The organism is Rhodospira trueperi, from assembly GCF_900101965.1.
GTDB lineage: Bacteria > Pseudomonadota > Alphaproteobacteria > Rhodospirillales > Rhodospirillaceae > Rhodospira > Rhodospira trueperi.
Genome location: NZ_FNAP01000003.1, coordinates 172,170 through 287,512, shown reverse-complemented (window position 1 = coordinate 287,512; position 115,343 = coordinate 172,170). Strand labels below are relative to the sequence as shown.

90 protein-coding genes, 1 CRISPR repeat array and 2 riboswitches (2 of these 93 cut by a window edge) are annotated in these 115,343 nt (G+C 67.5%); of the genes, 60 read left to right on the top strand and 30 right to left on the bottom strand.

Annotation, left to right across the window (positions count from 1 at the left end; all coding sequences use genetic code 11):
- The 16 genes from metH to BLS85_RS06260 form a co-directional block, all read left to right on the top strand.
- Nucleotides 1–1,217 carry the 3' end of a methionine synthase gene (gene metH / locus BLS85_RS06335; protein ID WP_092783889.1) on the top strand. The gene continues 2,314 nt to the left of window position 1, outside the view, so the window shows 1,217 of its 3,531 coding nt (coding positions 2,315–3,531); its start codon lies beyond the left edge, outside the window; its stop codon occupies nucleotides 1,215–1,217.
- Nucleotides 1,218–1,424: 207 nt separating this feature from the next.
- Nucleotides 1,425–1,952, top strand: coding sequence for a DUF2975 domain-containing protein (locus tag BLS85_RS06330; RefSeq protein ID WP_092783886.1), 528 nt, complete (start codon nucleotides 1,425–1,427; stop codon nucleotides 1,950–1,952).
- Nucleotides 1,953–2,135: 183 nt separating this feature from the next.
- A complete protein-coding gene (locus BLS85_RS06325; protein WP_092783883.1) occupies nucleotides 2,136–2,360 on the top strand; it encodes a helix-turn-helix domain-containing protein in 225 nt (74 codons plus the stop codon).
- A 117-nt stretch (nucleotides 2,361–2,477) separates the two neighbouring features.
- Entirely contained in the window at nucleotides 2,478–3,083 is a 606-nt protein-coding gene (wrbA, locus tag BLS85_RS06320; protein WP_092783880.1) for an NAD(P)H:quinone oxidoreductase, read from the top strand.
- A 527-nt stretch (nucleotides 3,084–3,610) separates the two neighbouring features.
- On the top strand, nucleotides 3,611–5,134 hold the full coding sequence (locus BLS85_RS06315; protein WP_176793421.1) for a DUF4384 domain-containing protein: 1,524 nt from the start codon (nucleotides 3,611–3,613) through the stop codon (nucleotides 5,132–5,134).
- Between the two features lie 321 nt (nucleotides 5,135–5,455).
- Nucleotides 5,456–6,346 (top strand): glycine zipper domain-containing protein, encoded by an 891-nt coding sequence (locus BLS85_RS06310; RefSeq protein ID WP_092783874.1) that lies wholly within the window; start codon nucleotides 5,456–5,458, stop codon nucleotides 6,344–6,346.
- A 234-nt stretch (nucleotides 6,347–6,580) separates the two neighbouring features.
- Nucleotides 6,581–9,898: a caspase family protein gene (locus BLS85_RS06305; RefSeq protein WP_092783871.1), complete on the top strand. Its 3,318-nt coding sequence runs from the start codon at nucleotides 6,581–6,583 to the stop codon at nucleotides 9,896–9,898.
- 304 nt (nucleotides 9,899–10,202) lie between these two features.
- Nucleotides 10,203–11,414 (top strand): serpin family protein, encoded by a 1,212-nt coding sequence (locus BLS85_RS06300; protein WP_176793419.1) that lies wholly within the window; start codon nucleotides 10,203–10,205, stop codon nucleotides 11,412–11,414.
- Nucleotides 11,415–11,576: 162 nt separating this feature from the next.
- A complete protein-coding gene (locus BLS85_RS06295) occupies nucleotides 11,577–12,518 on the top strand; it encodes an OmpA family protein (RefSeq protein ID WP_092783865.1) in 942 nt (313 codons plus the stop codon).
- A gap of 32 nt (nucleotides 12,519–12,550) precedes the next feature.
- Nucleotides 12,551–14,380: a caspase family protein gene (locus tag BLS85_RS06290; protein WP_092783862.1), complete on the top strand. Its 1,830-nt coding sequence runs from the start codon at nucleotides 12,551–12,553 to the stop codon at nucleotides 14,378–14,380.
- A gap of 268 nt (nucleotides 14,381–14,648) precedes the next feature.
- The gene (locus BLS85_RS06285) at nucleotides 14,649–15,347 is read left to right on the top strand and encodes a hypothetical protein (RefSeq protein WP_143027104.1); all 699 of its coding nucleotides are present in this window, start codon (nucleotides 14,649–14,651) and stop codon (nucleotides 15,345–15,347) included.
- A gap of 9 nt (nucleotides 15,348–15,356) precedes the next feature.
- The gene (locus tag BLS85_RS06280; protein WP_092783856.1) at nucleotides 15,357–17,309 is read left to right on the top strand and encodes an adenylate/guanylate cyclase domain-containing protein; all 1,953 of its coding nucleotides are present in this window, start codon (nucleotides 15,357–15,359) and stop codon (nucleotides 17,307–17,309) included.
- 57 nt (nucleotides 17,310–17,366) lie between these two features.
- The gene (locus tag BLS85_RS06275; protein ID WP_176793417.1) at nucleotides 17,367–17,711 is read left to right on the top strand and encodes an STAS domain-containing protein; all 345 of its coding nucleotides are present in this window, start codon (nucleotides 17,367–17,369) and stop codon (nucleotides 17,709–17,711) included.
- Between the two features lie 32 nt (nucleotides 17,712–17,743).
- Entirely contained in the window at nucleotides 17,744–18,727 is a 984-nt protein-coding gene (locus BLS85_RS06270; protein WP_092783850.1) for an MBL fold metallo-hydrolase, read from the top strand.
- Nucleotides 18,724–20,880 carry a CHASE2 domain-containing protein gene (locus tag BLS85_RS06265; protein ID WP_143027102.1) on the top strand — a complete coding sequence of 719 codons (2,157 nt, stop codon included), beginning with the start codon at nucleotides 18,724–18,726 and terminating at the stop codon, nucleotides 20,878–20,880. The genes BLS85_RS06270 and BLS85_RS06265 overlap by 4 nt, the downstream gene beginning before the upstream one ends.
- A gap of 493 nt (nucleotides 20,881–21,373) precedes the next feature.
- Complete coding sequence (locus tag BLS85_RS06260) at nucleotides 21,374–22,840, top strand: S1C family serine protease (protein WP_176793415.1); 1,467 nt, start codon at nucleotides 21,374–21,376, stop codon at nucleotides 22,838–22,840.
- 9 nt (nucleotides 22,841–22,849) lie between these two features.
- Here the strand turns inward: BLS85_RS06260 and hisB are convergent, their stop codons facing one another.
- On the bottom strand, nucleotides 22,850–23,449 hold the full coding sequence (gene hisB, locus BLS85_RS06255) for an imidazoleglycerol-phosphate dehydratase HisB (protein ID WP_092783843.1): 600 nt from the start codon (nucleotides 23,447–23,449) through the stop codon (nucleotides 22,850–22,852).
- 254 nt (nucleotides 23,450–23,703) lie between these two features.
- Between hisB and BLS85_RS06250 the strand changes: the two genes are divergently transcribed.
- Nucleotides 23,704–24,177 (top strand): helix-turn-helix domain-containing protein, encoded by a 474-nt coding sequence (locus BLS85_RS06250; RefSeq protein WP_092783840.1) that lies wholly within the window; start codon nucleotides 23,704–23,706, stop codon nucleotides 24,175–24,177.
- A 153-nt stretch (nucleotides 24,178–24,330) separates the two neighbouring features.
- On the opposite strand, the gene BLS85_RS06245 is transcribed toward BLS85_RS06250, so the two are convergent.
- The 3 genes from BLS85_RS06245 to BLS85_RS06235 form a co-directional block, all read right to left on the bottom strand.
- Nucleotides 24,331–25,788, bottom strand: a complete 1,458-nt coding sequence (locus BLS85_RS06245; protein ID WP_092783837.1) for a DUF4139 domain-containing protein — start codon at nucleotides 25,786–25,788, stop codon at nucleotides 24,331–24,333.
- A 50-nt stretch (nucleotides 25,789–25,838) separates the two neighbouring features.
- On the bottom strand, nucleotides 25,839–26,816 hold the full coding sequence (locus BLS85_RS06240; protein ID WP_092783834.1) for a glycosyltransferase family 2 protein: 978 nt from the start codon (nucleotides 26,814–26,816) through the stop codon (nucleotides 25,839–25,841).
- Between the two features lie 101 nt (nucleotides 26,817–26,917).
- Nucleotides 26,918–27,934 carry an adenosine kinase gene (locus BLS85_RS06235; protein ID WP_092783831.1) on the bottom strand — a complete coding sequence of 339 codons (1,017 nt, stop codon included), beginning with the start codon at nucleotides 27,932–27,934 and terminating at the stop codon, nucleotides 26,918–26,920.
- Between the two features lie 187 nt (nucleotides 27,935–28,121).
- Nucleotides 28,122–28,234, top strand: a riboswitch (glycine riboswitch).
- A 2-nt stretch (nucleotides 28,235–28,236) separates the two neighbouring features.
- Nucleotides 28,237–28,331, top strand: a riboswitch (glycine riboswitch).
- A gap of 124 nt (nucleotides 28,332–28,455) precedes the next feature.
- On the opposite strand from BLS85_RS06235, the gene gcvT reads away from it, so the two are divergent.
- The 6 genes from gcvT to BLS85_RS06205 all read left to right on the top strand — a co-directional run bounded on the left by gcvT (nucleotide 28,456) and on the right by BLS85_RS06205 (nucleotide 33,957).
- Nucleotides 28,456–29,580, top strand: coding sequence for a glycine cleavage system aminomethyltransferase GcvT (gcvT, locus tag BLS85_RS06230; protein WP_092783828.1), 1,125 nt, complete (start codon nucleotides 28,456–28,458; stop codon nucleotides 29,578–29,580).
- Between the two features lie 78 nt (nucleotides 29,581–29,658).
- The gene (gene gcvH, locus BLS85_RS06225) at nucleotides 29,659–30,036 is read left to right on the top strand and encodes a glycine cleavage system protein GcvH (protein WP_092783826.1); all 378 of its coding nucleotides are present in this window, start codon (nucleotides 29,659–29,661) and stop codon (nucleotides 30,034–30,036) included.
- Nucleotides 30,037–30,695: 659 nt separating this feature from the next.
- Nucleotides 30,696–30,947, top strand: coding sequence for a hypothetical protein (locus tag BLS85_RS06220; RefSeq protein ID WP_092783823.1), 252 nt, complete (start codon nucleotides 30,696–30,698; stop codon nucleotides 30,945–30,947).
- 170 nt (nucleotides 30,948–31,117) lie between these two features.
- The gene (locus BLS85_RS06215) at nucleotides 31,118–31,399 is read left to right on the top strand and encodes a hypothetical protein (protein ID WP_092783819.1); all 282 of its coding nucleotides are present in this window, start codon (nucleotides 31,118–31,120) and stop codon (nucleotides 31,397–31,399) included.
- 145 nt (nucleotides 31,400–31,544) lie between these two features.
- A complete protein-coding gene (murJ, locus tag BLS85_RS06210) occupies nucleotides 31,545–33,104 on the top strand; it encodes a murein biosynthesis integral membrane protein MurJ (RefSeq protein WP_092783816.1) in 1,560 nt (519 codons plus the stop codon).
- 298 nt (nucleotides 33,105–33,402) lie between these two features.
- Entirely contained in the window at nucleotides 33,403–33,957 is a 555-nt protein-coding gene (locus BLS85_RS06205) for a DUF2155 domain-containing protein (protein ID WP_245699103.1), read from the top strand.
- On the opposite strand, the gene aat is transcribed toward BLS85_RS06205, so the two are convergent.
- The 9 genes from aat to BLS85_RS06160 form a co-directional block, all read right to left on the bottom strand.
- Nucleotides 33,864–34,595 carry a leucyl/phenylalanyl-tRNA--protein transferase gene (gene aat, locus BLS85_RS06200; RefSeq protein ID WP_092783813.1) on the bottom strand — a complete coding sequence of 244 codons (732 nt, stop codon included), beginning with the start codon at nucleotides 34,593–34,595 and terminating at the stop codon, nucleotides 33,864–33,866. The two genes, BLS85_RS06205 and aat, sit on opposite strands and share 94 nt — an antisense overlap.
- A gap of 107 nt (nucleotides 34,596–34,702) precedes the next feature.
- A complete protein-coding gene (locus tag BLS85_RS06195) occupies nucleotides 34,703–38,311 on the bottom strand; it encodes a tetratricopeptide repeat protein (protein WP_092783810.1) in 3,609 nt (1,202 codons plus the stop codon).
- Nucleotides 38,308–39,045 carry an OmpA/MotB family protein gene (locus tag BLS85_RS06190; protein WP_092783807.1) on the bottom strand — a complete coding sequence of 246 codons (738 nt, stop codon included), beginning with the start codon at nucleotides 39,043–39,045 and terminating at the stop codon, nucleotides 38,308–38,310. Before BLS85_RS06190 ends, BLS85_RS06195 begins: the two co-directional genes overlap by 4 nt.
- Nucleotides 39,042–40,043 (bottom strand): hypothetical protein, encoded by a 1,002-nt coding sequence (locus BLS85_RS06185; RefSeq protein WP_092783804.1) that lies wholly within the window; start codon nucleotides 40,041–40,043, stop codon nucleotides 39,042–39,044. Before BLS85_RS06185 ends, BLS85_RS06190 begins: the two co-directional genes overlap by 4 nt.
- A gap of 309 nt (nucleotides 40,044–40,352) precedes the next feature.
- Nucleotides 40,353–40,745, bottom strand: a complete 393-nt coding sequence (locus BLS85_RS06180) for a response regulator (protein WP_092783801.1) — start codon at nucleotides 40,743–40,745, stop codon at nucleotides 40,353–40,355.
- Between the two features lie 147 nt (nucleotides 40,746–40,892).
- Entirely contained in the window at nucleotides 40,893–41,696 is an 804-nt protein-coding gene (locus tag BLS85_RS06175) for a MotE family protein (RefSeq protein WP_092783798.1), read from the bottom strand.
- A 141-nt stretch (nucleotides 41,697–41,837) separates the two neighbouring features.
- Nucleotides 41,838–42,434 (bottom strand): DUF6468 domain-containing protein, encoded by a 597-nt coding sequence (locus BLS85_RS06170; protein ID WP_092783795.1) that lies wholly within the window; start codon nucleotides 42,432–42,434, stop codon nucleotides 41,838–41,840.
- A gap of 81 nt (nucleotides 42,435–42,515) precedes the next feature.
- Entirely contained in the window at nucleotides 42,516–43,703 is a 1,188-nt protein-coding gene (gene fliM / locus BLS85_RS06165; protein WP_092783792.1) for a flagellar motor switch protein FliM, read from the bottom strand.
- 57 nt (nucleotides 43,704–43,760) lie between these two features.
- A complete protein-coding gene (locus BLS85_RS06160) occupies nucleotides 43,761–44,345 on the bottom strand; it encodes a flagellar basal body-associated FliL family protein (RefSeq protein ID WP_092783789.1) in 585 nt (194 codons plus the stop codon).
- Nucleotides 44,346–44,836: 491 nt separating this feature from the next.
- On the opposite strand from BLS85_RS06160, the gene flgF reads away from it, so the two are divergent.
- The 5 genes from flgF (at nucleotide 44,837) to BLS85_RS06135 (ending at nucleotide 49,111) form a co-directional block, all read left to right on the top strand.
- The gene (gene flgF / locus BLS85_RS06155; RefSeq protein ID WP_092783786.1) at nucleotides 44,837–45,580 is read left to right on the top strand and encodes a flagellar basal-body rod protein FlgF; all 744 of its coding nucleotides are present in this window, start codon (nucleotides 44,837–44,839) and stop codon (nucleotides 45,578–45,580) included.
- A gap of 15 nt (nucleotides 45,581–45,595) precedes the next feature.
- Nucleotides 45,596–46,381, top strand: coding sequence for a flagellar basal-body rod protein FlgG (gene flgG, locus BLS85_RS06150; protein WP_092783783.1), 786 nt, complete (start codon nucleotides 45,596–45,598; stop codon nucleotides 46,379–46,381).
- Between the two features lie 51 nt (nucleotides 46,382–46,432).
- Nucleotides 46,433–47,584, top strand: coding sequence for a flagellar basal body P-ring formation chaperone FlgA (flgA, locus tag BLS85_RS06145; RefSeq protein WP_092783780.1), 1,152 nt, complete (start codon nucleotides 46,433–46,435; stop codon nucleotides 47,582–47,584).
- 64 nt (nucleotides 47,585–47,648) lie between these two features.
- Nucleotides 47,649–48,440, top strand: a complete 792-nt coding sequence (gene flgH, locus BLS85_RS06140) for a flagellar basal body L-ring protein FlgH (protein WP_092784070.1) — start codon at nucleotides 47,649–47,651, stop codon at nucleotides 48,438–48,440.
- A 320-nt stretch (nucleotides 48,441–48,760) separates the two neighbouring features.
- Nucleotides 48,761–49,111, top strand: a complete 351-nt coding sequence (locus tag BLS85_RS06135; protein ID WP_092783777.1) for a flagellar biosynthesis regulator FlaF — start codon at nucleotides 48,761–48,763, stop codon at nucleotides 49,109–49,111.
- 172 nt (nucleotides 49,112–49,283) lie between these two features.
- On the opposite strand, the gene BLS85_RS06130 is transcribed toward BLS85_RS06135, so the two are convergent.
- The 3 genes from BLS85_RS06130 to BLS85_RS06120 are packed head-to-tail and all read right to left on the bottom strand — an operon-like array spanning nucleotide 49,284 to nucleotide 53,673.
- Complete coding sequence (locus BLS85_RS06130; protein ID WP_092783774.1) at nucleotides 49,284–50,234, bottom strand: hypothetical protein; 951 nt, start codon at nucleotides 50,232–50,234, stop codon at nucleotides 49,284–49,286.
- A gap of 36 nt (nucleotides 50,235–50,270) precedes the next feature.
- A complete protein-coding gene (gene trpE / locus BLS85_RS06125; protein WP_092783771.1) occupies nucleotides 50,271–51,770 on the bottom strand; it encodes an anthranilate synthase component I in 1,500 nt (499 codons plus the stop codon).
- Between the two features lie 13 nt (nucleotides 51,771–51,783).
- Nucleotides 51,784–53,673: a peptidylprolyl isomerase gene (locus tag BLS85_RS06120; protein ID WP_176793414.1), complete on the bottom strand. Its 1,890-nt coding sequence runs from the start codon at nucleotides 53,671–53,673 to the stop codon at nucleotides 51,784–51,786.
- A gap of 370 nt (nucleotides 53,674–54,043) precedes the next feature.
- Here BLS85_RS06120 and BLS85_RS06115 point away from each other — a divergent pair, with 370 nt between their 5' ends.
- The 3 genes from BLS85_RS06115 to grxD all read left to right on the top strand — a co-directional run bounded on the left by BLS85_RS06115 (nucleotide 54,044) and on the right by grxD (nucleotide 58,278).
- The gene (locus tag BLS85_RS06115; protein WP_092784067.1) at nucleotides 54,044–54,994 is read left to right on the top strand and encodes a bifunctional riboflavin kinase/FAD synthetase; all 951 of its coding nucleotides are present in this window, start codon (nucleotides 54,044–54,046) and stop codon (nucleotides 54,992–54,994) included.
- Between the two features lie 3 nt (nucleotides 54,995–54,997).
- Entirely contained in the window at nucleotides 54,998–57,820 is a 2,823-nt protein-coding gene (gene ileS, locus BLS85_RS06110; protein ID WP_092783765.1) for an isoleucine--tRNA ligase, read from the top strand.
- A gap of 116 nt (nucleotides 57,821–57,936) precedes the next feature.
- Nucleotides 57,937–58,278: a Grx4 family monothiol glutaredoxin gene (gene grxD, locus BLS85_RS06105; RefSeq protein WP_092783762.1), complete on the top strand. Its 342-nt coding sequence runs from the start codon at nucleotides 57,937–57,939 to the stop codon at nucleotides 58,276–58,278.
- A gap of 109 nt (nucleotides 58,279–58,387) precedes the next feature.
- On the opposite strand, the gene infC is transcribed toward grxD, so the two are convergent.
- Nucleotides 58,388–58,909 carry a translation initiation factor IF-3 gene (gene infC / locus BLS85_RS06100; RefSeq protein ID WP_092783759.1) on the bottom strand — a complete coding sequence of 174 codons (522 nt, stop codon included), beginning with the start codon at nucleotides 58,907–58,909 and terminating at the stop codon, nucleotides 58,388–58,390.
- A gap of 97 nt (nucleotides 58,910–59,006) precedes the next feature.
- On the bottom strand, nucleotides 59,007–60,992 hold the full coding sequence (thrS, locus tag BLS85_RS06095; protein ID WP_092783756.1) for a threonine--tRNA ligase: 1,986 nt from the start codon (nucleotides 60,990–60,992) through the stop codon (nucleotides 59,007–59,009).
- Nucleotides 60,993–61,468: 476 nt separating this feature from the next.
- Here thrS and BLS85_RS06090 point away from each other — a divergent pair, with 476 nt between their 5' ends.
- The 23 genes from BLS85_RS06090 to BLS85_RS05980 all read left to right on the top strand — a co-directional run bounded on the left by BLS85_RS06090 (nucleotide 61,469) and on the right by BLS85_RS05980 (nucleotide 83,682).
- Nucleotides 61,469–62,401, top strand: a complete 933-nt coding sequence (locus BLS85_RS06090; RefSeq protein WP_092783753.1) for a DUF58 domain-containing protein — start codon at nucleotides 61,469–61,471, stop codon at nucleotides 62,399–62,401.
- A gap of 343 nt (nucleotides 62,402–62,744) precedes the next feature.
- Nucleotides 62,745–63,110 carry an NADH-quinone oxidoreductase subunit A gene (locus BLS85_RS06085; protein WP_092783750.1) on the top strand — a complete coding sequence of 122 codons (366 nt, stop codon included), beginning with the start codon at nucleotides 62,745–62,747 and terminating at the stop codon, nucleotides 63,108–63,110.
- A complete protein-coding gene (locus BLS85_RS06080) occupies nucleotides 63,101–63,676 on the top strand; it encodes a NuoB/complex I 20 kDa subunit family protein (RefSeq protein WP_092783747.1) in 576 nt (191 codons plus the stop codon). The genes BLS85_RS06085 and BLS85_RS06080 overlap by 10 nt, the downstream gene beginning before the upstream one ends.
- Before the next feature lie 131 nt (nucleotides 63,677–63,807).
- The gene (locus BLS85_RS06075; RefSeq protein WP_092783744.1) at nucleotides 63,808–64,452 is read left to right on the top strand and encodes an NADH-quinone oxidoreductase subunit C; all 645 of its coding nucleotides are present in this window, start codon (nucleotides 63,808–63,810) and stop codon (nucleotides 64,450–64,452) included.
- 40 nt (nucleotides 64,453–64,492) lie between these two features.
- Nucleotides 64,493–65,671 carry an NADH-quinone oxidoreductase subunit D gene (locus BLS85_RS06070; RefSeq protein WP_092783741.1) on the top strand — a complete coding sequence of 393 codons (1,179 nt, stop codon included), beginning with the start codon at nucleotides 64,493–64,495 and terminating at the stop codon, nucleotides 65,669–65,671.
- Nucleotides 65,668–66,348: a complex I 24 kDa subunit family protein gene (locus tag BLS85_RS06065; protein WP_092783738.1), complete on the top strand. Its 681-nt coding sequence runs from the start codon at nucleotides 65,668–65,670 to the stop codon at nucleotides 66,346–66,348. Before BLS85_RS06070 ends, BLS85_RS06065 begins: the two co-directional genes overlap by 4 nt.
- A 24-nt stretch (nucleotides 66,349–66,372) precedes the next feature.
- A complete protein-coding gene (gene nuoF, locus BLS85_RS06060; RefSeq protein ID WP_092784064.1) occupies nucleotides 66,373–67,680 on the top strand; it encodes an NADH-quinone oxidoreductase subunit NuoF in 1,308 nt (435 codons plus the stop codon).
- Nucleotides 67,681–67,718: 38 nt separating this feature from the next.
- Entirely contained in the window at nucleotides 67,719–69,812 is a 2,094-nt protein-coding gene (nuoG, locus tag BLS85_RS06055) for an NADH-quinone oxidoreductase subunit NuoG (protein WP_092783735.1), read from the top strand.
- Nucleotides 69,805–70,818 (top strand): NADH-quinone oxidoreductase subunit NuoH, encoded by a 1,014-nt coding sequence (nuoH, locus tag BLS85_RS06050; protein WP_092783732.1) that lies wholly within the window; start codon nucleotides 69,805–69,807, stop codon nucleotides 70,816–70,818. The genes nuoG and nuoH overlap by 8 nt, the downstream gene beginning before the upstream one ends.
- Nucleotides 70,819–70,846: 28 nt before the next feature.
- Nucleotides 70,847–71,335: an NADH-quinone oxidoreductase subunit NuoI gene (gene nuoI, locus BLS85_RS06045; RefSeq protein ID WP_092783729.1), complete on the top strand. Its 489-nt coding sequence runs from the start codon at nucleotides 70,847–70,849 to the stop codon at nucleotides 71,333–71,335.
- Nucleotides 71,336–71,440: 105 nt separating this feature from the next.
- Nucleotides 71,441–72,052 (top strand): NADH-quinone oxidoreductase subunit J, encoded by a 612-nt coding sequence (locus BLS85_RS06040; RefSeq protein ID WP_092783726.1) that lies wholly within the window; start codon nucleotides 71,441–71,443, stop codon nucleotides 72,050–72,052.
- 1 nt (nucleotide 72,053) lies between these two features.
- Complete coding sequence (nuoK, locus tag BLS85_RS06035) at nucleotides 72,054–72,365, top strand: NADH-quinone oxidoreductase subunit NuoK (RefSeq protein ID WP_092783723.1); 312 nt, start codon at nucleotides 72,054–72,056, stop codon at nucleotides 72,363–72,365.
- Between the two features lie 9 nt (nucleotides 72,366–72,374).
- Entirely contained in the window at nucleotides 72,375–74,471 is a 2,097-nt protein-coding gene (gene nuoL, locus BLS85_RS06030) for an NADH-quinone oxidoreductase subunit L (RefSeq protein ID WP_092783720.1), read from the top strand.
- A 103-nt stretch (nucleotides 74,472–74,574) separates the two neighbouring features.
- Nucleotides 74,575–76,083 carry an NADH-quinone oxidoreductase subunit M gene (locus BLS85_RS06025; RefSeq protein WP_425438469.1) on the top strand — a complete coding sequence of 503 codons (1,509 nt, stop codon included), beginning with the start codon at nucleotides 74,575–74,577 and terminating at the stop codon, nucleotides 76,081–76,083.
- A 45-nt stretch (nucleotides 76,084–76,128) separates the two neighbouring features.
- Nucleotides 76,129–77,571, top strand: coding sequence for an NADH-quinone oxidoreductase subunit NuoN (gene nuoN, locus BLS85_RS06020; protein ID WP_092783718.1), 1,443 nt, complete (start codon nucleotides 76,129–76,131; stop codon nucleotides 77,569–77,571).
- A gap of 11 nt (nucleotides 77,572–77,582) precedes the next feature.
- Nucleotides 77,583–78,362 (top strand): biotin--[acetyl-CoA-carboxylase] ligase, encoded by a 780-nt coding sequence (locus BLS85_RS06015; protein WP_176793411.1) that lies wholly within the window; start codon nucleotides 77,583–77,585, stop codon nucleotides 78,360–78,362.
- Nucleotides 78,363–78,633: 271 nt separating this feature from the next.
- A complete protein-coding gene (locus BLS85_RS06010; protein WP_092783712.1) occupies nucleotides 78,634–79,431 on the top strand; it encodes a type III pantothenate kinase in 798 nt (265 codons plus the stop codon).
- Nucleotides 79,432–79,470: 39 nt separating this feature from the next.
- On the top strand, nucleotides 79,471–81,144 hold the full coding sequence (locus tag BLS85_RS06005) for a ribonuclease J (RefSeq protein WP_092783709.1): 1,674 nt from the start codon (nucleotides 79,471–79,473) through the stop codon (nucleotides 81,142–81,144).
- Between the two features lie 47 nt (nucleotides 81,145–81,191).
- Nucleotides 81,192–81,596 carry a methylmalonyl-CoA epimerase gene (mce, locus tag BLS85_RS06000; RefSeq protein WP_092783706.1) on the top strand — a complete coding sequence of 135 codons (405 nt, stop codon included), beginning with the start codon at nucleotides 81,192–81,194 and terminating at the stop codon, nucleotides 81,594–81,596.
- Between the two features lie 18 nt (nucleotides 81,597–81,614).
- Nucleotides 81,615–82,157 (top strand): DNA-3-methyladenine glycosylase I, encoded by a 543-nt coding sequence (locus BLS85_RS05995; protein WP_092783703.1) that lies wholly within the window; start codon nucleotides 81,615–81,617, stop codon nucleotides 82,155–82,157.
- Between the two features lie 78 nt (nucleotides 82,158–82,235).
- Nucleotides 82,236–82,976: a Crp/Fnr family transcriptional regulator gene (locus tag BLS85_RS05990; protein ID WP_092783700.1), complete on the top strand. Its 741-nt coding sequence runs from the start codon at nucleotides 82,236–82,238 to the stop codon at nucleotides 82,974–82,976.
- Between the two features lie 58 nt (nucleotides 82,977–83,034).
- Nucleotides 83,035–83,268, top strand: coding sequence for a YgaP family membrane protein (locus BLS85_RS05985; RefSeq protein WP_245699102.1), 234 nt, complete (start codon nucleotides 83,035–83,037; stop codon nucleotides 83,266–83,268).
- 213 nt (nucleotides 83,269–83,481) lie between these two features.
- A complete protein-coding gene (locus tag BLS85_RS05980; protein WP_092783697.1) occupies nucleotides 83,482–83,682 on the top strand; it encodes a YgaP family membrane protein in 201 nt (66 codons plus the stop codon).
- A 1,035-nt stretch (nucleotides 83,683–84,717) separates the two neighbouring features.
- A CRISPR array of direct repeats spans nucleotides 84,718–90,583; the repeat unit is 36 nt; unit sequence GCTTCAATGAGGCCGGGGCATTACTGCCCCGGAAGG.
- A gap of 231 nt (nucleotides 90,584–90,814) precedes the next feature.
- Here the strand turns inward: BLS85_RS05980 and cas2 are convergent.
- From cas2 to BLS85_RS05955, 5 genes are all read right to left on the bottom strand, one after another.
- Nucleotides 90,815–91,117, bottom strand: a complete 303-nt coding sequence (gene cas2, locus BLS85_RS05975; RefSeq protein ID WP_092783694.1) for a CRISPR-associated endonuclease Cas2 — start codon at nucleotides 91,115–91,117, stop codon at nucleotides 90,815–90,817.
- A gap of 13 nt (nucleotides 91,118–91,130) precedes the next feature.
- On the bottom strand, nucleotides 91,131–92,864 hold the full coding sequence (locus BLS85_RS05970; RefSeq protein ID WP_092783691.1) for a CRISPR-associated endonuclease Cas4/Cas1: 1,734 nt from the start codon (nucleotides 92,862–92,864) through the stop codon (nucleotides 91,131–91,133).
- 290 nt (nucleotides 92,865–93,154) lie between these two features.
- A complete protein-coding gene (locus BLS85_RS05965; RefSeq protein WP_092783688.1) occupies nucleotides 93,155–95,746 on the bottom strand; it encodes a transporter substrate-binding domain-containing protein in 2,592 nt (863 codons plus the stop codon).
- A gap of 730 nt (nucleotides 95,747–96,476) precedes the next feature.
- Nucleotides 96,477–96,665, bottom strand: a complete 189-nt coding sequence (locus tag BLS85_RS05960; RefSeq protein WP_245699101.1) for a DUF2065 domain-containing protein — start codon at nucleotides 96,663–96,665, stop codon at nucleotides 96,477–96,479.
- Nucleotides 96,666–96,759: 94 nt separating this feature from the next.
- Nucleotides 96,760–97,125 carry an ArsR/SmtB family transcription factor gene (locus tag BLS85_RS05955; protein WP_425438468.1) on the bottom strand — a complete coding sequence of 122 codons (366 nt, stop codon included), beginning with the start codon at nucleotides 97,123–97,125 and terminating at the stop codon, nucleotides 96,760–96,762.
- An 88-nt stretch (nucleotides 97,126–97,213) separates the two neighbouring features.
- On the opposite strand from BLS85_RS05955, the gene BLS85_RS05950 reads away from it, so the two are divergent.
- Together BLS85_RS05950 and BLS85_RS05945 are read left to right on the top strand one after the other, a co-directional pair.
- Nucleotides 97,214–98,272, top strand: a complete 1,059-nt coding sequence (locus BLS85_RS05950) for an efflux RND transporter periplasmic adaptor subunit (RefSeq protein WP_245699100.1) — start codon at nucleotides 97,214–97,216, stop codon at nucleotides 98,270–98,272.
- Entirely contained in the window at nucleotides 98,272–101,511 is a 3,240-nt protein-coding gene (locus tag BLS85_RS05945) for an efflux RND transporter permease subunit (RefSeq protein WP_092783682.1), read from the top strand. Before BLS85_RS05950 ends, BLS85_RS05945 begins: the two co-directional genes overlap by 1 nt.
- Before the next feature lie 601 nt (nucleotides 101,512–102,112).
- Here the strand turns inward: BLS85_RS05945 and addB are convergent.
- From addB to tsaE, 4 genes are all read right to left on the bottom strand, one after another.
- Nucleotides 102,113–105,229 (bottom strand): double-strand break repair protein AddB, encoded by a 3,117-nt coding sequence (gene addB / locus BLS85_RS05940; protein WP_092783679.1) that lies wholly within the window; start codon nucleotides 105,227–105,229, stop codon nucleotides 102,113–102,115.
- A gap of 215 nt (nucleotides 105,230–105,444) precedes the next feature.
- Nucleotides 105,445–106,224, bottom strand: coding sequence for a nucleotidyltransferase family protein (locus BLS85_RS05935; protein ID WP_218128313.1), 780 nt, complete (start codon nucleotides 106,222–106,224; stop codon nucleotides 105,445–105,447).
- The gene (locus BLS85_RS05930; protein ID WP_092783676.1) at nucleotides 106,221–107,225 is read right to left on the bottom strand and encodes an aminoglycoside phosphotransferase family protein; all 1,005 of its coding nucleotides are present in this window, start codon (nucleotides 107,223–107,225) and stop codon (nucleotides 106,221–106,223) included. The genes BLS85_RS05935 and BLS85_RS05930 overlap by 4 nt, the downstream gene beginning before the upstream one ends.
- On the bottom strand, nucleotides 107,222–107,731 hold the full coding sequence (tsaE, locus tag BLS85_RS05925) for a tRNA (adenosine(37)-N6)-threonylcarbamoyltransferase complex ATPase subunit type 1 TsaE (RefSeq protein ID WP_092783673.1): 510 nt from the start codon (nucleotides 107,729–107,731) through the stop codon (nucleotides 107,222–107,224). The genes BLS85_RS05930 and tsaE overlap by 4 nt, the downstream gene beginning before the upstream one ends.
- A gap of 123 nt (nucleotides 107,732–107,854) precedes the next feature.
- On the opposite strand from tsaE, the gene BLS85_RS05920 reads away from it, so the two are divergent.
- From BLS85_RS05920 to BLS85_RS05910, 3 genes are all read left to right on the top strand, one after another.
- Nucleotides 107,855–108,895, top strand: a complete 1,041-nt coding sequence (locus BLS85_RS05920) for an NAD(P)/FAD-dependent oxidoreductase (RefSeq protein ID WP_092783670.1) — start codon at nucleotides 107,855–107,857, stop codon at nucleotides 108,893–108,895.
- Between the two features lie 314 nt (nucleotides 108,896–109,209).
- The gene (locus tag BLS85_RS05915; protein ID WP_092783667.1) at nucleotides 109,210–109,452 is read left to right on the top strand and encodes a hypothetical protein; all 243 of its coding nucleotides are present in this window, start codon (nucleotides 109,210–109,212) and stop codon (nucleotides 109,450–109,452) included.
- A gap of 130 nt (nucleotides 109,453–109,582) precedes the next feature.
- On the top strand, nucleotides 109,583–110,179 hold the full coding sequence (locus BLS85_RS05910; protein ID WP_092783664.1) for a hypothetical protein: 597 nt from the start codon (nucleotides 109,583–109,585) through the stop codon (nucleotides 110,177–110,179).
- Between the two features lie 100 nt (nucleotides 110,180–110,279).
- On the opposite strand, the gene BLS85_RS05905 is transcribed toward BLS85_RS05910, so the two are convergent.
- Together BLS85_RS05905 and recG are read right to left on the bottom strand one after the other, a co-directional pair.
- Entirely contained in the window at nucleotides 110,280–111,818 is a 1,539-nt protein-coding gene (locus BLS85_RS05905; RefSeq protein WP_425438467.1) for a DegQ family serine endoprotease, read from the bottom strand.
- Between the two features lie 759 nt (nucleotides 111,819–112,577).
- Complete coding sequence (gene recG / locus BLS85_RS05900) at nucleotides 112,578–114,674, bottom strand: ATP-dependent DNA helicase RecG (protein ID WP_092783658.1); 2,097 nt, start codon at nucleotides 114,672–114,674, stop codon at nucleotides 112,578–112,580.
- Nucleotides 114,675–114,701: 27 nt separating this feature from the next.
- On the opposite strand from recG, the gene BLS85_RS05895 reads away from it, so the two are divergent.
- A complete protein-coding gene (locus tag BLS85_RS05895; protein ID WP_245699099.1) occupies nucleotides 114,702–115,043 on the top strand; it encodes an FAD assembly factor SdhE in 342 nt (113 codons plus the stop codon).
- 102 nt (nucleotides 115,044–115,145) lie between these two features.
- Here the strand turns inward: BLS85_RS05895 and BLS85_RS05890 are convergent, their stop codons facing one another.
- A protein-coding gene (locus BLS85_RS05890) for a sulfite exporter TauE/SafE family protein (protein ID WP_092783655.1) crosses the window boundary here: on the bottom strand, nucleotides 115,146–115,343 show its 3' portion. Its footprint extends 570 nt past the window's final position; 198 of the gene's 768 nt are visible here — the last part of the coding sequence; its start codon lies beyond the right edge, outside the window; the stop codon is at nucleotides 115,146–115,148.

Sequence of the window (115,343 nt, the reverse complement as noted above, 5' to 3'; positions counted from 1 at the left end):
ACAAGGCCGACGCCATCGGCATGTCCGGCCTGCTGGTGAAGTCCACCGTCATCATGAAGGACAACCTCGTCGAGATGTCGCGCGAGGGCTGGGACATCCCGGTGTTCCTGGGCGGTGCCGCGCTGACGCGGGCGTTCGTCGAGCAGGACTGCGTGGCCGCTTATGAGGGCGGGCAGGGCCGCGTGGCCTATGCCCGTGATGCCTTCGACGGCCTGACCCTGATGAGCCACGTCATGGAAGGCAGTTTCGACGGCTATCTGGAGGAGCTTCAGGACAAGCGCGCCGGCCGGCCGTCGCGCCGCAAGGCGGCGAACAACGACGACGTCCTGGAGGTGCCGCCGGAGGCCCGCGAACGCACCAACCGCCCGGTGGAGGCCGAGGAAATCCGCCTGCGCCGACAGGAACTACATTCGGGGATCACGCCACCCGAGCCGCCGTTCTGGGGGTCACGGGTGCTGGAGACCTCCATCGCCGTCAAGACCCTGGTGCCCTACGTCAACGAGAACACGCTGTATCAGTTCCAGTGGGGCATGAAGAAAAGCGGCCGCACCCTGGCCGATTGGAAGGCGTGGGCGGCGAAGGAGTTGCGCCCGATCTTCCACGACATGGCGCGGCGCTGTGTGGAGGAGGATATCCTGAAGCCGCAGGCCGTCTACGGCTACTGGAAGGCGGCGGCGGACGGCGATTCCGTGGTGCTGTTCGATGAGGACGGAACGACCGAGGTCGCGCGCTTCGCCTTCCCGCGTCAGGACCGGTCGGGAGGGCTGTGCCTCGCCGACTTCTTCCGCGACATCAGCGATCCGGTGCGTGACGTCATCGGGTTGCAGGCGGTGACCATGGGCCACCGGGTGTCCGAGGTGGCGCGGGCGTGGTTCGGCGACAATCGCTACAAGGACTACCTCTACCTCCACGGCATCGGCGTCGAGATGGCGGAGGCCCTGGCCGAGGTGGTCCACAAGCGCATGCGCGGCGAACTGGGCTACGCCAGCGAAGACTCCCGCGAGATCGAGGGCCTGTTCAAGCAGGAGTACCGGGGCTCGCGGTATTCGTTCGGCTACCCGGCCTGTCCCAACCTCGCCGACCAGCACGCCCTGCTGGAACTGCTGGGGGCCGACCGCATCGGCCTGTCGCTGACCGACGAGGATGAGTTGGTGCCGGAGCAATCCACCTCCGCCATCGTCGTCCTGCACCCGCAGGCGAAGTACTTCCGGGTGTAAGAGCCGGCGCCATCACAGGTGGGTCTTGGTCCGCACGTCCTCCGTCGCGCAGACCGTGGCGGACGACGGGCCGGGGGCGGCCATGCCCCCGGCGTGGGTATGCCGCGGGACGCTGAGGGAATGTATCTCAAAAGAGCAAAAATTTATTGTAAAACAGCAAATATCGTGACATCGTGACGGCAGTCCCGCGCTAGAGAGGATGCCGAGATGCGCAACCTGGATCACATTCGCCGCCTGAGCCACGCCCTCCGCCTGGTTGTCGCCTTGGGCATCGTGGCGTTTATCGCCGTGCCTCCCCTCCTCTGGAGCGAACCGGCCTGGCTGCGCACGACCTCGACCCTGAGCGAGCATATGCCGGCGACCCTGGCTGTCTGGCAGCAATGGGTCGGAGGGGCCGTCGCGACGGCGGGCGGGTTGGTCGGCGTCTGGATGCTGTCGGCGCTGTGGCGCTTGTTCGGGTTGTACGGCCAGGGCCGAATCTTCGAACGGGAAAACGTGCTGGCCCTGCGTCAGTTCGGGCTCGGGCTGATCGCGTACGCGCTGACGTCCGTCGTTCTCACGACACTCCTTGTGCTGATCCTCACCATCACGGCACCGGTGGGACAGCGCATATTGGAAATTACCGTCGACCACGGTCAGGTCAGCACGCTGATCCTTGGCAGCGTCTTCATGGTGATCGGTCGGGTCATGGACGAGGGACGCCTCCTTCGGGAAGAGCAGGCCACCATCATTTGAGGCCGTTGGCCGCTTCGGGGGAGCGGCCTCGGGGCGCGGTGCCGGTTCACGTCCCCGCAGTTCGAGCAAATCCCGAGCGATCCGGAACGGATCGCGACGACGATTTGGCTCAATATCAAATAATTAGAGCGCATTGTGTGAGTCAGAGCGCACGCAACGCGCTCTAGAACAGGATCCGGAATTGTGCCCATTGTCGTGACCCTGGATATCATGCTTGCGCGCCGAAAGATGAAATCGCGGGACTTGGCGGCTGCCATTGGCATCACCGAGCAGAACCTGTCCCTGCTGAAGTCAGGCAAAGTCAAAGGCGTGCGATTTGCGACGTTGGAGGCCATCTGCGCCACGTTGGACTGTCAACCGGGCGACATCCTTTTGTGGCAGCCGGATGACGATCCCGCACCGACGTAGGCCTTTGGCGGGTGTCCGATTGCCCTTGAAGGATCAAGGCTTATATCGGGAGGCAGGGGCCGTTGTGACCGCTTGGGCACGGCGGCCCGTTTCCTGTCCCTCCCGTTGGAGAGCCCCATGAGCAACGTGAAGATCCTGGTCCTGTACTATTCCATGTTCGGCCATGTCGAGACCCTGGCCCGCACGGCGGCCGAGGCCATCAACGCGGTGGACGGCGCCGAGGCCGTGCTGAAGCGGGTGCCCGAGCACATCCCCGACGACGTGCTGCAGTCCTTCGGCGCCAAGACCAGCCAGACGGCGCCGGTGGCCGATCCGGGCGAACTGGCTGAGTACGACGGGTTCCTGTTCGGCACGCCGACCCGCTTTGGGAACATGGCCGGGCAGATGCGCAATTTCTTCGACCAGACCGGCACGCTGTGGGCCGAGGGCAAGCTGGTCGGCAAGCCGGCCGGCGTGTTCGTCTCCACCGGGACCGGCAGCGGCAACGAAACCACCGTCCTGTCGATGGTCCCGACCCTGGTGCATCACGGCATGGTCTTCGTCGGGCTGCCGTATTCGGCCCCCGAACTGACCGATATCAGCGAGGTTCGGGGCGGAAGCTGCTACGGCGCGGGGACCATCGCCGCCGGAGACGGCAGCCGCCAGCCCAGCGAGAAGGAACTGAACCTGATGCGGTTCCAGGCCAAACACCTGACGGACGTGGCGCGGAAACTGAAGGGCTGACCGGTTCCCCTTCCCGGCGACGGCGGCGATGGAACGGGCGGGTCCGTTTCATCGCCGACCGCATCGGCCTGTCCCTGACCGACGAGGACGAACTGGTGCCGGAGCAGTTCGCCTCCGCCATTGTCATCCTGCACCCGCAGGCGAAGTCCTTCCGGGTGTAGGGGCGGCGCGTGCCGCCATCGGGACCGTTCGGGCTGATGTCGGCCGGGATGGCGCTGTGACGGCGCGCATTCGGGTTGAAAAGCGCTTGCGAATTCCGCAGCCAATGATAGCGTTCCTGTGCGCGGCAAGGGGGCCGGATCGCCGCGCGGATGCGGTTCGGGCGGCCGGATCCGTCTGGCCGAAACGGGGATGGTCACCGGGGGCTTTCGATCCTGATGTCCGTCCCTTCGGGGTTAAGGCTCGCACCAGGAACAGGAAAGCGCGGCCTTGACATAATTTGCGATGGCGGCGCTGCCGCTCATCATTTCATATGGGTTCAGGGTCCGGGCGAACCGGACGCCGCGCTGAAGGGAGCGGACACAGGCATGATCCCGACCATGGCTTCGCGGCACCGTCGACGGGAAAGGCCAAAGCTGGGCCTGACCGAGGTTTGTGGCCGTGCGGCGGTCGCGGCGCTTGTGGTGGCGACGGCCGCACCGTCAGCCTGGGCCGCTGATCGTGCCCTGATCGTTGCCATTGATACGTACCAGATGGAGTCGCTCAACCTGCCGGCGGGCTCCTCGCTCGCCGATGCGCGCGACCTGAAGACTCTGGCCGTGGAGCACCTGGGCTACAGCGCCGAGAACGTCAAGCTGCTCCTCAACGAAGAGGCCACGCACGACGGCATTCTGGCGGCCATCGACGACTGGCTGATCGCCGGAACCGAAGCCGGTGATCGGGTCCTTTTCACCTATTCCGGCCATGGAACCGAGACGAAGGACCAGGATGGCGACGAGGAGGATGGTCGCGACGAAGCTCTGGTGCCGTGGGACACCGGCATGGCCATCGGCGGGGAGCCCACCAATCTGCTGCTGGATGACACCCTGCGGGAGCGCTTCGCCCGTCTGTCGGACCGACAAGCGCTGGTGCTGGTGGATTCGTGCCATTCCGGCACCGTGACGCGGGCCGTCGTCGGTTCGGGCGACGGCGACGACGCCACGCCCGTCGCCCGCAATGCCGCGGCCCTGAGACGTCTTCGCGGCACCACACGGGGCTTGATCCCGCTCGGCGACGATATTCTGCCTCCGGATGCCCACGCCAACAACTTCATTCCGATGGAAGACGCAAAGACCGTCCGGGTGTTCACGGCGGCGGCGGCCCATGAGGTCGCCTATGTGGATCCAGCGACGGCGCCGGCACAGGGCATTTTTACCCGCAGCCTCATCAAGGCGGTCGGTGAGGGCAAGGCCGACACCAATGGCAACGGCATCATCAGCAACGCCGAGGTTCTGACGTACCTGCAGTCGGTGTCGCGGGAGTTCTGCGAAGGGTTCAGCGGGTGCTCAACCCTGACGCCGACGCTGGAGACCAGCAAGGGTCTGCTCGGTCAGGATTTTCGCACCGGCAACGCGGCGTCCAGCCCGGCGGCGGGCTTCGGCGACGGTCTGGGCAAGCCGACGGCCGATCTTCTCCTGGGGATTGAACCCGGAAGCCGGGTCCGTCAGGGCGACACGGTGACCTTTGTGGCGCGGCCGTCCATTGATGGGTACCTGATCGTCCTCGACATCAACGCGAACGGCCAAGTCACGCAGTTGTACCCCAACGCGTTCACCGGCGCGGACAATGCCGTGCGCCAGGGCCAGACCGTGCGCATTCCGGACGAGCGGTACGACTTTGTGTTTCGGGCCGTCGAACCGCTTGGCAAGGGGCATCTTGTCGCCGTCCTTGCCTCCGAACAGGTGGCACCGGACGACCTGCTCGTCGCGCACCGGGACCTCGCGGTGATCGAGGATCCGCAAGACTATCTGAACGCAATGGCCGAATCGCTTGTCGGGTCCTGGAGTCGGCAGGTGAATGGCCGGCCTCTCAACTGGGGGTATACGCAACTCGGCTACGAGATCATGCCTTGAGGCCGCAGTCATCCGGAATGCCGGGTCCCCAACGGGCGCGGGCGTGGCAGAAAACGGGGCGCGGGGGTCAACGGCGATATCGTCGTGCGACGTTGCCATGGGCTTGCGCGCCAGTTAGGGTTGGTCAACCTAGGGCGGCTGCGGGCTGGACGCCCAAAGGGGTTCCCGAAGTGGTCATTGAGGTGGCGAGTCCTGTGTGTTCCGCGCCGGCGGTCAGGGCGGCACGCAGCACGCTGAAGAGATGTATCCGTGGGTCGTTGGGCTCATCGCGGGACGTTTTGTCCATTCACAACATTGTCTCCATTGCCGGGGGAACATGAAATGCGTGCCAAACTGCTGCGCTATACAGCGATCGCGATTGTAAGCACTAGTCTTGTGTCGGCCTGTCAGACGACCAACAAGTACGGCTACGACTATTCGGCTGATCGATGCAAGGTTCAGCGCGACAACCTGCTGGAGCAGCAGGACTACTTCGCGGATGACCTGATCAAGGGTGTCCTGGTCGGCGCCGCCGCGGGGGCCGCGCTTGGGGCTCTGACGGCTTGGGCGACGGGCGGAGACGCCGGCACCGGCGCGGCCATCGGGGCGGCGAGCGGAGCCGTGACCGGCGCCAGTGCTGCCTACTTCAACTATGTCCAGAAACAATCGGGCAACCAGTCCGAACTTCTGAGCACCATCCTGCTCGACATGGAGTCCGACGCCGAGCGTCTGGCCCGCACGCAGCAGGCTCTTGATGCGCTCATCGCCTGCCGCACGGCGGAGAAGAACGCCATCCAGGCTGACTTCGACGCCGGTCTGATCGACGCCGCAACGGCGCGGTCGCGCATGGCCACACTGAATACGAAGCTGAACGAGGACCTGCGGGTGGCGCGGGACATCAACAAGAATGTCTCGTCGCGCCAGGCCAACTTCGAGGTTGCGGCCTCCCAGGTCGGTGCGCTGCCGGGCCGTCGGCCGGCGTCGAGCCAGGCCAGCCAGCCGGCCGTGCAGGTGAGCGCGGCGAACCAGCCGAAGCAGGAGGAGATCGGTCGCACCTACACCACGCTGGAAAAACGCAGCGTGGCCGTGGAAAACAGTGTGTCCGAACTGGCGACGCTGCAACAGGAAACGACCGAATTTGGCGGCTTCTCCACGAGTTGGCTGTCCTCGCCGGGCCTGTCGGAGGTGGCGGCGGCGCCGGCCTGCATGCCCTGTTCGGCGACCGCCAACTGAAGCCTGCCACCGTCGTCCGGACACCGTTCGCGGACAGGGGTTGACACGGTGTCCGTTCGATGGGGGCGTGATCGCGGGGCGCGCCGGGCCGAATGTCGGTCGGGCGTCCCGTGGTCTCCCGTCGTTCGCCCGACCGGCGCGGGAGTGGCATCCAACGCCTCGTGCCGGACACGCCGTGACAACCGGTCTACAGGATCGAACAGCGCAACCAAACCGGATTACCGGGAGGCACACATGGGGTTCGTGATGCGGTGGGATGCCTCGCGGGTCTTGAAGGGTCGGTGGGCGTCGGGTCGGCGGTTGACCGCCGGAGCCATCCTGACCGCGCCGCGCATCATGCTAGTGACGGTTGTCCTGGCTGCGATGCCGGTGGCGTGGACACCAGCATGGGCCCAGGAGCAGCAGGAGCAGGAGCAGGAGCAGGAGCAGGAGTCCCTCCCCCCCGGGGTGCCGTCCCGGCCGTTCCTGATGCTCGACACGGGCATGCACACGGCGCCCATCAGCGATCTGGTGGTTGATGAGGCCAACGGGCTGGTGGCGACCGCCTCGCTGGATAAGACGATCCGCCTGTGGGACCTGGAAACCGGACAGCACGGCGAGCGGTTGATCATGCCGCTGGGCGACGGCGCGGAGGGCATCCTGCACAGTCTGGACATCGCGCCCGACGGCGGGCGGATGATCGCCGGCGGGTTCACCGGCTATAGCTGGGACGATGGCACCTTCAGCCTGTACACCTGGGGGCTGCCCGATCAATCCATGATGCGGCTGAAAAACCTGCCGACCACCATCGCTCACACCCGATACCGATCCGACGGTCAGATCTTCGTGGTGGGCTTTCTGTCCGGTCAGGGCGTCGGCGTGTTTGGCAGCAACGGCCAGTTTCTCGGTCAGGACCGGGACTACGACGGGGCCTCCGTGCGCGAGATCGCGTTCGGACCGGACGGCCGTCTGGCGGTGTCCAGCGATGACGGGACCGTACGGTTGTATGCGCCCGACTTCCGGGTGATCGCGAAGCGAACCTTCGAGGGGCCGGGCTCGCCCCATGGCGTCGCCTTTTCGGCGCAGGGCGGGTATCTGGCGGTTGGTTTTTCCGGCGCCGCGCGCGTTGAGATCTTCGACAGCACCACCCTGGAGCCACGCCTCAAGGTCTCGGACCCGCCCGGGGCGTCCGGGGACACGCCGCTGGTGACCTGGATCAACAGCGAAGAGACCCCGTTGGTGGTGGCTGCCGGCCGGCGCGCGACGGAAGACGGTGATGTTCTTGCGCTCGCCTATGACCCGGAAGCGAAGTCCTGGGCCTGGAGCGTCGAGATCGGCCGTGACTCTGTGACGGCCCTGGAGGCACGCCCGGGCGGCGGGCTCGTGTTCGCGACCTCCGATCCCGCCTGGGGCCTGGTGTCCGCGAACGGGCGCCTACAGACCTCGCATCGCGCCGGCCTTGCCGATTTCCGGGACGTCAGCGACGGTGTGTTCGCCGTGTCGGACGACGGCCAACGGCTGGTCATCGGCGTTCAAACCGGTGGCGAGGAGCCCGTCACCATCGATCTGGCGCGCGGGCGGATCACCCAGGGCGGCACGGTCGAGGACGGCATGCACGCCCCGGAACCGGACCTGCCCGAGACCTCCCAGGCTGACTGGCGCAACCGGACCGACCCGGCCGTCGGCTCGGTCGCCCTGACCCTGGACCGGGGCGAGGCCGCGCGCAGCCTTGCGCAACTGCCCGACAACGGCGGGTTCGTGGTGGGCGGCGATTTTGCCCTCCGGGTGTTTGCCGCCGACGGGACGGAACGCGCGCGCAAGGACATTCCGGCGGCGGCCTACGGTGTCGTGCCGGCGGCCAAGGCCCCGGTCCTGGTGGCGGCGCTTGGGGACGGCACGGTGCGCTGGTACTCGCTGGCCCCGGACAGCCTGCTGGATGAACTGGCCAGCGCCTTTTACCATGTGTCCTCGCAACGTTGGGTCGTCTGGACGCCGGAGGGGTTCTTCGCGCACTCCCCGGGCGGAGGGCAGAATCTTGTCGGCCATGTGCTCAACCGCGGCAAGGCCGAGAGCCCGATGGTGGTCGATTTCGCCCAGCTTTACCGCCTGTTCCACCGTCCCGACCTTGTGTGGGCCTATCTCGCCAACCCTCTGGAGGAGCGGGCCCGGTTGGAAAAGGCGATGGCCGACATCGGCGACCTGCGGCAACTGCTGCAAGACGCGCCGACCCCTGAGATCAAGCTTGTCGCCCTGTGCGAGCCCGAAGCCGGCCAGACCACGCGCGGCTTCGTCGCCGTCGCGGCCCCCACCGAAGCGAACGAGGCGGCATCGGACGAGGCCGCCTCTGAAGAGCGCTGCCGCCCGCCCCAGAACCTGACGCGAGCCTTCCGCCGCACCGGCGATGCCGAGCCGCAGGATGCCGAAGAGGACACCGAGACCGTGGGCGTGTTGACGGTCGCGCCCGGGCAGACTCAGATCACGTTGCGCTTCCAGGTGACCGACGCGGGGGCCGGGGTGGGCGCCATCGACGTCTTCCGTGACGGGCAGAACGTCGGGCGGACCATGGCAACGCGGGCGTTCCGCCGTCAGGGAGACGCGCCGCCCTCCGACGGTCTTGCGGGAAAAAAGAAGCAGGAGTCGGCGTCCGCGTCCGACGGCGAGACGTCCGGGGACGCGGGCGTTCCGGGCGCCCCGATCATTCTGGACCGTCAGGTGGCGCTGGAAGAGGGCGCCAATCTGATCGAGATCCGCGCCTACAATGACGCCGGGATCTACGGCAAGACGGCCATGACCCTCATGGTGCCGGCGGCGCCCGAGGCCGAGACGACGCAGGAACCGGAGGAGCCCGGCGAGGCGCTGTGGCTGGTGAGCGTGGGCGTCAATGACTATGCCGGCGAGGGCAACGACCTCAACTACGCCGTGCCTGATGCCCGATCCGTGGCGGCCGAGATCGCCGAGCGTGCCGCGCCGTTCTACGACCGCGTGGAACTGGTCGAACTGTACGACGGCGAGGCGGAGCGATTGCCCCTGGAGGCCGCCCTGACCGATCTCGGCGACTCTCTCAACCGCACGGACAGTCTCGTGCTTTACCTTGCGGGGCACGGCCGCGAGACCGAGGAGGGGCTGTATCAGTTCCTGACCCCCGAGGCCTATGCCCGGGAAGGCGAGACCGGATTGAACCAACAGCGTCTGGTGGAGCTGCTGGGGGACCTGCCAGCGGCGCGGAAGATGATCTTTCTGGACACCTGTCACGCCGGCTCGTTCGAGGTCAGCACCATCTCTGGCAACCTGTACAACGAAACCGGCAACTTCATCCTGGCGGCGTCGGCCAGTCAGGAAGAGGCCCTGGATTCCTATAACGGCGTCAACGGCGTGTTCGCCCATGCCATCCTGACGGGCCTGCGCCGCTACGCCGCCGTGGGGCGCGAGCGCACGGTCAGCGCCCTCACCCTTGGCGAATTCGTGCGCGAGGAGGTCAGTCTTCTGGCGGAGGAAAAGGGGCACACGCAGCGCGCCGTCTTCCAGGGCGACGATACCAGCCGGTTCATGCTGGGCAAGGCGGACGACCCGTGAGGGGCGCGGTGTCCGGCGGCACGGAAGGAAAAAGCGAATGATACGGCTTCCGGATGAAGGGTTCGGTCCTGTGGAGGCGCGCTCTGTTCTCCCCCCCCCACCGGGGGGAGGTTGGGAGGGGGGCGAGTTGGTCAACGAACGGATCAGGCTTTCCGCGTCAACCCCACCCCAACCCTCCCCTATCCAGGGGAGGGGGTCCGGCTCGTCCCCCCGGCCGGGACCGCACGTCCCCGCGGCGGACGCGCGTGGTTCATCCGATTGCCGTAGGGGTGCCGCCCGCTCCACCCGCCGCGCCGTTCTCGGTGTGGCCCTGGGGGCCGCGATCTCCGTTGGATCGCTCGGGAATACGGCCCTGGCGGCCGGCGAGCGGGTCTCTCCCGACCTGACCGCAGGCGTGGGCCTGGAGGACGCGACCCTGGGCGAGGCGATGAGCCGTCTCGGCTGGCGGCTCGTGCCGTCCCTGGCCGAGCCCGGCGCCAGCGACAATGTCCTGCTCTCGCCGTGGGGCTTGGCCACGGTCATGACCGTGATCGACCTGGGCGCGCGCGGCGGCGAGGGTCGAGGACGTGGGGCCGTGACGGAGGCTTGGACCGGGCGCGCCGGCTCGACCGAAGTCGTGATGGCCCGAATCGGCGCCATGCGGGCCGAACTGAGCGCAGACCCGGCGGGGGACGTCTCGTTCCATGATGCCGGGGGCATCTGGGTTGCCGCGTCGCTGTCCGTGTCCGACACGTTGGCCGAGGCGGCGGGCGAGCGCCTCGACGTCAAGGTCGAGAACGTGGACTTCACCGATCCACAGACCGTGCCGCGTCTCAACGCCTGGGCGGCTGAGCACACCGGCGGGGCCATCCCGACGCTGCTGGCGCAAGCGGACCCGAATCTGGACGCCGTGGTCGCCAACGCCTTCCGGTTCAGTGGGCCGTGGGCCCAGCCGTTCAAACCCGCCCAAACGCAGCCCGGCCCGTTCCTGGTGGATGGCGCGCCGGCTGGCACCGTCGACTTCATGCACGGCGTTTTTCCCGACTTGGCGGTGGTCGGGTCCGACGTTTTCGACCAGATCAGCCTGCCCTTGTCCGGAGAAGAGGTCCATCTGCGGCTGACACTGCCGAAGCCGGGATACGGGCCGGAAGACCTGGTGACCGCGGGCGCCGGCAAGGTGACGCCCGCGCCCGTCGTTGTCGGCGTGACGCTGCCCCGGTTCTCCATTGAAACCGACGTCGATCTGACCGATGCCCTGAGTGCCGCCGGTCTGGGACTGCTGTTCGACGGAACCGGCGACTTTTCCGGTCTGGCGGAAGGGCTGACCCGGTTCGACCGCGTCGGCCAGCGCGTGCGGCTGAAGGTCGACGAGTCCGGCGTGGAGGCGGCGGCCGTGACCGTGGCGACCAGCACACGCTCGATGGGTCCCCAGCCCGAGATCAGCCTCGTGTTCGACCGTCCCTTCCTCGTGGAACTGGTGCATGGGCCGACCGGGGCCGTGCTGTTGTGCGGACTGGTGCGCGATCCGGCCTCCTAGGCGGATCGCGCCGGACGGAGCGGATGATCGGGGCAAGACGTCTGCGGGGTTTGACGACCAACTCAACGGTGTTTTTTGAGAGAAATCGGGGTCCGGCAGACGGAGGCGAAACGTCCCTAAAACGGGGGTGCCCCCACTCAATCATCAGGAGGAAGACCGAAAATGACCCTTGGATCGCGATTGACCGCTTTGCCGGCCGTCATGATGACACCGGTTGCCGCCCTGATGCTGGCTACGCTTGTCGTCCTCGCCCCAGGCCTCGCCCTGGCCTGCGAAGACCTGACCAATCGCACCCAGACCGCCTACAAGGCGGGGGACTTGGCCACGCTGAAGGACACTTTCGCGGCGGCCGAAGCCAATGCGGACTGTTCCGCCGAAACCCTCCAGTGGATGGGCAAGGCCATCGTCAGCACCGTGTTGCGCTCGGTTCATGAGGATGTCTCGCAGGGCGGCAGCCTTCAGGCGCACGAAACGGCGCTGCGGGAGGCACGGCCGTACGGGCAGGACTGGCGGCTGGAGGCCTGGCTCGGCGACATCGCCTTTGAGCGCGGAGACTTCACCGAGGCCGCGACGGCCTTCCAGGACGCCCTGAACACCCTCAACGACGAGGAATTGACGCCCACGGCGCCGGATACGGCGGTGATCGAGGAGGTTTACAACAAGGCCGAAATGGCCCGTTTGGCCGCCGCCGACTATGTCAGCGCGCCAACCACCCGATCCGGCGAGCCGGGCGGGCTGGCCGCGCCCTCCTACAGGGGGTTCCAGCCGGCGGCGCGACTGGTGCCGGTGGAGTTCCAGTTCGGGTCGACCCTGGTGACCCCCAAAGGGCTGCGCGCCCTGCGCGATCTGCGTGACGCCCTGCGGGCGTCGGGCACGCAGAGCATCACCCTCGTCGGTCACACCGATCCGGTCGGTGGCATGGCGGCCAATGACCGGCTGTCCCTGGCGCGCGCGGAGTCGGTGGCGGCCAGCCTGCGCAACGAGGGGTACACGGGCCAGATCTACGTGGTCGGCCGGGGTGAGCGCGATCCCCTGCAGTGGGTGGCGCCGCTGACCCAGCATCAGTACCACCAGGCCTTGCGGCGCGTCGAGGTTCGCCAGTGACACCCCGCCGCGTCAACGGACACGGGGGCCGGGTGGCGACCGCCGGCGCGGCTCTTCTGCCGTTCGCCGTGACGGCGGCGCTGTCCACGGCTGTGCTCGCGGACGACGGCGGGGGCGGTGGCATATCCGTTCCGCCGCTCGCGCCGCCGCCCATGCCGTCAGCGGAGGCGGTCTCGGGCGGGGACCCGGAGATCGGCGCCGGGGGCGGCGCCAGCGCTAGCGCCAGCGGCATGCGCGCCCTGATCGTCGGCATCGATGCCTACGAGCACATCACGCCGCTGGACGGTGCCGTCAACGACGCCCGCTCGATTCAGGACTCGCTTTCGGCCCTGGGCGTCAAGGACATCACCGTCCTGTTGAATGCGGACGCGTCGCGGGACGCGATCATGGCCGCCTGGGCGGATCTGATCGATCGGTCGGCTCCCGACGATCTGCTGTTCATCACCTACGCCGGACACGGCAGCCAGTTGCCCGAACGCCGGCCGGGAACCGAAGAGGACGGCAAGGACGAGGTCTTCCTGCTGGCCCGGTTCAGCGAGGCCGCGCCGAACAACGGCGAGCGCATCGTGGACGACGAAATCAGCGAGTTGCTGGAGAAGGCGCAGGATCGCACGGTCGTGTTCATCGCCGATTCCTGCCACTCCGGCACGGTGACGCGATCCTTTGATCCGCGCGCCGGACAACGGCGCACCCGGTTCACCGATGTCGGGCCGATCGAGGACGACATGCTGCCGCCGCCGGCGCCGACATCGGCGGCGGACGATGGCGGGGCGGAGCCCGAAAGCGGGGCCTCCGTGGAGACCGATGCGCTCGGACATGTGGTGTTCGTCGCCGGGGTGGACGAGGACAAACTGGTGCCGGAGGTGACCATCGACGGTCAGTCCCATGGCGCGCTCAGCTACAGTGTCGCGCAGGCGCTGCGGGGCGAGGCCGACCGTGACGGCGACGGTCAGCTCACGGTGGAGGAGTTCCAGCACTATCTGCGCCAGAGCGTGCGCCTGCACACCGAGGGGCGGCAGTCCATCCGCATGGAACGCGGGGCATCGGTCTCGGCCACGCGTGCGCTTGCCAAGGTTCCCGCCGGAGGTGGAGGGGGCGGTTCAGGGTCCGGTTTCGGCGCCGGTTCGGGGGGCGGCATCGCCTCGACGGGGGCCGGCGCGGCGCCGCTCGCCAACGCACCGTCGGTGCGGGTCCGTCCGCAGGCGCTGTTCGTCACCGACGCCGACGACGGCGCGGCGGACGACACGGCGGGGCTGGCGGCGCTGGAGACGGTGGCGCTGGCCGGGTCGGCCGAGGACGCGGATCTGGTCTGGGATGTCGCGGCCGGGGCGTTGCTGTCCAGTCTGGGCGATGTCGTCGCCACCCTGCCGGAGCCGGCGCCGGGCGAGGACCGATCCGGGGCGGTGGGGCGCGTCGTCACCAAATGGGCGCTGGTCGAGACCCTGAAATCCTGGCCCGAGGCCAAGCGCCTGACGCTCGGCCTCAGCCCGTCGGACGGCCTGCATCATGTCGGCGAGACGGTCACGCTGACCATCGAGGGGCATACCCTGCCATACCTGACGGTGTTCAATCTTGATCCGTTCGGCGTCCTGAACCGCGTCTTTCCCATTCCGAAGCTGGGGGACCAGTTCGATGCTTTTGCGGACGGCAAGGCCTTTGACCTGCCCATGGAGGTCTACCAACCCGTCGGCGGCGACCATTTCGTCGCCATCGCCACGGAACAGCCGCCATTGGCGCTGTACGACGCCCTGACTTCGCTCGATGGCCGCCCGGTTGAGCCGGGCTTTCTGACCCTGCTGCGTCAGGCGGTGCTGGACCAGCGCTACGAAATGGGCCTGCACGGTGTGTTCACGGCGGAATAGCGCCCGCCCGCGGGGTGCGTTCCGTTTCTGGTGGGGCGATGGGTCCCGAAACGTTGAACACGTTTTAGGCGTCGGTCTTCCGGGTTGTCGCCATTTGACAAAACGTGCAGTATCCCAGCGAGGCATGGGCAAGTGTCCCTTGGCTCCAGTGGCATTCTGACATCCGATACTGGGGGGAACGTGAATGGTCCGGTTGCAAGAGACGATCCGGCGGGTTCCTCATCAAGAGGCTGGCCGCCGCGCATTCCGGGCGATCACGGTCTGTTGTGTGGCTCTGGTCGCTGCGGTGACGGTGGGTCTCAACGGCGGCCTTTCGGCGCGGGCTCAGTCGGCCACGACGTTGGTGGTGATCTCGGCCACGGATATGCCCCTGAAGCAGGGGGACGTCATTCCGGCCGACCAACCGCTCCATCTGACGGACGGGCAGGCGATCTCGCTGATCGGGCCGTCCGGGCGAATCGTGGAACGGTCAGGTCCGTTCTCCGGATTGCCGATGTCCGATGCCGAGGAGAGTGACGACGCGGTGCTCGACTCGCTCCACCTGCTCATTCGGAAGCGGGTCGCGGATACCGGCGACATGGGGGTCACGCGGTCGTTCCGCATCGAGCCTCAGGACCCCTGGCTGGTGGACGTCTCGTCGTCCGGGACGCGCTGCGTGCGCGAGGGTGAGCCGGTGGAACTTTGGCGCGCCGATACGTCCGAGGACCTGACGGTTTCGCTGTCCACCGGTGACGGACCCTGGAAGACCTGCACGACTTGGTCGGCCGGCGAGGCCCGGTTGACGGCGCCGCCGTCGGTGCTGACCGGCGAGGGCGCGCCCCTGATCGTGAGCGTGCCCGGCGGTCAGGCCGAACTTAATCTCCAGACGCTGCCGTCCAGCCTTTCGACGGACGTGGCGCGTCTGGCCTGGATGGTTCACGTCGGATGTGACGGGCAGGCCGCCAGATTGGCGCGGCGCCTGCCCTGAGCGTCGGCCATGGGGATGCGGGCACGCATTGTCTGGGCGTTGCGCTTGATTGCCATTGTTCTGGGCGCGGCGTGGATCAGCCTTCTGGCTCAGCGTCATGTCCCGGTTCTGGCGATGACGGAGAACTGGCTGGCCGACTTCCGCATTGCCACCCTGTTGCCCGCCGAACCCCAGCACCAGGACATCGTTCTGGTGACCGTCACCGAACAGACCCTGGAACGGTTCACCTATCGCTCGCCCATTGATCGCGGGTTCTTGGCCGATCTGTTGGAGACGCTAGACGCGCGCGGGGTGGAGACCATCCTTCTGGATTTTCTTCTGGATCAGCCCACGGAACCGGACAAGGACGCCCGTCTGCGTGCCGTGCTGCGGAACATTGAGACGCCCTTGGTGGTCTGCGTCGGCGACCGGCCGGAGGGGCTGACAGCGCCGCAGGTGGCGTTTCTGGAGGACATGGTGCCGCCGCGGGTGCGGGGGCTGGCCACGCTGGCCAAGGATCCGTTCGATGCCACGGTGCGTTGGATCTACCCGGGGCGGGCGGACGATGCCGGCGGCTGGAGAGCGGGCGCGGTGTGGCGGTTGGCGGAACTCCTGGGACACCCGATGATGCGCGAGTCCCGGCGCATCGCCTGGCATGGCCGGCCGGACAAGGAAACGCCCGCGTTCGCCACCTATCCCGCCCACTTGGTGGAGCACCTGCCGCCGGACTGGATGCGGGACAAGATCGTGCTGATCGGGACCGACCTGCTGCTGACGGATCGGCATCGCACGCCGTTCTCCACCGCGCCCGACGGAGAGTCGATGCCCGGCGTGGCCATCCTCGCCCACGCCCTGGCCACGGTGCTGGATGACCGCACCATGGATGTCCGCTCCGGGGACGGCCTGTTCCGCTTCGTCCTGTGGACCGCGCTTCTCGGCGGACTGCTGGCGCTTCTGCCCATACCCCTGGTGCCTCAGATGGGGATCGCCGGGGGTGTGGTGGTCGCCGGATGGGTCGGGGCGTTCGCGCTGTACCGTCAAACCGGCATCATGGTGCCCCTTCTGGTGCCGACGTTGGCGTTCGCTCTCGCCACCTGGGGGTCGCACGCCGCCCTGGTGCAGAGCGAACGGAAGCACCGGGCGTTCTTGCGCCGGGCCTTCACCCAATACGTGGCGCCGCAGGTCGTGCGGCAGATCGTCGCGGATCCATCCCAACTGGCGGTGCGCGGCGAGCGCCGGGAAATGAGTTTCCTGTTCGCGGATGTCGCCAACTTCACGACCCTGTCGGAAACCATGGCGCCCGAGGCACTGACGCGGTTGATCAACGAGTACCTGGAGGTCGTGTGTCAGGTCATCTATCGCCACGAAGGCACGATCTGTACCTTCATGGGCGACGGGGTGTTCGCGTTGTTCAGTGCGCCCATCGTGCAACCGGACCATCGCCATCGCGCGGTCGCCTGTGCGTTCGATATGGCGGAAGCGGCGGAGGCGTTCCGTCAGGCCCGGGTGAACGAGGGGCTGGCCTTCGGGCACACCCGCATCGGCATACACGCCGGCGCGGCGGTTGTGGGGAACATCGGCGCCTCCATGCGGTTTCAGTATACGGCTGTGGGCGATGCCGTGAATACCGCCTCGCGCCTGGAAGGCCTGAACAAGTACTTCGGCACCCGCGTCTGCGTGTCCGCCGATGCGCTGCCACCGGACATGAGATCTCGGACGCGGCCCATGGGTCAAATCGTCCTGCGGGGCCGCAGCCAGCCCTTGCCCGTGTTCGAAATCCTGACGGCCGAGGCGGCGCAGACCGAGATGATTGAGCAGTACAGGCGGGCCTATGCGATGCTGGAACAGGGGGACACGGAAGCGGCCGAGCGGGCGTTCCTGGCCCTGCAGGAGATCGCGCCGGAGGACGGCTGCACGGCCTTTTTCGTTCGCCGCCTCCAGAATGGGCAGACCGGGACCGTGGTCATGATGACCCAGAAGTGAGCCGGATCGGCCAACACTGTGATGGACACGAACCATGGACGAAAGGGGGATGCGCGCATGCAGTTGACTGTCGAACGGCGGGAGCGGGCCGTTGTGGTGACGCCGTCCGGTCGCCTGGATCAAACCACGGTGCCGGATTTTCAGGCGCGCCTGTTGGAGGTGCTGGACGAGACCTCCGGGAGCGCGGTGATCGTGGACATGGCTCAGGTCGAGTTCATCAGTTCCGTCGGCCTGCGCGCCTTGAACATTGGCTTCAAGAAGAGCAAGGCTGGCGGCGGTTCCTTGTCGGTCGTCGCGCTGCGACCGATCGTGCGTGAGGTGTTCTCGATCAGCCGGTTCGATAAGGTGCTGGCCGTTCACGAGGACCTGAACGCAGCCCTCGCCGCCGTTGACGCCACCTGACTGCAACCCGCGAGTGGGAGTCTCTGCGATCCATGAAGGTCAAGATCTGGGGATGTCGCGGCTCCCTGCCCGTGGCCATGACCAGTGCCGCCGTCCGCGAGAAAATCAAACGCGCCGTCCAGGCCGCCCAGGGCCGGACGTTTGACGGCGAGGCGGACCTGGACCGGTTCCTGGACCAGGACCTGCCCTGGCCCGTCGCCAACACATACGGCGGCAGCACCGCCTGCATCGAGGTGGATACGGGCGACGCTGATTATATCCTGTGTGACCTGGGAAGCGGTGTACGGGAGTTCGGGGTCAGAATGATGGTCGAGCATGGCCCGACCAAGCCCCAGACCTATCATGTGTTTCTGTCCCATCTGCACTGGGACCACATCATGGGCTTTCCGTTCTTTCCGCCGGCTTTCATTCCCGGCAACACGATCAGGATCTACAGTTGCCACCCGGACCCGGAAGCCAGCTTCCGCAAACAACAGTCCGAACCGAACTTCCCGGTGGATTTCTCCGTTCTGGGCGCCGACATCCAGTTCGTCCCCATGACCCCGGGCGAGCCCGTCTCGGCCGGCGGGGCCACGGTGACGGCCAAGCTTCAGAATCACGCCGGGGACAGCTACGGCTACCGATTCGAGAGCGGTGGGCGCTCCTTCGTCTACGCCACCGACAGCGAGCATAAGCAGAAAAACGCGGAAGAAACACAGGCCGTCGTCGCCTTCTTCAAGGATGCGGATCTTGTGGCCTTCGATGCCCAGTATTCTTTGGCTGAGGCGGTCTCCCTGAAAGAGGATTGGGGACATTCCTCCAATGTCATCGGCGTGGAACTGTGTCTGGAGGCGCGGGTCAAACACTTGTTGATGATCCACCACGAGCCGGTTCTGGGGGACGAGGCGCTGTATCGGATCCTGGAGGAAACGCTGCGCTACGAGGAACTGATGCGCCCAGAGGGCGCCGCCCCGCTGAGGATCAGTTCGGCCTTTGATGGCATGGTCCTGTCGTTGCCGGAGGAGTCTGACGGGTGACAGCAAAGGCCCCCGGCATGGCGGCCGGCCGCGCGATCCGGGCCGGGATTCTGCGTCTGGGGCCGGTGCGGCTGCTCGGGATCGCCGTGTTGCTGGCGCTGATGGCCGTCTTCGCATGGGGCGACCGCAGCCCGGATGGCCTGCTGCCCGGCGCGCGCAATCTTCTGTTCGACAGCTATCAGCGTTGGGTCCCACGGGAGTGGAACCCGGAAACACCGGTGACCATTGTCGACATCGACGAGAAAAGCCTGAAAGCCATCGGCCAATGGCCCTGGCCCCGGACCACCATCGCCCGCCTGATCCGGGCCATCGCCAGCCATGGCCCGGCGGCGATCGGCCTCGACATCATCATGACCGAGCCGGATCGCCATTCTCCCGAGAACGCCGACTGGCTCGCCAAGGCGCCCCCCTCTGTCCGCCGGTGGGCGGACAGTCTTCCCAGCAACGACACGGTTCTGGCCGAGGCCATCGACGAGGGGCCTGTGGTCCTGGGGATCGCGGCAACGTCGGAGGGAGGGGCGGAACCGGACGCGGGGATGCTCACCCCGTTTCAGACCGGGGACTTCGAGCCCCGGCCCTGGTTGGCGGGCTATTCCCATGTCCTGCGCAGTATGCCGGTCCTGGATGGGGCGGCCTGGGGGCATGGGCTGATTTCGGTAAGTCCGGATCGGGACGGGATCATCCGTGATGTGCCTCTGGTGGCTCGGATTGGGGATAACTTGGCCCCGGCCCTCAGCCTTGAGATGATCCGCGTCGGCGCGGACGCCTCCTTCTTCACCCTTAACGGTCAGACCGGAACAGGACTGCAGTCCATCGATATCGAGCTTGGGCAGTCGGTTCCGTGGAGACTCCCGGTCCGCCCCGACGGCTCCATGCGCATTCACTTCAGCCCCCCCGTGTTCGGCCGCTTCGTCTCCGCAGCCGATGTGTTCAACGGCACGGTCGATCCGAGGCGGCTGGCCGGGTTTCTGGTTCTGGTCGGCGTGACCGGCGTTGGTCTGCAAGACCAGTGGGCGACCCCGACGGCGGCCCTGATGCCGGGGATCGAGATTCATGCCCAGGTTCTGGAGAACATCGTCGAAGGCGTGCATCTGCACCGGCCCGCGTGGGCCCTGCCGCTGGAACTCGGCCTGCTGGCGCTCGGCGGGGCGCTGATGATCCTGGTGCTTCCCCGCGCCTCGCCGAAGGTCCTGTTCCTTCCTTGGCCCGCCGCCATGGCGGTGATGCTGGCGGTGGGACTCGGCGCCTACCGGGGCGGGAACTGGCTGGTGGACGTCAGCACGCCCATGATCGGGACCAGTCTCGTGTTCGTGCTGGTGCTCACCCTGTCCCTGGTTGAGGCCGACCGTCAGCGTCGGCGCTATCGGCGGGACTTGGCTATCCAGAGGGAGCGGGACGCGCGGATCTCCGGTGAATTGGAGGCCGCCCGGCGCATTCAGATGGGCAGCCTGCCGAACACGGGGGACATGTCCGACCCGCTTGGTCGCTTCGAGGTTCACGCCGTTCTGGAGCCGGCGACGGATGTCGGTGGCGATCTCTACGATGTTTTTTTGGTGGACGCGAACACCCTGTTCTTCTTGGTGGGAGACGTGGCCGGCAAGGGCATTCCCGCGTGCCTGTTCATGGCCTTGAGCAAGTCCTTGTACAAGAATATCGCCCTGCGCGACGGGGCGGATATTGACGATGTGATGACCATCGCCAACGCCGAGCTGTCGCGGGACAATCCCGAAATGCTGTTCATCACCGCCTGGGCCGGGCTTCTGGACCTGAACACCGGGCGGCTGGCCTTCTGCAACGCCGGACACGACACGCCGTTCCTGCTGTCCCGGTCGGGCACCCTGTCCATGCTCGACTGCGAGGGCGGTCCACCGCTGTGCGTTCTGGACGATTTCGCCTACGACAAGGAGGTGCGGCAGCTCTCTTCGGGAGACTGCCTGATCCTGACCACGGACGGCGTCAGCGAAGCCGTGGGAGAAGACTGTGAAATGTACACCTATGACCGAGTCCGGACCTTTCTGCGGACGCTGGACCCCGGGACGCGAGCGCGGGACCTGGTTGAGGCGGTGTACAAAGACGTCCGAACCCATGTGGGCCAGGCCGACCCCTCCGATGACATCACGATCCTTGCCCTGAAATGGAAGGCCCCCATGTAGCGGCTGACCCCGGAGCAAGACACGACGGCCGGACATTCGCGACAGCCCGTCCAGCCGCGACGGGCGAAAGTTGAGGCAGACGATCCCTCGGCTCACCCACGGCGACGCACCGCGTCGCCGAGATTGAAGAGCGCGACCATCGAACCGATGGTCGCGGTGGCTCATTCGGGATGATGTGTGTTGTTGCTCTTCAATAATGTTCCGTCATTCCGAAGCGTCCGTCAGGACGCGAGGGCTCTCCTCCTCGAACAGATCTGACCATTGATCGGTGGTGTTCGGTGGCGGATCAGGATTCAATGATCTGGAAACCATATCGTTGTGGGTGCGCGGATTGGCCGCGATTGAAGAAGCGTGTATGATTTGGACGCAGAAAACCGTTGGGTGCGCCTGAAGGGTGCAACGGGGGGATGGTGTGTCTTCGGCGCGCATTATCGGATCGATGGGCACCGCACGGCAGGCTTTTTCCGCGCGGCGAACAAGGAGTCGCGCGGCCGTGGCGGCCGTTGCCGTCCTGTCATCGTTTCTGGCGGCCTGCGGCACGGGCGGTCCCGCGCCGCCGTCAGCCGCCCTGATCCCACCGCCGGTCCCGCCCCTGACTCCCATTCAGATGGAAGCGGTCGGCGCGCTGGCGCTGGAGCGGGTGCGGTACGAACCGGACGCGGTTTCCGGTGGCTATGTGGACACGGGATCGTGCGCCGCGCCGGCTGATCCCGCCGCCGCCCCCGCCGGCGCCCGGGATATGGCGCCGGTTCTGCGCGATGCCTTCGTCGGTGTCCTGGGAGAGCGGTTGGGGTTCCGGCTGGCGTCCCCTCCCGACGGCGCGTTCGGCGATGCCGGGGTCGCGCCGCAGGCTGAATACTGGCTCAGGGCCGACGTGCGCTCCATCCGCTACAGCCTCTGCCGCGTAGCCGACGGTTCGGCCGGTGCGACGGGCACGGCGGAGGCGACGTTTGCCTTCCAGGTCCTGGATCGGAAGACGGGCCGGGTCGTTCATGACGGCCGGGTCACCAGCGCGGGGGCGTTGGCCGAGCCGAGACTGGGGCGGGTTGAACCGGTGTTGTTGGCCCGGAGCTTCGAAAACGCCCTGATGCACTTGGCGGCGGACAAGGGCTTTCGCCGCGCCCTGGTGAGCGGCCTGCCGGACAGCGATGCGCTGCACGGGGTCGAGGTCGCACTCCGGCCCGATACACTGCCGACGACGCGATTGGCGGCCCTGTCGCCGGCCACCGGGGGTGCCGCGGCGATCTGGCCACCACAGCCGATGATGCCCGGCGGCGGCGTTGGGCTGACCGTGACGGGGCCGCCCCTGTTCCTTGAACCGATGGCCGTGAATGTCGAGACCATTCGCGACGCCACGGTCACGGTCCTGGCGCCCGGCCGTCACGGCAGCGGTTTTTTCGTGTCCCGCGATGGCTGGATGCTGACCGGGGCGCATGTGGTGGCCGGCCGCGATGTCGTCCGGGTCCGCCTCGCGGACGGGCGCGAGCCCTGGGCCCGTGTCGAGCGCCGCAATGCCGCCCGGGACGTGGCTTTGTTGAGGGTGTCGGGGCAGGGGTTCGCCGCGCTGCCGCTGCGGCCGACCGTGGCGGGCGTCTCCGAAACCGTCTATGCGATCAGCACGCCCGTGGACCAAGCCCTCGGGCAGACGGTGAGCCGGGGCATCGTCAGCGCCTATCGATCAGGCGGCCCCTGGGGATTGGACGCCTATCAGGCGACGGCCCCCGTGCATGCCGGGGCCAGCGGCGGTCCCCTGGTGGATGCCTGGGGCAACGTGGTGGCGGTGACCGCCGCCGCCGTGGCCCATCCCGCCGGCGGGCCGCCGGTCCCCGGCCTCGGCGTCTTCATTCCGGTCCACGACGCGCTTGCCTCGATGGGCGTGCGCGTGATCACCCCGCCGTCCGGCTGGGTGGGCGCGGAGGGGGGGTGGCACGGCGGGTCCGTCGCCGTCGCGGGGCAATGAGCAGGGTCCTTACAATGATCCGCCGAGAACGCCCTTGGTTGATGGCACCTGATCGGCCTTGCGCGGGTCGATCTCGACCGCCCGGCGCAGCGCCCGCGCCAGCCCCTTGAAGCAGCTTTCCGCGATGTGATGCGAGTTCACGCCATACTGAGTGTCAATATGCAGCGTACACCCGGCCATCTGTGCGAATGCCTGAAACCACTCCCGGAAAAGCTCGGTATCGAAGGCGCCCAGTTTCTCCGTTGGGAAGGTGACCCGCCACACCAGATACGGACGGTTGGACAGGTCGAGCGCCACCCGGGTCAGGGATTCATCCATGGGGACAAGCGCTTCGCCGTAGCGCTGGATGCCCCGGCGGTCGCCCAGCGCGCGCGAGACCGCCTCGCCGAGCGCCAGTGCGCTGTCCTCCGTGGTATGATGAAAGTCGATATGGGTATCTCCTTCGACCTGCATCTCGATGTCGATTAGACTATGGCGCGAAAGTTGCTCAATCATGTGATCAAGAAACCCGACACCAGTCGCGATGCTGTATTGCCCCGTGCCGTCGAGATCGACCGCGACCGAAATGCAGGTTTCCTTGGTTCGCCGTTCAACCTGAGCCTTGCGCATGCCCTATCCCCATTCTGCCATCATCCGGTTGCCTGCCCGATACGATGATCGGACTTGTAACAGAGCGGGCCGCATTCGACCAGAGACGCCCCTACGGGTTTGGGTGGCGTCGGGACGAAAGGGTGACTAATATACGCCAAACAGAGGCGCGACCGATTGCGGCCCATGGAAGCATGAGGCAAGTAATGCGATTTGGACGGGTTCAACGATGTCGAAACACCCGCTAAGGGATCAAAAAGCCAGAGGACAAAACCGTGACCGAGCAAAGCTATGAAGGCCAGGGCGGCCGTCGTTCGCATCCTGACCCTGTAGACGTTTACGTAGGCAAGCGCCTACGGAAGCAACGAGTCCTGTTGCGCCTAAGTCAGGAGCAACTCGCGCGCGCTGTTGGGGTAACGTTTCAACAAATTCAGAAATACGAGCGGGGTGCCAACCGCATCAGCGCTAGCCGCCTTTATGACGTTGCCAAGGTCATGGGTGTGCCAATCAGCTTTTTCTTCGATCATATCGAGGAAGAAATCGATGGACGGCCCACGCCAGGGGGCGGGTTCGCCGAACCCCCGGCACCCGGCCCGGACGACCGGTTCACGCACAGCGAGACTTTGGATCTCGTCGCGGCCTACTGGAAGTTGCCCAGCGACGATATCCGCCGCAAATCCCTGACCCTTCTGCGGTCGATGGCCGGCCTGAAGGACAAGAAGGGCGAACCCATTCCCGACGTGGATTGAACGGTCTCGCCGTCCAGACCGGGCGCGCCGTCGTCCATCGAGCATCTACCGAGCGTCCGTCATCTGTCTTCCTTTGCTTTGCAGTCGCACGGCTTTGTCCGCGAACCCGAAATTGGCTCTTCGCAGGTCGTTTCGGGTCGCGCCAACCCCCGATCAGAGCCGTGTCCGCACGGCGTAGCGCAGCGTGGCCTCGCCGTCGGCCGGAACCTCGACCGTCCAGACCACCCGCTCGGCCGTTTCCTTTCGGTGAGGCGTCGATTCGGACAGCAGGGTCCAGTCGCCCGGCAGGACCGCGTCGACCTCGACGGAAACCGGCCGATCCGACTTGGCGTTGCGCAGGGTGATTTCGTGCTCGCTTTCCGTCACTCGCTCGCTGATCCGACGGAAATCCGTGCGGCGGCGCTCGGCGGTCACATCGAAGTCGGTCCCGAGCGCCAGATCCGCCTCGCCTCCCACCGCAAGATGATCGATCCGGTCGGCGCCCAGGAAGCGGGGCAGGCCGCCCGGCCCCGGCTGCCAGACCCGCACCACGCCGGCCGGCAGCGGCAGGCCAAGCCCCGCCTCCTCGGTGTTGGCGAGGATCAGGTGACGGGCCGCGTTCACGGTATCGTCCTCCACGCGCGGGCTGGCGAAATGGGCGTGATGCCCCGCCGGCACGACGTAGCGCGGCGTCACGGTGATGTCCGGCCGGTTGGCCAGCGCCACCTGAAGCGTCTGTCGGTGCGCCAGCGTCACCGGCCGCGCGATGGGATAGAACTGAACACCGCCCTGGGCCTCGGCCACTGGAGGTGCCGGCATGGCGACGCTGGCGGCCGCTCCGAGCGCGCGCTCCATCATGATGGTGGCCTCGGGCATCACGATGAAATCGTCGTTCTGCGCCACCGCGACCTGTCCGGCGGCCAGCGTCAGGCGCGCGTCGCGGAACGTCCGGCCGCTGGTGTTGGAGATCGTGGCCCAACCGGTCAGCTCGCCCACCTCGCCGGTCGCGCCCAGGTCCAACCCGTAATCCGCCGCCCAGGTCAGGCCACCGGTCAGATAACTGAGGGTCAAGTCTCGCTCGCCGGCCTTCCCGACCTCCACCGTGGCCAGCAGCGTTGGCGTGGCGCGCAGCCCCGGCGGCAAGGCATCCAGCACCAGATCGCCGGGCAGGCCGACACGGATCGCCCCGTCGATCTCCAGGATCACGTCCTCGGCCACCGATAGCACGGTGGCCGTGACCCGGCGCGGCGGCTCGCCCTCGCCCTGGTCGTGGATCAGCACGCCGACGTCCTCGCCGACCGACAGTTCCAGCAGGCGGCGCCGCGACGGCACGTCGGCGGCCAGCGCCCGGTCCAGCACCATCAGGCCGGGACCATCCCCGGCCACACCCAGACGCACGGAGGCGGCATCGGCGGCCATCGGCACGTCGGGAAAGGCCAACACGCTCTCGCCCGCCGGCAGGGTCGCGGAGCGGCTCTCATGAACGGTCGTGGCCGCTCCGCCGTGGATGATCAGCGCCACCGAACCCGGTCCGCCCGGCGGTACGACGATGTCCTCGGCGGCTTGGGCGCCGACGGACAGAAACAGGGCGCCGGCCAGACCGCCGACGACAGACAGCATGCGGGAAACCATGGGACCCTCCAGAGTGATGCGCAGTCAATTCGCCGCACTCTGACCCCGGTTCATGGCGACCGTGTGTCCTCCATCCCCGGCGGCACATCCCGCACCAGATAGGGGTCCTGTCCGGCGATGCGGGCGTGGGTATCCGACAGCAGTTCCAGGACGAAGCCGAAGCCCAGCAGCGTCATCGCGGCCAGTCCGCCGACCATGGAAACAAAGAAGAACGGTCGCTCCGTCATCGGCGTGCCGAGCACGATCCGTTCCACCCCGAGCCACACCAGAACCGCCAGTGCCAGCGCCAGCGTCGCCAGACTGACGCGGCCGAACAGATAGATCGGCCGCGCCTTGAAGCTGGCCTGGAACCACAGCATGACGATGTCGAACAGCACGTCGAAGGCGCGCGACAGGCCGTACTTGCTGGCCCCGGCGAACCGCTGGTCGGCCCGCACGTCCAGCTCGCTGATGGCGCCGCCCATCAGATGCACCAGGGCCGGCAGCAACCGATGCTGGCCCGCCCTCAGGCGCAGTTTGCGGGCCACCTCGCCGCGCAGGCACTTGAAGCCCCCCATGTCGCGGGCCGGACACCCGGTGGTCGCCCGTAGCATGGTATTTGCGGCCCGACTCGGCCACAGCCGAAAGAGTGCGCTTTCCGGTCGGCCGGTGCGACGGCCGGACACGAGATCGTAGCCCTTGCGGGCCTCCGCCAGCAGGACCGGAATGTCCTCCGGCCGGTTCTGGAGGTCGGCGTCCATGACCACCACCCAGTCGCCACGGGCCGCGCGGAACCCGGCCGACATGGCCGCCCACTGCCCGGTGTTCCGGGTCAGATAGCGCGGCCGGACGCATGGATCCGAGGTCGCCAGCGCCGCCAGCATGGCGTTGGTGCCGTCGGTCGAGCCGTCACTCACCGCCACGATCTCATAGGCCTCGCCCGCCGGTTCCAGGACGGCGGTCAGGCGGCGGTGGAGTTCCCCGAGGCAGGCCTCCTCGTTGTACATGGGCACGACGACGGAGAGCACGGGGGCGGTGGGTTCGGACATCGGGGCCTGCTCTGGCGGACGTGACGAGGAATGCTGCCTGTTTAGCCCGCCGCGCCGCCGGGGTCCAGCCGGGCGCGGGTCAACCGCGTTGACCGCCGGGACTACGCCCCCGGTCCCAACCGCGCGCTCACCAGATCGGCCAGCGACGGCACCTCCGGTCGGGGACCGAAGTGACTGATGATCTCCGCCGCGCACACATGGCCCATGCGGGCGCAGTCGGCCAGGGACCGGCCACTGGTCAAGCCGCGCAAGAAGCCGGCGGCGTAGAGGTCGCCGGCGCCGGTGGTGTCCACGACCTTCTCGATCGGTTCGGCCTGCACGGTGATCACCTCGTCGCCGGCCAGCACCACCGACCCTTTCGCGCTGCGGGTGATGGCGGCGATGTCGGTGTGACCCTTCGCGCGGGCCAGCGCCTCGTCGAAGTCGTCGGTCTTGTAGAGCGACAGGATCTCCGCCTCGTTGGCAAACAGCAGGTTGACGAAGCCGCTGGTCAACTCGATGAAGGTGTCGCGGTGGCGGTCGACGCAGAAGCTGTCGGACAGCGTCAGGGCGACCTTGCGGCCGGCCTCGCGCGCGGCGCCGGCGGCCTTGAGGATGGCGTCCTTGGCCTTCGGCTCGTCCCACAGATAGCCTTCGATGTAGGTAATCAGGCCGCTGGCGAACAGCGCCTCGTCGATGTCGTCCGGCCCCAGCGCCGTGCAGGCGCCGAGGTAGGTGTTCATGGTGCGGTGGCCGTCCGGCGTGACCAGGATCAGGCAGCGCGCGGTGCTCTTGTCGCTGGTCTCGCCGGCGTCAAGCGGCGCGGTTTCGTAGTGGGCGCCGATGGCCGTGATGTCGTGGCGGAAGATGCGGCCAAGCTGGTCGTCGGCCACCTTGCCGACGAAGGCCGCGCGGGCGCCCAGCGAAGCCAGGCCGGCGACGGTGTTGGCGGCCGATCCGCCGGACATCTCGCCCCCCGGCCCCATGGCGTCGTACAGCATGGCGGCCCGATCCTTGTCGATGAGCATCATGCTGTCCTTGTGCATGCCGTGATGCTCCAAGAACGCCTCGTCGGCATGGGCGTGAACGTCGACGATGGCGTTGCCGATGGCGACAACGTCGTAGCGCGGGGCGGTCATGGAAACGTGTCCTTATCTGACGTGATGCGGTGGGGCGTGACGCGAACGAAGCCCCTACGGGAATGGCGGGCATCCTAGCGGACACCTGCGCCGCAACTCAACCCACGGGCCATTTCATTTCAATCCTGCCGTCCGTGCCCGGTTGACCTTGCCGGTGGCATGCCTAATTCTTTGAGGCGATACCCGAACCGGCCGCGTGGGAGAGACCGGCATGCCATCCGCCCCGGCGGACGGCCCAGCCGGCGCCGAAGGAGCAACCGCCCCCGGAAACTCTCAGGCAAAAGGGACCGCGCGGTCGCGGGCCTCTGGAAAGCGGGCGCGCGCTGGCGTGCCTCACCGAAGATGTAAGCCGTCCCCCTTCGTGAGGCGGTCAATCTTTCAGGTTCCAAGACAGAGGGGGGCAACGCCATCGCCGGTGTCCGGGCATCGCCTCGGGCGCCCGCCGGTCGGTGGTGAAAGGCCCCACGGGTTGCCCCGGCCATGGCGCCGAAGGGTGGCCCCCTGACCGAGGAACCCGCGCCGTGGCCCATCCCGACGCTTCCAACGCCCCCTTGCGCACCGTGCCCCTGGACGCCCTGCACCGCGAGTTGGGGGGGCGCATGGTGCCGTTCGCCGGCTATGCCATGCCGGTTCAGTATCCGGACGGCGTGCTGGCCGAACACGCCGGCACCCGAAACCGCGCCGGCCTGTTCGACGTCTCGCACATGGGGCAGGTGCGCCTGACCGGTCCCGATCCGGCGGCCGCGCTGGAGCGTTTGGTGCCGGGGGCGATCCGCGCCCTGAACCCCGGCCGGCAGCGCTATACCCTGCTCACCACCGAGTCGGGCGGCATTCTCGACGATTTGATGGTGGCCAACGCCGGCGACCACCTGTTCGCGGTGCTGAATGCCGCGCGCAAGGACGCCGACCTCGCGCATCTGCGCGCGCACCTGCCCGAACTCGCCATCACCGTTCTCGACGATCACGCCCTGATCGCCCTTCAGGGACCGGCCGCGGCCGCCGTGTTCGCGCCCCTGGCGCCGGACTCGGCGGACATGCGTTTCATGGACGCCCGGACCATGGACGTCATGGGGGTGCCCTGCTTCGTCGCTCGCTCCGGCTACACCGGCGAGGACGGGTTCGAGATCAGTGTGCCGGCCGAGGCGGCCGAGCGCTTGGTTCGCGCCCTGCTGGAGCATGCCGACGTCGCGCCGGCCGGTCTGGGCGCGCGCGACTCGTTGCGGCTGGAGGCCGGGCTGTGCCTCTACGGCGCCGACATCGATACCACCACCACGCCCGTCGAGGCCGATCTGGCCTGGACCATCGGCAAGGCCCGACGTGAGGTGGGGGACTTCCCCGGCGCCGAGGTCATCCTTGCCCAACTGCGGGACGGGCCGTCACGGCGTCGGGTCGGACTGCGCATCGATGGCCGCGCGCCGGCACGCGCGGGGGCGGAAATTGTGGATGACAGCGGCGCGGTCGTGGGCAGGGTCACCAGTGGCGGCTTCGGACCCACCATGGGCGGGCCCATCGCCATGGGCTACGTTCCGGCCCGCCTTGCCGAGCCCGGTACACGGGTGAACCTGCGGGTGCGCGGCAAGGACCTGCCCGCCCGCGTCGCCACCCTGCCGTTCACGCCGCCCCGCCAGCAGAAGGGGCGACCGTAACTCGCACCCGCCATCAAGACTCACGCTCAACAATCGCCGGGGCTCCATCCAGGACCGTCAAAAGGGGGATCTTTCATCATGAGCACGCTGTACTACACCGAGGACCACGAATGGATCGCCGTCGAGGGCGAGGCCGCCACCGTGGGCATTACCGACTACGCCCAGAAACAACTGGGCGACGTGGTGTTCGTCGAGGTGCCCGAGGCCGGCAAGACTCTGGCCAAGGGCGACGAGGCGGCGGTGATCGAGTCGGTCAAGGCCGCCAGCGAGGTCTACGCGCCCGCGTCCGGCACCGTCACCGAGGGCAACGAGGCCCTGGGCGACGCCCCGGGTACGGTGAACGACGATCCCATGGGCGACGGCTGGTTCTTCAAGATGACCCTGGAGGACCCGTCGGAACTGGACGACCTGATGGACCAAGAGGCCTACGATAGCTTTGTGGCCGGGCTGGAGTAGGACCCGCGATCAACGAACCGTTCCCCTCTCGACCCGCGCGGTTGTTCCGTCGATGCGGTGACGCCGCGCGCGGTCGGGGCGCTGTGGTGCGCGAACCCGAAGTCTCGCTCTCTTCGGTGCGTCGCGGGGGCCATGAGTCCGTCGAGCCACCCCGCTCGTCGGTCGGTGTCGTTCCAATGCCCTGGGGTGCCCGTTGGAAGGGTTGGCGCCTTCTGGGATCCTTCTTTCGAATGATCTCTCCGCGTTCTTTCGGGGATGCCTCCGTATCTTAAGGGGCGGGCGGCATCAAAAAGAGCAAAGGAAAACATGAGGCGATTGAGAGATCCTCATGCTTTCGGAGGGCGAAGCTCGCCAAGCCGTCAAATGAAACCGCTTAGCATGGCGTATGCGCATATTGCGCTTCGTCAGATCGTTCCGGCGTCGCTTTGCGTTATTGCTACACCAGTGTTACCGTATTTTTCCAGACGCTGGGTTTTCCCACGCGACGGAACGTCACGCTGACACCAAGGACCCATGGTAAAGAGGCGCGGTTCGCGGCGGCGCGTCGCAGGAAGCGCTGGGGACGACACGGGATCGGAGGTCGAAGCGCGATCAGGACATGGGCGCACCATGGCGGGAAGACCCAAAGGCGCCAAGGCGGTAAACGGGAGCTTCACGTCATGCTGACCATGGAGGATTGCATCGCCTTCTGCGGGATGGAGGCCGACGAGGTCGAGGCGCTGGCCGCGTCGGAGCACCTTCCCACCATCATCGCGGCCGAATGGACGGCACGCGAGTTGGCGCGTCAGGGCGGACGCGACCATGTGGAGACGGTTCTGGGCGAGCGCGCGGGAGAGGCACGGCTGCGGGGCGACGACGCCACGGCCGATGCCCTGGAAACGATCATGGCGCGCGAGCGCACGCGACTCTGAGGGGAGAGCATATCCCCAACAGGGAACGACGGCGGCGCGTTCAGACACGATCACGATGACCTGCCCGGAGGGACCCGGGAGCGGATGGGGAAGACCGATCCGCGGATGATGAGGAACCGAGTTTTTCCGGAGCGGTGAAGCGCGGTTCCGCTTCGATTTGGAGGCGAGAGATGAGGCTGGATCCAGAACGAATCAAGGCCCTGACGGCATCCACGTCATCCTATGTGGCGGCCATCGCCGAAAGCGAGGAACTGCTGCCCATGCTGGCGGCGGCCTGGACGGAAATGACCCTGCGTCAGCCGAAGGGCCATCTGACGATCCGTGAGGTTCTGGACCGCGCCGCCCACAAGGCGGAACGGCGTGGCGATCAGGCCAAGGCCCGGGAATACAGAACCGCCCTGGCCGAGTTCGAGACCAGATTCGGGGGGTGCGAAAGGGTTGCGGCGGAATAGCCTCGCGCCCCTTTGTTGCCTTTGATTCGACGGCGGCGCTCTCCGGCGCGTCGTTGATCCGCAGTGACGTTCCGGGCCGGCGATCGTGCCGGCCGGACGTCCGATCCTCTCTTCCGCAAGGCCACCGGATCGGCTATGGAGCGGCATGTCTCTGCTGCGTTCCATCGCCACGGTTGGCGGCTATACCCTTCTCAGCCGCGTGACCGGCTTCATCCGCGACATCCTGGTGGCCGGCATGCTCGGCGCCGGCACGGTCTCGGACGCCTTTTTCGTCGCCTTCCGCTTCCCCAACCTGTTCCGGCGCCTGTTCGCCGAAGGGGCCTTTCAGGCCGCCTTCGTGCCCCTCTTCGCCGGCCTGCTGGAGACCGAGGGACGCGAGGAGGCACGGATGTTCGCCCGCCGGGCCTTCAGCGTGCTGGCCGTGATCCTGCTGGTGTTCACGGCGACGCTGGAAGTGTTCATGCCGCTGGCCATGGTGGTGTTCGCGCCCGGATTCGACGCCGTGCCGGGCAAAATGGAACTGGCCACGGAGCTGACCCGGATCGCCTTTCCCTACCTGCTGTTCATCTCGCTGGTGTCGTTGCAGTCCGGCGTCCTGAACTCCCTGGGGTACTTCGCGGCGGCGGCGGCGGCGCCGATCCTGCTGAACCTGACGCTGATCGCCGCCTTGATCGGCTTTTCCCCGATGATGGAGACGCCGGGGCACGCCCTGGCCTGGGGCGTGTTCGCCGCCGGTGTGATCCAGTTCGCCTGGCTGTTCTGGCACTGCCGCCGGGTCGGCATGACCCTGTGGCCGGCGGTCCCGCGCCTGACCGCGCGCGTCCGCCTGCTGGGCAAGCGTATCGTGCCGGTGGTTCTGGGCGGGAGCCTCTATCAGATCAATCTGCTGATCGGCACCATCCTGGCGTCGCTGCTGGCCGACGGGGCGGTGTCATGGCTGTACTATGCTGATCGGGTGACCCAGTTGCCGCTGGGCGTGGTGGGCGTGGCCGTCAGTACGGCGCTGCTGCCGGCGCTGTCACGGCGGCTGAAGGCCGGCGATGGAGAGGCGGCGGCGCACGACCAGAACAGGGCGCTGGAAGTGGCCGTGTTGTTCACGCTGCCGGCGGCGGCGGCCCTGATGGTCATCCCCGGCCCGGTGATCGGCACCCTGTTCGAGCGCGGCGCCTTCTCGGCGGTCGATACGGCGGCCACGGCGGCGGCGCTGGTCGCCTTCGCCAGCGGGCTGCCCTCCTATGTGCTGGTCAAGATTCTGGCGCAGGCGTTTTTCGCCCGCGAGGACACGGTGATGCCGGTGCGTATCGCCGCCGTCGCGATGGGCGCCAACATCGTGCTCAACGTGATCCTGATGCAGGTGTGGGGGCATGTCGGCATCGCGCTTGCGGCGTCACTGTCCAACTGGGGGAACGCGCTGGCGTTGGCCTGGGTGCTGCGCCGGCGCGGCCATCTGCCCGTGGACCCACGCTTGCGGGCGCGGCTGCCGCGCATTGGTCTCGCCACGGCTCTGATGAGCGCGGTGTTGTGGGGCGGGGCCTGGGCGCTCGCCGATCCCCTGGGGGCGGGCGATCCGTGGCGGCCGCTGGCCCTGGCCGGGCTGGTGATCGGGGGGATCGCGGTCTACGGGGTGGCCGCGCAGGTTCTGGGCGCGGCGCGCCTGGGCGAGGTGAAGGGCATGCTGCGGCGTCCGCGCGCGAACGCGCCGTGAGAACGGGGCAGAGAGCGGCTGATTTTCGGCCACCTGCCCTCCGGTCGCACCCCGAGCAAACGCAAACGGTATCCGTCAGGCCGCGCATGCCACCCATCGAAACCGGAGAGCATCACGATCCACTCCGGTGCTCGGGATGGAAGCGCTTTGCCGCAGCCGGGCCGTTCGTCTCCCCGGCCGCTGCGGATCTGCCTTGCTTCCGCCAGATTGGCGCGGCACAACCCGGGTCAGGTGGCCGGTGACGGCCATGCCCCGTGACCATTGGCCCTGTCGTTTCGGGAAGGGGACGCCGCAGCCCATGCCAGACCCGACCGTACATAAATCCGGGCGCCGTTCCGTTCGGCTCGCCTCCTCTGTGTTCGCCCCGCTGCTGCTGGGCGCGGTTTCGTTCGAACCGGGCGGGGCGTCCGCCATCGGCGCGGTGTTCACGGAGGCGCAGTCCGAGGCGGAGGGGCAGGCCGACATGGTCATGCCGATGAACGACCGCCCCACCATCAACACCGAGCGTGTTGTCCTGCGTTGGCTGGACAAGTCGACGGCACGCGTGGACCAGATCGACGTGCCGGTGGGCCAAAGCGTCTCGCTGGGCGGCATTGATGTCCTGGTGCGGGCCTGCCGTCGCACGGCCCCCGACCAAGCGCCGGAGGACGCCGCCTTCCTGGAGATCAGCGAAACGCGCCCGGGTGAGGCGCCCCAAAGGATCTTCCAGGGCTGGATGTTCGCCTCCAGCCCCTCGCTGTCGGCGCTGGAGCACCCGGTCTATGACGTGTGGGTGCTGGACTGCGCCGACCGGTTCGACAGCGAGGCGGACAGTGCGGACAGCGAGGCGGAGAATTCGTCCGAATCGCAGTGAAACCGGCCCCACGGCATGTGCATGGCGTCGTCCAGGCGTGTCATGTAGTCGTCGCGGGGAATCTCGCGGACGCCGAACTGGGCCAGATGGTCGGTGGTGAACTGGGTGTCGAGCAGCCGGTAGCCCCCGGCCCGCAGGCGGGCGACCAGATGGCACAGCGCGACCTTTGAGGCGTCCGTGGCGCGCGAGAACATGCTCTCGCCGAAGAAGGCCGCCGCCAGCGACAGCCCGTACAGGCCGCCCACCAGCCGGCCGTCCGCCCAGGTCTCGACGCTGTGGGCCAGACCGCGCGCGTGCAGGTCGAGGAAGATGGCCTCGATCTCCTCATTGATCCACGTTTCGGGACGGTTCGGCACCGACTCGGCACAGCCGCGCACGACATCGGCGAAGGCCGTGTCCACGCGCACCTCGAAGGTCCCGCGCCGCAGCGTTCTGCGCAGCGACCGGGGAATGTGGACGTCGTCCAGGGGCAGGATGCCGCGCTGCTCCGGCTCTACCCAATAGACCTTGGGGTCGTGCCGTGCCCGGGCCATGGGGAACAGCCCGGAGGCATAGGCGCGCAGCAGAATATCGGGGGTCAGTCGGAACACGGTGCGGGCAGCTCCGGGCGGAAGGATAGGACGGAGCAGAAGACTCATATCGCCCTCCCCAAAGGGGCGCGACGGCGATCAATTCAAAGACTCGGCATCACCATTGCGTCGAAGTGATCGTGAGCCGGAGGTGTTAATCCCATGGTCGGTCGGTATCAGTTGATCGCGCTCAGGCGCTCGTCGCGCAGCCTGTCCCGATAGGCGGTCAGGTAACTGCGGAACTTCTCGGCTTGCCGGATCTTGCCGCCCACCGACGCGATGTCGATCACCCCCGATTCCGGGGTCGCCGTCACCAGGTCGAAGGCATCCCGGAAGGGCGTGCCGGCCAGGGCGTCAAGATAGCGCTGGCGCAGCAGGGAGACGGCGGTCTCGTCGCCGGCCAGTGTCAGGGCGGTGGCCCAGTCGATCAGGCGGAAGGCGTCCTTTTCCACCAGGGTGGCGTCGCCCTCCGGCGGCGGCGGCACCAGTTCGCCCAGGGCGCGGGCGGCCTCGGCCCAATTGTGGTCGCGCCAATGGATCTCGGCGCGCAGCACCCGGGCGTCCTCGGTCGGGTCGTTTTCCAGCAGGGCAATGGCCGCCTCGGGGTCATCCGTATCGGCGAGGCCGCGCGCCCTCAAGTGCCGGCGTTGGCGTTCCAGGCGCTCGGGCAGCGGCGCGAAGCGGGTTTTTTCCAGGGCCTCCAGGGCATTGCTGGGCTGACGGTTGAGCAGATACACCAATGCCAGACGGGCGCCGACCTTGGCGCGGTCGAGCCCGCGCAAACGATAGCGGATCTGGCGTTCCAGCAGGGCGGCCGCCGGGTCCAGCAGATCGACGGAGACCAGACGGTCGGCCAGACGGCGGATCATCTCGTCGCCCTTGTTGCCGGTCGGGGTCAACTCGCGGAATTCGTCGAACAGAGCGATGGCCGTCAGCGGGGCCATGTCGTTGGCAGCGCCGTCCAGGAACAGGGTGTCGAAGACTTGGCGCATGGTGGCCATCAGTTCCTCGGAGCCCGGACGGTCCTGGAAGTAAGAGGCCGCGAGCCGCAGGGTGCGCAGGGCATCGCCGTAGCGTTCTTCCTCCAGGTAGAGCGCGCCGAGTTCCTTCAGCAGGTCGTATTCGAAGGCCCCGCCACGCCAGGCGAAGCGCAGGCTTTCCAGGCCGTTGATGAGCTGTTCGGTGTCGATCAGATCGAGGCGGTATTCCATGTCCAGGCGGTCGCGTCTGGCCATGGCCGCATGTCGACGGCTGTGGCCCGCTTCGGCCTCACGCCAGGCGGCGATGGCGGCCTCGAAGGCGCCTGTGGTGGCCAGCAGCTTGCCTTCCAGGTACTGGATGGCGGCCTCGTCATGGGTGGTGTTGAACTCCGGGTCGCGCGCCGCCTCCAGGAAGGTGTTGGCGGTCAGATCGTCGCCGGCCTCAATGGCGGCGTTGGCGGCCACCAGCGACAAGGGGATGCGCACGTCGGGCGGATAGTTCTCCAGCACGCCGCCGGTGACCTCCAGGATGGCCGCCTGAAGCCCGGCCCGGCCCATGCGCGACTGCGCGGCGGCGCGCCAGAACGCGGCCTCGTCGATGTCGTCGAGGCTGGGATGGCTGAGATCGTCCACGGCCTCGCCGTCCCGGTTCATCATGAACTGCGTGGCGCCGCGCAGAGCGCGGAAGGCCGGTGTATTGACCAGGGCGGGCTCTTCCTCGGCGATGGTGCGCAACACGCCCAGGGCCTCCGGGGCATAGCCGTTGGCGAAATGGAATCGCGCCAGTTCCAGCCGGGCCTCGGGTCGGCGACCCTCCGGCGCGATGGCCACGGCCTGGCGCATCTCGTTGAGGGTTTCGTAGTACGACTTGTCCTCGCTCTCGCGGCGCCAGCCGGGGATGTCGAAGACCTCCTTGAGCGCGCCCTCGCCCAGACTGGACAGTGTCTCCAGGCGGGCGGTGTCCGGCGACAGAATCAGACCGCCCTCGGCGGTGATTTCGCCGCCGCTGCGGCTGGACCGCATCTGGATGCGATCGGACAGGGGTATGACCACGATGCCCTGGGCGGTCACCGGCATGATGAGTTCCGGAAACGTCCGTTCCGGATAGACGCCGTGCCCCAACTGGATCAGCGGCAGCACGAAGAACTGATCGCCCAGTTCGGGATCGCGCACGGGAACCACGCGGCCGCCCTCGACCACCGGCAACAGCAGGCGGGCGCCCACCGGCGATTCTTCCTGAGCCTGGATGCGGATGGGACGCTCGGGGCGCAGCGGGCGGCGCATCAGGTCCACCACCCACAGCAGGCCGTCGCGGCGCAGGGACGGGTTGTACCCGGGCGCGGTGGTCATGCGGACCAGCGTGGAGCTTGGCCCGATCCGGACCTGTTCGACACTGCGGACCACACCCGCGCCCGACCGGCGCAGCAGGCTCAGGTCCACCTCCTGGAAGCGGTCGAAGACGACCCAGAGATAGCCGGCGCGCCGGAACACGGCGGCGGCGGTCGGCAGGTCCCAGGAGAACCCCAAGCTGACCACCGCGATTCCGTCCTCCGCGCCGCCCTGGTCGCCGGCCGCGCGGACACTCTCGGCCAGCCGTTCCGCCATGGCGTCCTCGGCACCCGGGGTCAGGGTGGGGCCACCCTCGGCGATGGGCGCGAAGGCGGCCTCGTTGCGCGCGGGCGGTTCCGTGGTGGCCGCGTCTGATCGGGCGTTGGGATCGGACCCGGCATTTTCGGCGCCGGTCATCGGCGACGTGTCCCTGTCCGCCGAGGGGGCTGCGGGAGGTTCGTCGAGAGCCGCCGCGTCGGACGCATCTGCCTGGACGGGCTCCGGTTCCGTCTGGGCGGCCATGTCTTCAGTAGCGGCTGGGGCTTCGTCGGGTTCGGGCGGCGGCGCCGCATCCGCGTCCGGCTCCGCCTCCGCGTTCGCATCAGGCACCGTGTCGGGCTCGACGGGGGCCGGCTCGACGGCGTCCGGCGCATCGGCGGCGGCAACCTGTTCGCCCGTCTCTTCACCTTCGACGGGCTCGTCCCCGCCGGTGTCCCCTGCATCTGCGTTCTGAGGCGGTTCCGGGGGAATCGTGATGTCCATCACGACCTTCGGGCCGGCCATGTAGGTGCGCGCGGTCGCGCCCTCCGGCACGCGCAGCGCGAAGATGCTGCCGTCGCTTGTCACGCTGCTGGACACATCCATGAAGCCGGCGGGCAGGTCATCGCGGATCGGATCGACCACCAGACGGGCGCGCCGGTCGAACCGCAACGACAGGCGGTCGCCGTCCGCCACCAGGTTGTGTTCCACCGGACGCGGCCAGTCGAACACGATGCGCTGGAAGCCGTCGTGCTTGCCGGTGCGGACGCGGATGGGGCCGGGCTCCTCGGGCGCCGGCTGCGCGGTTTCGGCGGGCGGCGGCGCGGGCGGTTCCTCGATGGACGGGCCGCCCCGCAGGTCGATCACCACGCCATTGCCCAGCGTGAAGACGCGCAGCGTGAAGTCGTCCTTCAGGGGCATGGAGACGGTGCGCTTGCCGTTCGACAGCGCCACGCCTTCGATGTAGTCGGACAGTCGCACCGGCACCATGATGACATCCGGGGCCACCGGCTCGTCGAACTCGGCGACCAGGGTGTCACCTCGGATCTCGACCGAGTAGCGCACCGGGACGTCCCAGCGGAAGACCATCCGGCCGTATCCGTCATGCGTCGAGGCCAGAACGTCGGCGGCCCATGCGGGGCCGGTCGTTCCGGGCCCAATGACCAGGATGGCGGCACAGAGCAGCAGGGCGGCGAGGGAGGCAAGCGCGCGGATCATCCGGCCCCCTCCCGTCCGAGTGTCCAGGGCGCCGGGCCGGGCCGGTCGGGCAGAATCACGATATCGACCCGGCGGGCCAGCCGGGCGCGCTCGGCGTCCGGCACCTCCGCCAGCGCATCGAACCGGGTATCGGCATGGCCCCACACCTCCAGGGGCGCCATGTAGCCGGCCAAGCGCAGCGCGTTTGCCACCGAAGCGGCGCGCGCCAGCGACAGGTCCCAGGGCCCCGCGAACGGACTGCCATCGGGTAACGGCCCCGGGTCGGTGTGCCCGGCGACGGCCACGCGATTGCGCAGGTTGGCCAGCAACGTGCCCAGCTCGCCCACCACCGGGCGCGCTTCGACGGCAAGGTCGGCCTCACCGTCCTCGAACAGCAGATCGGCGGGCATGAGCACGATCAACCGCTCATCCAGCAACTGGATGAACGCGCCACTGAACCGATCATCGTTGGCGAACGTGGTTTCCAGAAGGGACGCCAGATACCCCAGCCCCTGGCCCGGGGCGCGGCTGGTGCCCTCAACGCCCGGAGCGCTCCCCTTGGATGCCTGAACCGGCGCGGGACGAGGGTTGAACGTGTCGGTCAGGGAGGCGGACAGCCGCTGGAAGGTTTCGGCCTTGAACGACGACATCGAAAACATCAGCACGAAGAACGCCAGCATCAACACCACCAGGTCACTGAAGGTGACCATCCAGGCCGTGCTGATCGACGAGGCTGTACGTCGCGGGCCGATCATTGTTCCATCCGTTCCGGCGCGTCGGGGACGATCCGTGTGTCGATTGCGGGGGCGTCCATGGTGGCACGGGTTGAGTTCGGCGCCAACGACTCCGCGCGAACCCTACCATTTTCCTCATCCGAAGGGGCACCCCCTTGAGTGTCCTCCAGGCGATTCTGCGTGGGTGGGGTGGCATCGGACGGGACAGACTCATCAATCGGCACCGCGTCCGATGGCGTCCGGGTGAAGTCTGGGCTCCACCGCGCGGCATCCACCGCTCGGAAGGTGATGCGCATCCAGTTCGCGTCGCCCTCCGCCAGGCCGACGAGCACGCTGCCGGGGGCGGCGCCGCGCGCGGTCATGACCCGGCCGAGTTCGCCGGCCCGGCGGGTCGGCAGGTCCTCCCCCGAGACCGGGAGCAGGGGCACCGTCACGGTTTCGGGGACGTCATCGCCGGTGCCGGTCTGGAGCGTGGCCGCCATCTCGAATCGTTGTCCCTCCGGTGCGCCGGCAAGGGCGGCCACGACGCCATCGAGCATGGGCAGCCGGGCCGGCCTGATGACCGTGGTATCCGTCTCGAACAGCGAGTCCGTGCGCAGCAGAAGCTCCATTTCCCGTCCCGGCAGGATCTGTTCGATGCGGATCGTGGGGATGGCGGATTGGAACAAGTCGCTGACCAGGGCAATGAACGCCTCTGCGGCGCGCGTGTCTCCCGGCAGATCCTGAAACGGCCGGCCACCGGCCCGTTCGTCAGGTGCCTTGGCGGTGGCGAAGGTCAGGGTCAGACTGTCGATGACCGCCCTGACGCGCAGGCTTTCCAGGCTGGACAGCGCCGTGAGCATGATGAAAAAGGCGAGAAGAAGTAGGTAGAGCGACAGAAACAGCGCCAGCGAGCCGCGCGCGACCGGGGTGACGACATCGCTTCGGGTGGCGCCGGACCCATCGGAGGACCCGAGGGGCGCGAACAGGTCTCGGCGTGGATGGGCCGGCGCGGCGGCCGGCCGGTCCCATGGGGACATCACAAGAGCCATCCTTGAGCGGACCCGGCGTGGGGAGGCCTACCTCACGGGTGGAGTCCGTCGAGAAATCACCAGTGTTTTCAAGAGCTTTTCCAATACCGAACCCAAGGCCCGACATCGGAACAGCCCGGGCCGAAGCTTCGTAAGCGTCGGCCGATGCCCAGTGTGCCAGCAGAGACTGAACAAATTCTTTAATTCGCGAGGCGGGTTTTCGAACCGACCGACGCGCCCATCGTATACCAATCAGGCATCCAGCGCCAACTGTGGGCGCGGATGCCGACACGATTATTCCGGGGTTATGCGAACCGGTCAGAAATCGCCAAGCACACTGACCATTTTCGACTTCAGCGTTTCGGCATTGAAGGGCTTGACAATATAGTTGGAAACGCCGGCTTCCTTGGCGGCAATCACGTTTTCGGATTTGGATTCGGCGGTCACCATGATGAACGGCGTGCCCTTGAGCTTCGGATCCGCGCGAACCTCGCGCAGCAACTGAAGGCCCGTCATCGGCTCCATGTTCCAGTCGGAAATGATGAGGCCGTATTCTTCGTTGCCGGCACGCAATTGTTGCAGCGCCTGGCTGCCGTCCATCGCTTCGTCGATGTTATTGAAACCAAGCTGACGCAACAGGTTCCGGATGATCCGGAGCATGGTCTTGTAGTCATCCACGATCAGGATGCGCATCTCACTGTCGACGGACATCGCTCTCCCCATATCCACACACGGCGCCGACCCGGATTCCCGCGGGGGCCTGAACACTCATGTTTACTTACAGGCAGCCGGCCAGTTTACGCAAGTCCGCATTTTCCGACCACTTTTCATTTTCTCCAACCCGGGCCCCGGCCCTGCTCACTGGAGGGGCGCTTCCTGATCGGTGTTGGTCGGGTCCGAGCCGGGCAGCGCCCGCCGACGGGCCAGTTCGGTGGTCACTTCCTTGGCCCGCTCCGGGGACATGTCCGCGAGGATGGCGGCGGAACTGCGCTCCTTCATGGTTTCGATCACCCGCAGCAGGATGGGCATGTCGAGATCGTTGAAGATTCGCGCTGCGTCCGACGGCTTCATGGTGGCATAGATGCTGACCAACTGATCGATTCGGGCCTGCTCCTGTTCGGAATGCTGGGCCAGGAGCCCCTGGATCATCTCTTCCAGAGACTTCAACTCCTGGATGCGGTTCTCGATGCGGCGTTCGGCCGCCTGAAGCAGGGCCTCGCGGTCGGTCAGTTCGCGCTCCATGGCGTCCAACTCCTCGCGCCGTTCCGCGAGACGCTGGAGCAGATTGATTTCCGACTGCGTGAAGCCCGGCGGTGTCACGCCGGCGGCGGCCTCGGCCGCGATGTCCGGCGCGCCCCCGGTTGCCGCGGGCGGGATACCGCTCGGGGTCATTTGGCCCGTGGGTTCGGCTTCCGGCCCGGCCCGAGCCGGTGCTCCTTGGGATGCCGCGGCGGCGGGCTCGCTGGCTGCCAGCGCCTGCGTCTGCCCGACGCGGACGGAGGTCGCCCACCCGTCGATGTCCTCGTAGATGTCGCCGACTCGCACCGACAGCATGAGAATACCGGCCGCGATCACGGCGTGCAGAACGCCCAGGCGCGGCAGCGGTGAGGATCGCCGCTGTTTTCTTTTTCGCGGTGCTGACGCCGCCCGGGTTCTGGGCATCTCGACGCAATTCCCTTTCGGGCCTTTCGGGACTGTCCGGCCGTGATGGGGCCGAACGACGACCGTCTCATTACAGCAGCGACCCGTTAAGAAATCCAAAACCGTCCGGGCGCTGGGGGCCGACGAATTGATGGGACAGGATCAGCGCGAGGACCGAAGGGCGCGCAGCAGTTCGCGTTCCGCTTCCGAGCGCTCGTCCTCGACATAAAAATCATCCTCGTCGCCATCATCGGACGCCAGCGGCGCCTGGGACACAGCCCCCAGCGCGGCCATGCGGCCGGCCGCGCCGCGCCCGGGCACCGGGGGCGGAGCCGGCACGACGGGCCCCGCCCCAGCCGAGACCTGTGCCAGTCCGCCGGAGCGACCGCGCGTTCCGGAGGGTGCGGCCGATACCGTCCCCCCGTTCCTGTCCAGGGTGCGCCGTCCCTGCACACCATCTTCCAACTTTCCCAGCATCGTGTCGGCGCGATCCACCATGAACGCCAGATCGTCCCGCAGGGTCTGGGCTTTCTCGACCCGGTCCTGCAGGGCGCGCCCGGCGTCGTCGGCGGCCTTGCGCAGTTTCGGAATGCCGGCCTCGGCTCGATGCGTCGCTTCATTGAAGTTCTGGATGAGCCGCGCCAGTTCGTCGCGGTTGCGACGCAAGTCGGCCAGCCGCCCGTTCAGGATCCAGGCGAACGTGATGGTGGGGACAAGAAGCGCCACGATCAGGATATCGAGGATCAGACTGAGGGACATGGGCGCCTCTGGGCTGCCGGATGACAGAGGATCGGGACTCGGGACCCACCCGTCGTTCGGTGGCGGGATGATCGGGACCGATCAACCGGACTTGGCTTTCTGCCGGGCCTTGCGATCGACACGAATGGCAATGTTGTTGCCGCGCCGCCCCATGCGGCCCGCGAACATCGGCACGTCGCCGCAGCGCAGAATCACGATGGAATCCGGTGTTGCGTTGAACATGATCTGGGAGCCGACCTCAAGTTTCAGGACCTGACGCAACGGCATCTCGACCTCGTCGAGGATGGCTTCCATCTCCACTTCCGTGAACCACATCTCCTCGGCCAAGTGGGTTTCCCAAATGGAGTCCCGGCCGAACTTCTCGCCCATGAACATCTGCAACAGAAGTTCACGCACGGGTTCAAGCGTGGCGTAGGGGATGAGCAGTTCGAGGCGCCCGCCGCGATCCTCCATGTCGATGCGCAGCTTGGCGACGATGGCCGCGTTGGCCGGCCGCGAGATGGTGGCGAAGCGGGGGTTTGTCTCCAGGCGTTCGAACCGGAAGGTGACCGGCGACAGCGGGTCGAAGGCGGCCGACAGGTCGGCCAGGACCACATGAACCAAGCGCTCGACCAGATTGCGTTCGATGGTGGTGTAGGGCCGGCCTTCAATGCGCATGGCCGCCGTGCCCCGGCGACCGCCGAGCAGCACATCGACGACGGAATAGATCATCGACGAATCGATGGTCAGCAGCCCGGAGTTGTCCCATTCCTCCGCCTTGAACACCGACAGCATGGCGGGCAGCGGAATCGAATTCAGATAGTCCCCGAAGCGCAGCGACAGGATGTTGTCGAGGGAGACCTCCACGTTGTCGGACGTGAAGTTGCGCAGACTGGTGGACATCATGCGCACCAGTCGGTCGAACACCACCTCCAGCATCGGCAGGCGTTCATAGGAGACCAGGGCGCTGTTCAGGATGGCGTGAATGCCGGACTGATCGCCGGCGACCTCCTCGGACTCGTCAAAGCCGAGCAGGCTGTCGATCTCGTCCTGATTGAGGACGCGGGTGCTCTCCCGGCCGGCCACGCTGGCGACGACGGTGCCGTCGTCGCCCCCGCCGACATCGTCGCCGAGCATGGCTTCCCATTCCGCGGCCATGGCATCGGCGTCACCGCCGTCCTCGCCTTCGCCTCCGCCCGCGTCGTCATCGACCATGCTGGCCCACTCGGCCATCATGGCTTCTTCTTCTTCTTTTGAAACCTCGCGGCCCGGTTCGTCGGAGGGGGTCATGTCGGCCGTATCCTCGGGTCTCGGGACAAAACGCCGGTGCTGCCGTAAGCGGCCCGCCTACTGCACCAGCATCTCCTTGAACAGAACGGCATTGACGCGGGCAGGCCGCACCGCATTGCTGATGCGGCGCAACAGTTCCTCGCGCACGCGGTAAATGCCGGCGGCACCCTGAAGGTCCTCAATGCGCAACTCACGCAGAAAGACCTGAAAGTTGTCGATCACGCGCGGCATGACCGCTTCCACCTGGGCGACATCGGCCTGACTGGCCAGCTCCAGGCTGACACGAACCTTCAAGAAATGGGACTGTCGCCCCCCGGCGTTCAGATCGACCACCATTTCCGGCAGGTCATAGAACACGGTCTGTCCGAGAACGCCGCCTTCTCCGCCGTGACCGTCCCCGCCGCCGTGGTCTTCGCCATGACCGTCGGCGGTGGCATGCGATTCACTGTCGCTACCCATCACCATGTTGAACACGGGATCCAGGAGCCCCGTGAAAAAAGCCCCGGCGGCTCCGAGAACCAGAAGCAGAACAGGAATGAGGATCAGAAGCAGTTTTTTCCGGCCTCCGCGACCGGATGATTGCCCCTCTTCCTCGAATCCGTCTTCGGACTCGTCATAGTCTTCTTCAAGGTCGTCGGACATGGGCGTCGGCGTTCCGTGGCAGAAGTGTCTTGAGGCGGACCACGACGACGGACACCGGCTCGGGTCTGGCGCCCGTCGATCCGTCCAGGGTCCTGGAACGATCCACGCTGTCCCGTCCGATGCCCGGGGTGGCGACCGTCCTGATCCTTCGGCAGGGTAGGCGTGGACTCCTTAAAAATTCGTTCAGCGGCGCGGGTGTTCGGCGGCTCCACTCCGAAGCCGGTAAGAATTGCCCGGCAACAGGAGGGTGGGGTCCCCCCCAGCAGGGATGGGTTTGCCCCCCTGACCGGCCTTGGCCATGACCGAAAACACGGAAGGCACGTTGAGCGTCCGGCCCGGATCGGGGCGGCGGACGGGCGTTTTCGCCCGCCTGGCGGGCTCTTTGAGCGATCTTGGCATACCGGGTGCATGGGGTGGGGCCGGGAGTCGTGCGCATGCGGCGCGCCCCCTCAGGTCACGGAACGCAAGTCCACGGAAACGGCCGAACCGCCATGCAATCACCATCGTACATTGCCCTGTCCCGGCAGACCGCCCTGTGGCGGCAAATGGATGTGGTGGCCAACAACATCGCGAACATGAACACGCCTGGCTTCAAGACCGAGTCCATGGTGTTCACCGACTATCTGATGCGCTCCCGGGGCAGCGATGGGCCGTGGTCCGACACCGTGGCCTATACCCTGGACCTTGGCACTCACAGGGACCTGTCGGTCGGCCCCATGCAGGAAACCGGCAATCCGCTGGATCTGGCCATCAACGGGCGGGGCTATCTGGAGATCGAGACCGACTTCGGCCGTTTCTACACCCGCAATGGCCGCTTGATGCTGAATGCCGACGGCATGATCGTGACGGGATCGGGGCATCCGGTCATGAGCACCGAGGACGCGCCCTTCTTCATCGCGCCCAACGAAAGCACGATCACGGTCTCACGCAACGGCACCGTGTCCACCGAGAACGGGGACATCGGCCGCCTGCGCGTGGTGTCATTCGAGGACGAGCAGGCGCTTCTTCGGGTCGAGAACGGTGTCTACGACGCGGGTGAGCAGGAACCGGAAGAGGTCGCCGACGCGGCCATTCAGCAAGGCATGCTGGAAGGGTCGAACGTCGAGGCCACCCAACAGATCACGCACATGATCGAGGTCCAGAGGGCCTATGAGTCGGTGCAGAAGATGATCGAGGCGGAATCGCAACGTCAGCGGCAGGCCATGAAAGTCCTGTCCGGCGCCCAGAACGCTTAAGCGGCGGAGGAGACCATGCGTTCGCTCAATATCGGCGCAACCGGAATGCTGGCGCAGCAGCAGAACGTTGAAGTCATATCCAACAACATCGCCAACATGAACACGACGGCCTACACCCGCCGTCGCACCGAGTTCCACGATCTGCTGTATCAGTCGCTGCGGCGTGCCGGGGCCACATCCTCCGACACGGGCGACATCGTGCCGGCCGGCGTGCAGGTCGGTCTGGGCGTCAAGACCGCCGCCGTCTACCGGATCACGCAGCAGGGCAGCATGCTCAGCACCGACAACAGCCTCGACCTGGCGATCGAGGGCAAGGGCTATTTCCAGATCGACCTGCCGTCGGGCGAGACCGGCTATACGCGGGACGGATCGTTCCAGCTCAGCCCCGATGGCGACGTTGTGACCCATGACGGCTACAAGGTTCAGGGCATCCAGGCCATTCCCAACGAAGCCGTGAGCATCACCGTCAACAAGTCGGGCGAGGTGCTCTACAAGCTGGAAGGCCAGAACGCCATGCAGAACGCCGGCCAGATCCAGCTTTCCATTTTCCCGAACGAGGCCGGTCTCAATCCCGAGGGGGACAACCTGTTCACCGAGACGGAGGCTTCCGGTGGGGCCAGCAGCAGCAACCCCGGACAGCCCGGATACGGCACCGTTCTTCAGGGGTTCCTGGAATCTTCGAACGTCAATGTCGTGGCGGAGATCACCGAACTCATTAGCGCGCAGCGCGCGTATGAGATGAATTCAAAGGTCATTACGACGTCCGACGAGATGATGTCCACCGTCTCGCGGATGAAGTAAGGGGCCGCCGCAGCCGCCCGGGCGTTCGGCGCCCGGCGGGAGGGAAACGTCATGATCCGCAGCATGTTGCAATCCACCCGAGTCAGCGCCGTGGCCCTGTGCCTGGTCCTGCTTGTGCCGGTCGGAGCGGCGGCCAACGAGATCGCCCTGCCCGCCACCGGTGCCGGACGGGCGCCGGCGGATACGCGGATGGGCGCCGGCTCCACCGATATCGCTGCGTTCGCCGATGCTCTGGTCGATGTGGCGCAGCGCACGAATTCGACGGTTGGCGCGGTGGCGGCCCTGGGCGGGATTCCCGGCGCGGGTGGCGTCGGTCGTGCGGCGTTGCGGCCTGAGACGATGATCGAACAGCCGTACATGGTTTTGGGGGATCTGTTCGTTGGGCTCCCCGTCGAGTTGTCCGCCGTTCCCATTGGGTACGCTCCGCCCCCCGGTGAGCGGATGGTGCTGGATGCGCGCTATCTGAACGATTTGGCCGTGGAATACGGTGTGCCCTGGGAGGCGCCCAGCCGCTTCGTCCGGGCGGTGGTAGAGCGGCGCGGCTACGACATCGGGCGGTCCCATGTTCTGGAGGCCCTGCGGGATCATCTGCTTGAGGCCGGCATGTCCCCGAACGCCGAGGTGGACATCAGCGCTCTGAATATTCACGCCACCGTCGGCAGTCCGGATCAGGTCCGCGTCGAGGTCCGCGACCTTTACTATGACAGTCGCGCCGGTCGGTTTAGCGCGCGCGTGGATGTGCCCAGCGGCGGCGGGAGTGCGCGCACGGTGCGTCTGACCGGCTCCGTGCATGTGGCCGTAGATGTCCCCGTCCTGAACCGGCCGCTTCGCAGTGGCATGGTGGTCACCGAGGACGACATCGGGTGGGACACCATGCGTCAGGGCGATCTGCGGCCCGACATTCTGCTCGACCCGCATGACCTGATTGGCAAGGCCACCCGTCGCGGCATTCAGGCCGGCCAGCCGGTGCGGGCCAGTCAGGTGACACCGCCCGAGATGGTGAGCCGCAACGCGCCCGTGACCATGACCCTGGAGACGCCGTTCATGACGGTGACCGCGCGCGGCCGGGCGCTGGAAGACGGCGCCATCGGCGAGACGGTGCGGGTGGCCAATCTGGGCTCCGGTACCGAGGTTTTGGCCGTCGTGAGTGGCCGCAATGCCGTTCGGGTGCGGACCGAACCGATGCCCGTGGCAACCCGATGAGGCCCACGCCCCGACCATCTTTGCCCGTCGGCAAGGGAGAAGATCGATGACCGCTGAACGCCGTATGCTCTTGTCGCCATCCGTCGCCACCGCCGCCCGTCGCGTTCGGCGCGGCTTGGTCCTGGCCGGCGTCGCCGTGGCGGTCGGCGGTGCTCTTGGCGGATGTACCATGCTGCAGCGCCTCGCCGAGGTCGGCGAGCCGCCCGCCATGAGCGCCGTCGAGAACCCGACCCTGCAACGCGACTACAAGCCCGTCAGCATGCCCATGCCGACGCCCCAGGTGGCCCAGCCCAATCCCAACAGCCTCTGGCGTCCCGGGGCGCGGGCCTTCTTCAAGGACCAGCGCGCCAGCGAGGTGGGCGATATCCTGACCGTCGTGGTCGATATCGAGGGCGAGCAGGCCAATCTGGCCAGCACCATGAACCGGGCGCGGTCGACCGACGAGGACGCTGGCCTGACGTCCTTCATGGGATATGAGGCGGGCCTGAGCACGGTCCTGCCGGATGCCGTGAGTCCCCCCGATCTGATCAATTTCGGCTCCGAAAGCTCGCACCAGGGCGGCGGCACCTTCCAGCGCTCGGAGACCGTCAACATCCGCCTCGCGGCCGTGGTGCTTCAGGTTCTACCCAACGGCAACCTCGTCATTGCCGGCCGTCAGGAAGTCCGGGTGACCGGCGAGTTGCGGGAGTTGTCCGTCACGGGGGTGATCCGTCCCCAGGACGTGCGCTCGGACAACACCATCGCATGGGACAAGATCGCCGAGGCCCGCATTTCCTACGGCGGCCGGGGATCGGTCAGCGACCTGACCGAGCCGCGCTACGGTCAGCAGATCTACGACATCCTGTTCCCATTCTGATCCGGGACCGACGGGCAGGCACACTGACAAACGAGTATGCGGGCAAAGCGGCGGGCCGGCTCCTTCCAACGAAGGGCCGGCCCGACCATGTGGAAGGGTTGGCATGCCCTCTGGTCAGCTACACGAGGGGAAATCCACGCGTTACAGTATGATGGTGCAAGGCTGATCGCGGTTGGGCCGGGATTGGGCCCGACGATCCCTGGTCGTCACCGGCCCGCTTCGGGGGGAAGCAGAGAGGGCGGCATTCCGTGGTGCCTCAAGCCGCTTGGGCTCGCAAGCGGGGGGCGTGTCACGCCTCCACCGGAAAAAGGACCCTCACCATGACGGAACAAAACGGTTATATGGCGATCAAGGATGTCGCGGGCGGTCTGACCAAAATCGCGATTGCCCTGTCCAGCGCTCATCAGGACGGCAATCAGGAAGACCTGGACGCCGCCTTGCAGGCGAATGTGTGGGTTTGGACAGGGATCAAAACGACGCTGGCGGGCGAGGGCAGTCCCTTGCCTCAGGAAGTCCGGGACAACCTGAGGCAGTTGTCCCAGTTCGTGACGCGAACCTGCGCCGGGCGCAAGGACCCCTTGACCGAAGAAGATCTGATGACTCTGGTCAACACGAACCTCCAGATCTCCGAAGGCTTGTTGGAGGGGTTCGAGCGACCGGAGTCGGCGTAGTCGTGGCCGGCACATGGTTGGCCGTCCCGAGGCTCGGCCCCCGTCGGTCGGGAGTGGGCCGCTCCGCGCGAGTTCGACCGCTCCAAACGCGCGCTGCCCCTTTGTCGTTCAAGCCAATCGTCGTTCAAGTCAATCGTCGTCGCGGTCCGTTTCGGGCCGCTCGGGATTTGCTTCAGTTCCGGCCGATGATCAGGTCGGTCAGACGATCCTGCCCGGGCATGGTGAAGACCCAGACGGAATCGCACATGCCGTCGTCCAGCCGCAGTCCGACTCGGCAGGCCGGCGGCGATGAGAACCCGGTCAGGTCGAGCACGCGTTCCGGGGCCAGATCCCCCACCACGGACACGTCGACCATCTGCCCGGGCCCACACAGAGAGGCGAAGGTCCCGGTGTCGAAATCCAGATAGGTCGCGGGAATTTGTTCCAGCGTCGCCCCGGTCTCGCGCACCGCGACCGACAGGGACGGCCCGTCCGGGCTGTCCAGGTCCAGGTAGACCAGCACCAGATCCGCCCGGGCATCACAGGTGATGTCCGCGCGCAGGACCTTCAGGCGAGACGGATCGGCATACTGGCCCCACAGGAACCGGGCCACCTCCATGGCGTCGGGGCGGGGCTCGCCGGGGTTTCCGCCGGAGGCGTGCTGCGGCGGCACCGGCGCCGGTGTCGGCGCTGGGGCCTGGGGCTTCACCCGGGCCTGTTCGCGGCCGGTGTCCATGGGGTGCGTCCCGGAAACGAAGGTCCCGTTCCACACTCCCGCCGACCCCGGCGGATTGCCGCAGTAGCTCCACTGGCCTTGAAGGGTCCCGCCCTGTCGCAGGCTCCAGGAAACCAAGCCCCAGGAGTGGGTGCCGTCCCGCGCCTGATCGCAGCGAATTTCCGAGGACGGTTGCAACCAGAACCCTTCAAGCGCGCTGTCGCGACGGTTCAGGGTGGCCTCGATCCGGCCGTTGTAGGACGGATAGACGCCGGTCACCCGGTCGCCGTCGCGCACGGTCAACACCAGCGGGCCGAAGTCCGTCGTCCACTCGCTGGACTGCGCGGCGGCCGGAGCGGTCGGAGCAAGAGCAAGGGCTGTCAGCACCGACAACAGTGCCAGCGCGCGCGGCCACCGTGGTGTCGTCATGGTCCGTTCTTCATGATCGTGCTGTTCCGACTGATTCTACCGCCCCGCGAACCGCACCGCCTGCTTGGCCGCCGCGATCAGCGCCTGGGCCTTGTTCCAGCACTCCTGGCGTTCCATTTCCGGGTCGGAGTCCGCCACGATCCCCCCGCCGGCCTGGATATGCACCACGCCGTCCTTCACCAGCGCGGTGCGCAGGGCGATGCAGGTGTCCATGTTGCCGTCGGCGGAGATGTAGCCGACGGTGCCGGCGTAGAAGCCTCGGCGGACGGTCTCCAGTTCCTCAATGATCTCCATGGCCCGCACCTTGGGCGCGCCGGAGACGGTGCCGGCCGGGAAGCCGGCCATCAGCGCGTCCATGGCGTCCTGGCCCTCGCGCAGTGTCCCGACCACGTTGGACACGATGTGCATGACGTGGCTGTAGTATTCGACGAAGAACCGGCCGGTGACGCGCACCGTGCCCACTTCGGCGACGCGGCCGACGTCGTTGCGGCCCAGGTCGAGCAGCATCAGGTGCTCGGCGCGTTCCTTGGGGTCGGCCAGCAGCTCGGCGGCGTTGGCGGTGTCCTCGGCGGCATCGGCGCCGCGCTTGCGGGTGCCGGCGATGGGCCGGATGGTCACCTCGCCGTCCTTCAGCCGCACCAGGATCTCGGGGCTGGCGCCGACGATCTGGTAGCCGTCCATGTCCAGGTAGACCATGTAGGGGGACGGATTGGTCCGCCTGAGTGCCCGGTACAGGCTGAACGGCGGCAGCCGGAACGGCAGCGTGAAGCGCTGCGACAGCACCACCTGAAAGATGTCGCCGGCCATGATGTAGTCCTTGGCGCGGCGCACCTTGGCCTTGTAGTCGTCGGCGGCCATCATCGGGGTGGCTTCGGGCTCCGGGTCCGGCTCGGCGGTCAGGCGCGAGACCGGCAGGGCGCGGTCCAGGTCCGCGCTGACGTCGGCGAGGCGCTCGCGCGCCAATGCCAGCGCGGCGTTGGCGTCCACGCCCGGGCGTGGCCACACCGGCGTGGCCAAGGTCAGGCGGTGCTTGATGTTGTCGAAGGCCACCATCACCGTCGGGCGCATGAAGACGCCGTCTGGCACGTTGATGGGATCGGGGTTCTCGTCCGGGATGCGCTCCACCAGCCGCACGGTGTCATAGCCCATGTAGCCGACCAGGCCGGCGGCCAGCGGCGGCAGTTCCGCGGGCAGGTCGATGCGGCTTTCGGCGACCACGGCGCGCAGGGACTCGAGCGGCGGCCGGTCGTCGGCCTCGAAGGCGTGGGCGTCGTGGCGGGCGTCGCGGTTGATCTCCGCCCGGCTGCCGCGACAGCGCCAGATCAGGTCCGGTTTCAGCCCCAGGAAGGAATAGCGGCCCCGCACCGCGCCGCCCTCGACGCTGTCCAGCAGGAAGGAATAGGGCCGGGTCTCGCAGATCTTGAGGAACGCGGAGACCGGCGTTTCCAGGTCGCCGACCAGATGGGTCCAGACCACCTGCGCGCGGCCGGCCATGTAGGTGGCGCGAAAATCGGCGGCGGCGGGCATGGTCTCCATGACGGTGTTTTCCCTAATCGATGAAGGCGGATTCGATGACGGCGCGGTTGATTTCCACACCCTGAGCGCGGGACAGGGCGTCTGTGAACTGCACGAACAGGTCGTCGGCGATGGACTCGCGCAGCACCTGTTCCGTTTGAGCGAGCGTCTCGGCGGTTCCACCGGCGGCCCGGTCGATCTCGATCAGATGCAGCACATGGATGACGTCGCCGGAGTCGACGATGCGGATGCCGCCCTCGTTCATGGTGAACAGGGGGCGGGCCAGATCCTCGGGCGGCGGTGTCTGGCCGTCCTCCACCGCGCGGCCATCGCGACGCACGGCGGGCAGAGCCTCCACGGTCGCGCCCACGGTTTCGGCGGCGCCGGCGAAGGTGCGGCCCTCGCCGGCGGCATCGCGGATTGCCTCGGCACGGGCGCGCGTCGCCTCCGCCTTGCGTTGGTCGACCCACAGCGCCTCCACCCGCGCGCGCACATCCTCCAGCGGGCGTGGTGCGGGCGGGATCACGTCGTCCACGCGCAGCACGAAATAGCCCGTTCCGGTCTCCCGCATCAGCGTCTGTTCGCCCGGTTGGGATGAGAAGGCGGTGTCCAGGAAGGCCGGCGCCTCGGGCAGATCGGGCACCGGCGTTCCGTCCGGCCCCCGGCCCTGCCGATCCACCGCTTCCAGAGTCAACAGCGGCAGGTCGAGCGCCTGGGCGGCCTCCTCCAGCGTGGCGCCGCCCCCCAGGGCATCGTCGAGGTCCACCGACAGGTCATAAAGCGCTTCCCCCGCCTGCTCGTCCACCAGGGCAGCGCGGATCTCGTCGCGCACGGCCTCCAGGGGCCGGGTGGCCTCCGGCGTGATCGCGCGGACATGGAAGACGTGCCAGCCGAAGGCGCTCTCGACCGGATCGCTGACCTGCCCCTCGGGCACGGAGAACACCGCCCGGGACTGGTCCTGGGGCAGCGTGTCCGGCGTCACCTCGCCCATGGCGACGGGGGCGGGCGCGCCAGCTTCGGCGGCCGCGTCGGTGAGCGTCCGGCCGGCCCGGACGGCATCGACCACGGCCTGGGCGGTCTGCTCGTCCTCGGCCACCACCTGATCGACCGTGCGGGTTTCCGGCGCGGAGAATTCGTGGCTGCGGGCGTCGTAGGCCTCGCGGATGGCCTCGTCACTGACCGCGACCAGCGGCCGGGCCTGCGCCAGGGTCAGCACGATGGCGGTGACGGCGCGGTATTCCGGCGCGGTGAAGGTCTCGAGGTTGTCCTGGTAAAGCTGTTCCAGCGTCGCCTCGTCGGGCGTTTCGGAGGGCGCCGGCGCGTCGGCGATGGACAGCGACACCACCTCGCCGGCCCGGGCCTCGTTGCGGTGCCGGTCGAAGTCCTCGACCAGCCCTTCCGGGGCGTGCGCGGCGTCGGCTGCCGGGGCGCTGAGGGCGGTCTGAAGAAGGCTGCGCCGCACCTGCTCGGCGAACTGGCTTTCGGTCAGGCGGTTGGCCGCCAGCAGCCGTTCGAACAACTGGCGGTCGAAGCGGCCGTCCTCCGCGGCGAAGTTGGGGTCGGCCTTGATGGTGCGGGCGACGACGGCATCGGGAACGACCATGCCCCAGTCGCGGGCGGTCTCGATCTGGGTTGCCTGGGTCACCATGCGGCCGATGGCGCGGTCCAGGAAGCCGAACTGGATGGCCTGCTCGGTGGTGATGTCTTGGCCCAACTGGTCGCGCAGGGCGGAAACCTCGCGGTTCAGGTCCTCGCGCAGTGCGCCGGTGCCGATGGCGGTGTCGCCGACCGTGATCGCCGGGGTCTGTCCGCCGCCGCTGGAGATGAAATCGCCGATGCCCCAGGCCCCGAAGCTGAGGATGAGCAGGCCCAGCAGACCCTTGGCAAACCAGGACTTAGACGCCTTGCGGAAACTGTCGAGCATGCCCTCACCCGTGCCGTGATGTTCTGGTGCCGCGCCGCCCCGCGCCGGGGCTGACGAATGGCGGCGCATGATAGGGGCGCGGGCCGCGCGCCGCAACGAAAACGCCGAGATGATTGCGGCAAAGGCGCGTCTCCGTCCGCCAATGGCCTCTCCAGCGTCTCGGCCAGACGGTGCAGCGCGAGCCGGCCGCCACCGGGCGGCCGCGCGGAGCGGTGCACGGGGTTTTCGGGCATGAGAACGCTGCGGGACGTTGACATCGGCCTGTGGGGCGCCCGCCCGCATTGCGCCTTGCGCGGTCGCGCCGGATCGCCTACCTGTGGGCGCCGTTCCTCCCGACCGCCCATCACCCCACTCTGGAGCCGCGCCCGCCATGCGCATCGTGCGCCACCATGACGAATTTCCGCCCGCCTGTCGCGGCGGGGCGGTGGCGCTGGGCAACTTCGACGGCGTCCATCGCGGCCACCGCATGGTGATCGAGACCGCCGGCGCGGCGGCCCGCGCGCTGGGTACGGAGGCGCCGTTCGGGGTCATGACCTTCGACCCGCATCCGCGCCGCCTGTTCCAGCCGGACCTGCCGCCGTTCGCGCTGTCGGGGTTGCGCACCAAGGCCCACCGAATCGAGGACCTGGGCGCCCATTTCCTCTATCTCCAGCATTTCGACAAGGCCTTCGCCACCCATCCGCCGGAGTGGTTCGTGCGCGACGTGCTGGTCGGAGGCCTGGGCGTGCGCCATGTGGTGATCGGCGAGGACTACCGGTTCGGCCGGGGCCGGCGCGGCGACGCCGCCCTGTTGCGGGCCATGGCCACCGACCTGGGCTTCGGGGTGACCGCCGTGGCACCCGTCACCGACGCGGACGGCCGGGTGCTGTCCTCGACCCGGGCGCGCGAGGCCATCCAGGCCGGTCGCATCGACGAGGCCGCCGCCGTGCTGGGGCACCTGTGGGAGGTCGAGGGCCGGGTCGAGCATGGTGACGCGCGCGGCCGCCTGATCGGTTTCCCCACCGCCAACCTGCGCCTGGGCGACTACGTGCGGCCGGCGGACGGGGTTTACGCCGTCTGGGCCGGGGTCGACAGGGGGCGCGCGACGGAATGGCGGCCCGGCGTGGCGAACTACGGCCGGCGGCCCACCTTCGACGAAACGACACCGCTGCTGGAGGTCCATCTGTTCGACTTCGCGGGCGACCTGTACGGTCAGCACCTGCGGGTCCAGATGGTCGCCCATCTGCGGCCGGAACGGAAATTCGACGGCCTTGACGCACTCAAGGCCCAGATCGCGGCGGACGCCGAACAGGCGCGCCGGCTGCTTGATGCCAAGGGCTGAACGATGAGCGTGGACTACAAGAAGACCGTCTTCCTGCCCCGCACCGACTTTCCCATGAAGGCCGGACTGGCGCGGAAGGAGCCGGAGATTCTGGCGCGCTGGCAGCGCATGGATCTGTACCGGCGGCTGCGCGAGCAGTCGAAGGGCCGTGAGAAGTTCATTCTTCACGACGGCCCGCCCTACGCCAACGGCCACCTGCACATGGGCCACGCGCTCAACAAGATCCTCAAGGATGTCATCACCCGCGCCCACCAGATGCTGGGCAAGGATTCGAATTACGTCCCCGGCTGGGACTGCCACGGCCTGCCCATCGAATGGAAGATCGAGGAGGGCTACCGCAAGCGCGGCCAGGACAAGGACAGCGTGGATCCGGTCGCCTTCCGCAAGGAATGCCGGGACTTCGCCGAACACTGGATCGGCATCCAACGCGAGGAGTTCAAGCGCCTGGGCGTCATCGGCGACTGGGACACCCCATACACCACGATGGCGTTCCCGGCCGAGGCGCAGATTGCCCGCGAACTCGGCAAGTTCCTGATGAACGGCGGGCTGTACCGGGGCGCGCGTCCGGTGATGTGGTCCGTGGTCGAGAAGACCGCGCTGGCCGACGCCGAGGTCGAGTACCACGACCACACCTCGACCACCATCTGGGTGCGCTTCCCGGTCCATCGGGCGCCGCTGGCGGAACTGGAGAACGCCAACATCGTCATCTGGACCACCACGCCGTGGACCATGCCCGGCAACCGCGCCATCGCCTATGGCGAGGACATGGCCTATGCCGTGGTGCGCGTGACCGCCGTCGCCGAGGACAGCCTCGCCGTGCCGGGCGAGCGCTTCGCCGTGGCCAAGGACCTAGTCGAGCAGGTGTGCGCCGATGCCGGCATCACCGGCCACGAGATCGCCGCCACCTTCCAGGGCGCCGACCTCAAAGGCGCGGTCTGCCACCACCCGTGGCACGGCAAGGGCTATGATTTCCCGGTGCCGCTGCTGCCGGGCGATTTCGTCACCACCGACCAGGGGACGGGTTTCGTCCACATCGCCCCGGGTCACGGCGAGGACGACTACTGGCTGGGCATGGCGCACGGCATGGCGGTGCCCGACACGGTGAACGGCGACGGCCTGTATTTCGACCATGTGCCGCTGTTCGCCGGCCAGCACGTGTTCAAGGTCGCTCCGGCCGTCCTGGACGCCATGAAGGACGTCGGCGCCCTGCTGGCGCATGGAAAGCTGGTCCACAGCTATCCGCACTCGTGGCGGTCCAAGGCGCCGCTGATCTTCCGCAACACGCCGCAGTGGTTCATCTCCATGGAGACGAACGACCTGCGCCAGAAGGCCCTGGCGGGGATCGACGCCACGCGCTGGGTGCCGGGCACCGGCTACAACCGTATCCGGTCCATGATCGAGGGCCGGCCGGACTGGTGCGTGTCGCGCCAGCGGGCCTGGGGCGTGCCGATGCCCATCTTCGTTCACAAGCAATCGGGCGAACCCCTGCGCGATCAGGCGGTGCTGGACCGCATCGCCGACGCCTTCGAGGTCGAGGGCTCCGACTGCTGGTTCCATGAGGGCGCCAAGGCGCGCTTCCTGGGCAACGACCACAATCCGGACGACTACGACAAGGTCACCGACATCGTCGAGGTCTGGTTCGACAGCGGCGCCACCCACGCCTTCGTGCTGGAGGCGCGCGACGACCTGCAATGGCCGGCCTCGCTGTACCTGGAGGGTTCGGATCAGCACCGGGGCTGGTTCCACTCGTCACTGCTGGTGTCGTGCGGCACGCGCGGCCGTCCGCCCTACGAGGCCGTGCTGACCCACGGCTTCATCCTGGACGAGAAGGGCGAGGACAAAATGTCCAAGTCCAAGGGCAACGTCATCTCGCCCAAGGACGTCTGGGAGGACATGGGCGCCGATATTCTCCGGCTTTGGGTGGTTTCCGCCGATTATTCGAATGACCTGCGCTTCGGCAAGTCCATCCTCAAGCAGGTGGGCGACAGCTACCGCCGTCTGCGCAACACCCTGCGTTTCATGCTGGGCAGCCTGGACGGCTTCTCCGACGCCGAACGGCTGCCGGTCGAGGAGATGCCGGAACTGGAACGCTGGGTCCTGCACCGACTGACCGAACTGGACGCGCTGGCGCGCCAGTGCATCCACGATTTCGACTTCCACACCCTGTTCCAGGAGCTGCACCACTTCTGTTCGAACGACCTGTCGGCGTTCTACTTCGACATCCGCAAGGACGCCATCTACTGCGACGCGGCCGATGACAGCCGGCGGCGGGCGGCGCGCACCGTGCTCGACATCCTGTTCGATCACCTGGTGCGCTGGCTGGCGCCGTTCATCAGCTTCACCGCCGACGAGGCGTGGCTGTGCCGCAATCCGGGCGAGGACGAGACGGTCCACGACAAGGTCTTCCCGACCGTGCCGGCGGACTGGCGCAACGAGGCCCTGGCCGAGAAGTGGGCCAAGGTGCGCCGTCTGCGCCGGGTGGTCACCGGCGCGCTGGAAAAGGCGCGCGCGGCCAAGGAGATCGGCGCCAGCCTCCAGGCCCATCCGGTGGTGTACGCGCCGGCCGACGTGGTCGCGGCCTGCGAGGGGCTGGACCTGACCGCCCTGTGCATTACCTCCGACATCACGCTGAAGGCGGACGCGGAAGCACCCACCGACGCCTTCCGCCTGGAGGGCGAGGACGCCGTGGCCGTGGTGGTGACCCTCGCCGAGGGCGAGAAGTGTCAGCGCTGCTGGAAGGTGCTGCCCGACGTGGGCACGCACGCCTACGAGGGCGTGTGCGGCCGCTGCGCCGACGTGCTGTCGGGTCTTGGGGCGACGGTGTAATTGGCGGCGTTGACAGGCCCGATGCGGGACGCCATATGCCCTCGAACCAATACGGGGCCGAACCGTCGCGCGCGCTGGCCCCGTCCCCACCGGATTGGATCAGGAAAGACCAGACCATGAGTGAGAGCGCCGTTTTCGACCGCATCCGCGATGAGATCTCCGGCACCGACGTGGTGCTGTACATGAAGGGCTCGCCCATGTTCCCGCAATGCGGTTTCTCGGCGGCCGTCGCGCAGGTGCTGGCTCACCTGGGGGTGACGTACAAGGGCGTCAACGTGCTGGAGGACGAGGAGATCCGGCAGGGGATCAAGGACTTCGCCAACTGGCCGACGATCCCCCAGCTTTACGTCAAGGGCGAATTCGTCGGCGGCTGCGACATCGTGCGCGAGATGGCCGAGTCCGGCGAACTGGCGGCGCTGCTCCGCGACAAGGGCGTGCCGACGACGGCGCCGGCGTAACGCGCCGAAGCGGGGGCGCCAGACCGCGTGCCCCAGCAAACACGAAACGGGGCGGGACTGTCGTCCTCGCCCCGGCCTCGTCCGGTGCCTCAGGCCACGGCGGCCGCCCTTACTTCGGGGCCATCACCATGATCATCTGGCGGCCTTCCATCTTCGGCAACTGCTCGACCTTGGCGAGTTCGGCCATGTCGTCGCGCACGCGGATCAGCACCTTCATGCCGAGGTCCTGGTGCGCCATCTCGCGGCCGCGGAAGCGCAAGGTGATCTTGACCTTATCGCCATCGGACAAGAACTTATAGCAGTTCTTCATCTTCACGACATAGTCGTGTTCATCGATGTTCGGCCGGAGCTTGATCTCCTTGACCTCGATGACCCGCTGGCGCTTCTTGGCTTCGTTCTTCTTTTTCTGGTTTTCGTATTTGAACTTGCCGTAGTCCAGAATTTTGCACACGGGCGGATCGGCATTGGGCGAGATCTCGACAAGATCGAGACCCGCGTCCTCGGCCTGATGCAGGGCGTCGCGAATGCCGACGACCCCGACGTTTTCCCCCTCAGCGTCGATCAACCGCACCTGCGGAACCTTGATCGCATCATTGACGCGCGGCCCATCCCGGGTCGGCGGCGCCGTCATTGGTGGCCTAGCTATGGGATGCCTCTTCCGTTGTTTCCGGTGGTGTTACTGTTGGCAGGGCGACCCGACACCGCCCCGGTTGCGTCGTCGCGCCGTATCAGGCCACGCGGCTGACGCCGTCGGTGGCCTCCGGTGCCACGCGTGAACGCAGATCCGGCGGCATCGATTCAGTCACAAGTGTATCCAGTGCGTCCGCGAGCGCAAGAACTTCCTGACTCGCGCCGCCCAGGCGGCGCAAGGCGACCGTGCGCTCCTCGGCCTCGCGCTTGCCGACCACGGCGATGACCGGCACCTTGGCGTTGGAGTGCTCGCGAACCTTGTAGTTGATCTTCTCGTTGCGCAGATCGACCTCGGCCCGCAGACCGGCCGCCTGGAACGCGGCCTGAACCTCGCGGGCGTAGCCGTCGGCCTCGCCGGTGATGGTCGCCACCACCACCTGCACCGGCGCCAGCCACAGCGGGAACCGGCCGGCGTAGTGCTCGACCAGAATGCCCGTGAAGCGTTCCAGCGAGCCGAACATGGCACGGTGGATCATCACCGGCACGTGGCGCTCGCCGTCGGCGCCGATATAGCTGGCGTCGAAGCGGCCGGGCAGGTTGAAGTCCACCTGGACCGTGCCGCACTGCCAGTCGCGGCCGATGGCGTCGCGCAGCACGTATTCCAGCTTCGGCCCGTAGAACACGCCCTCGCCGGGGTTGACCGACGCCTTGATGCGGCCGTCGCTGCGCGCGACCACCTCGTCGAGCACGCCCTGCAGCGCCGCCTCGGCGGCGTCCCAGAGGTCGTCGGAGCCGACCCGCTTTTCGGGCCGCGTCGCCAGCTTGATGGTCAGGTCCTGAAAGCCGAAATCCTCGTACAGCCCCAGGATGAGGCTGTTCAGCTTCAGGCATTCCTCGCGCAACTGGTCCGGCGTGCAGAACACATGGGCGTCGTCCTGGGTGAAGCTGCGCACGCGCATCAGGCCATGCAGCGCGCCCGACGGCTCGTAGCGATGCACCTTGCCGAACTCACCCACCTTCAGCGGCAACTCGCGGTAGCTGCGCAGGGCGTTCTTGTAAATGGCGAAATGACCGGGGCAGTTCATCGGCTTGAGGGCGAAATCGCGCTCGTCCTCGGTCTTCGTCGTGAACATGTTCTCGCGGTAATTCTGCCAGTGGCCAGAGACCTCCCACAGGCTGCGATCCATCATGTCCGGCGTGTTCACTTCCAGGAACCCGGCCGCGCCCTGGCGCCGCCGCACGAAGCTGATCAGCGTCTGGAACAGCGTCCAGCCCTTGGGGTGCCAGAACACCGAACCCGGCGCGTAGTCCTCGAAGTGGAACAGGTCCATCTCGCGGCCCAGGCGGCGATGGTCGCGCTTTTCCGCCTCCTCCAGCATGTGGAGGTAGTCCTTGAGCTGCTTGTCCGTGGCCCAGGCCGTGCCGTAGATGCGTTGCAGCATGGGGTTGCGCGAATCGCCGCGCCAGTAAGCGCCGGCCAGCTTGGTCAGCTTGAAGGCCGTGCCCAGCTTGCCCGTGGAGGGCAGGTGCGGCCCCCGGCACAGGTCCAGCCAGTCGCCTTGGCGGTAGACCGTGATCGGCTCGCCGGCCGGCAGGTCGGCGATGATCTCGGCCTTGTAGTGCTCGCCCTGGTCCTTGAACCAGGCGATGGCCTCGTTGCGGTCCCAGACCTCGCGCACGATGGCCTCGTCGCGGGCGACGATCTCGCGCATGCGGGCCTCGATCCTCTCCAGGTCCTCGGGCGTGAACGGCTCGTCGCGGGCGAAGTCGTAGTAGAAGCCGTTCTCGATGGCCGGCCCGATGGTCACCTGGGTGCCGGGGTACAACTCCTGCACCGCCTCTGCCATGACGTGGGCGGCGTCGTGGCGGATCAGCTCCAGGGCCGACTCGCCGTCCTTGGCCGTGATCAGGGCGACGGAGGCGTCGGTTTCGATGGGGCGCGTCAGGTCCCACATCTCGCCGTTCACGGCGCAGGCGAGCGCGGCCTTGGCGAGGCCGGGGCCGATGTCCTTGGCGATGTCCAGGCCCGAAACCGGGCCTTCGTACTGGCGTTGACTGCCGTCGGGCAGCGTGATCGCAACCATGGGGATCAGACCTTCACAAAGAGCGGTCCCGACGCGGCGCGGGCGTCCGCGCGGTGGCGGGCGCTGTCCGAGGTCGGAGCAATACAAGGGTGGAGCGCGGGGCTTCCGGAGGCGCGGCGCGGCGTTTGATCAACCGCCCGGCGACCCGGAGCCCGGGTGTGAAGCCTTACCCCCACGCGGGGGTTCGCGCGGTCACGCGCACGGTTCCAGCCACGCCGGCGGCGCGGGAGGAACGGCGGGAGCGAAGGGCATCGGGCGCGATCATGATCGTCCGGCGTCACGAAAGATAACGGGAATACGGCAGGGTCCAGCATCACCCGGAACCCTGTTCTCACTTTAGGCCCCGGGCCGGGGATGTCAAGGCGGGGGATCGGTCCATCGTTTTCCGTTTAGACTGTGAACCGCTGGCGGACTCGACCTCGCAAGCGGGGGCGTCTCTCCCCACATGCCGAAAAAGGCCGCGCCGGAGTCTCCCCATGCCCACAAAGCCCCGTTCACCACACCGCGAGGCCGCCGCGCCGCCCCTCGCCCGCGCCGAGCCGCTGGCCGCTGCGCTGCCGCCTTTGCTCGTGGAAGCGGAGCGGGTGGCCGCCACCGTCGCCCCCGGCCTGCACGGCCGGCGCCGCGCTGGCGTTGGCGAGACCTTCTGGCAGTACCGTCGCTACGAGGCGGGCGACATGCCCCGGTCCATCGACTGGCGCCGCTCGGCCAAGGCCGATCCGGTGTTCGTGCGCGAACTGGAGTGGGAGGCGGCGCAGACGGTGTGGCTGGCGGTCGATGGCTCCGGCTCCATGGACTATGCCAGCGCGCGCGGCCTGCCCACCAAGGCCGACCGTGCCGCCCTGCTGGCGCTGGCGCTGGCGGTGATGCTGGATCGGGGCGGCGAGCGCTTCGCCCTGCTGGACGCAGACCCGGCGCGCGCGCTGCCGCCCGGTAGTGGGCGGTTGGCGCTACGCCGCCTGGCCGAGGCGCTGGAGCGTCCGTTGGCGGACGGGAGCGCGCCGCCGTCGGCGCTGTCCGCCGCCCGCCACGGCCATGCGGTGCTGATCGGCGATCTGCTGGCGCCTCTGGACGAGACCGCCGCGCTGGTGAGCGCGCTGGCCGGGCGCGGCGTGCGGGGCTGCCTCGTCCAGGTGCTCGACCCGGCGGAGGAGGCGTTCCCGTTCCGGGGCCGTCTGCGCGTGGAGGGGCTGGAGGCCGAGGGCGAGGTGCTGCTCGACCGGGCGGAGGATCTCCGCGCGGCCTACGTGGAGCGCCTGCGTGACCACCGCGCCGGGCTGGAGGCGCTGGCCCGGTCGGCGGGCTGGCGCTTTCTGGTGCATCACACGGACCAGTCGGCGGCGCCGGTGCTGATGGGGCTGTATCAGGCGCTGGACGGCGCGCGGGCCCATGGAACGCCCCGACCCTGAGCACGGGGCCACGGCGGAGAAACACAAAACCTCGGGTGCTGGTGCGAACGCGTTGGGGGCGGGGCGCCCGTCGGCGCCGTGTTTTCGGGTGGGGCTTGATCGCCTCCAGTGGCCGCTTACATGCCGGTGACGCCAAGACTTCCGGCGAGTCCCGATGCGGGACCGCCATTGTTATTGCAGTGCAAATTCGGGGGCTTCGGCGGTGCAGCGACGGTTGTGACGGTGTCTCTCAGTCGTCATGGTGGCTTGACTTGTCAGGGGGCGTTGACTAAACCACTGCGGTTTCCGGGATCCGCCCGCTGAACACTGTGTTTCCGCCGCACGATGCATAGGGCTTTATAACATGACCGAAATGCTCCAGGAATATTTGCCGATCCTGGTCTTTCTGGTGTTGGCCGTGGTGATCGCCCTTGGCGCGGTGGTGGGCTCACTTGTCGTGGCGCCGCAAAGCCCGGACCCGGAGAAGGATTCGGCGTATGAATGCGGCTTCGAGGCCTTCGACGATGCTCGCGCGAAATTTCAAGTCCGATTCTATCTCGTAGCCATTCTGTTTATTATCTTCGATCTGGAGGTGGCGTTCCTGTTCCCGTGGGCCGTCAGCCTGGGCAACATCGGCTTGTTCGGATTCTGGTCAATGATCGTGTTCCTGGCCGTCCTGACCATCGGATTCATCTACGAGTGGAAGAAGGGGGCTCTGGAATGGGAGTGAGCAACGCAACGCCGACGACCGCGACGCCGGCAACCGTCCAGGGCGGGGCACCGCTGCCGCCGGGCCCCGAGCAGGATGCCCTGCTGAAGGCCCTGGGCGATGAGATCGAGGACAAGGGATTCGTGGTCGCCAGCGTGGACAAGCTGGTGAACTGGGCGCGCACGGGGTCGCTGTGGCCGATGACGTTCGGTCTGGCGTGCTGCGCGCTGGAGATGATCCATTGCGCCTGCGCGCGGTACGACCTGGACCGATTCGGGGTGGTGTTCCGGCCCAGTCCGCGCCAGTCCGATGTGATGCTGGTGGCCGGAACCCTGACCAACAAGATGGCGCCGGCCCTGCGCAAGGTGTACGACCAGATGGCCGAACCGCGCTGGGTCATCTCGATGGGCTCGTGCGCCAACGGGGGCGGGTACTATCACTACTCGTATTCCGTGGTGCGAGGCTGCGACCGTATTGTTCCGGTGGATGTCTATGTGCCAGGGTGTCCGCCGACGGCGGAGGCCCTGCTGTACGGCATCCTTCAGCTTCAGAAGAAGATCAACCGGACCGGGTCGCTCTTCCGGTAGGCGACAGGTGTGGCGTGACGGACGTCTGGCGGTGGGGGCGCAGGCGGGCTGGAGCGCGTGGCCGTGAGGTGGTGGGCCGGCGCACGCGTGATGCCGGTCGGAATGGGCCGGTCGAAATGGGGTGGTAACGCATGTCTTTGTCCGCGGAACAGATAGAGGCCCTTGAGGACCTTGGCCAGCACATCGCCTCGGCGCTGCCCGATGCGGTGCGCGAGACTCACATGTCCAAGGACGAACTCGTCGTCAGTGTGAACCGCAACGATATCGTCCGGGTTCTGACGATGCTGCGCGACGATCCGAACTGCATGTTCCAGCAACTGGTGGACGTCTGCGGCGTGGACTGGCCGGAGCAGGACGAGCGCTTCGAGGTGGTCTACAACCTGCTCAGCCTGAAGCATAACCAGCGGGTTCGTGTGCGCCTGACCGCCGGCGAGGATCAGCCGGTCCCCTCCGTGGTCGGGGTGTACCAGACCGCCAACTGGTTCGAGCGCGAGGTCTGGGACATGTACGGCGTGGTGTTCTCCAACCATCCGGATCTGCGCCGCCTGCTGACCGACTATGGGTTCGAGGGGCATCCGCTGCGCAAGGACTTCCCGCTGACCGGGACCGTGGAACTGCGCTACGACGACGAACAGGCGCGCGTGGTGTACGAGCCGGTGCGTCTGACCCAGGATTTCCGCAATTTCGATTTCCTCAGCCCCTGGGAAGGGGCGCTGGATCCGGGCGTGGACGCGGCGGCGCGCGCGCTGCCGGGCGACGAAAAGGCGGCCGGCTAGGCGAGACGCGCGGCGGCGAGAGGACGAGGCAGGCGAGACCATGGCCCAGACCGAGATCAAGACCTACAACCTCAACTTCGGCCCCCAGCATCCGGCCGCGCACGGTGTGCTGCGCCTGATCCTGGAACTGTCGGGCGAGGTGGTGGAGCGGGCCGACCCGCACGTCGGGCTTCTGCATCGCGGCACGGAAAAGCTCATCGAATACAAGAGCTACGTCCAGGCGCTGCCGTACTTCGACCGGTTGGACTACGCCTGCCCGCTGAACATGGAACATGCCTACGTGCTGGCGGTCGAAAAGCTGCTGGGCGTCGAGGTGCCGCCGCGCGGCAAGTACATCCGCACGCTGTTCTCCGAGATCACGCGCATCATCAACCACATCATGAACACGACGTCGTTCGCGCTCGACTTGGGCGCCATGACACCGATGCTGTGGGGCTGGGAAGAGCGCGAGCACCTGCTGGAATACTGCGAGCGGGCGTCGGGCGCCCGCATGCACATGGCGTACTATCGTCCGGGTGGCGTGGCCAAGGATCTGCCCGCCGGATTGATGGATGACATGTACAAGTGGTGCGACCGGTTCGAGAAGTTCATGGTCGATATGGAAGCGCTGCTGGACGAAAACCGCATCTTCCGTCAGCGCACCGTCGATATCGGCATCGTCTCGCAGGAAGACGCGCTGAACTGGGGCTTCACCGGGCCGGTGCTGCGGGCGACGGGCATTCCGTGGGACCTGCGCAAGGCCCAGCCCTACGATGCCTTCGAGGACATGGAGTTCGACATCCCCGTGGGCACCACCGGCGACTGCTACGCCCGCTATCTGGTGCGCATGGAGGAGATGCGCCAGTCCATGCGCATCGTCCGGCAGTGCATCGAGAAGATGCCCGACGGGCCGGTGAAGGCCGAGGACCACAAGGTCACGCCGCCGTCGCGTCCGGAGATGAAACGCTCGATGGAAGCCCTCATCCATCACTTCAAGCTGTACACAGAGGGCTTCAAGGTGCCGCCCGGCGAGACCTATACGGCGGTCGAGGCGGCCACCGGCGAGTTCGGGGTCTATCTGGTGTCGGACGGCACCAACCGGCCGTACCGCTGCAAGATCCGCTCGCCGGGATATGTCCACTTGCAGGGCCTGGACCTGCTGTCGAAGGGCCACATGCTGGCCGACATCCCGGCCAATATCGGCTCCATTGACGTTGTGTTTGGCGAGATCGACCGATGACTGCCGCGAAGACGATTCCCGAGTCCGACGCCGCCGACGCGCCGTTCGCCTTCAACGAGGCGTCCCTGGCCGAGGCCCGGCGTATCCTCGCCAAGTACCCGGAAGGGCGCGAGCGCAGCGCCGTGCTGCCGCTGCTCGACCTCGCCCAGCGCCAGCACGGGTGGATCTCGCGCGGAGTCGTGGAGGCGGTGGCCGAGTTGGCCAAGACGCCGCCGATCCGGGTGTGGGAGGTCGTGACCTTCTACACCATGTACAATCAGGGCCGCATCGGCCGCCATCACGTGCAGATCTGCACCAATGTGTCGTGCTGGCTGCGCGGCGCGGACGAGATCGTGCGCGCCGCGCGCGAGGTGTTCGGGGTTGAGTTCGGTCAGACCACCGACGATGGCACCGCCACGGTCTCCGAGGTGGAATGCCTGGGGGCGTGCGTGAACGCGCCGATGGTCCAGATCGACGACGACTATCACGAGGATTTGGACTACGAGAGCGCCAAGGCCCTGTTCCATGCCATCCGGCAGGGGCACGCCGTTCAGGCCGGGTCCTGGGCCAAGCGCCAGTGTTCCGCCCCGGCCGGCGAGCGGAGCACGCTGACCGCCGATCCCACCACGCCAGAGGGTGGCAAGTGGATCGCCGCCGACAGTCCGGCGGCGGGCGCGTCCGCCGGCGGCGCGAAGTAAGGCCGAGGAGGGAAGCGCGTCATGCTGCTGAGCGACAAGGACCGCATCTTCACCAACCTCTACGGGGTTCACGACTGGACCCTGAAGGGGGCGCTGGCGCGTGGCGACTGGGACGGCACCAAGGCGATCCTGGCCCAGGGGCACGACTGGATCATCGATCAGGTCAAGGCGTCGGGGCTGCGCGGGCGCGGCGGCGCCGGGTTCTCGACCGGCCTGAAGTGGTCCTTCATGCCCAAGACGGTGGGCGAGCGGCCGCATTATCTGGTGGTCAACGCCGACGAGGGCGAGCCCGGGACCTGCAAGGACCGGGACATGATGCGCAACGACCCGCACAAGCTGCTTGAGGGCTGCCTGATCGCCGGCTTCGCCATGCGCGCCCATGTGGCCTACATCTACATCCGCGGCGAGTTCTACCGCGAGGCCGAGCGCCTGGAGGCGGCCATCGCCCAGGCCGAGGAGGCCGGCCTATTGGGCGACAACGCCTGCGGCACCGGCTGGCCGTTCCGGGTGTATGTGCATCGCGGCGCCGGGGCCTACATCTGCGGCGAGGAAACCGCGCTCATCCAGTCGCTGGAGGGCAAGAAGGGCCAGCCCCGCCTGAAGCCGCCGTTCCCGGCCGGCGTCGGCCTGTACGGCTGCCCGACCACCGTCAACAACGTGGAAAGCATCGCCGTTGTGCCGACGATCCTGCGGCGCGGGTCGTCCTGGTTCGCCGGCATCGGCCGCGAGAACAACTCCGGCACCAAGGTGTTCTGCATCTCCGGCCATGTGAACAAGCCGTGCAACGTGGAAGAGGCGATGAGCGTGCCGCTGCGCACGCTGATCGAGCAGCACGCCGGTGGGGTGCGCGGGGGCTGGGATAATCTTCTGGCGATCATTCCCGGCGGCGCGTCGGTGCCGCTGCTGCCCAAGCACATCTGCGACGACGTGCTGATGGACTTCGATGCCCTGAAGGAGGTCAAGTCCGGCCTGGGCACCGCCGCCGTCATGGTGATGGACAAGTCCACCGACGTGGTGAAGGCGATCACGCGGTTGTCGAAGTTCTACCAGCATGAAAGCTGCGGTCAGTGCACGCCGTGCCGCGAGGGCTGCGGCTGGATGGCCCGGGTCATGGAGCGGCTTGTGACCGGCGAGGCCGAGATCGAGGAAATCGATATCCTGGAAGAGGTGACGCGGCAGGTCGAGGGCCATACCATCTGCGCCCTGGGCGACGCGGCGGCGTGGCCGATACAGGGGCTGATCCGCCATTTCCGGCCCGAGCTTGAGCGCCGGATCAAGGCCCGCAAGGGCGCGAATGGCGATGCCGCGCCGGCGTCGGCGGCGGCGGAGTAGAGGGGCGTGACGGGGTTGAGGAAGGAAGGGACGCGGGCATGCCCAAGCTGACCATTGACGGCATCGAGGTCGAGGCCGAGGCCGGAATGACGATCATGCAGGCCGCCGATCTGGTGGGCATCGAGATTCCCCGCTTCTGCTATCACGAGCGGCTCTCGATTGCCGGCAACTGCCGCATGTGTCTGGTCGAGGTCAAGCCCGGCCCGCCCAAGCCGGCCGCCGCGTGCGCCCTGCCCGTGGCCGAGGGCATGCAGGTCTGGACCCAGTCCGATCTGGCGAAAAAGGCCCGCAAGGGGGTGATGGAGTTCCTGCTCATCAACCACCCGCTGGACTGCCCGATCTGCGACCAGGGCGGCGAGTGCGACCTTCAGGATCAGGCCATGGCCTTCGGCTCCGACCATTCCCGCTATGTGGAGCACAAGCGGGCGGTGGCCGAGAAGCATCTTGGTCCCCTGGTCAAGACCGCCATGACCCGCTGCATCCACTGCACCCGCTGTGTGCGCTTCATCACCGAGGTGGCCGGCGTGCCCGAACTGGGCATGATCGGGCGCGGCGAGCACGCCGAGATCACGTCCTATGTCGAGAAGGCGCTGACCAGCGAACTGTCCGGCAATATCGTGGACCTGTGCCCGGTCGGCGCCCTGACCAGCGCGCCCTACGCCTTCCACGCCCGGCCGTGGGAGTTGCACAAGGTCGAATCCATCGACGTTTTGGACGCGGTCGGGTCCTCCATCCGGGTGGATGCGCGCGGCAACGCCGTCATGCGCGTGCTGCCGCGCCTGAACGAGGACGTCAACGAGGAGTGGCTGGGCGACAAGTCGCGCCATGCCGTGGACGGTCTCCGCTATCAGCGCCTCGACCGCCCCTATGTGCGCGAGGACGGCACACTCCGCCCCGCCTCGTGGGAGGAGGCCCTGCGCGCCGTGGCCGGCCGCCTGCTGGCCACCGACGCCGACAAGGTGGCGGCGCTGGCCGGCGACATGGCCGACGCCGAGGCCATGGTGCTGCTGAAGGACCTGATGGCCGCCATGGGCAGCCCGAACCTGGACTGCCGCCAGGACGGCGCGGCGCTGGATCCGACGGATCGGGCGGGCTATCTGTTCAATCCGACCATCGCGGGCATCGAGGACGCCGACGCGCTGCTGATCGTGGGCTCGGACCCGCGTTGGGAGGCGCCGATCCTGAACGCCCGCATCCGCAAGCGCTATCTGAAGGGCAAATTCCCCATCGGCGTGCTGGGGCCGCGCACCGACCTGACCTACAAGGTCCAGGACCTGGGCAACGATCCCAAGACCCTGGAGGCGCTGGCCGGCGGCAAGCACGACTTCGCCAAGGTGCTGAAGGAAGCGGAGCGGCCGCTGATCCTGGTCGGCATGGGCGCGCTGGCGCGGCCGGACGGCGCCGCCGTCATGGGCTGGGCGCGCCGGCTGGCGGAAAGCGTGGGCGCCATCAGCGACGACTGGACCGGCTTCGCCGTGCTGCACACCGCCGCCGCCCGCGTCGGCGGGCTGGAGGCGGGCTTCGTGCCCGGGGAGGGCGGGCGCGACACGGCCGCCATCCTGGACGGCGCGGAGAAGGGCGACATCCAGGTGGTCTACCTGCTGGGCGCCGACGAGATCGACACCGCCCGCCTGGGCGAGGCCTTCGTGATCTATCAGGGGCACCACGGCGACGCCGGCGCGAACCGGGCCGATGTGATCCTGCCGGGGGCCGCCTACACCGAGAAGAACGCCACCTACGTCAACACCGAGGGCCGCATGCAGCGGACCTGGCTGGCGGTGCATCCGCCCGGCGAGGTGCGCGAGGACTGGAAGATCATCCGCGCCCTGTCCGCCGCCATCGACAAGCCGCTGGCGCAGAACACGCTGGACGACGTGCGGGCGCGGCTGGCCGAGGTGTCGCCGACCTTCGCGGACGCCAACGAGGGCGCGGTGGTGCCGGCCGCGTACAAGGCCGGGGCCGGCGGAACCGGCGGTCGGCTGGAGGCGGCGCCGTTCGCCTCGCCGGTCACGAACTACTACATGACCGATCCCATCAGCCGTGCCTCCCGCACCATGGCGGCCTGCACGGACGTCTACATCAACGGCGCCGGCGACGGTGACAGCAAGAAGCGGACGGGGACCGATGGCTGAGTTCTGGAGCGGCACCCTCTGGCCGCTGATCATCATCATCGCGCAGATTGTGGCGATCGTGCTGCCGTTGCTGCTGGCGGTGGCCTACCTGACCTACGCGGAACGCAAGGTCATCGGCGCGATTCAGCTCCGCAAGGGGCCGAACGTGGTGGGGCCGTTCGGCCTGCTGCAGCCCATCGCCGACGGCGCCAAGCTGTTCCTGAAGGAAACGGTGATCCCCACCGGGGCCGACCGCGCGGTGTTCGTGCTGGCGCCGATGCTGACCTTCATCCTGGCCCTGATCGGCTGGGCGGTGATCCCGTTCGATGACGGCTGGGTGCTGTCGGACATCAACGTCGGTGTGCTGTACCTGCTGGCCATCTCCGGCCTGGGCGTGTACGGCATCATCATGGCCGGCTGGGCGTCGAACTCGCGCTATGCCCTGCTGGGCGGGCTGCGCTCGGCGGCGCAGATGGTCTCCTACGAGATCAGCATGGGCCTGATCATCATCTCCGTGCTGCTGTCGGCGGGCTCGCTGAACCTGTCGGAGATTGTCCACGCCCAGGGCGAGGGGATGTGGTATGTCATCCCGCACCTGCCGATGTTCGTGATCTTCGTGGTTTCCATCCTGGCGGAGACCAACCGTGCACCGTTCGACCTGCCCGAGGCCGAAGCGGAGTTGGTGTCGGGCTACAACGTGGAATACTCCGCGATGACCTTCGCCCTGTTCTTCCTGGGCGAGTACGCGAACATGATCCTGATGAGCGCCATCGCGGTGGTGCTGTTCCTGGGCGGCTGGCTGCCGCCGGTGGACGCGGCGCCGTTCACCTGGATCCCGGGCATCATCTGGTTCGCCCTGAAGGTCTGCGCGGTGCTGTTCGTGTTCCTGTGGGCGCGCGCCACTTTCCCGCGCTACCGGTACGATCAGCTCATGCGTCTGGGCTGGAAGGTGTTCCTGCCGCTGTCGCTGGCCTGGGTCGTCCTGACCGCCGGTGTCATGGTGACCTTCGACCTGATGCCGGCCTGACCGGACCCGAGAGGACAGGAGTTCGATCATGTCATTCCTCGACCGCACCGCCCGGAGCGTTCTGTTGTCCGAGTTGGTTTCGGGGTTGGTGCTGACCTTCCGGTACATGTTCAGGCCGAAGTACACCATCGACTACCCGTACCAGAAGGGATATCTGAGCCCGCGCTTCCGGGGCGAGCACGCGCTGCGGCGCTATCCGAACGGCGAGGAACGCTGCATCGCCTGCAAGCTGTGCGAGGCCATCTGTCCGGCCCAGGCCATCACCATCGAGGCCGAGGAGCGCAGCGACGGCAGTCGGCGGACCACGCGGTACGACATCGACATGACCAAGTGCATCTACTGCGGCTTCTGCGAGGAGGCCTGCCCGGTGGATGCCATCGTCGAGGGGCCGAACTTCGAGTTCGCCACCGAGACGCGCGAGGAACTGCTGTACGATAAGGACAAGCTGCTGGCCAACGGCGACCGCTGGGAGGCGGAACTGGCCAAGCGGCTGGAACTGGACGCGCCGTATCGCTGACAACGCGCCCGAAATCAGGGCCATGCACCAGGGCGACGGGGAGAGAGGAATGCACACGCCGAGCGAAACCCGGACCACGGCCGGGACGGAACGGAGGGGTCGCGGATGATTCACGCCCTGACATTCTATCTGTTCGCGGTGATCGCGGTGGTGTCCGGCCTTCTGGTGGTGACCAGTCGCAACCCGGTGCACAGCGTGCTGTGGCTGATCCTCGCGTTCTTCAACGGCGCCGGCCTGTTCGTGCTGATGGGGGCTGAGTTCGTCGCCATGCTGGTGGTGGTGGTCTACGTCGGCGCCGTGGCCGTGCTGTTCCTGTTCGTCGTCATGATGCTGGACATCAATCTGCTGGGCCTGCGCGAGGGCATGCAGCGCTATCTGCCGGTCGGCGCCGCGTTGGCGGTGGTGCTGGTGATCGAGATGGGGGTGCTGTTCGCCAATTGGTCCTTCGCTGGCGAGGCCATGACCCTGCGCGCCGCGCCGACGCCCGATGTGGCCGAGGTGAGCAACACCGAGGCGCTGGGCAACTTGCTGTACACCCAGTACGTCTACCTGTTCCAGGTGTCGGGCCTGATCCTGTTCGTGGCCATGATCGGCGCCATCGTGCTGACCCTGCGGGTCAATCCGAACGTGCGCCGTCAGTCCATCGGCCGTCAGGTTCACCGGCCGAAGGACGAGGTTCTGGCCGTTCGGCAGGTCCGCAACCGGGGGGGGATCTGACATGGGAGAGATCGGTCTGGCGCACTACCTGACGGTCTCGGCGATCCTGTTCGCCACGGGCGTGTTCGGCATCTTCGCCAACAAGAAAAACGTCGTCATCATCATGATGTCGATCGAACTGATGCTGCTGGCCGTGACCATCAACATGGTGGCCTTCTCGGCGCACCTGCAGGACCTGGTGGGGCAGATCTTCACCATGTTCATCCTGACTGTCGCGGCGGCGGAGGCGGGCATCGGTCTGGCCATCGTTGTGGTGTTCTTCCGCAACCGGGGCTCGATCGAGGTCGAGGACATCAACAGCCTGAAGGGGTAAGGCCGGACCATGACCGTTGCAGCCATTTTCCTGCCGCTCCTGGGGGCCATCGTCGTCGGCCTGTTCGGCCGCCGCCTGGGCGACACCCTGTCTCAGTGGCTGACGTGCGGGGCCATGGGCGCCAGCGCCCTGTTGGCCGTGCCCATCTTCATCGACGTGGCCCTGAACGGCAACGCGCAGACGGTGCCGCTGCTCACGTTCATCGACTCCGGTGACCTGCTGGTGAACTGGGCGCTGAAGTTCGACACCCTGTCGGCGGTGATGGTGCTGACGGTGAGCTGTGTGTCGTTCCTGGTGCATGTGTACTCCATCGGCTACATGCACCATGATCCCGGCATCCCGCGCTTCATGGCCTATCTGTCGCTGTTCACCTTCTTCATGTACATGCTGGTGACCGCCGACAACCTGGTTCAGCTGTTCTTCGGCTGGGAGGGCGTGGGCCTTGCGTCGTACCTGCTGATCGGTTTCTGGTACGAGCGCCCGTCGGCCAACGCGGCCGCGATCAAGGCGTTCGTCGTCAACCGCGTCGGCGACTTCGGCTTCGCGCTGGGCATCTTCGGGGCCTTCGTGCTGTTCGGAACCATCTCGATGGACGCGATGTTCGCCGCCGCGCCCGAGATGGCGGGCGCCTCGCTGACCTTCCTCGGCGCCGAAGTGCCGGCGCTGGAGATCATCTGCGTGCTGCTGTTCCTGGGCGCCATGGGCAAGTCGGCGCAGATCGGCCTGCACACCTGGCTGCCGGACGCCATGGAGGGTCCGACCCCGGTCTCCGCGCTGATCCACGCCGCCACCATGGTGACCGCCGGCGTGTTCATGGTCGCGCGCATGTCGCCGCTGTTCGAATACGCCCCGGTGGCCATGGCCATCGTGGTCGTGGTCGGCGCGTCCACGGCGTTCTTCGCCGCGACCATCGGCTGCGTGCAGAACGACATCAAGCGGGTGATCGCCTATTCGACCTGCTCGCAGCTCGGCTACATGTTCTTCGCGCTGGGCGTGGGCGCCTATCAGGCGGCCATCTTCCACCTGATGACGCACGCCTTCTTCAAGGCGCTGCTGTTCCTGTCCGCTGGCTCGGTGATCCACGCCATGTCCGACGAGCAGGACATCCGCAACATGGGCGGGCTGTGGAAGCACATCAAGCTGACCTACCTGATGATGTGGATCGGTTCGCTGGCGCTCGCGGGCGTGCCGTGGTTTGCCGGCTACTACTCCAAGGACATGATCCTGGAGGCGGCCTTCGCGGCCGGCACCGGCTTGGGCACGATGGCCTTCGTGCTGGGCATCGCGGCGGCGTTCATGACCGCGTTCTACTCCTGGCGCCTGCTGTTTCTGACCTTCCACGGCAAGCCACGCGCCAACGAAACCGTGATGGCGCACGTGCACGAAAGCCCGGCGGTGATGATGGTGCCGTTGCTGGGGCTGGCCGTGGGCGCGGTGTTCTCCGGCATGGTGGCGTACACTCACTTCGTCGGCGACAAGCATCCCCAGTTCTGGGGCGACAGCATCGCCTACAATGTCCAGGGGCAGGCTCAAGCCGGCACAATGGACGGCCATGCGGAGGCGGCTCCGGCCGATGAGTCCCACGCCGCCGATGACGCTCACGGTGACGAAGCGCCTGCCGAGGAGGCGCACGCGGCCGAGGTTCACGCCGCGGCCGGGCACGGCGACGACGCCCATCACGCCGGCCCCGATGCCGGCGTGCTGGAGCGGGCGCACCACGTTCCAGGCATTGTCAAGCTGGCGCCGCTGATCGTGACGGCGGCGGGCATCTTCATGGCCTGGGTGTTCTATATCCTGACGCCGACGGTGCCGGTGCGGCTGGCCCGCTCGTTCCCGGGCGTGCATCGCTTCCTGCTGAACAAGTGGTACTTCGACGAACTGTACGACTGGCTGTTCGTGCGGCCGATGTTCGCCCTTGGCCGGGTTCTGTGGAAGACGGGCGACGGCGCCATCATCGACGGCCTGGGGCCGGACGGTCTGGCGGCGGTGTCCCGGACCGTCGCGGCGCGGTTGCGCCAGTTCCAGACCGGATACGTGTATCACTACGCCTTCCTGATGATCATCGGCGTGGTGGTGTTCGTCTCCTGGCGACTGATCGGGGCCTGATGAGAGCGCGCGTCACTGCAACGGGGGCCGGAACGGCCCGGACAACAACGAATCAGGGCCGCAGCGGCCCGGGGGAAAGGCCGAGGCGGCGATGATCGAAGACATGTCCCTGCTCAGCATCATCACCTTTCTGCCCCTGTTCGGCGCCGCCTGCATCATTCTGCTGGTGCGCGGGACAGAGGCCGAGGTTGCGGAAAACAGCCGCTGGGTGGCGCTGTGGACGTCGGGCGTGACGTTCCTGCTGTCGCTGGGGATCTGGATCGGGTTCGATCCGTCCCGGGCGGACTTTCAGTTCGTCGAGCGCGTCGACTGGCTGCCGGAGTACAACATCGCCTATCACATGGGGGTGGACGGCATTTCGCTGTTCTTCGTGCTGCTGTCCACGTTCCTGACGCCGCTGTGCGTGCTGGCAAGCTGGGACGCGATCAAGAGCCGGGTGCGGGAATACATGGTGGCCTTCATGGTGCTGGAAACCATGATGGTGGGCATGTTCTGTGCGCTCGACTACGTGCTGTTCTACGTCTTCTTCGAGGGCGTGCTGATCCCCATGTTCCTGATCATCGGAATCTGGGGCGGGCCGCGCCGCATCTACGCCGCGTTCAAGTTCTTCCTGTACACGCTGCTGGGCTCGGTGCTCATGCTGGTGGCGCTGCTGGCCATGTACCTGCACGCCGGCACCACCGACATTCCGACCCTGATGAACACCACGTTCCCCGAAAGCTGGCAAATCTGGCTGTTCCTGGCGCTGCTGGCCAGCTTCGCGGTCAAGGTGCCGATGTGGCCGGTGCATACGTGGCTACCCGACGCCCACGTCGAGGCGCCGACGGCCGGGTCCGTCATCCTGGCCGGCGTGCTGCTGAAAATGGGGGCTTATGGCTTCCTGCGTTTTTCCTTGCCGATGCTACCGGAGGCGTCGGCGCAGATGGCCGACATCATCTTCGTGCTGTCGATCATCGCGGTGATCTATACCTCCCTGGTGGCCCTGGCCCAGGAGGACATGAAGAAGCTGATCGCCTATTCGTCGGTCGCCCACATGGGCTTCGTCACCGCCGGCATCTTCGCCATGACCCAACAGGCGGTCGAGGGCGCGATTTATCAGATGCTCAGTCACGGCATCGTCTCGGGCGCGCTGTTCCTGTGCGTCGGCGTGGTCTATGACCGGCTGCACACCCGCGAGATCGGGCGCTACGGCGGGCTGGCGAACAACATGCCCAAATACGCCCTGGTGTTCATGCTGTTCATGATGGCCTCCGTCGGCCTGCCGGGGACCAGCGGCTTCGTCGGCGAGTTCCTGGTCATGCTGGGCGTGTTCAAGGTCAACACCCTGGTGGCCCTGCTGATCGCCACCGGTGTGATCCTGGGCGCCGTTTACATGCTGTTCCTGTATCGTCGGGTGGTGTTCGGCAAGCTGGAGAAGGCCGACGTCAAGGCCATGCTGGACCTGAACCCGCGCGAGATGGCCGTGTTCGCCCCGCTGGTGATCGTGGTGCTGTGGATGGGCATCTATCCGTCCAGCTTCCTCGACCCGATCCACGCCAGCGTGGACAACCTCATCACCCAGTACGAAGCCGCCCTGGCGGCCGCCGACGGCGTGTCCGTCGCGGCCCGCTAGATCCGCCGTTACACCGAGAGCCGACCCGCCGGGAGACCCGACGCCATGATCGACCTGCCCATGATGCTGCCGGCCCTGCCGGAACTCATCCTGGCCCTGCTGGCCATGGGGCTGCTGATGTATGGCGTGTTTGCCCGGGGTGACCGGTCGGCGAGCTGCACCTGGGCGGCCGTGTACGGCATCGTCGTGGCCGGCGCCGTCGTGGCGATGGGCGGCGAGGGCAGGGCGGAGGCCTTCTACGGCCAGTTCGTGACCGACGACTTCACGCGCTTCGCCAAGCTGCTGGTCCTGGGCGCATCGGGCGCGACGCTGCTGATGGCGCGGCGTTGGATGGTCAGTGAGGGGATCGCCCGCTTCGAGTTTCCCGTGCTCATGCTGCTGACCACCGTCGGCATGATGCTGATGGTCTCGGCCAACGACCTGATCTCCATGTACCTGGGCCTGGAGTTGCAGTCGCTGGCCCTGTACGTGCTGGCCACGGTGCAGCGAGACAACCTGCGCGCCACCGAGGCCGGTCTGAAGTACTTCGTGCTCGGCGCCCTGGCCTCCGGCGTCATGCTGTACGGCGCGTCACTGGTCTACGGCTTCGCCGGCACCACGAGCTTCACCGGGATCGCCGAGGCCGTGGCCGGCGGTGATCCGCACGTCGGGGTCGTCGTGGGGTTGGTGTTCGTGCTCTCGGGTCTGGCCTTCAAGGTCTCGGCGGCGCCGTTCCATATGTGGACGCCAGACGTCTACGAGGGCGCGCCGACGCCGGTCACCGCGCTGTTCGCCGTGGCGCCCAAGGTGGCCGCCCTGTCGCTGTTCCTCCGTGTGGCGCTGGAGCCGTTCGGCGCCCTGGCCGCCGACTGGCAGCAGGTGATCTGGATCATCGCCATGCTGTCGATGGTCATCGGCGCCTTCGCCGCCCTGGCGCAGGAAAACATCAAGCGGCTGATGGCCTACAGCTCCATCGGGCACATGGGCTACGCCTTGGTCGGCCTGACGGCGGGCACGCCGGAGGGCGTGCGCGGGGTGCTGGTCTATCTGGCCATCTATCTGTTCATGAACGTCGGCGCCTTCGCGGTCATCCTGGCCATGCGCCAGCAGGGCCGCGCGGTCGAGGGCATCAAGGACCTGGCCGGGCTGGGGCGCACCCATCCACTGATGGCCCTGGCCATGGGGATCTTCATGTTCTCCATGGCCGGCATTCCGCCGCTGGCCGGGTTCTTCGCCAAGTTCTACGTCTTCATGGCGGCGGTCGATGCCGGGCTGATCTGGCTGGCGGTGATCGGCGTTCTGACCAGCGTGGTATCCGCCTTCTACTATCTGCGCATCGTCAAGGTGATGTACTTCGACGAGCCGCTGGAGAGCCTGGACCCTGTCGGCTCCATGGCGCTGCGGGTGGTGATGTCCGTCAGTGCCGCCGTGATCCTGCTGTTCATCGCCATGCCGGGCTGGATTCTGTCGCAGGCGGAAATCGCGGCCGGCGCGCTGCTCGCGGGATGACGCCGGCTGGCGTGGCGGGGCCGCCCGGCTGGCGGGTGGTCCACCGTCCGGTCGTGGACAGCACCCAGGCCGTGGCGCGCGCCCTGCTGGAGGCAGGGGAGGGCCGGGCGATCCGGCCCGACGCGGCCCTGGTCGTTCATGGCGGCGAGCAGACCGGCGGGCGCGGTCGGCACGGCCGGGCCTGGACGAGTCCCCCCGGAAACCTGTATGTGACGGTGGCGTTTCCCTGTCCGGAGGGGCCGCGCCTTGGCGTGGAGATCGGATTCGTGGCCGGCGTGGCCCTGGTGGAGACACTGGCCGCGCTCGGCTTCGGGTCGGACGCGCGTCTGAAGTGGCCCAATGACGTGCTTCTGGGCGGGGCCAAGGTGGCCGGCCTGCTGCTCGAATCGGTGGCCGACGCGGACGGGATCGGCTGGGTGCAGCTGGGGATGGGGGTCAATGTGGCCTCCGCGCCGCCGCCGGGGGTGGTGCCGTATCCGGCGACGGCGCTGAACGCCCATCCGGCCGGCGATGGCGTGACGCCGGAGGCGGTGCTGGACCCGCTTCTGGGCCGTCTGGCCGACCTGACGCGGCAGTGGCGCGCCCGTGGGTTCAAGCCCGTTCGGGAGGCGTGGCTGCGCCACGGACTCGGGCTTGGCGAGACGGTGGGGGTGCGGCTGGGTGCGGAACGGGTGTTCGGCGTGTTCGAGGGGCTGAACCCGGACGGCGCGCTCATTCTGCGCGAACCGTCCGGCGATGCCCGGACCATCCTGGCCGGGGACGTGTTTTTTCCGACTCCGGGAGAAGACTAGGAAAACGCTCTGTTTGCGGTGGATAGGCACAGGCCGTCCAAAGGCATGAGGCCGGCGGAAGGCGCGTCCGGAACTCCCTCCCCTGGATAGGGGAAGGCTGGGGTGGGGGTGATGCGGCAAGCATCTCTGGCGCGAAAACCAACGCGCCCCCCTCCCAACCTCCCCCCCAGCGGGGGGAGGAGATCTCGGAGCACTACGGGGGCGGTCTGTACGCCTTTGGATGTGGTGCCTAATCTTTCGCGACCGGAGCCTGGGAGAAAGGCTAGGGTCCATGCTGTTGGCCATCGACTGCGGCAACACCAACACGGTCTTCGCCGTCTATGACGGCGAGGACAAGCGGTGTGAATGGCGCGCGGCCAGCAAGTCCGGCCGCACCGCCGACGAGATGGGGGTGTGGCTGAACCAGCTCATGACCATGAAGGGGCTGGAGCCGTCGGATATCACCGATACCATCATCGCCTCCGTGGTGCCGTCGGCGGTGTATGACCTGCGGCTGCTGTGCCACCGCTACTTCTCCGCTCCGCCCCTGGTGGTCGGCGACCCGGACGTGGATCTCGGCCTGGAGATTCTGGTGGACCGCCCGGAGGAGGTCGGCGCCGACCGTCTGGTCAACACGGTCGCGGCCCATGTCACCTATCCCGGGGCGCTGATCGTGTTGGATTTCGGCACCGCGACGACGTTCGACGTGGTGGACGCGGACGGCAACTATTGCGGTGGTGTCATCGCCCCCGGCGTGAACCTGTCGCTTGAGGCGCTGCACATGGCCGCCGCGCAGCTTCCCCGCGTCGCCGTGGGTCGGCCCAAGTCCGTCATCGGCAAGGCCACGGTGCCCGCCATGCGCTCCGGCATCTACCTGGGTTACGTGTCGATGATCGAGGGACTGACGGCCCGGATTCAGGCCGAGTTCGGCGAACCCATGTCCGTCGTGGCCACGGGGGGGCTGGCATCCCTCTTTACCGAGGCCACCGATGTCATTCATCATCTGGACAACGATCTGACCCTCAGGGGGCTCCGCGAGATTCATCGGCGCAACGCGGCACGACGCGCGCCGACGCCCGAAACGACCTAAGACGACGTAGAAACCGACCTGTAAAAGAAAGGACGCATCATGACAGACTCGCCCGGCACAGGCGTGCCGGACGGCGTGGTCTTCTTGCCTTTGGGCGGCACCGGGGAAATCGGCATGAACCTCAATCTCTACGGGATTGGGGGGCGGTGGCTGATGGTGGACCTGGGCATCACCTTCGGCAACGAGACCACGCCGGGTATCGATGTGTTGATGCCCGATCCCGCGTTCATCGAGGATCAGTTGGACGCCCTGGACGGCATCGTCATCACGCACGCCCATGAGGATCACCTGGGGGCGGTGACATACCTGTGGCCCTGGCTGCGCAAGCCGGTGTACGCCTCGCCCTTCGCCGCCGCCTTCCTGCGCGTCAAGCTGGAGGAGGAGGGCCTGCTGGGTCAGGTGCCGGTGCACGAGGTGCCGGTCGGCTCGCGGTTTCAGGTGGGCTCGTTCGATGTGGAGTTCATCGGCACCACCCACTCCATTCCCGAGCCCAACGCGGTCGCCATCCGTACGCCGGCGGGCATCGTCCTGCACACCGCCGACTGGAAGTTCGATCCCGGACCGCTGATCGGACCGGAGGCCGACACCGAGGCGCTACGCCGTCTCGGGGACGAGGGTGTGCTGGCCATGGTCGGCGACAGCACGAACATCTTCTCCCCGGGTCATTCGGGGTCGGAAGCCGACGTGCGCCAGGCCCTGATCGAGACGGTCGGGCGCAACACCACCGGCCAAGTGGTGGTGGCCTGCTTCGCCTCCAACGTGGCGCGGATGGAAAGCGCGGCCATCGCCGCGCGCGAGAACGGCCGCCGGGCGGTCCTGGTCGGCCGCTCGCTGTGGCGCATGAACGAGACCGCCCGCGGCTGCGGCTATCTGGAGGATATCCCGGCGTTCCTGGGCGATGACGAGGCCGCCGCCCTGCCCCGGGACAAGGTGCTCTACATCTGTACCGGTAGCCAGGGCGAGCCAAGGGCCGCCTTGCCGCGAATCGCCTCCGGCAGTCACCGCTCCGTCAGCCTGGGCGAGGGCGACACGGTGATCTTCTCCTCGCGGGTGATCCCCGGCAACGAGCGGGCCATCTACGCCCTGCAGAACAAGCTGGCCGGGAACGGGGTGGAGATCATCACCGCCCGCGACGCGCCGGTGCATGTCTCCGGCCATCCGGCCCGGGGCGAGGTGGAAGAGATGTACGGCCTCGTGCGTCCGCGCGTGGCGGTGCCGGTCCACGGCGAGGCCATGCACCTGCGCGAGCACGCCCGCGTCGCCCGCGCCTGTGGGGCCGGGCATGCCATCGTGATTCAGGACGGCGACGTGCTGCGCCTGGACGGCGCGACGCCGAAGGTGGTCGATCAGGTTCACACCGGCCTTCTGGCCCTGGACGGCGACCGTCTGGTCCCCATCTCAAGTCAGATGCTGCGGGATCGGCGCCGCATGATGACAAATGGGGTGGCCACGGTGACGCTGGTGATCAACGGCAAGGGCGGGCTGGCCGCCGAGCCGATGGTCAGCGCGCGCGGGCTGCTCGATCCCGAGGAGGACGGCGAGGACATCGACGCGCTGGTCGGCCAGATCCGCGCGGCTGTGGACCGCCTGGACCGCAGGGCGCTGGACGACGACGAGCGGGTGGTGGACAGCGCCCGGCGGGTCGTCGGGCGGTTCTTCCGGGGCAGCCAGAACCGGCGGCCGGTGACGGACATCCATGTGGTGCGGGTGTGATCCCGACCGGCCATACGGAATGACAATCAGGACAGGAGCCAGAAAACATGATCGGACGGTTGAATCACGTGGCCATTGCGGTTCCCGACCTGGAGGCGGCCACCGCCAACTATCGCGGGACCCTGGGCGCCAAGGTTTCCGACCCGGTGCCGCAGCCGGACCACGGCGTGACCGTGGTGTTCATCGAACTGCCGAACACCAAGATCGAACTGTTGCATCCGCTGGGCGACAAGTCCCCGATCCAGGCTTTCCTCGACAAGAATCCGTCGGGCGGCATCCATCACGTCTGCTATGAGGTTGAGGACATCATGGCGGCCCGCGACACCCTGAAGGCCGAGGGCAAGCGGGTGCTGGGCGACGGCGATCCCAAGATCGGTGCCCACGGCAAGCCGGTGCTGTTCCTGCATCCCAAGGACTTCACGGGCACGCTGGTGGAACTGGAGCAGGCGTGAGGTGAAGGGGGGCGCGGCGTGAGCTGGTACTGCGACGTGGCCCCCGGGCACCCCTGGCACGGCCCTTATCACGACACCGAGTACGGCTTTCCCGCCACCGACGAGACCGTGCTGTTCGAACGGTTGTGCCTGGAGATCTTCCAGGCCGGGCTGTCGTGGCTGCTGATCCTGAAAAAGCGCGAGGCCCTGAATGCGGCGTTCGCGCGTTTCGATGTGGACCGTGTGGCCGCCTTCGACGACGCCGACAAGGCGCGCCTGCTGGCCGATGCCGGCATCATCCGCAATCGGCGCAAGATCGACGCCGTAATCGAGAACGCCCGGCGGGTCCAGGCGCTGCGCGTCTCGCACGGCGGTTTCGCCGCCTGGATCGACGCTCACCACCCGCGTGACCTGGATGCCTGGGTGCGCTTGTTCAAGACGACGTTCAAGTTCGCCGGTCCCGAGGTGGTCAACGAGTTCCTGATGAGCATCGACATCCTGCCCGGCGCCCACCGCGCGGACTGTCCGGTCGCGGCCCGCATCGCGGCGTGCGCGCCCGTGTGGGGGACGTCGTCCCGCTGACCCGGGCGGACTCCACCGTGCGAACCTGCGCGCCCCCTCTTCACATCCCGACCGCCCGACGGCACACTCGGGAGCATCATGCCGACCGCGCCCGACGATTCGCCCCTGATCGACCGCCTGCTGTCCGGCTTCGCTCCCCTGGGCGGGCTGGAGACGGAGGCGCGCCGCCTGCTCGACCGCAGCGTGCGCCAGGTCACCCTGCCGGCCGGGGCCGTGGTGTTCCGCGACGGCGACTCCTGTCAGGCCTATACGCTGGTGCTGGACGGGTGCGTGCGGGTGCAGAAGGTCTCGGAAAGCGGGCGCCAGATCGTGCTGTACCGGGTGGAGCCTGGGCAAACCTGCGTGTTGACCACCAACGCCCTGATGACCGAACTGCCCTATGCCGCCGAGGGCGTGACCGAGTCCGAGGTCAGGGCCGCCGTGCTGCCATCGGGCGTGTTCCAGGCCATGCTGGACACCTCTACCGTGTTCCGCCGCTTCGTTTTTTCCGCCTACGCGGCGCGCATCTCCGACCTGCTGCTGCTGATCGACGAGGTGGCCTTCGGGCGAATAGACGCAAGGCTTGCGCACCTTCTCTTGACCCGGGCGGATAACGGCGGAATTGTGTTGGCGACTCATCTGGACTTGGCGATGGAGTTGGGTTCGGCGCGGGAGGTCATCAGCCGCCAGCTCAAGGACTTCGAACGCCGGAACTGGGTCATCGCGACGCGCGGTCAGGTCAGGGTGACCGATGCGGCGGCCCTGGGGCGACTCCGTGGCCGCGACCAAGGGTCGGACGGTCGCGACGGTGGAGGAGTTCGGATGGGAGACACACCGTAAGAAGCCGGGCGCGGTGGTTGCATGCCCCACTCGCCCCAACGCTGAAGAGGAGCGTGAGATGTTTGGAAACCTGGTGAACGTGGAAAAGAATGTGGGCTATTTTGAGAGCCTTGCCCGTATCGGCGGTGGCATCCTGCTGATCTCGATGGCCGCGTTTTACGGCGATGGCAAGGGCGACTGGATTGGCTGGATCGGTCTCGTCCCGCTGTTTTCCGGGGTGATCGGGTACTGCCCGGTGTACAAGCTGATGGGGATCAATACCTGCGGTTCGGACGACGGCAAGAAGAAGTAAGCGTGGTCCGATCATCCGACTCCGTCTGGCCCCCGGCGACTCCGTTGCCGGGGGTCTGAGGTTTCGGGCGCGCCCCAAAAAAATGTCCTGGATGTTTCTGTGACTAAGTTACGGACCTGGTGGGAGCCTCGCTGTATTCCTTCCGGCACCGAGGGCGTCCCGGCGGGACGCGCACCCTCGCCCCGAAAGCATGCCTTCAAGGAGATCCTGACCATGAACTTCACCAAGAATGTCGGCGGCATCGACCGTATCCTGCGCATCGTCGTCGGTGCCGCGCTGATCGCCGGAATGTTTCTGTTCCCGTCCGTCCTGAACCCCTGGGGCATCATCGGCGTCGTGCCGCTGGCCACCGGTCTGCTGCGCTGGTGCCCGGTGTACCTGCCGCTCGGTATCAAGACCTGCGAAAAGGACTGAGCCGGGTCTCGGTTCTGATCCCTCTCCCCCCTACCCGGTCCGTGTGGCCCCACCCCGGCGCGTTCGTCGCCGGGGTCTTTTTTTTGTTCTTCGACGTTTCATGTGGAAACGAAGACGTGGATGGGGAGGTGGATCATGGCCGCGACGGTCGTGGCGCAGGAAATGGGTCATCCGAAATCCGGATGATCCGGTCGCTTCCGCCGGCAACATGTTCGGTTGTGGCGGAGGGCACCGCCCCGTGAGCAACCGGAAACAGGGGCAACGGTTTGGACCGATGACATGGGTAACTCTGTTTCCCACCGGTGACCGCCTGAACCCGGGGCTGGATCGCGATCCAGACCCGGGTTTTTCCAGGCCGGCCGGCCCCTCAGGGGCCCCAGCTCGATCGGGCCATCCTTCACGAGCCAGAACAGCCCCAGCGGTTCGCCGACCAGCACCTCACTGACAAACAGCGTCTGGCCGCGCCACTTGATTTCTCCGGTGCCGCGAACTCTGCGGACCAGGGCGTCCGACGGAAACGCCCGAGACCGCAAAACCCGGTCAAAGGCCCTGAGCGACGGCCGGTCGACCGAGGCCGATGGTTTCCGTCCGTCCCAAGGCCTCGTGCGGTCGCTCTTCGTTGAACGCGGTCTCGAACGCCCGCGAACCGTCCCATCTGCTCCCGCAGGCTGCGCGCCGGCGGCGAGGCGGTGTTCTGGAGCAGCGTCAGGTGCATCCGCTCATGCCGGCCATTCTGCCACGGTTTGCGCGGCGCGATCCGCTCCGGCCGCACCCCCGCCTTGATCAGGCGCACCGCCAAGTGCGACAGCCTCGCCACGCGCCGGCCCGCGAACGGAGGGCCGTTGTCGCTGCGCAGCGATCCTGCCGGGCCCGGACCCCGCCCCCCAATTCCACTTCAAACGCCGAAGAGGTTTTTCTGTTGAGCGCGCAACGACCTTCGGCGGGCTGATGCCCGCCTCGGGTTGCGCGCGGGAGGCCGGGGCATGACGGCCCCGGAAGGGGGGCCGGCCGGCCGTACGCCAGCACCGTCTGTGTGCTTCAATGAGGCCGGGGCATGACTGCCCCGGAAGGCTTCTCGATGACATCGAGAGCGGCGGGGTCGAGGGCATGCTTCAATGAGGCCGGGGCATGACTGCCCCGGAAGGACGCCGCGCTGCACGCGTGGGAGGCCGGGTATTTTTCCGCTTCAATGAGGCCGGGGCATGACTGCCCCGGAAGGCCATGATCAGTTCCCCGCGTATCGGTCAATGAGGGATTGCTTCAATGAGGCCGGGGCATTACTGCCCCGGAAGGAGACCGGCGGCGGGCCGGTGGACCTGGAGACTGAGTACGCTTCAATGAGGCCGGGGCATTACTGCCCCGGAAGGCCGTCCGATGGGTGGTCATCGGCGGAGTGGCCTACGGGTTGGCGCTTCAATGAGGCCGGGGCATTACTGCCCCGGAAGGCAGCGATACGAATTTTGCGCGCGGATTTTGAAAATGAGCTTCAATGAGGCCGGGGCATTACTGCCCCGGAAGGCTTTTGGGCAGCTGCTGTCATTTTCTGCTCTTCTGCCTGCTTCAATGAGGCCGGGGCATTACTGCCCCGGAAGGAGAAGCCTGGATTACGGTTGGGCGGTATGGTGAAGGGGGCTTCAATGAGGCCGGGGCATTACTGCCCCGGAAGGGGTGCCGCTTCGTCGTTGACCCCTCGTTCAAGACACGGCTTCAATGAGGCCGGGGCATTACTGCCCCGGAAGGCCGGCGCGGCGAATACCGTTGTTGCCCGCAGCCGTCGGCTTCAATGAGGCCGGGGCATTACTGCCCCGGAAGGCACGCAGGGCCGAGCGCTGACGTATATCGCCGCGCCGAGGCTTCAATGAGGCCGGGGCATTACTGCCCCGGAAGGTGGTCCAGCTCTTCCTGGTTCACGCCACTCACCAACACGGAGCTTCAATGAGGCCGGGGCATTACTGCCCCGGAAGGCCCGGGCCGCTTGTCGACCGGCCGGACGGGGCGCGGCCGCTTCAATGAGGCCGGGGCATTACTGCCCCGGAAGGGGCGAGGCGATGGGCAAGGGCCTGGACCGCGAGGCGGGGCTTCAATGAGGCCGGGGCATTACTGCCCCGGAAGGGTCGCTGGCGCTGGCGCGGGCGTCGGCAGATATACGGCGGCTTCAATGAGGCCGGGGCATTACTGCCCCGGAAGGAACGCCTCCGCCATCGCGCCGGTGCCGCCAAACGCATGCTTCAATGAGGCCGGGGCATTACTGCCCCGGAAGGCGGCCTTGGGATCCAGACCTTCGGCGCCCGCCTGCGTCAGGCTTCAATGAGGCCGGGGCATTACTGCCCCGGAAGGGACGGTCATGGGTCGAGCACCTCCAGGTCACCGGAGGCGCTTCAATGAGGCCGGGGCATTACTGCCCCGGAAGGACTATGGCTGGGAGCAGCGCACCTGGAACACGCCCCGCGCTTCAATGAGGCCGGGGCATTACTGCCCCGGAAGGCTTTTAACAAACTTTTGAACACTCGTTGGCTCGACACGCTTCAATGAGGCCGGGGCATTACTGCCCCGGAAGGGTGTGAGCCGCTGTTGGGGCCGGTGGATTTGACGCGGGTGCTTCAATGAGGCCGGGGCATTACTGCCCCGGAAGGCCAGGGTATCGGCCGCGCTCAGTTCGTAAGTCACCCGGGCTTCAATGAGGCCGGGGCATTACTGCCCCGGAAGGATCATTACGTCCGGGAAAGAATTTGAAAGGATAGAGAAGCTTCAATGAGGCCGGGGCATTACTGCCCCGGAAGGCGCACCGCGCGGAAAGGTGATGTCCCAGGAGGAAATCCGCTTCAATGAGGCCGGGGCATTACTGCCCCGGAAGGGTCCGGATTGATCAGCGTCAGCGCCTCGTGATAGTCGCTTCAATGAGGCCGGGGCATTACTGCCCCGGAAGGCAGGCCGGGGCCGGTGAACTGGGGCGCCGGCAGGCGGCCGCTTCAATGAGGCCGGGGCATTACTGCCCCGGAAGGGCCATGGATACCCAGACGTTGTAACCAACATAAGCTCAGCTTCAATGAGGCCGGGGCATTACTGCCCCGGAAGGAGGCGGCGCGTGCCCTCCGGGTTCGGCCCCATCACCTCGCTTCAATGAGGCCGGGGCATTACTGCCCCGGAAGGCACCCAAAAGCCCGTCGAGTGCATGGCCCGGCCGATCCGGCTTCAATGAGGCCGGGGCATTACTGCCCCGGAAGGCACCCATCGGCCCTGCCCCCTTCCACCCACGCGACGCTTCAATGAGGCCGGGGCATTACTGCCCCGGAAGGGGGCCTCCGGGTGCCAGAAATCGGACATGGAGTTAAGCTTCAATGAGGCCGGGGCATTACTGCCCCGGAAGGGTTCCGGCCCGAACGCGAGCCGATCCGCCACCGCGATCTGGCTTCAATGAGGCCGGGGCATTACTGCCCCGGAAGGGATCCACAAAAGGGAACATCCCAAGGATGAGCGAAAAGCTTCAATGAGGCCGGGGCATTACTGCCCCGGAAGGGACTGGCAAAAGCCAAGCTACGTCGCCCGCTTGCGCCGGCTTCAATGAGGCCGGGGCATTACTGCCCCGGAAGGGTAGCCCATTTCCGAGACCACCTCGGCGCGGCTCTTGGCTTCAATGAGGCCGGGGCATGACTGCCCCGGAAAGGCGGACCTGGCGCGCCAGGCTTTCGGGCGTGACCAGGTGCTTCAATGAGGCCGGGGCATGACTGCCCCGGAAAGGGGAATGTCCACCGGACTGTTGCAGAACCCCCAGCGCGCTTCAATGAGGCCGGGGCATGACTGCCCCGGAAAGCCCGTGGGAGCGGGACAAGTTCCCGAGTGCGCCGCTGCTTCAATGAGGCCGGGGCATGACTGCCCCGGAAAGCATGACGTTCATGTGATTTGGATACATCCTGCTTATAGCTTCAATGAGGCCGGGGCATGACTGCCCCGGAAAGTTTATAAAAAACAACCAACATATAATCCACAAGGCATTGCTTCAATGAGGCCGGGGCATGACTGCCCCGGAAAGGGCGCAAGGAAGCTCAAGAGCTTGATGCCGCCGCAGCGGCTTCAATGAGGCCGGGGCATGACTGCCCCGGAAAGCGAACGCGGACAAAAACGGCAGCAACATCCCGATGCCGCTTCAATGAGGCCGGGGCATGACTGCCCCGGAAAGGTTCATGACGTCCGGCGTTTCGTCGCGGCACTGGCGGTAGCTTCAATGAGGCCGGGGCATGACTGCCCCGGAAAGAGCCGGATCAATCAAGAGACCGGCGGTCGACCTCACGGCGGCTTCAATGAGGCCGGGGCATGACTGCCCCGGAAAGAACTCTGAAACCGCCATGGCCACGGTGCGCCAAATGGGCGCTTCAATGAGGCCGGGGCATGACTGCCCCGGAAAGGCGACCGTCTCGGCGGATCGGCTTTGGGATTTCGCCCAGCTTCAATGAGGCCGGGGCATGACTGCCCCGGAAAGTGATCCTGGCGTTCGCGGGGCCCAAGGCGACGGCGGTGCTTCAATGAGGCCGGGGCATGACTGCCCCGGAAAGCGGACGCGCCGCGCGTCACCCTGTTGGTCGATGAGATGCTTCAATGAGGCCGGGGCATTACTGCCCCGGAAGGGCCGCCGAACAGGCGTGGGACAACAAGGACGCCATCGCGCTTCAATGAGGCCGGGGCATTACTGCCCCGGAAGGACACGGGCCTCAAGGAAGAGGCAGGGCGATTCACCCTCGCTTCAATGAGGCCGGGGCATTACTGCCCCGGAAGGAAACGAACTTCAGCGCGCCACACGTCTTCAATGTCCCCATGCTTCAATGAGGCCGGGGCATTACTGCCCCGGAAGGCAATTGTCAATTGCGCGACGGCCGGTCTATACAACGGCGCTTCAATGAGGCCGGGGCATTACTGCCCCGGAAGGTCCATTTCGGCCGCAATGACCGTCGTCCCCGATCCCAGGCTTCAATGAGGCCGGGGCATTACTGCCCCGGAAGGCATTTCCAGAGCACCAACCGCTGCCAATCCATGAGCGCTTCAATGAGGCCGGGGCATTACTGCCCCGGAAGGGTCATCAATTTCTAATTCGCCTTCCTGCACCAACCTGAGCTTCAATGAGGCCGGGGCATTACTGCCCCGGAAGGAACAGCAGGTCACGCATCCACAGTTGCCGCAACTCGGCTTCAATGAGGCCGGGGCATTACTGCCCCGGAAGGACAAGCGGCCCGGGACTCGGCGTACACCGCTCGGATCGCCTGCTTCAATGAGGCCGGGGCATTACTGCCCCGGAAGGGCGTAGCCGCGCCCGTCGTCACCACGGAACCGATCCTGGCTTCAATGAGGCCGGGGCATTACTGCCCCGGAAGGCGTTCAGCTTCGCGCGGATGCCGTCCGGGATTTCACGGCTTCAATGAGGCCGGGGCATTACTGCCCCGGAAGGGGCAAGAGCGACTGGTTGCGCAAGGGCGCTCTCGCAGCTTCAATGAGGCCGGGGCATTACTGCCCCGGAAGGACGGTTGTGCGCTCCAGTGTATGAGGGCTACCACTCGTGCTTCAATGAGGCCGGGGCATTACTGCCCCGGAAGGACCGGCTTTTGAGGGCGGCCACCGCGTCTACGCGGGGGCTTCAATGAGGCCGGGGCATTACTGCCCCGGAAGGATTTTCCCGGTGCGCCACGCTCAGGCGTCCGGTCGCGCTTCAATGAGGCCGGGGCATTACTGCCCCGGAAGGCTCCGTCGCTTCCGTCGCCATAGGCCGCCAACTCCTGCTTCAATGAGGCCGGGGCATTACTGCCCCGGAAGGCCCGTCAGGGGCGGGGCGGCGGGCGGGAGTATCCCGTGCTTCAATGAGGCCGGGGCATTACTGCCCCGGAAGGCATTCCGGTGTGCGCGATGTGGCGGCGGGGCTGATCGGCTTCAATGAGGCCGGGGCATTACTGCCCCGGAAGGAGAGCAATCTGTATGGGCAGGACCACTGGCACGTCTGGGCTTCAATGAGGCCGGGGCATTACTGCCCCGGAAGGTGGACGACGCGAACCTTCAGGCGCGCGAAAAGCTCGCTTCAATGAGGCCGGGGCATTACTGCCCCGGAAGGGGGGGCAGCGGTGATGCCGGTCTCGCTTCCCGCCCCGCTTCAATGAGGCCGGGGCATTACTGCCCCGGAAGGCATGTTGCGTCCGCTGAACGGCCGGGTTGGTCTCGCGCTTGCTTCAATGAGGCCGGGGCATTACTGCCCCGGAAGGGGCCGGACCAATGACTGAACCCCTGGACCTGGAGCCGATGCTTCAATGAGGCCGGGGCATTACTGCCCCGGAAGGTCTGCGCGGACCTGTTCGGCGACAACCGCGTGCTGCAAGCTTCAATGAGGCCGGGGCATTACTGCCCCGGAAGGGCGCCGGCCTCGGCGACGTGCTACGGCGACGCGGCCGCTTCAATGAGGCCGGGGCATTACTGCCCCGGAAGGGCGACAGACTGAACGCCGTTCTTGTGCAGCTTGTCGAGCTTCAATGAGGCCGGGGCATTACTGCCCCGGAAGGCTCCCGCACGTTTGCCGGGGGCGACAATTTGGCGTGGGGCTTCAATGAGGCCGGGGCATTACTGCCCCGGAAGGCGAACGAAATTCTCGACGACATGGTGTTCGCCGAGGGGCTTCAATGAGGCCGGGGCATTACTGCCCCGGAAGGCCTGTTCCGTTCAAAGGGGCTTATGAGGAGCAAGAGCTGCTTCAATGAGGCCGGGGCATTACTGCCCCGGAAGGGGTTCTGATCCTGCTTTGAATGCGTCGTTTGTTGCCAGGCTTCAATGAGGCCGGGGCATTACTGCCCCGGAAGGTACCCAAGAAAGTCAGGGGAATACCCGCCAATGGCCGGCTTCAATGAGGCCGGGGCATTACTGCCCCGGAAGGGTCCCGACTGTAACCGGCGGCTCTGGTTGGGATTTTAGCACCGTTTTCGAGCGCTCGCCAGAGCGCCGAGTCGATTCGGGTTCCACGGTGCTTAGGGGCGTCACCGCGCGCCTGTTACTGCTTTGTTTTACAATGTCAAAAAGCGTTTGCGAGCGCTCCGCGAGTCGCGCGCGCCGCACCAGCGCTCGCACAAGCACGGCGGTCGAGTCACAAACCGAACCATCGAAAAGCCTACACAATAATCGGCGTGCGCTCCACCACGGCGACGGTCTTTCCCAGGCTTTCCATCCGCGGCTTGACCGCGTCCGCCGGCCCCAGGTCGAGGATCAGCACATGGTCGGCGCCGGTCTCGATGATCTCGGCCAGGGCGCCGCGCACCTGCACCAGCCGCTTGCGCGACAGCCGGCACTGGAAGACGGACAACTGGAGCCATTCCCCGTAGCCGTTCATCACTTTCCACACCTGGCGCCAGCGCTTCTGGTCGGCGATGTCATAGGTGATGATGTACAGGTGTTCGTCTGTTGGTGCTGCCACGGGCGCGGCCTCCTTATCGTGGCGTGACCCAGGGGAAGGCGTCGATCTCGCCCTGAAGATGACGGCACAACAGCCGGGCCTGCACCTCGATCAGGCGGCGGTAGCTGATCTGGTAGCCGAACACGGGATGGGTCAGCTCTTGTTCCAGGCGGCGTTCGAAGGCGGCGATCAGGGCCTTGCGGGCCCCCTGGGTCATGGAGCAGCCCCCGGCCGCGATGACGAAATCGCCGGGCGCGACCTCGCCGTTGTTGATCACGGTCAGCACGGCGGAGTCCGCGATCAGCGGGCGGTCGGGCTCCATCATGTCCAGGGCCAGTGCCGGGCGACCGTGGCGGACGGTGTGATAGAAGCCTCGGTACGGATCCAGCCCGACCCCGGACAGAGCCACATGCCAGGTTCGCACCAGCAGGGCATAGGCGAACGACAGCAGGGCGTTGACCGGATCGGCCGGCGGGCGCCGGTTGCGGGTGCGGAAGTCGAAGGCGGGCGGCCCGTCCTCGCGCAGCATCATGGGGAAGGCGCCGAAGTAGGCGGCCGCGGCCGCGCCCTCGATGCCCAGCAGGGTGGCGGCGTCGGGGGCCTTTTCGGCCTCGGCGGTCATGCGTTTCAGGGCGCGTAGGGGTTCGGCGACGGCCTCCGGCGGATGGCTGTCGCGGCGGTTGCGGCGTAGAAGGGTGCGAGCGTTGCGGGCCTTCGCCGCGACGAGCCCGCGCGCGAACCGCAACGACCAGCCGGCATCGAAGGCGCAGCGGAATTGCGCCTCGCGCGCCGCCACGGTGCGGTGGCCCAGGCCCACCGTGTGGCCCAGGAACCAGCCACCGTAACTGTGCCAGGAGACAGGAATCTCGCGGCGCATCAGCTCGTGCAGGGCCGGCGCCGTCACCGAAACGTTGCCGAACAGCACGACCTGGGAGATCTCGGTCAGGCGGGCCTTGACCGGCGGGGCGTCGTCGATGCTGACCTGAAGCTGATCACCGGTCTTGCCAAGCTTGCCGTGACCGGCCTGGACCACCAGCGGCAGCGCGTCGGGCCGGGCGGCGGCCAGCGGGCGCGGCGCCGGCATGGTGCCGTGGGCGTGGCCGACCTCGTCGGGCAGGCAGATACCGACCAGGGCGCAGCGCGGACACTTCGGGCTGTCCACCAGGGGCGGCGGCGGGCGCGTCTGGGCGGCGGCAAGGCGCAGGCCGTGAACGGCGTGCAACGCGGCCTGGCGCAGGGCCTCGTCGAAGGGGATGCGCACGCGCTCTCGGCTGGCGCGGTAGTACAGAAAGCCCTCGTCGCAACGGTAGCCGTGCTCCTCCAGCAGCAGCCCCTGCAGGCAGACCTGCACCCGCTCCGGATCGTAGGCGCCCAAAGCGGTGTGGGGGCGCTTGCCACGTTTCGTGTCCACGGGGCTGACGCGGCCGCCGTCGCCCTCGACCAGATCCAGCACGCCGGTGATGCCCAGGCGCTCCGACGTCAGGGCCACGGAGCGGGCGTGGATGTCCTCGGTATCCTCCTCCGCCGGCGGGGTCTCGGGCAGGTGGCCCCCGCCGGCATCGACGCGCCTGTGAACCTGCCGGCCTTCCTCCGTGTCGGCGCTGTCGGCCCAGGCGCTGTCCACCCACATCAGCCACGCCAGACGCGGGCAATAGACATATTCGTTCACCATCCGCACCGGGACCAGCGCCGCGCCCTCCGGAACCGGCGGGGGCGGTAACGGAAGCTCGGGTTCGCGGTCTTCGGCGGCGGCGGGGCGGTCGGTCATGGCGTCGTGCTATGGCATGGGGCCGGACAAGCGGCAAACACGCCCGCCCTGCAATCCCGCCGGATCACCTCTTTCGCGTCAGCATCGCGGACTCCAAGGACGGCGGCGTCCATCGGCATGCGGCGGGCCATGCCGTGCGCTGCGACCCACCTCCGCCCGCGCGACTGATGCGGGCATTGGCATTGAAGAGTCTCGCGTCATCCTCAGGCACGGCAGCCTGCAACGCAAGGGCGGAATGGCGTTTGTGAGCGGCCCTGGATTGTATCGCGGGACTGCGCGGTCGGCCGGTGTCATTCCGCCGGCGCAAGCGGCAGGCGGACCCGAATGGTCGTCCGGCCGGGGTCGCTGGCATCGAGCGCGATGGTGCCGCCCTGGGCCCGCACCATCATGCGGGCGGAATAGGTCCCCAGGCCGGTGCCGCCCGTCTTGCCAGCGGTGACGTACTTCTCGAAAAAGCGATCACGGATGACCTCCGGCACGGCGCCGGGATTGGTGATGCGAATGACCGCCTCGCCGCCGTCGGGCGCGGCTGCGATGTCCACGGTTTGCCCACTGTCGGGGAGGGCTTCCAGGGCGTTGCGGATCAGGTTCGAAAACAGCGTCCTGCAGAGCCAAACGTCCCCGAGAACCCGTGTGTCCGGTGCGACGGTCAGGTGAATCCCGGTCTTGCGCTGGTCCATCAGGTGCCGAATTTCCTCCGTCACCTCATGAAGCACGGTGTCCAGGTCCAGCGGGGTCGGTTCCGGGGTGAACGCGCCGCTTTCGATGCGGGACAAGGTCATCGAGGTGTCCAGCATGGTCAGTTCCCAACGGTTGGCCCGCTCCATCATGTCAAGCGTTCGGCGTTGGTCCTCGGACAACGCGTCGCTCATCCGCAGCAGTTCGATACCGGACCGCATGGCGGTGATCGGGCTGCGCATATCGTGACGGATGATGCGTTCGATGTCCTCGCGCAGGGCCTCGGCACGCTTCACGTCGGAGATGTCGTCAACGACCAGAACGAGGCGCATGGGCTGGTCGCCGGCGCGGGCCACGATCGAGGCCGTCGTCTGCACCCACACCTCAGGTCCATCCGATCGGGTGAAATGCGTTTCGGAGGTGTGGGTGCCCGATTCATCGGTGACGAGTTGCCCAAGGTGCCGCGGGTCGGTCGCGATTCCCAGTTCCGGGCAGAGGTCGGCGACGGAGGCGGACGCGACGGTGCTTTCCGGCACGCCGAGAATCGCGGCGAAGCGCGCGTTGGCCTTTGCGATCCGTCCGGAGGGGACGTCGACCAGCGCGATGCCGACCCCGGCATGCTGGACAGTGGCCGCAAACCACCGTTCGCGCTCCACAAGCTGGCGCACCAGCGGATTGCCGATGCTGACGAAGCCGGCGGCCCCCAGCACGATGACCAGAAAGCCGATGGCGCCGGCGGTCAGGCCGGCCTCGATGAAGGGGGCCCGGATTTCGGCGATGTCCTCTTTGGCCACCATGCCCAGGTCGAGGCTCGGCACGTGCCCGTAAGCCGCCAGAACGGTGACGCCGCGATAGTCCTGGCCGATCATGGTTCCGGAACGGCCCGTCAGGGCCTCGCGCATCGGCTCCGCCAAACCGGAGTCAAGGGGCACCGGGGCCGGTTCGTACCGGTCCCAGGCTTTCTGTCGCAGGATGAAGGCGATCTGGTCGCCGTCGCGGCGGGCCAGCGTGAATTCCCCGACCCCCTGGTGGCGTCCCAGGGCCTCCTTGATCTGGCGGAGGGTCGCGGCGGCGGCTCCACCGGGGTAATCCGTGCCGTATTCGGTATCGAACGCCGCGACCGATTCGAACAACTCGACCTGCATCGACACCAACTCGACCAGCCGTTCCCGGTGTCGTTCAAAGGCGACTTGGTACAACAGCACCAGCGCAATGCCGACCATCGCGGCGATCGACACCGCCAGGATGGTGGTAAGCACGAGGCCCCGCTGGCGCAGGCGTCGTCGCAGGGTATACCCGTCGATCTCCGAAATCGTGAGTTGAGGTGACGCTCCTTTTGATCGTCCGGTCAGGAAGACGAGGACGACGACGACGGCCGATACGGCGAGGGCGGCCGCCCACGCCTTCGTTGCGAGGGACAGCGCGGGAGTTCCCGGACGTCCCCAGGCCGTCTGCAACGCGGCATGCTCGGACGATCCGATGAAGGCCGCAATGGCGGCGTTCAGGGGCGGGAGCAGATCCGGACGGTCCTTGCTGACCGCGACGGCCCGCTGCACGGTGACCAACGGGGTTTCAAGAATGCGGACCTGATCGGAAACGCGCACCTGCTCGGTGAGATCGGTGACCAGGGGCCGGGGCAGCGCGAACGCATCGATCTCGCCCAGCAGCAGGGCATCCAACACTTCCCGGGCCGTGGAGTAGGTCCTGAGGTTCACTTCCTCGCGGGAGGACAGAAGGGAGGCCGCCACGTTGGTGCGCATGGTTCCGACGGCGTGCCCGGCAAGGTCATCCGGCGTGACCATGGCATCGTCCCCGGCGCGCTGCACCACGACCACGTCGAACTGCTCGATGGGGGTCGTGAAGGTCGCGAACGCGGCCCGACGGGCCGATATTCCCATGTTGGGAACCACATCGGCGGCCCCGGTCTCCAGGGCGGCATGCACGTCCGACCACGTTTCATGGGGCTGATAAACGACGTGGAGGCCGGCGCGGCGGGCAATGGCGTTGAAGACGTCCACCGCGTATCCGCCCGGCTCACCATCGTTGCCAAGGGTGTAGTACGGCGGAAACTGCGTGGGAACGGCGGCGACGACCGGGGCGCCGGTCGGCGTGGTGTCCGCCACAGCCAGCGTCGAGGCCTGACAGCCCCCCACAATCATCAACGCGAAGAACGCATGGCGAAGAAAACGTGCGGCGCCGGTCATCGCTTTCGATCAGACTGTTGAAAAGGCTGGCCAACCCCGGTCGTGTCCCGACAGACCGGGTAGCCGGACCTTTTGGCAACACTTCGACAATACCGGATCGGCCGGCATCCCGCCATTCCGAATGGCATCGTTGCGCTGGGCGCCCAGGTCCGACACTCACCAAAAAAACCCCGGAAACCGAACGGCTTCCGGGGCAAGTGGAACAGGGAGGTTTCACGTCTGGGAGACGTCGGGAACCTGTCCGGGACAGGACCCGCACCGGGCGCACCCGATGACCCTTTGCGCCGTCGGCACCGGCCTGTCGAACAGGCGGCACCACTTGACGCCAAGACCAGGGTCCGAGGATCACCTCGTACCAAACTCACCACTGATACTTACGGACGCGGGTCTGTCAGGACCACAGCCGTTTTTGTATGGTGTCCATGCGATTCTCTCATGGCTGGGCCCGGCCCATCCCGAATACGCGGGAAAACAAAAGCCCCGGCGCGCGAGAAGCGGCCGGGGCAAGTCGAACAGGGAGGTTCACATCACAAAGGAGACATCCGAAACCCGCCCGCAGGCGCATCCCGGAAAAGAAAACGACGAAGATGCGGAGACCATCAGGCTCAGCATCACACTTCGCGCCGAACGGGAAAAGACTATCAGGCCTGCCCGCTCCACCACCAACTCCTTATCAGCAGATGTGCCTTGAAAGCCGCGCATGCCTTGTCCCGGCCGGTGGCGCTCTCCCTCATCCGCGCGCCAGCCAGACCACGAAAACCCCCAGGGCGATGGTCAGAACACCACTGATGCGCAGTTGTGCATCGGGCATGTCCAGGGCTGCGCGGATCAGGGCCTTCATCGGCGCGGCCAGAAGGGCATACAACAGGCCCTCGATCACGAGGACGAGACCGAGGGCCGTTCCGATATCCTGCATCATGGGGGGCTCGCGGAGGCTGTGGTTGAAACGGTGGGGGCCAAGGTCAAGTGTGCCAGATCCCGGCAGAACCACAATCGGCCGTCTGTCCGCTCCCTCACCCGCCGCCCTTGGGCGCCGTTTCGCCGGGCGCTTCGGGTGGCCCGCCGCGCATCAGTCCGTCCGGCCCCGCCCCGCCGGGACAATACAGCGCGGCCAGGGTCTCGATCACGGCCAGGACGTCCGTGCTGGCCAGCCGATAGTGGATGTGTTGCGCGGCCCTTCGGGTGGCCACCAGCCCGTCGCGGCGCAGGCGGGCCAGATGCTGCGACAGCGCCGACTGTCCCAGACCCACCTTGGTCTCCAGTTCGCCAACGGTCTTCTCGCCGTCCACCAGGGAGCAAAGAATAAGCAGCCGCCGGTCATTGCCCAGCGCCTTCAGCAGGGCGGCGGCCCGCGCCGTGTGTTCGTGCAGGCGATCCACGTTCACATTCATGTTGCATAAATTAGCACGTGCTAATATGCTGTCAACACGAAATCGACCAATTTGTGCCTGTTCCGGGAGGTCCGCCATGCCGCCGTCGCGCCACAGCCTCTTCGCCCTTGCCGGGCTTGTCGTCATGCTGACCCTGGCCGGCATGCCACCGCTCAGGGCCGACTCCCTGACGGTCGAACCCCAGCGCATCGCCGACCGCAAGGCGGTTTTCGCCACCGTGGAGAGCGTGGACGTGCTGGCCGCGCGGGTGCGCCTGGGTGGGACCGTGCATGAGTTGACGGTGGATGAGGGTGACGCGGTCGCGGGCGGCCAGCGCGTCGCCCTGGTGGTGGACGACAAGCTGGCGCCCCGGATGCAGGCCCTGGACTCCCAGCTCGAGGCCCAGCGCGCCACGGTCGATCAGGCCGACACCGATTTGCGCCGCGCCGAACAGCTTCGCGCCCAGGGGGTGGCGCCGCAGAGCCGCCTGGATGCCGCCCGCACGGCCATGGAAGTGGCGGAACGCCAGCTTGACTCGCTGCAATCCGAAATGGAGGTGCTGCGCCAGCAGGTCTCGGAAGGCGACGTGCTGAGCCCGGCCGCCGGGCGCGTCCTGGACGTGATGGTCTCCGAGGGCAGCGTCGTCATGCCCGGCGAGGCGCTCGCCCGCGTGGCCACGGAACGCTATGTGCTGCGTCTGCGTCTGCCGGAGCGTCATGCGCGGTTCATCAAGGTCGGCGATGGCGTCCGCGTGGGACCGCGCGGATTGGACCCGGACGCGTCCGATGCCGCCGACACGGACTGGCGCGACGGCACCGTGACCAAGGTCTATCCCGAACTGGAGAACGGCCGTGTCATCGCCGATGTCGAGGTCGAGGGCCTGGGCGGGTACTTCGTCGGTGAACGCGCCCTGGTGGACATCGTCACCGGCGTGCGCACCGCCTTTGTCGTGCCGCCCGATTATCTCAGCACCCGCTTCGGTGTCACCAGCGCCTGCCTTGAGGGCAAGCGCGTGGTGGTGGTGCAGACCGGCGCGCCGGTGCCGGGCGGGGTGGAGGTGCTGTCCGGCCTGCGCCCCGGGGATGTGCTGATGCCGGTGGCGTGCGGCGCCATCGAGGCCGCTGCTTCGCATGACGCCGGGGAGGGCGCGCACTGATGAAACTGGGTGTTTCCGGTCACCTGACCCAATCCTTCATCGGCTCGCCGCTGACGCCGCTGTTGCTGCTGGCCGCCCTTGTCGTCGGCGTGCTGGCCCTGTTCGCGGTGCCGCGTGAGGAAGAGCCCCAGATCTCGGTGCCGATGGTGGACATCGTGGTCCAGGCCGACGGCCTGAAGGCCGTGGACGCCGTCGAACTGGTCACCAAGCCCCTGGAGGACATCGTCAAGGGCATCGACGATGTCGATCACGTCTACAGCCAGACCGTGGACGACCATGTGACCGTCACCGCTCGCTTCAACGTGGGCACCGACGAGGACGTGGCCATGCTGCGCGTCCACGAGACCATCCGCGCCAACCTGAGCCAAATCCCGCTGGGCATTCCGGAACCTCTGATCGTCGGGCGCGGCATCAACGACGTGCCCATTGTCGTGCTGACCCTGTCGCCCGAACCCGAGGTTGCCGACCGCTGGACCGATGCCGGCCTCCATGCGGTGGCCGAGGAATTGCTGGTCGAGCTCATCAAGGTTAGGGACGTCGGCCTGACCTTTCTGGTCGGGGGGCGTCCGGACCAGATCCGTGTCGAGCCCGACCCGGAAAAGCTCGCCCTATACGGCATTCCGCTGAACCGCTTGGTGGAGAAACTGGAGAACGCCAACCGCGCCTTCCGCCTGGGCCGGCTGCGCGAGGCCGGCGCCAGCGTGCCTGTGGTGGCCGGCCAGACGCTCCAGGGCGTGGCCGACATCGGCGACCTGCTCCTGACCAGCCACGACGGCCGGCCGGTCTACGTCAAGGACGTGGCCAGCGTGGTTGTCGGCACCGAGCCGCTGGACCACCGCGTCTGGCGCATCGCCCCGGCCGCCGAAGGCGAGGACGATTCCATCGCCGCAACACCCGCCGTCTCCATCGCCCTGGCCAAGCGCAAGGGCGCCAATGCGGTGGTGGTGGCCGACACCATCCTGGAGCGGCTGGAGGGCCTTCAGGGCCGCCTGATCCCCGAGGGTGTCCGGGTCGAAGTCACGCGGAACTACGGCGAGACGGCGCTGGAGAAGTCCAACGAACTGCTGTTTCACCTGGGACTGGCCACCGTCTCCATCGTTCTGCTGATTACCCTGGCCATCGGCTGGCGCGAGGGCATCGTGGTTGCCCTGGTGATCCCCACCACCATCCTGCTCACCCTCTTCGCCGCTTGGATGATGGGCTACACCATCAACCGGGTCAGTCTGTTCGCACTCATCTTCTCCATCGGCATCCTGGTGGACGACGCCATCGTGGTGGTGGAGAACATCGCCCGGCACTGGGCCATGAAGGACGACCGGTCGGTGGTCCGCAAGGCCATCGAGGGCGTGGCCGAGGTCGGCAACCCGACCATCGTCGCCACCCTGACCATCGTCGCGGCACTGCTGCCGATGATGTTCGTCTCCGGCCTGATGGGGCCGTACATGAGCCCCATTCCGGCCAACGCGTCGGCGGCCATGATCTTCTCGTTCTTCGTCGCCGTGATCCTGACGCCCTGGCTGCTGCTGAAGGTGGCCGGCAAGCGGGCCGCGCGCATGGCCGGATCGGACGGACACGGAAAGGAAGGCCCCATGGGCCGGTTCTACCGGGGTGTGGCTACCCCGGTGCTGAAGAGCCGCTGGCGGGCCTGGGCCTTCCTGCTGACGGTCGGCGTGGCGACCCTCGTCGCCTGCCTGCCGTTCTATACGACGGATGTGACGGTCAAGCTGCTGCCCTTCGACAACAAGAGCGAGCTTCAGGTGGTGCTGACCCTGCCTGAGGACGCCACCCTGGAGGACACCGAGCGCACGCTGATGGATGCGGCGCGGCGGCTGGCCGACCTGCCCGAACTGACGTCGATGCAGTTGCACGCGGGCACGGCGGCGCCGTTCAACTTCAACGGCTTGGTGCGGCACTCTTATCTGCGGGAGGCGCCCAATCTGGGGGACCTGCAGGTCAATCTGACGGCCAAGCACCACCGCGACCGCGCCAGCCACGCCATCGCCCTGGACGCGCGCGAACGCCTCGCCGGCATGGACCTGCCCGAGGGCGCCGCCCTGTCGGTGGTCGAGGTGCCGCCGGGGCCGCCAGTGCTGGCCACCCTGCTGGCCGAGATCTACGGCCCGGACGAGGAGACCCGGCGCGCGGTGGCGCGGGAAGTGAAGGGCATCTTCAGCGATGTCGATTTCATCGTTGATGTGGACGATTCCTGGGGCGATCCGGCCGAGCGCCTGCGCATCGCCATCGACCAGCAGGCGCTGGAGTACCACGGCGTGGAGGAGGAGGCGGTCTACGACACCATCGCCGCCCTGCTCGGCGGGGTCAGTGTCGGCTACTCGCATCGTGGCAACGGCATCGACCCCATCGAGATCGCCGTGCGCCTGCCCAAGGCCGGCCTGACCCCGGGCGAGCGTTTGCTTACGACGCCGGTCCCCGGCGCCGACGGGTTCGTCGAACTGGGCGACGTCGTGACCCTGTCCCGAGAGCCCGCGTCGCACACCCTGTTCCGCCGCGACGGCCACTTCGCCGACATGGTGATGGGCGAACTGGCCGGCCGCTTCGAGGCGCCGATCTACGGCATGCTGGAGGTCCAGGACCGGGTGAAGGCCCACGACTGGGCGGGCCTGGGCCTGCCCGAACCGGGGATCCGCCTGCACGGCCAGCCGGACAGCACGGCCGAGCCCACGCTGTTGTGGGACGGCGAATGGGAGATCACCTACGTCACCTTCCGCGACATGGGGGCGGCGTTCGGCGTCGCCATCCTGGGCATCTACCTTCTGGTGGTCGCGCAGTTCGGCTCGTTCAAGGCGCCGCTGGTGATCCTGACTCCGGTGCCGTTGACCCTGATCGGCATCGTGTTCGGGCACTGGCTGTTCAACGCCCCGTTCACCGCCACGTCGATGATCGGCTTCATCGCGCTGGCCGGCATCATCGTCAGGAACTCCATCCTGCTGGTGGACTTCATCAAGCAGCGCCAGCCGAGCGCATCGTGCCTGCGCGAGGTTCTGCTGGACGCCGGCGCCATCCGCTTCAAGCCGATCCTGCTGACCGCACTGGCGGCGATGATCGGCGGGGCGTTCATCCTGGCCGACCCGATCTTTCAGGGGTTGGCGCTGTCGCTGGTGTTCGGGCTGGCGTCCAGCACCGCGCTGACGCTGCTCGTGATCCCGGCGATCTACGTGGCGCTCAGGGATGACGGCAAGGCGTTCCCGGCGCGTCCGTCGAACGGGATATCCGCGTAGGTTGGGGTGAGCGGAGCGAACCCCAACACCGCTCGACTCTATTGGCCGCATCCGTTGGGGTTCGGAGCGTTGCCCCTCACCCCAACCTATGGGACGTCGGTCGTCGCGGCCGACTGAATCGAACGGATGTCGTGTGACCGCCTATGTAGCGCTGCGGGATGACGGTAAGGCGTTTCCGGCGCGTCCGTCGAACGGGATATCCGCGTAGGTTGGGGTGAGCGGAGCGAACCCCAACACCGCTCGACTCTATTGGCCGCATCCGTTGGGGTTCGGAGCGTTGCCCCTTACCCCAACCTACGGGACGTCGGTCGTCGCGGCCGACTGAATCGAACGGATGTCGTGTGACCGCCTATGTAGCGCTGCGGGATGACGGTAAGGCGTTTCCGGCGCGTCCGTCGAACGGGATATCCGCGTAGGTTGGGGTGAGCGGAGCGAACCCCAACACCGTCTGGATCTGTGGGCCGCATCCGTTGGGGTTCGGAGCGTTGCCCCTCACCCCAACCTACGGGACGTCGGTCGTCGCGGCCGACTGAATCGAACGGATGTCGTGTGACCGCGCGGGCGGGTCAACGAAAGGCGCGCGACCAAGCGTCGGTTGGCGTCATCCCTCCCCCTCCTCGTCGCCGGCGGTGGACCATTCCGGCACGCGGGCGAGGTGCTCGTAGTCGGAGTAGCGCGGCGCCTTGTCGGGCACCGGACGGGCGGGATAGGGCGTCTCCGGCCGAGCGTAAAGGTTGACCAGGGCCACCAGTCCGGCCAGTGCTTCCGCCGCCAGGGCCGGCGGGTCGTCGGCGACCGCGCGCACCTCGCCGCCCTGGTCGCGCGCGCCGCGCAGACGCCAGTATTCCAGCCCGGTCACCGGCCCGGCCGGCACGTCCGGAAAAGCGCCGGCGGCCAGCATGGCCGCCTCCAGCGGCAGTTGCGGGGCATAGCCGGCGGCGACCTCGGTCTTACGCGGCGGCTGACCGGTCTTGTGATCCACCACCACGAGGGAACCGTCCCTGTACGCCTCCACCCGGTCGGCGCGCCCGGTCAGGGTGAACGGCCGGGTCACGCCTTCCAGCGCCATCTCGCCCTTGACCTCAACATGAACCCGGCGCAGCGCCGCCGCCCGCGCGCGCTCCTGGGCGGCGACCCAGGTCACCGTGCGGTCGAAGCGCGGCCACCAAAAGGCGGCCACCGCCGCGTCGGCCATGCCTTCGGCGAAGACATCGCGACCGATCTCGATCAACGCGCCCTCGACATCGTCGGGCAATGTGCCCGGATGGGCGAGCCGAAAACGTTCCAGTGCCGCATGAACCAGCTCGCCGTAGTCGCTGGCGCCGAGCGGGCGGTCCAGCGCCTCCAGCGCCTCCAGCCCCAGGACGTATTGGGCATAGATGCCGTAGGGATCGCGCCGCCAGGTTTCGATGCGGGTGACGGACAGGCGATCCGGCCGCGCGTCAACCGGCGGGGCGGGGGCGGGTGGCGGCGCGGGCTCCACCGCCTCCACCGCCCGCAGCCGTGCCGCCCAGTCCAGCCAGGGCGCGCGCGTCGCATCGGTCCAGGCTTCGGCCAGCCCGGTGGCGGTCGTGGCCGCATCGAGCCGCAGCAGCCAGCGGGACGGCACCGTCGGCGTGCCCTCGACTCGCTCCGCCCGGGTCAGGGCCACCCGCGGCGCCCCCATGGCCTGGGCGAAGTCATGCGCCGACAGGCCGACGCGCTGTTCCGGCGGCGGCAGGCCGAAGTCCGCCTGCATGGGCCGGCTCATCCACGGATCGGCCTCGACGGCCGGCGGCCATGTGCCCTCGTTCAGCCCGCCCAGGATCATCAGGTCGGCGTGCCACGCCCGCGCCTCCAGTGGCCCCAGGATGGACAGGCGCGGATGTCCGCCCTGGGGCGGCCGCACGGCGCGGCCGGTCATCAGGGCGTCGAACAGTCCGGGATAGTGGCGCGGCTCAAGATCCGGCAGACCGTCGGCGGCCTCGGCCAGTTCGGCGGCGAAGGCGGCGGCGGCCTCGCCCGCCGTCTCCGCCCACAGACGCAGTGGGCCGGCCGTCGTGCGTGTCGCGGCCAGCGCCTCGGCGGCCTCCATATGGGTCTCGACCAGCGCGCGGAGCGGCAGCGCCGGTCCCTCCATCATGGCCAGGAACGCGCCCACCTGCCTTTCCAGCCGGTCGAGCAGACGCATCAGGCCGCCATCCACCGGCACGCCGCGCGCCCGCGCCACCCGACGCAGACCGTCGAAGCCCGCCGGCGGACGCGGGCCGCGCAGCACGCGCCGTTCCAGGGCGCGCACGTCGGCGCGGAAGCGGCCCACGTCCAGGCCGCCACCCGCCAGGGGATGACGCAGCAGGTCGAGCAGGGGCCCCGGTGCCAGCCCCTCCGCCGCCGCCACCGCCAACAGGCGCAGGAACGCGCCGGGCGGCGTGACCGCCAGCGGCCGGCCCGCCGAATCGTCCACGGTCAAGCCCCAGCGCTCCAGCAGGGCCGCCACCCGCCGCGCCAGATCGCGGTCGGGCGTGACCAGCGCGGCGGTGCGGCCCGGCGTCTCCAGCGCCTCGCGCATCATCAGGGCGATGGCCTCGGCCTCCTCGCGCGGGCCGGGGGCGGTCACCCGCTCGACCCCGGCCAGCGCCGACGGCGGCAGGGCAGGGGCCGCGCGCCACGCGTCGGTGGTCTCGGCCGGGCGCAGGGCCTCTGACACGAGGCGCAGGCGGGACTCCCTCTCCTGGACAGGGGAGGGTTGGGGTGGGGGTGATGCGGAAGAGGCCAAGCGGCTGTTGTCCGCTTCTGCCCCCTCCCAGCCTCCCCCCTCCGGGGGGAGGAGTCCGGTTTGCGGCGGTGCGTTGGAATTGTTTAGAACGTGCGAAAGAGGCGAGGGCCAGTCGGGCACGTCCCGGCGCGCCACCCCCAGCTTTCCAAGCAACTCCCGAAGCCCGTACTGGGGATGGGTGGGGTCCAGCGCCGCCCAACTGTCGTCGTCCAGATCGCGGTCGAGCCCAGGCAGCACCACCTCACCCTGGGGCAGGTCGGCCACCACCGCCAACAGGTCCGCCGTGGCGGGAATGGACCCGGTCGAGCCGGCGGCGATCACCGGCCCGTCCGGTGGCGCGCCCCGCCAGCGTTCGGCCCGGGCGGTCATCAGCCGGTCCCGCCGCGCCGCCGGGTCCAGGGCGCCCTCCTCTTCCAGAACGGCGGGCCAGACCTCGAACAGCACGCGCAGAAACTCGACGGTAATGCCCCAGTGCGCGGCGTAGCGCTCCGGCACCAGGGCCACCAAGCGGTCGAAGGACAGCCGGTTGGTCTGTACCCGGTCCAGCAGCGCGGCCAGATCGCGGGCCAGATGGGCGGCCATCTCCGGCGTCGGCGGACGGCCGTCCGGCCCCAGCGGCCGTGCCTGGATCAGCCGGGCCAACAGAAGCCGGCGGCGCAGGTCCGGCACGGCCGGCGGCAGGTCGGCCGGCGTCTCACCTTTCAGAGGGGCGCCGGCGAGGGCCAGGTCGTCCTCGTCCACGTCACCCAGCGGCATCATGCGCGGCAACAGCAACGCCCGCCCCTCGCTGCGCCTCAGGAAGGCCTCGCGCAAGGTACGGCAGGCCCGGCGTGTCGGCAGCAGGACGATGACATCGGCCAGCGTCAGCGGATCGTCCGCGTGACGCGCCAGCAGTCCGGCGGCCAGCACGTCCACGAACGGACGCGTCGGGGCGATGGTGAAGACGCGCGGCAAGGCGGGCATGGTTTATGTCTACCACCGGTGTCGGCAGGGCACGGCCGAGCGGAAAGAAGCTTCGTCATTGCGAGCCTGCGTCGCCAGACGCGAGCGAAGCAATCCAGGGCGGAAAGTGCAAACATACGCCCTGGATTGCTTCGTCGCTACGCTCCTCGCAATGACGGCGTGTGTCGTCGAGAGATATGCTCTCTGTCGATGGGACAAAGCAGACAACTCCCGAACTACTGATCGCTGCTCGGGCCGGGCTCGCCCAGCTTTTCCTCCGCCAGGGCGAGCGCGGCGGGTGTGCCGACATGATACCACTCGCCATCATGGGGCACGGCTCTGATCCTGTCCTCGTCCAACGCCCGGTTGAACAGCCGGTTGAGCGAGAACGGCGCGTCCGGCGTCCCCTCGAACAGGGCCGGCGTGGTCATCATGACGCCGGCATAGACGAACGGCGCGATCTCGTGCGGCAGCCGCCGACGCGGGCGCCCCCAGGGATCGACGAAAAAGTCGCCCCGGCCGTCGTAGCCGTTGGCCCCGGCCAGCCGCAGCACCAGAAGCAACAGATCCATGCGGGCCGGGTCCCAGGCCTCCGCCAGTCGGGTCAGCGCCGGACGCACCCCGTTCAGCCACACCACATCACCGTTGATGACGAAGAACGGCCCCGCGCCCAGCAGCGGCAGGGCCTTGCGCACACCGCCGCCGGTGTCCATCAGGCGGTCGGTCTCGTCGGAAAAGGCGATGCGCGGCGCGCGGCGGTCGGACAGATGGTCCCTCACCGTGTCGGCAAGATGATGGACATTGACGACGCACGATTCGACGCCAACGGCGGCCAGACGATCCAGCGTCCAGTCGATCACCGGACGGCCCCTCAGCGGCACCAAGGGCTTCGGCGTGTGATCCGTGATCGGCCGCATGCGGGTGCCCAGGCCGGCCGCCAGCACCATGGCACGGCGCGGGATGGCGACGTCGCCCACGGGCGGAATGGCGACGGGCTGGTGGGCGCGAGGGGTCATGGCGGGGCGGTCCTGCGCTCGGGCGGAATGTGGCAGTCGATCCAGGCGCGCACGTTTGACAGCGCGGGGTGGGCCAGGGCCGCTTCCATCAGCCGCCAGACCCGGGGAATGTGGCCCAGGTAGCGAGGTTTGCCGTCGCGGCGCGACAGGCGGGTGAAGATGCCGATCACCTTGGCGTGGCGCTGCGCCGCCAGCACCGCCCAACTGGCCGCGAAGGCGTCCGGGTCGAGGCCCGGCACGGCGTCACGATACCGCGCCGTCATCGCCGCGACCAGGGCCGGGTCGATGTCCCGCCGCGCGTCCTCCAGCAGCGACACCAGATCATAGGTCACCGGCCCGGCCACGGCGTCCTGAAAGTCCAGCAGGCCACACGCCGCCAGACCCGTCCGGCCCGCCACCTGAAGCAGATTGTCGACGTGGAAATCCCGCAGCACCAGGGTGTCCGGCACCGCGCGCGCCAGCGGGAAGGCGGCGCGCCAGCGGGCCTCGTAGTCGGCCACGGCGTCCGCGTCTGGTGCGTCGTCCAGCACCGCCGGCATGTACCAGTCCGTCAGAAGGCGGGCCTCCGCCAGAAGGCACGCGTCGTCGTAGGGCGGCACCAGTGCCGACGGCAGGACGTTGACGGCCGGTCGGCGGTGCAGGTCGGCGAGCAGGTCCACGGCGAGCGCATACAGGGCCGACTCGTCCGCTCCGGCGGCCAGTCGGCGGGTGTAGGTCTCGTCGCCCAGGTCCTCCAGCAGCAGGAATCCATGGACGTGGTCTTCCGCCAGAATCTCCGGCGCGGAGTACCCGAGCCCGGTCAGGTGCCGGGCAAGGCGCGCAAAGGCGGCGGTGTCCTCGTGCTCCGGCGGGGCATCCATCAAAACCGCGGAGCGATCCGCCCGCGATAGACGGAAGTACTTGCGGAACGAGGCATCGTCGGCCAGCACCGCGCATGTGGCGTTGCCCCACCCGGCCAGGGCGAGGAACGCGGTTCGGGCGGCGGTACGGTCGCGGATCATGCGCGGAGACTTTTCAGGCGGTCGGCCCACGCCAGCCCGGAGGCCGTCAGCACGGCGTGGCGGGCCGTGGGACCGGCGATGGTCAGGGTCAGATCGAGGCGGTCGCGGGGCAGCAGGGGGCCCAGCCGATCCGGCCATTCGATCAGGGTGGCGCCGCTTGCCAGCGCGTCGTCGAAATCCAGTTCGAACACGTCCTCCGGCCGGTCCAGGCGGTACAGGTCATAATGTGCCAGCGGCAGGCCGTCGGTGCCGTCATACGTCTGAAGAAGGGTGAAGGTGGGGCTGGGCACCTCGGCGATGGGATCGCCAACGCGCGCGCGGATGATCGCGCGGGCCAGCGCCGTCTTGCCGGCGCCCAGGTCACCGCGCAGGGCCACCACGTCCCCCACCCGCAACAGGCCGGCCAACGCCGCGCCCAGATGCGCGGTGGCGGTCTCGTCGGGCAGATCGAACGGCGCGTCTGCCAGGCCGGTGTCCGGCTGTGGATCAAAACGGGAAGCGGTCATGGCCAGCGTTGTAGCGGCCCGGCCCCAATGCCGCAACGCCGGCCGGGGCTGCCCGGGCTTGCGGGCGGCCCGGTGCCCCGGTATGTCAGGCCACCGCGCCGCCAGAACCCGGAGACCCGTGCCATGTCCGAAGCCACCGTTCATCGTTCCGACGTGATTGTCATCGGCGCCGGCCCGGTCGGGCTGTTCGCCATCTTCCAACTGGGCATGGCACGGTTGCGCTGCCATGTGGTGGATGTGCTCGACGCGCCGGGCGGCCAGTGCACGGCGCTGTATCCGGAAAAGCCGATCTTCGATATTCCCGCCTGCCCGCGCGTGCTGGCCGGTGATCTGGTCGACCGCCTGTTGGAGCAGGCCAAGCCGTTCGCGCCCACGTTCCACCTGGGCCAGCGGGCGGAGTCGTTGTGCCGCACCGAGAACGATACCGCGTGGCGCCTGACCACCGACGCCGGCACCGTGCTGGAGGCCCCGGCCGTCCTCATCGCCGCCGGGGCCGGCGCGTTCGGCCCCAACCGGCCGCCGCTGGCCGGCATCGAGACGTACGAGGGCACCAGCGTGTTCTACATGGTCAGCCGGCGCGAGGCCCTGCGCGATAAGCGCGTGGTCATCGCCGGCGGCGGCGACTCGGCGGTGGACTGGGCGCTGTCGCTGTCCGACGTGGCGGAGCGGGTCATGGTGGTGCATCGCCGCGCCAAGTTCCGCGCCGCGCCGGACAGCGTGGCCCGCCTACAGGCGCTGGGCGAGTCGGGTCGGATCGAGCTTGTGACCCCCTATCAACTGCACGGGCTGGAGGGCGACGGCCAGCGACTCGAGGCTGTGGTCGTCGCCGACCTGGACGGCGCCACGCGACGCCTGGAGGCGGACATTCTGCTGCCGTTTTTCGGGCTGGCCAACGACCTGGGGCCGATTTCCGCCTGGGGCATCGAGGTGAAGCGCCACCAGATCCCGGTCGATCCGGCGACCTGCGCCACGAACCTGCCCGGCGTGTTCGCCATCGGTGACGTGGCCAGCTACCCCGGCAAGCTCAAGCTGATCCTGACCGGGTTCTCCGAAGCGGCGATGGCCGCCCACGCGGCCTATGAAAGCGTGTATCCCGGCGAGACCCTGCACTTCGAACATTCGACCACGACCGGCCTGCCCGATGCGCCGGCGCCAACGGCCTGAACGTTACTTTTGAGTCCGGAATACAAGGGCTTGGGCGTCATTCCGAAGGTGTCGCCATACCAAGGAACGCCACAAAAATATCTTTCGGACAGGGGGCTTTAGGCCGTATACTATGTCCACGCGTTTGGTGCGGATGATGTGTCGGGGTACGGATCGGCACGGACCATGAAGTGTTCACCGACATGTCGTGGCCGGTGAATGTGATCCGCGTCATAGACTTACATTCAGTCGTCATGCTTCCCTGTTTGGGCCGAAACATCTTCGGTCCAGGCACGTTTGATGTTGTGTCGATTTTTCTATGGATTGCGTGTGTCATGATTGTGCGATGTCTTCTGGGGGGGCTGTTTTCCCTGGGGCGGCGGCCGGTGGTTCCGACCCTCCGCCCGTCCTCCTCGCGCAGGACCCATGCCGGCTCCCCCCGCCCGTTGATGCCGCGCGGACGGCCCGATCTGTTGCTGCTGACCGGTGCCGTGACGGCGCCGCCTTCGGTCCCGCCGCGCGTCGTGCGGGGGCGGACCCTGGACGTGCGCCTGTCCGGGCGCCGCTGGGCCGCGTGATCGCTCCGGCCCTTGGCCGGACGGACGAATGCCGATAAGCAGGAGGGGTTCCGACGCGTCCGGCGGATGAGAGGCCTTCGTCCGCTCTACGTGCTCGGGACGCCCCCTCGTCCGGCAAAGAGGCGCGATCATGAGCACCGCATCCGACAGCACCCGTGGCGCGCGGCACCGCCTCGCCCAGCACCTTTTCTGTATCGCCCTGACGCTCGGCCTGCTCGTTGCGCCGGTGGGACCGTCCTGGGCCGCCGGCGGCGGCAGTCATGGCGGCGGCGGCGACAGTCACGGTGGCGGCGACAGTCATGGCGGCGGCGACAGTCATGGCGGGTCGGGTGGGGGCGGCGGAAAAGGCGCGCCGCCGCGCAGCCAGGCTGACACGGTGGACGGCCGCTACATACAGCTCAAGGCCCTCTGGCTGCCGATAACCCAGGGCAGTCGCTCCCGCTATCAACCCCTGACCGCCCGTCTGGTGCCCAATCCCGACCAAAAGGTGTTGGCCTGTTACAAGGCGCCATGGGCGCAGGAGGCGCTTCTGTTCGCGCTGACGGAGCAACCGCTCACCACTGAGGACCTGGAAACCCTGGACGATGCGCCCGCGTTGAAACGGCGCCTTCTGGACCGGATACATCAGCATGTGGGGATGACCGGTCTTTACACCGATATCCTGGTGGTGTCGGGCACGCCGCCCCCCGACGAGACCGAGGACACGCTAAGCCGGATGTGCCAGTAGACCCAACAGAAGAAGCGGGGGCCCTCAAACGCGAACCGGCCGACGGCGTGGGTCCCACCGTCGGCCGATCGTTTGTCACGCGGTCAGGCTGGCGCCGTCGTCATGGCTCCAGCTTCAGGGCCATGAACGACATGGCCTCGTCGCGCTGGACCAGAAGCAGGACCGACCCGCGCCCGTCCTCGCGGGCTTGATCAAGGGCCGCCTGGACGTCGGAGACGGAACTCACCGGCTTCTGGTTGACCTCGACCAGGACGTTGCCGGCCTCCAGGCCCTTGCGGGCGGCGTCGCTGTCCGGGTCAACCCGGGTGATGATCACGCCACCGGGATTGTCCTCGGACAGACCGAAATGGCGGGCCAGTTCCGGGGTGACGGGTTGCAGGGTCAGGCCCAGAACGTCGGCCCCGCCCGACTCGCCGGAGTCGTCGGGCGCGCTCTGCCCGTTGTTCTCGGCGGCCAGCAGCCCCTGTTCCTCGGCGGCTTCCAGTTCACCCAGTTCCACCTTGAACGTACTCTGCGAGCCGTCGCGCCACACTTCGACCGGCACCTCGGCGCCAACCGCCGTCTCGGCGACGATGCGGGGCAGCCGGCGCATTTCCTCGATGTCGCGATCATTGAAGGACAGGATCACGTCGCCGGCGCGCAGACCGGCCTCCTCGGCCGGGCCGTCGAGGGTGACGGAGGCCACAAGCGCCCCCCGCGCGTCCTCCAGGCCCAAGCTCTCGGCGATTTCCGGCGTCACCGTCTGGATGCGCACGCCCAGCCAGCCGCGCCGGGTGCGGCCGTATTCCTGCAGATCGCTGATGACCTGCTTGGCGAGGTTGGCGGGCACGGCGAAGCCGATGCCGACGCTGCCGCCGCTGGGGCTGAAGATGGCGGTGTTGATGCCGATGACCTCGCCGTCAAGGTTGAACAGCGGGCCGCCGGAGTTGCCACGGTTGATCGACGCATCGGTCTGGATAAAGCTGTCGTAGGGACCGGCGTTGATGTCGCGGGCGCGGGCGGAAATGATGCCGGCTGTCACCGAGCCGCCCAGGCCGAACGGGTTGCCGATGGCCACCACCCAGTCACCCACCCGGGCGGCATCGGAATCGCCCCAGGGCACGGCCGGCAGCTCTCCGTCCGGCTCGACCTTCAACAAGGCGATGTCGGTCTTGGGATCGCGGCCGACGATCTCGGCCTTGAGGGTCGTGTCGTCGAACAGAGTCACGGTCACCTCGTCGGCGTCGGCGATGACGTGGGTGTTGGTGACGATGTAGCCGGACGCATCGATGATGAACCCGGAGCCGAGCGAGGTCGCCTGACGTGGCCCCGGCATCGGCGACGGTCCACCGTGCCGGTCCATGAAGTCCTCGAAGAAGTCATGGAACGGCGAGCCCTCCGGGAAACCAGGGATCGAGGGGCCGCGCTCGGGACTGACGGTCTGGGTGGTGGAGATGTTGACCACCGAGGGCAGCAGGCGTTCCGCCATGTCGGCGAAACCGTCGGGCGCCGGCCGGGCCTGGGCCAGGGCCGGCACCAGGGTCAGGGTAAGCGCTGACAGCACCAGCAACACGCTGGCGAAGCGCAACGCGGCGTGACGGCGCTCTTCACGGGCGGACACGGCGCGTGCGGTGGCTGTGGAAACAGAGCGACGAGACAAGGGCGGTTCTCCCGGATGGCTGGCGGCTTCGGCGGTGTTTGACCACGGTGTGGCGCCGATGCCGACGGACTGGTGCTCAGGATGTAGGCCGCGCCCCGGCATGGATCAAGCGACCGATGGTTCGCGTCGACGGATGGGGCGCGTGTCATACGAAATCCGGAAGATCCATTCGCACCCGCTGGCATGATGAACGGTTCTGGCAGAGTTCGCCGCCCGGACTCCCTCCCCTGGATGGGGGAGGGCGGGGGTGAGGTTGATATCGGAAACACGCGGGGGTGGAGTTGCAAGCACCGCCAGCGCGAAAACGACCTCGCCCCTCTTTCAACCTCCCCCCGACGGGGGAAGGAGACAGCCAACGCCCACCGAACCGGAACGAATCAAGCGGACTTCGTACATACCCATGATCTCCGGGACCACGGCCGAATTGCGGCAGGTTCCGGGAATGTTGTTGGAAAGAGCATGGCAGGCTGCTGGGACCTCGCGCGCCCTGTCATACCGGGCCGCGATCAGAATGGCACTTCCGGCCAGAGTCACTTCGGTGCGCTGACAAAGCTGAGTCTTTGATTTTCTCGCCGCAGCGCCCCGTTGGGGCGCGCGGCTCCGCCGCCCCGGCCGCCCAAAAGGCGGCCATCCTTAAATCGGCGCCGCGAAGCGGCGCCGTGGGCGCCGGCCCCCATTTTGGTGAAGCTGGCATCGCGAAGCGATGCCAGAGGCGCGCCGGCCGCCCTCCGAAAAGGTCAACCTTTTCGTCGGGCGGTATCACCCCGACCTCAACGTCCGTACCGCCGCGTCGCGCTCGAACAGGTACAGCAGCACGCGCAGCGCCCGGCCGCGCTCGTCTTCCAGATCCGGGTCGCGGGCCACGATCAGCTTGGCGTCGTCGCTGGCCATGGCCAGCAGGTCGGCATGCGCCTCCAGGTCCGCCAGCCGGAAGTCGGGCAGGCCGCTCTGGCGGGTGCCCAGCACCTCGCCGGCGCCGCGCAGCCGCAGGTCCTCCTCGGCGATCCGAAAACCGTCCTCGGTCTCGCGGATGACCTTCAGACGCTCGCGGGCGATGTCGCCCAGCGGTCCCTGATACATCAGCAGGCAGGAGGACTTGCCGGACCCGCGCCCGATGCGGCCGCGCAACTGGTGCAGTTGCGCCAGCCCGAAGCGTTCGGCGTGTTCGATGACCATTACCGTGGCGGCGGGCACGTCCACGCCCACCTCGATGACCGTGGTGGCCACCAGGATGTCCACGCCCTCGCCGGAGAAGCGGGCCATGACCGAGTCCTTCTCCGCCGGCTTCATGCGGCCGTGCACCAGCCCCACCCGACCGCCGAAGCGCGCGCGCAGATCTTCGTACCGGCTTTCGGCGGCGGCGAGGTCCAGGGTCTCGGAGTCCTCTACCAGAGGGCAGACCCAATAGACCTTGTTGCCCCCGCCGATGGCGCGGCGCAGGGCGTCCACCACCTCCGGCAGGCGCTGAGACGACAGCAGCACGGTTTCGATGGGCTGGCGGCCCGGCGGCTTCTCGTCCAGGCACGAGACATCCATGTCGCCGTACATCGTTAGCGTCAGGGTGCGCGGGATCGGTGTCGCGGTCATGACCAGAACGTCGGCGTCCCGCCCCTTCGCCGACAGGCCGAGCCGCTGATCGACGCCGAAGCGGTGCTGTTCGTCGATGACCACAAGACCCAGGTCGCGGAAGGTCACGTCGGCCTGGAACAGGGCATGGGTGCCGACGAGCACCTGGATCCGCCCCTCCGCCAGATCGGCCAGGGTCTCCTCGCGCGCCGCGCCCTTGTCGCGCCCGGTCAGCAGGGCGAGTCGCACGCCGGCCGCCTCGGCCAGCGGCGCCAGCGTGGTCCAGTGCTGGCGGGCCAGGATCTCGGTCGGCGCCATCAACGCCGCCTGGGCGCCAGCCTCCAGTGCGCCCAGCATGGCCAGCCATGCCACCACGGTCTTTCCGCTGCCGACATCGCCCTGAAGCAGGCGCAGCATCCGTGCCGGTTTGGCCATGTCGGCGGCGATGTCGTCCAGTGCCCGCCGCTGCGCGCCGGTCAGGTCGAACGGCAGCGCGGCCAACGCCGTGTCGCGCAATGACCCGTCTCCGACGCGGGCGCGGCCCGGTCGCTCGCGCATCTTCGCCCGCACCACGATCAAGGCAAGCTGGGTCGCCAGAAGCTCGTCGTAGGCCAGCCGTTGGCGCGCGGGCGAGTGGAGCGACAGGGCGTCCTCGTCCTCGGGGTGATGCGCCGCGCGCAGGGCTTCGCCCCAGGCCGGCCAGCCGTGGCGCTCCAGCACGCTGGGGTCCAGCCATTCCGGCGTCTGCTCGGCCACTTTCAGCCCCGCCGCGAGCGCCGACTCCACCACCTTGCGCAGCGTCTTCGGCGTCAGGCCCTGGGTCAGCGGGTGGACCGGCTCGACGGTCTGGATCTCCGCCAGTTCCGAGACCGGCGCCACATGGTCCGGGTGCGCCATCTGCGGCAGGTCGTTGTAGTATTCGATGCGGCCGCTGACCGCGCGCTGCTCGCCGATGGGCAACAGTTTCATCATGTAGTCCCGGCTGGCGCGGAAGAACACCAGGGTCAGGGTGCCGGTCTCGTCGGAGGCGGCAATCCGGTACGGCGCCCGGCTGGCCGGCGGCGGCGGGCGGTGCTCATCGACGGTCAGGACCAGGGTGGCGATGCGGCCGGGCACAGCCTCCGCGACCTTGGGGCGGTGGCGCCGGTCGATGACACCGGTCGGCAGGTGCCACAGCACGTCCACCACCTTCGGCCCGGCCAGCTTCTCGATCAGCGGTGCCACACGCCCCCCCACACCCTTCAGGGACGTGATGGGCTGGAACAACGGATAAAGCAGTTCGGGGCGCATGGCGGCTCGGGCTTTGGACGTCGGCAAATGGCTGACAGACACGACATGACCGGATATACCATGTCCGGACGGCGGGCGCCGCCGCCGTCGTGGTCGCGGCCGGAGCGCATCATGGACGACCGACGCAAGCGCATACTCTACCGCGCCAAGCTGCGCGGGATGAAGGAAACCGACCTGATCCTGGGCGGCTTCGCCGAGGAGTTTCTGGCCGGCATGTCGGACATCGAACTGGACCAGTTCGAGACCCTGCTGGAGGAGCCGGACGCGCACATCATGGACTGGCTGTTCAACCGCAAGCCGGTGCCTGCGGAATATGACACGCCCATCATGACGCGCCTGAAGGACTTCCGCCTGATGCCGCCGGAGTGAGGCGGTGGCGGGGCGGTCAATCCGGGGCCGGGTCGTCGAAAAAGGGGAGAGCGGGTCCAGGGTGCGCGCGCAGCGGCCCGAGCCGCGCATGCCCCGCCGACGTCAGATCACCAGCATCACGGCCAGATAGATGAGAACGCCGGCGTTCAGCAGCATCAGCGCCGGCACCGCCACCGCCATGGCGCTCCGGAACCGGGTCGCGGCCACCCCGCCGGCGACGCCGACCACCAGCAGGCTCGGCACTGTGGCGAGCCCGAACACGGCCATGGCCAGGGCACCGGTCAGGATCTCGCCGCTGGA

What these genes read in the sequence shown, in the direction of transcription:
- BLS85_RS06330 (WP_092783886.1), top strand. Translation starts at nt 1,425, where the DNA reads ATGCGCAACCTGGATCACATTCGCCGCCTGAGCCACGCCCTCCGCCTG.
- wrbA (WP_092783880.1), top strand. Translation starts at nt 2,478, where the DNA reads ATGAGCAACGTGAAGATCCTGGTCCTGTACTATTCCATGTTCGGCCAT.
- BLS85_RS06315 (WP_176793421.1), top strand. Translation starts at nt 3,611, where the DNA reads ATGATCCCGACCATGGCTTCGCGGCACCGTCGACGGGAAAGGCCAAAG.
- BLS85_RS06310 (WP_092783874.1), top strand. Translation starts at nt 5,456, where the DNA reads ATGCGTGCCAAACTGCTGCGCTATACAGCGATCGCGATTGTAAGCACT.
- BLS85_RS06305 (WP_092783871.1), top strand. Translation starts at nt 6,581, where the DNA reads ATGGGGTTCGTGATGCGGTGGGATGCCTCGCGGGTCTTGAAGGGTCGG.
- BLS85_RS06295 (WP_092783865.1), top strand. Translation starts at nt 11,577, where the DNA reads ATGACCCTTGGATCGCGATTGACCGCTTTGCCGGCCGTCATGATGACA.
- BLS85_RS06280 (WP_092783856.1), top strand. Translation starts at nt 15,357, where the DNA reads ATGGGGATGCGGGCACGCATTGTCTGGGCGTTGCGCTTGATTGCCATT.
- BLS85_RS06275 (WP_176793417.1), top strand. Translation starts at nt 17,367, where the DNA reads ATGCAGTTGACTGTCGAACGGCGGGAGCGGGCCGTTGTGGTGACGCCG.
- BLS85_RS06270 (WP_092783850.1), top strand. Translation starts at nt 17,744, where the DNA reads ATGAAGGTCAAGATCTGGGGATGTCGCGGCTCCCTGCCCGTGGCCATG.
- hisB (WP_092783843.1), bottom strand. Translation starts at nt 23,449, where the DNA reads ATGCGCAAGGCTCAGGTTGAACGGCGAACCAAGGAAACCTGCATTTCG.
- BLS85_RS06245 (WP_092783837.1), bottom strand. Translation starts at nt 25,788, where the DNA reads ATGGTTTCCCGCATGCTGTCTGTCGTCGGCGGTCTGGCCGGCGCCCTG.
- BLS85_RS06240 (WP_092783834.1), bottom strand. Translation starts at nt 26,816, where the DNA reads ATGTCCGAACCCACCGCCCCCGTGCTCTCCGTCGTCGTGCCCATGTAC.
- BLS85_RS06235 (WP_092783831.1), bottom strand. Translation starts at nt 27,934, where the DNA reads ATGACCGCCCCGCGCTACGACGTTGTCGCCATCGGCAACGCCATCGTC.
- gcvH (WP_092783826.1), top strand. Translation starts at nt 29,659, where the DNA reads ATGAGCACGCTGTACTACACCGAGGACCACGAATGGATCGCCGTCGAG.
- BLS85_RS06220 (WP_092783823.1), top strand. Translation starts at nt 30,696, where the DNA reads ATGCTGACCATGGAGGATTGCATCGCCTTCTGCGGGATGGAGGCCGAC.
- BLS85_RS06215 (WP_092783819.1), top strand. Translation starts at nt 31,118, where the DNA reads ATGAGGCTGGATCCAGAACGAATCAAGGCCCTGACGGCATCCACGTCA.
- murJ (WP_092783816.1), top strand. Translation starts at nt 31,545, where the DNA reads ATGTCTCTGCTGCGTTCCATCGCCACGGTTGGCGGCTATACCCTTCTC.
- BLS85_RS06205 (WP_245699103.1), top strand. Translation starts at nt 33,403, where the DNA reads ATGCCAGACCCGACCGTACATAAATCCGGGCGCCGTTCCGTTCGGCTC.
- aat (WP_092783813.1), bottom strand. Translation starts at nt 34,595, where the DNA reads ATGAGTCTTCTGCTCCGTCCTATCCTTCCGCCCGGAGCTGCCCGCACC.
- BLS85_RS06195 (WP_092783810.1), bottom strand. Translation starts at nt 38,311, where the DNA reads ATGATCCGCGCGCTTGCCTCCCTCGCCGCCCTGCTGCTCTGTGCCGCC.
- BLS85_RS06190 (WP_092783807.1), bottom strand. Translation starts at nt 39,045, where the DNA reads ATGATCGGCCCGCGACGTACAGCCTCGTCGATCAGCACGGCCTGGATG.
- BLS85_RS06185 (WP_092783804.1), bottom strand. Translation starts at nt 40,043, where the DNA reads ATGTCCCCATGGGACCGGCCGGCCGCCGCGCCGGCCCATCCACGCCGA.
- BLS85_RS06180 (WP_092783801.1), bottom strand. Translation starts at nt 40,745, where the DNA reads ATGTCCGTCGACAGTGAGATGCGCATCCTGATCGTGGATGACTACAAG.
- BLS85_RS06175 (WP_092783798.1), bottom strand. Translation starts at nt 41,696, where the DNA reads ATGCCCAGAACCCGGGCGGCGTCAGCACCGCGAAAAAGAAAACAGCGG.
- BLS85_RS06170 (WP_092783795.1), bottom strand. Translation starts at nt 42,434, where the DNA reads ATGTCCCTCAGTCTGATCCTCGATATCCTGATCGTGGCGCTTCTTGTC.
- fliM (WP_092783792.1), bottom strand. Translation starts at nt 43,703, where the DNA reads ATGACCCCCTCCGACGAACCGGGCCGCGAGGTTTCAAAAGAAGAAGAA.
- BLS85_RS06160 (WP_092783789.1), bottom strand. Translation starts at nt 44,345, where the DNA reads ATGTCCGACGACCTTGAAGAAGACTATGACGAGTCCGAAGACGGATTC.
- flgF (WP_092783786.1), top strand. Translation starts at nt 44,837, where the DNA reads ATGCAATCACCATCGTACATTGCCCTGTCCCGGCAGACCGCCCTGTGG.
- flgG (WP_092783783.1), top strand. Translation starts at nt 45,596, where the DNA reads ATGCGTTCGCTCAATATCGGCGCAACCGGAATGCTGGCGCAGCAGCAG.
- flgA (WP_092783780.1), top strand. Translation starts at nt 46,433, where the DNA reads ATGATCCGCAGCATGTTGCAATCCACCCGAGTCAGCGCCGTGGCCCTG.
- flgH (WP_092784070.1), top strand. Translation starts at nt 47,649, where the DNA reads ATGCTCTTGTCGCCATCCGTCGCCACCGCCGCCCGTCGCGTTCGGCGC.
- BLS85_RS06135 (WP_092783777.1), top strand. Translation starts at nt 48,761, where the DNA reads ATGACGGAACAAAACGGTTATATGGCGATCAAGGATGTCGCGGGCGGT.
- BLS85_RS06130 (WP_092783774.1), bottom strand. Translation starts at nt 50,234, where the DNA reads ATGACGACACCACGGTGGCCGCGCGCGCTGGCACTGTTGTCGGTGCTG.
- trpE (WP_092783771.1), bottom strand. Translation starts at nt 51,770, where the DNA reads ATGGAGACCATGCCCGCCGCCGCCGATTTTCGCGCCACCTACATGGCC.
- BLS85_RS06120 (WP_176793414.1), bottom strand. Translation starts at nt 53,673, where the DNA reads ATGCTCGACAGTTTCCGCAAGGCGTCTAAGTCCTGGTTTGCCAAGGGT.
- BLS85_RS06115 (WP_092784067.1), top strand. Translation starts at nt 54,044, where the DNA reads ATGCGCATCGTGCGCCACCATGACGAATTTCCGCCCGCCTGTCGCGGC.
- ileS (WP_092783765.1), top strand. Translation starts at nt 54,998, where the DNA reads ATGAGCGTGGACTACAAGAAGACCGTCTTCCTGCCCCGCACCGACTTT.
- grxD (WP_092783762.1), top strand. Translation starts at nt 57,937, where the DNA reads ATGAGTGAGAGCGCCGTTTTCGACCGCATCCGCGATGAGATCTCCGGC.
- infC (WP_092783759.1), bottom strand. Translation starts at nt 58,909, where the DNA reads ATGACGGCGCCGCCGACCCGGGATGGGCCGCGCGTCAATGATGCGATC.
- thrS (WP_092783756.1), bottom strand. Translation starts at nt 60,992, where the DNA reads ATGGTTGCGATCACGCTGCCCGACGGCAGTCAACGCCAGTACGAAGGC.
- BLS85_RS06090 (WP_092783753.1), top strand. Translation starts at nt 61,469, where the DNA reads ATGCCCACAAAGCCCCGTTCACCACACCGCGAGGCCGCCGCGCCGCCC.
- BLS85_RS06085 (WP_092783750.1), top strand. Translation starts at nt 62,745, where the DNA reads ATGACCGAAATGCTCCAGGAATATTTGCCGATCCTGGTCTTTCTGGTG.
- BLS85_RS06080 (WP_092783747.1), top strand. Translation starts at nt 63,101, where the DNA reads ATGGGAGTGAGCAACGCAACGCCGACGACCGCGACGCCGGCAACCGTC.
- BLS85_RS06075 (WP_092783744.1), top strand. Translation starts at nt 63,808, where the DNA reads ATGTCTTTGTCCGCGGAACAGATAGAGGCCCTTGAGGACCTTGGCCAG.
- BLS85_RS06070 (WP_092783741.1), top strand. Translation starts at nt 64,493, where the DNA reads ATGGCCCAGACCGAGATCAAGACCTACAACCTCAACTTCGGCCCCCAG.
- BLS85_RS06065 (WP_092783738.1), top strand. Translation starts at nt 65,668, where the DNA reads ATGACTGCCGCGAAGACGATTCCCGAGTCCGACGCCGCCGACGCGCCG.
- nuoG (WP_092783735.1), top strand. Translation starts at nt 67,719, where the DNA reads ATGCCCAAGCTGACCATTGACGGCATCGAGGTCGAGGCCGAGGCCGGA.
- nuoH (WP_092783732.1), top strand. Translation starts at nt 69,805, where the DNA reads ATGGCTGAGTTCTGGAGCGGCACCCTCTGGCCGCTGATCATCATCATC.
- nuoI (WP_092783729.1), top strand. Translation starts at nt 70,847, where the DNA reads ATGTCATTCCTCGACCGCACCGCCCGGAGCGTTCTGTTGTCCGAGTTG.
- BLS85_RS06040 (WP_092783726.1), top strand. Translation starts at nt 71,441, where the DNA reads ATGATTCACGCCCTGACATTCTATCTGTTCGCGGTGATCGCGGTGGTG.
- nuoK (WP_092783723.1), top strand. Translation starts at nt 72,054, where the DNA reads ATGGGAGAGATCGGTCTGGCGCACTACCTGACGGTCTCGGCGATCCTG.
- nuoL (WP_092783720.1), top strand. Translation starts at nt 72,375, where the DNA reads ATGACCGTTGCAGCCATTTTCCTGCCGCTCCTGGGGGCCATCGTCGTC.
- BLS85_RS06025 (WP_425438469.1), top strand. Translation starts at nt 74,575, where the DNA reads ATGTCCCTGCTCAGCATCATCACCTTTCTGCCCCTGTTCGGCGCCGCC.
- nuoN (WP_092783718.1), top strand. Translation starts at nt 76,129, where the DNA reads ATGATCGACCTGCCCATGATGCTGCCGGCCCTGCCGGAACTCATCCTG.
- BLS85_RS06010 (WP_092783712.1), top strand. Translation starts at nt 78,634, where the DNA reads ATGCTGTTGGCCATCGACTGCGGCAACACCAACACGGTCTTCGCCGTC.
- BLS85_RS06005 (WP_092783709.1), top strand. Translation starts at nt 79,471, where the DNA reads ATGACAGACTCGCCCGGCACAGGCGTGCCGGACGGCGTGGTCTTCTTG.
- mce (WP_092783706.1), top strand. Translation starts at nt 81,192, where the DNA reads ATGATCGGACGGTTGAATCACGTGGCCATTGCGGTTCCCGACCTGGAG.
- BLS85_RS05990 (WP_092783700.1), top strand. Translation starts at nt 82,236, where the DNA reads ATGCCGACCGCGCCCGACGATTCGCCCCTGATCGACCGCCTGCTGTCC.
- BLS85_RS05985 (WP_245699102.1), top strand. Translation starts at nt 83,035, where the DNA reads ATGTTTGGAAACCTGGTGAACGTGGAAAAGAATGTGGGCTATTTTGAG.
- BLS85_RS05980 (WP_092783697.1), top strand. Translation starts at nt 83,482, where the DNA reads ATGAACTTCACCAAGAATGTCGGCGGCATCGACCGTATCCTGCGCATC.
- BLS85_RS05970 (WP_092783691.1), bottom strand. Translation starts at nt 92,864, where the DNA reads ATGACCGACCGCCCCGCCGCCGCCGAAGACCGCGAACCCGAGCTTCCG.
- BLS85_RS05965 (WP_092783688.1), bottom strand. Translation starts at nt 95,746, where the DNA reads ATGACCGGCGCCGCACGTTTTCTTCGCCATGCGTTCTTCGCGTTGATG.
- BLS85_RS05960 (WP_245699101.1), bottom strand. Translation starts at nt 96,665, where the DNA reads ATGATGCAGGATATCGGAACGGCCCTCGGTCTCGTCCTCGTGATCGAG.
- BLS85_RS05950 (WP_245699100.1), top strand. Translation starts at nt 97,214, where the DNA reads ATGCCGCCGTCGCGCCACAGCCTCTTCGCCCTTGCCGGGCTTGTCGTC.
- BLS85_RS05945 (WP_092783682.1), top strand. Translation starts at nt 98,272, where the DNA reads ATGAAACTGGGTGTTTCCGGTCACCTGACCCAATCCTTCATCGGCTCG.
- addB (WP_092783679.1), bottom strand. Translation starts at nt 105,229, where the DNA reads ATGCCCGCCTTGCCGCGCGTCTTCACCATCGCCCCGACGCGTCCGTTC.
- BLS85_RS05935 (WP_218128313.1), bottom strand. Translation starts at nt 106,224, where the DNA reads ATGACCCCTCGCGCCCACCAGCCCGTCGCCATTCCGCCCGTGGGCGAC.
- BLS85_RS05930 (WP_092783676.1), bottom strand. Translation starts at nt 107,225, where the DNA reads ATGATCCGCGACCGTACCGCCGCCCGAACCGCGTTCCTCGCCCTGGCC.
- tsaE (WP_092783673.1), bottom strand. Translation starts at nt 107,731, where the DNA reads ATGACCGCTTCCCGTTTTGATCCACAGCCGGACACCGGCCTGGCAGAC.
- BLS85_RS05920 (WP_092783670.1), top strand. Translation starts at nt 107,855, where the DNA reads ATGTCCGAAGCCACCGTTCATCGTTCCGACGTGATTGTCATCGGCGCC.
- BLS85_RS05915 (WP_092783667.1), top strand. Translation starts at nt 109,210, where the DNA reads ATGATTGTGCGATGTCTTCTGGGGGGGCTGTTTTCCCTGGGGCGGCGG.
- BLS85_RS05910 (WP_092783664.1), top strand. Translation starts at nt 109,583, where the DNA reads ATGAGCACCGCATCCGACAGCACCCGTGGCGCGCGGCACCGCCTCGCC.
- recG (WP_092783658.1), bottom strand. Translation starts at nt 114,674, where the DNA reads ATGCGCCCCGAACTGCTTTATCCGTTGTTCCAGCCCATCACGTCCCTG.
- BLS85_RS05895 (WP_245699099.1), top strand. Translation starts at nt 114,702, where the DNA reads ATGGCTGACAGACACGACATGACCGGATATACCATGTCCGGACGGCGG.